At 68.8% G+C, this 115,343-nt stretch carries 97 protein-coding genes, 2 tRNA genes and 1 other annotated feature (1 of these 100 running past the window's edge); of the genes, 51 read left to right on the top strand and 48 right to left on the bottom strand.

Features of this window, described 5'->3' with window-relative positions:
- Nucleotides 1–462 precede the first annotated feature (462 nt).
- Entirely contained in the window at nt 463–1,827 is a 1,365-nt protein-coding gene (locus BRX43_RS03650; protein WP_164523514.1) for a dihydrolipoyl dehydrogenase, read from the top strand.
- Between the two features lie 49 nt (nt 1,828–1,876).
- Here BRX43_RS03650 and BRX43_RS03655 read toward each other — a convergent pair whose 3' ends face one another.
- On the bottom strand, nt 1,877–2,140 hold the full coding sequence (locus BRX43_RS03655; RefSeq protein ID WP_125993491.1) for a hypothetical protein: 264 nt from the start codon (nt 2,138–2,140) through the stop codon (nt 1,877–1,879).
- A 97-nt stretch (nt 2,141–2,237) separates the two neighbouring features.
- On the opposite strand from BRX43_RS03655, the gene BRX43_RS03660 reads away from it, so the two are divergent.
- The 7 genes from BRX43_RS03660 (at nt 2,238) to BRX43_RS03690 (ending at nt 7,459) form a co-directional block, all read left to right on the top strand.
- Complete coding sequence (locus tag BRX43_RS03660; RefSeq protein ID WP_125993492.1) at nt 2,238–3,182, top strand: DnaJ C-terminal domain-containing protein; 945 nt, start codon at nt 2,238–2,240, stop codon at nt 3,180–3,182.
- Nucleotides 3,183–3,198: 16 nt separating this feature from the next.
- A complete protein-coding gene (locus BRX43_RS03665; protein WP_241214761.1) occupies nt 3,199–4,161 on the top strand; it encodes a YihY/virulence factor BrkB family protein in 963 nt (320 codons plus the stop codon).
- 10 nt (nt 4,162–4,171) lie between these two features.
- Nucleotides 4,172–4,975, top strand: coding sequence for an enoyl-ACP reductase FabI (fabI, locus tag BRX43_RS03670; protein ID WP_125993494.1), 804 nt, complete (start codon nt 4,172–4,174; stop codon nt 4,973–4,975).
- A gap of 3 nt (nt 4,976–4,978) precedes the next feature.
- Nucleotides 4,979–5,503, top strand: coding sequence for an N-acetyltransferase (locus tag BRX43_RS03675; RefSeq protein ID WP_125993495.1), 525 nt, complete (start codon nt 4,979–4,981; stop codon nt 5,501–5,503).
- Entirely contained in the window at nt 5,500–6,567 is a 1,068-nt protein-coding gene (gene aroC / locus BRX43_RS03680; RefSeq protein ID WP_125993496.1) for a chorismate synthase, read from the top strand. Before BRX43_RS03675 ends, aroC begins: the two co-directional genes overlap by 4 nt.
- Nucleotides 6,568–6,626: 59 nt before the next feature.
- On the top strand, nt 6,627–7,121 hold the full coding sequence (locus BRX43_RS20485; RefSeq protein WP_206433095.1) for a hypothetical protein: 495 nt from the start codon (nt 6,627–6,629) through the stop codon (nt 7,119–7,121).
- Nucleotides 7,122–7,186: 65 nt separating this feature from the next.
- The gene (locus BRX43_RS03690) at nt 7,187–7,459 is read left to right on the top strand and encodes a hypothetical protein (RefSeq protein WP_125993497.1); all 273 of its coding nucleotides are present in this window, start codon (nt 7,187–7,189) and stop codon (nt 7,457–7,459) included.
- A gap of 537 nt (nt 7,460–7,996) precedes the next feature.
- On the opposite strand, the gene BRX43_RS03695 is transcribed toward BRX43_RS03690, so the two are convergent.
- A tRNA-Ser gene (locus BRX43_RS03695) sits at nt 7,997–8,086 on the bottom strand.
- Nucleotides 8,087–8,239: 153 nt separating this feature from the next.
- Here BRX43_RS03695 and BRX43_RS03700 point away from each other — a divergent pair.
- Both BRX43_RS03700 and BRX43_RS03705 read left to right on the top strand, forming a co-directional pair.
- Nucleotides 8,240–8,992 carry a DUF1134 domain-containing protein gene (locus BRX43_RS03700; RefSeq protein ID WP_241214744.1) on the top strand — a complete coding sequence of 251 codons (753 nt, stop codon included), beginning with the start codon at nt 8,240–8,242 and terminating at the stop codon, nt 8,990–8,992.
- A gap of 138 nt (nt 8,993–9,130) precedes the next feature.
- Entirely contained in the window at nt 9,131–9,862 is a 732-nt protein-coding gene (locus BRX43_RS03705) for a ParA family protein (RefSeq protein ID WP_125993499.1), read from the top strand.
- 66 nt (nt 9,863–9,928) lie between these two features.
- Here BRX43_RS03705 and hslU read toward each other — a convergent pair whose 3' ends face one another.
- From hslU to BRX43_RS20170, 4 genes are all read right to left on the bottom strand, one after another.
- Nucleotides 9,929–11,230: an ATP-dependent protease ATPase subunit HslU gene (gene hslU, locus BRX43_RS03710; RefSeq protein ID WP_125993500.1), complete on the bottom strand. Its 1,302-nt coding sequence runs from the start codon at nt 11,228–11,230 to the stop codon at nt 9,929–9,931.
- Between the two features lie 53 nt (nt 11,231–11,283).
- A complete protein-coding gene (hslV, locus tag BRX43_RS03715) occupies nt 11,284–11,862 on the bottom strand; it encodes an ATP-dependent protease subunit HslV (RefSeq protein ID WP_125993675.1) in 579 nt (192 codons plus the stop codon).
- Between the two features lie 65 nt (nt 11,863–11,927).
- Nucleotides 11,928–12,509: a polyhydroxyalkanoate synthesis repressor PhaR gene (gene phaR / locus BRX43_RS03720; protein WP_125993501.1), complete on the bottom strand. Its 582-nt coding sequence runs from the start codon at nt 12,507–12,509 to the stop codon at nt 11,928–11,930.
- 81 nt (nt 12,510–12,590) lie between these two features.
- A complete protein-coding gene (locus BRX43_RS20170) occupies nt 12,591–12,767 on the bottom strand; it encodes a hypothetical protein (RefSeq protein ID WP_164523515.1) in 177 nt (58 codons plus the stop codon).
- Between BRX43_RS20170 and BRX43_RS03725 the strand changes: the two genes are divergently transcribed.
- Nucleotides 12,742–13,926, top strand: coding sequence for an acetyl-CoA C-acetyltransferase (locus BRX43_RS03725; RefSeq protein WP_125993502.1), 1,185 nt, complete (start codon nt 12,742–12,744; stop codon nt 13,924–13,926). The two genes, BRX43_RS20170 and BRX43_RS03725, sit on opposite strands and share 26 nt — an antisense overlap.
- A gap of 159 nt (nt 13,927–14,085) precedes the next feature.
- Nucleotides 14,086–17,355, top strand: a complete 3,270-nt coding sequence (locus BRX43_RS03730; RefSeq protein ID WP_346962845.1) for a TonB-dependent receptor — start codon at nt 14,086–14,088, stop codon at nt 17,353–17,355.
- Between the two features lie 57 nt (nt 17,356–17,412).
- On the opposite strand, the gene BRX43_RS03735 is transcribed toward BRX43_RS03730, so the two are convergent.
- Nucleotides 17,413–18,432 (bottom strand): alanine racemase, encoded by a 1,020-nt coding sequence (locus tag BRX43_RS03735; RefSeq protein ID WP_241214762.1) that lies wholly within the window; start codon nt 18,430–18,432, stop codon nt 17,413–17,415.
- Nucleotides 18,433–18,487: 55 nt separating this feature from the next.
- Nucleotides 18,488–19,432 carry an L-threonylcarbamoyladenylate synthase gene (locus BRX43_RS03740; RefSeq protein ID WP_125993504.1) on the bottom strand — a complete coding sequence of 315 codons (945 nt, stop codon included), beginning with the start codon at nt 19,430–19,432 and terminating at the stop codon, nt 18,488–18,490.
- Between BRX43_RS03740 and BRX43_RS03745 the strand changes: the two genes are divergently transcribed.
- Nucleotides 19,431–21,185, top strand: a complete 1,755-nt coding sequence (locus tag BRX43_RS03745; protein WP_125993505.1) for an acyl-CoA dehydrogenase — start codon at nt 19,431–19,433, stop codon at nt 21,183–21,185. The two genes, BRX43_RS03740 and BRX43_RS03745, sit on opposite strands and share 2 nt — an antisense overlap.
- Nucleotides 21,186–21,189: 4 nt before the next feature.
- Here the strand turns inward: BRX43_RS03745 and BRX43_RS03750 are convergent, their stop codons facing one another.
- The 11 genes from BRX43_RS03750 to ruvB all read right to left on the bottom strand — a co-directional run bounded on the left by BRX43_RS03750 (nt 21,190) and on the right by ruvB (nt 35,154).
- The gene (locus BRX43_RS03750) at nt 21,190–22,296 is read right to left on the bottom strand and encodes a PepSY-associated TM helix domain-containing protein (RefSeq protein ID WP_125993506.1); all 1,107 of its coding nucleotides are present in this window, start codon (nt 22,294–22,296) and stop codon (nt 21,190–21,192) included.
- A gap of 31 nt (nt 22,297–22,327) precedes the next feature.
- Complete coding sequence (locus BRX43_RS03755) at nt 22,328–23,011, bottom strand: Fe2+-dependent dioxygenase (protein WP_125993507.1); 684 nt, start codon at nt 23,009–23,011, stop codon at nt 22,328–22,330.
- Nucleotides 23,012–23,059: 48 nt separating this feature from the next.
- The gene (locus tag BRX43_RS03760) at nt 23,060–25,576 is read right to left on the bottom strand and encodes a TonB-dependent receptor (protein WP_125993508.1); all 2,517 of its coding nucleotides are present in this window, start codon (nt 25,574–25,576) and stop codon (nt 23,060–23,062) included.
- A 52-nt stretch (nt 25,577–25,628) separates the two neighbouring features.
- On the bottom strand, nt 25,629–25,925 hold the full coding sequence (locus BRX43_RS03765) for a ribbon-helix-helix domain-containing protein (protein WP_241214745.1): 297 nt from the start codon (nt 25,923–25,925) through the stop codon (nt 25,629–25,631).
- 297 nt (nt 25,926–26,222) lie between these two features.
- Nucleotides 26,223–26,594, bottom strand: coding sequence for a hypothetical protein (locus BRX43_RS03770; RefSeq protein ID WP_241214746.1), 372 nt, complete (start codon nt 26,592–26,594; stop codon nt 26,223–26,225).
- A gap of 83 nt (nt 26,595–26,677) precedes the next feature.
- Nucleotides 26,678–28,636: an ATP-dependent zinc metalloprotease FtsH gene (gene ftsH / locus BRX43_RS03775; RefSeq protein ID WP_125993509.1), complete on the bottom strand. Its 1,959-nt coding sequence runs from the start codon at nt 28,634–28,636 to the stop codon at nt 26,678–26,680.
- 74 nt (nt 28,637–28,710) lie between these two features.
- Nucleotides 28,711–29,700: a tRNA lysidine(34) synthetase TilS gene (gene tilS / locus BRX43_RS03780; protein ID WP_241214747.1), complete on the bottom strand. Its 990-nt coding sequence runs from the start codon at nt 29,698–29,700 to the stop codon at nt 28,711–28,713.
- Nucleotides 29,691–30,647, bottom strand: coding sequence for a hypothetical protein (locus BRX43_RS03785; RefSeq protein ID WP_241214748.1), 957 nt, complete (start codon nt 30,645–30,647; stop codon nt 29,691–29,693). Before BRX43_RS03785 ends, tilS begins: the two co-directional genes overlap by 10 nt.
- A 37-nt stretch (nt 30,648–30,684) precedes the next feature.
- Entirely contained in the window at nt 30,685–31,626 is a 942-nt protein-coding gene (locus BRX43_RS03790; protein WP_125993510.1) for a helix-turn-helix domain-containing protein, read from the bottom strand.
- 152 nt (nt 31,627–31,778) lie between these two features.
- Entirely contained in the window at nt 31,779–34,052 is a 2,274-nt protein-coding gene (gene ptsP, locus BRX43_RS03795) for a phosphoenolpyruvate--protein phosphotransferase (protein ID WP_125993511.1), read from the bottom strand.
- A gap of 82 nt (nt 34,053–34,134) precedes the next feature.
- Nucleotides 34,135–35,154 (bottom strand): Holliday junction branch migration DNA helicase RuvB, encoded by a 1,020-nt coding sequence (ruvB, locus tag BRX43_RS03800; RefSeq protein WP_125993512.1) that lies wholly within the window; start codon nt 35,152–35,154, stop codon nt 34,135–34,137.
- Nucleotides 35,155–35,228: 74 nt separating this feature from the next.
- On the opposite strand from ruvB, the gene BRX43_RS03805 reads away from it, so the two are divergent.
- The gene (locus BRX43_RS03805; RefSeq protein ID WP_125993513.1) at nt 35,229–35,822 is read left to right on the top strand and encodes an exopolysaccharide biosynthesis protein; all 594 of its coding nucleotides are present in this window, start codon (nt 35,229–35,231) and stop codon (nt 35,820–35,822) included.
- A 5-nt stretch (nt 35,823–35,827) separates the two neighbouring features.
- Here the strand turns inward: BRX43_RS03805 and ruvA are convergent, their stop codons facing one another.
- Nucleotides 35,828–36,424, bottom strand: coding sequence for a Holliday junction branch migration protein RuvA (ruvA, locus tag BRX43_RS03810; RefSeq protein ID WP_125993514.1), 597 nt, complete (start codon nt 36,422–36,424; stop codon nt 35,828–35,830).
- 129 nt (nt 36,425–36,553) lie between these two features.
- Here ruvA and epsC point away from each other — a divergent pair, with 129 nt between their 5' ends.
- Together epsC and BRX43_RS03820 are read left to right on the top strand one after the other, a co-directional pair.
- Entirely contained in the window at nt 36,554–37,501 is a 948-nt protein-coding gene (gene epsC / locus BRX43_RS03815; protein ID WP_125993515.1) for a serine O-acetyltransferase EpsC, read from the top strand.
- Nucleotides 37,502–37,531: 30 nt separating this feature from the next.
- A complete protein-coding gene (locus tag BRX43_RS03820; protein ID WP_125993516.1) occupies nt 37,532–37,768 on the top strand; it encodes a hypothetical protein in 237 nt (78 codons plus the stop codon).
- Between the two features lie 103 nt (nt 37,769–37,871).
- On the opposite strand, the gene BRX43_RS03825 is transcribed toward BRX43_RS03820, so the two are convergent.
- Nucleotides 37,872–39,329, bottom strand: coding sequence for a sulfotransferase (locus BRX43_RS03825; RefSeq protein ID WP_125993517.1), 1,458 nt, complete (start codon nt 39,327–39,329; stop codon nt 37,872–37,874).
- Nucleotides 39,330–39,683: 354 nt separating this feature from the next.
- On the opposite strand from BRX43_RS03825, the gene BRX43_RS20490 reads away from it, so the two are divergent.
- Nucleotides 39,684–40,880 carry an NF038122 family metalloprotease gene (locus BRX43_RS20490; protein ID WP_206433097.1) on the top strand — a complete coding sequence of 399 codons (1,197 nt, stop codon included), beginning with the start codon at nt 39,684–39,686 and terminating at the stop codon, nt 40,878–40,880.
- A gap of 235 nt (nt 40,881–41,115) precedes the next feature.
- Here the strand turns inward: BRX43_RS20490 and ruvC are convergent, their stop codons facing one another.
- Nucleotides 41,116–41,622 carry a crossover junction endodeoxyribonuclease RuvC gene (gene ruvC / locus BRX43_RS03835; protein ID WP_125993518.1) on the bottom strand — a complete coding sequence of 169 codons (507 nt, stop codon included), beginning with the start codon at nt 41,620–41,622 and terminating at the stop codon, nt 41,116–41,118.
- 10 nt (nt 41,623–41,632) lie between these two features.
- Nucleotides 41,633–42,376, bottom strand: coding sequence for a YebC/PmpR family DNA-binding transcriptional regulator (locus BRX43_RS03840; RefSeq protein WP_125993519.1), 744 nt, complete (start codon nt 42,374–42,376; stop codon nt 41,633–41,635).
- Between the two features lie 84 nt (nt 42,377–42,460).
- On the opposite strand from BRX43_RS03840, the gene BRX43_RS03845 reads away from it, so the two are divergent.
- A complete protein-coding gene (locus BRX43_RS03845) occupies nt 42,461–43,912 on the top strand; it encodes an ATP-binding protein (protein WP_125993520.1) in 1,452 nt (483 codons plus the stop codon).
- A 216-nt stretch (nt 43,913–44,128) separates the two neighbouring features.
- Here the strand turns inward: BRX43_RS03845 and BRX43_RS03850 are convergent, their stop codons facing one another.
- Both BRX43_RS03850 and BRX43_RS03855 read right to left on the bottom strand, forming a co-directional pair.
- Nucleotides 44,129–44,395, bottom strand: a complete 267-nt coding sequence (locus tag BRX43_RS03850; RefSeq protein WP_125993521.1) for a DUF2312 domain-containing protein — start codon at nt 44,393–44,395, stop codon at nt 44,129–44,131.
- A gap of 147 nt (nt 44,396–44,542) precedes the next feature.
- Nucleotides 44,543–44,836: a DUF1244 domain-containing protein gene (locus BRX43_RS03855; protein WP_125993522.1), complete on the bottom strand. Its 294-nt coding sequence runs from the start codon at nt 44,834–44,836 to the stop codon at nt 44,543–44,545.
- Between the two features lie 71 nt (nt 44,837–44,907).
- Between BRX43_RS03855 and pyk the strand changes: the two genes are divergently transcribed.
- Nucleotides 44,908–46,371, top strand: a complete 1,464-nt coding sequence (pyk, locus tag BRX43_RS03860; RefSeq protein ID WP_125993523.1) for a pyruvate kinase — start codon at nt 44,908–44,910, stop codon at nt 46,369–46,371.
- A gap of 96 nt (nt 46,372–46,467) precedes the next feature.
- Here the strand turns inward: pyk and purD are convergent, their stop codons facing one another.
- The gene (gene purD / locus BRX43_RS03865; RefSeq protein ID WP_125993524.1) at nt 46,468–47,730 is read right to left on the bottom strand and encodes a phosphoribosylamine--glycine ligase; all 1,263 of its coding nucleotides are present in this window, start codon (nt 47,728–47,730) and stop codon (nt 46,468–46,470) included.
- On the opposite strand from purD, the gene xseA reads away from it, so the two are divergent.
- The 4 genes from xseA to BRX43_RS03885 are packed head-to-tail and all read left to right on the top strand — an operon-like array spanning nt 47,729 to nt 50,523.
- Entirely contained in the window at nt 47,729–49,153 is a 1,425-nt protein-coding gene (gene xseA / locus BRX43_RS03870) for an exodeoxyribonuclease VII large subunit (protein WP_125993525.1), read from the top strand. The genes purD and xseA overlap by 2 nt on opposite strands.
- 18 nt (nt 49,154–49,171) lie before the next feature.
- Nucleotides 49,172–49,372 carry a DUF2093 domain-containing protein gene (locus BRX43_RS03875; protein ID WP_125993526.1) on the top strand — a complete coding sequence of 67 codons (201 nt, stop codon included), beginning with the start codon at nt 49,172–49,174 and terminating at the stop codon, nt 49,370–49,372.
- Entirely contained in the window at nt 49,369–50,238 is an 870-nt protein-coding gene (locus tag BRX43_RS03880; RefSeq protein ID WP_125993527.1) for a M23 family metallopeptidase, read from the top strand. Before BRX43_RS03875 ends, BRX43_RS03880 begins: the two co-directional genes overlap by 4 nt.
- A 39-nt stretch (nt 50,239–50,277) precedes the next feature.
- A complete protein-coding gene (locus BRX43_RS03885; protein WP_125993528.1) occupies nt 50,278–50,523 on the top strand; it encodes a hypothetical protein in 246 nt (81 codons plus the stop codon).
- A gap of 46 nt (nt 50,524–50,569) precedes the next feature.
- Here the strand turns inward: BRX43_RS03885 and BRX43_RS03890 are convergent, their stop codons facing one another.
- The 4 genes from BRX43_RS03890 to BRX43_RS03905 form a co-directional block, all read right to left on the bottom strand.
- On the bottom strand, nt 50,570–52,915 hold the full coding sequence (locus BRX43_RS03890) for a TonB-dependent receptor (protein WP_125993529.1): 2,346 nt from the start codon (nt 52,913–52,915) through the stop codon (nt 50,570–50,572).
- Between the two features lie 180 nt (nt 52,916–53,095).
- Nucleotides 53,096–53,863, bottom strand: coding sequence for a Crp/Fnr family transcriptional regulator (locus BRX43_RS03895; RefSeq protein ID WP_125993530.1), 768 nt, complete (start codon nt 53,861–53,863; stop codon nt 53,096–53,098).
- 66 nt (nt 53,864–53,929) lie between these two features.
- Nucleotides 53,930–55,138, bottom strand: a complete 1,209-nt coding sequence (locus BRX43_RS03900; protein ID WP_125993531.1) for an MFS transporter — start codon at nt 55,136–55,138, stop codon at nt 53,930–53,932.
- 187 nt (nt 55,139–55,325) lie between these two features.
- Nucleotides 55,326–56,657, bottom strand: coding sequence for a dihydroorotase (locus tag BRX43_RS03905; protein ID WP_125993532.1), 1,332 nt, complete (start codon nt 56,655–56,657; stop codon nt 55,326–55,328).
- Nucleotides 56,658–56,732: 75 nt separating this feature from the next.
- Here BRX43_RS03905 and BRX43_RS03910 point away from each other — a divergent pair, with 75 nt between their 5' ends.
- Complete coding sequence (locus tag BRX43_RS03910; RefSeq protein ID WP_125993533.1) at nt 56,733–57,467, top strand: folate-binding protein YgfZ; 735 nt, start codon at nt 56,733–56,735, stop codon at nt 57,465–57,467.
- Here BRX43_RS03910 and BRX43_RS03915 read toward each other — a convergent pair.
- Nucleotides 57,464–58,357 carry a peptidylprolyl isomerase gene (locus BRX43_RS03915; protein WP_206433098.1) on the bottom strand — a complete coding sequence of 298 codons (894 nt, stop codon included), beginning with the start codon at nt 58,355–58,357 and terminating at the stop codon, nt 57,464–57,466. The genes BRX43_RS03910 and BRX43_RS03915 overlap by 4 nt on opposite strands.
- An 88-nt stretch (nt 58,358–58,445) precedes the next feature.
- On the opposite strand from BRX43_RS03915, the gene BRX43_RS03920 reads away from it, so the two are divergent.
- The 4 genes from BRX43_RS03920 to BRX43_RS03935 all read left to right on the top strand — a co-directional run bounded on the left by BRX43_RS03920 (nt 58,446) and on the right by BRX43_RS03935 (nt 64,560).
- Nucleotides 58,446–58,536 (top strand) — tRNA-Ser (locus tag BRX43_RS03920).
- 200 nt (nt 58,537–58,736) lie between these two features.
- Nucleotides 58,737–60,851 carry a metallophosphoesterase gene (locus BRX43_RS03925; RefSeq protein WP_125993534.1) on the top strand — a complete coding sequence of 705 codons (2,115 nt, stop codon included), beginning with the start codon at nt 58,737–58,739 and terminating at the stop codon, nt 60,849–60,851.
- Between the two features lie 80 nt (nt 60,852–60,931).
- A complete protein-coding gene (locus BRX43_RS20725) occupies nt 60,932–61,735 on the top strand; it encodes a PEPxxWA-CTERM sorting domain-containing protein (RefSeq protein WP_241214749.1) in 804 nt (267 codons plus the stop codon).
- 80 nt (nt 61,736–61,815) lie between these two features.
- Complete coding sequence (locus BRX43_RS03935; protein ID WP_125993535.1) at nt 61,816–64,560, top strand: TonB-dependent receptor; 2,745 nt, start codon at nt 61,816–61,818, stop codon at nt 64,558–64,560.
- Nucleotides 64,561–64,611: 51 nt separating this feature from the next.
- Here BRX43_RS03935 and BRX43_RS03940 read toward each other — a convergent pair whose 3' ends face one another.
- From BRX43_RS03940 to BRX43_RS03950, 3 genes are read right to left on the bottom strand one after another with little or no spacing between them, the layout of a single operon-like run.
- Nucleotides 64,612–65,253, bottom strand: coding sequence for a heme exporter protein CcmB (locus tag BRX43_RS03940; protein WP_164523517.1), 642 nt, complete (start codon nt 65,251–65,253; stop codon nt 64,612–64,614).
- Nucleotides 65,247–65,837 carry a heme ABC exporter ATP-binding protein CcmA gene (gene ccmA / locus BRX43_RS03945; RefSeq protein ID WP_125993536.1) on the bottom strand — a complete coding sequence of 197 codons (591 nt, stop codon included), beginning with the start codon at nt 65,835–65,837 and terminating at the stop codon, nt 65,247–65,249. Before ccmA ends, BRX43_RS03940 begins: the two co-directional genes overlap by 7 nt.
- A complete protein-coding gene (locus BRX43_RS03950; protein WP_125993537.1) occupies nt 65,834–66,268 on the bottom strand; it encodes a metallopeptidase family protein in 435 nt (144 codons plus the stop codon). The genes ccmA and BRX43_RS03950 overlap by 4 nt, the downstream gene beginning before the upstream one ends.
- Nucleotides 66,269–66,305: 37 nt before the next feature.
- Between BRX43_RS03950 and BRX43_RS03955 the strand changes: the two genes are divergently transcribed.
- Nucleotides 66,306–66,602, top strand: a complete 297-nt coding sequence (locus tag BRX43_RS03955; RefSeq protein WP_206433099.1) for a 4a-hydroxytetrahydrobiopterin dehydratase — start codon at nt 66,306–66,308, stop codon at nt 66,600–66,602.
- A 192-nt stretch (nt 66,603–66,794) separates the two neighbouring features.
- On the opposite strand, the gene serA is transcribed toward BRX43_RS03955, so the two are convergent.
- Complete coding sequence (gene serA, locus BRX43_RS03960; RefSeq protein ID WP_125993538.1) at nt 66,795–68,372, bottom strand: phosphoglycerate dehydrogenase; 1,578 nt, start codon at nt 68,370–68,372, stop codon at nt 66,795–66,797.
- Nucleotides 68,373–68,489: 117 nt separating this feature from the next.
- Nucleotides 68,490–69,644 carry a phosphoserine transaminase gene (locus BRX43_RS03965; protein ID WP_125993539.1) on the bottom strand — a complete coding sequence of 385 codons (1,155 nt, stop codon included), beginning with the start codon at nt 69,642–69,644 and terminating at the stop codon, nt 68,490–68,492.
- Nucleotides 69,645–69,953: 309 nt separating this feature from the next.
- On the opposite strand from BRX43_RS03965, the gene BRX43_RS03970 reads away from it, so the two are divergent.
- The 4 genes from BRX43_RS03970 (at nt 69,954) to BRX43_RS03985 (ending at nt 72,864) form a co-directional block, all read left to right on the top strand.
- Nucleotides 69,954–70,616 (top strand): extensin family protein, encoded by a 663-nt coding sequence (locus tag BRX43_RS03970; protein WP_206433100.1) that lies wholly within the window; start codon nt 69,954–69,956, stop codon nt 70,614–70,616.
- Between the two features lie 42 nt (nt 70,617–70,658).
- A complete protein-coding gene (locus BRX43_RS03975; RefSeq protein ID WP_125993540.1) occupies nt 70,659–71,537 on the top strand; it encodes a TIGR00730 family Rossman fold protein in 879 nt (292 codons plus the stop codon).
- 104 nt (nt 71,538–71,641) lie between these two features.
- Nucleotides 71,642–72,103: a hypothetical protein gene (locus BRX43_RS03980; RefSeq protein WP_241214750.1), complete on the top strand. Its 462-nt coding sequence runs from the start codon at nt 71,642–71,644 to the stop codon at nt 72,101–72,103.
- The gene (locus tag BRX43_RS03985) at nt 72,100–72,864 is read left to right on the top strand and encodes a TorF family putative porin (RefSeq protein WP_125993541.1); all 765 of its coding nucleotides are present in this window, start codon (nt 72,100–72,102) and stop codon (nt 72,862–72,864) included. Before BRX43_RS03980 ends, BRX43_RS03985 begins: the two co-directional genes overlap by 4 nt.
- Nucleotides 72,865–73,274: 410 nt before the next feature.
- Here BRX43_RS03985 and BRX43_RS03990 read toward each other — a convergent pair whose 3' ends face one another.
- Nucleotides 73,275–73,979, bottom strand: coding sequence for a cytochrome c family protein (locus BRX43_RS03990; RefSeq protein WP_125993542.1), 705 nt, complete (start codon nt 73,977–73,979; stop codon nt 73,275–73,277).
- Between the two features lie 100 nt (nt 73,980–74,079).
- On the opposite strand from BRX43_RS03990, the gene BRX43_RS03995 reads away from it, so the two are divergent.
- Nucleotides 74,080–74,970 (top strand): prephenate dehydratase, encoded by an 891-nt coding sequence (locus BRX43_RS03995; RefSeq protein ID WP_125993543.1) that lies wholly within the window; start codon nt 74,080–74,082, stop codon nt 74,968–74,970.
- A gap of 9 nt (nt 74,971–74,979) precedes the next feature.
- Here the strand turns inward: BRX43_RS03995 and BRX43_RS04000 are convergent, their stop codons facing one another.
- From BRX43_RS04000 to BRX43_RS04010, 3 genes are read right to left on the bottom strand one after another with little or no spacing between them, the layout of a single operon-like run.
- Nucleotides 74,980–76,203, bottom strand: coding sequence for a carbohydrate porin (locus BRX43_RS04000; protein ID WP_125993544.1), 1,224 nt, complete (start codon nt 76,201–76,203; stop codon nt 74,980–74,982).
- A gap of 14 nt (nt 76,204–76,217) precedes the next feature.
- Nucleotides 76,218–76,694, bottom strand: a complete 477-nt coding sequence (locus BRX43_RS04005) for a chemotaxis protein CheW (RefSeq protein ID WP_125993545.1) — start codon at nt 76,692–76,694, stop codon at nt 76,218–76,220.
- Complete coding sequence (locus BRX43_RS04010; protein ID WP_125993546.1) at nt 76,691–78,475, bottom strand: methyl-accepting chemotaxis protein; 1,785 nt, start codon at nt 78,473–78,475, stop codon at nt 76,691–76,693. Before BRX43_RS04010 ends, BRX43_RS04005 begins: the two co-directional genes overlap by 4 nt.
- Before the next feature lie 516 nt (nt 78,476–78,991).
- On the opposite strand from BRX43_RS04010, the gene BRX43_RS04015 reads away from it, so the two are divergent.
- From BRX43_RS04015 to treA, 8 genes are all read left to right on the top strand, one after another.
- Nucleotides 78,992–80,314, top strand: coding sequence for an Nramp family divalent metal transporter (locus BRX43_RS04015; RefSeq protein ID WP_241214751.1), 1,323 nt, complete (start codon nt 78,992–78,994; stop codon nt 80,312–80,314).
- Between the two features lie 133 nt (nt 80,315–80,447).
- Entirely contained in the window at nt 80,448–82,832 is a 2,385-nt protein-coding gene (locus BRX43_RS04020; protein ID WP_241214764.1) for a glycogen/starch/alpha-glucan phosphorylase, read from the top strand.
- Entirely contained in the window at nt 82,829–84,997 is a 2,169-nt protein-coding gene (gene glgB / locus BRX43_RS04025; RefSeq protein WP_125993549.1) for a 1,4-alpha-glucan branching protein GlgB, read from the top strand. The genes BRX43_RS04020 and glgB overlap by 4 nt, the downstream gene beginning before the upstream one ends.
- A gap of 190 nt (nt 84,998–85,187) precedes the next feature.
- Complete coding sequence (glgC, locus tag BRX43_RS04030; protein WP_125993550.1) at nt 85,188–86,450, top strand: glucose-1-phosphate adenylyltransferase; 1,263 nt, start codon at nt 85,188–85,190, stop codon at nt 86,448–86,450.
- 337 nt (nt 86,451–86,787) lie between these two features.
- Nucleotides 86,788–88,236 (top strand): glycogen synthase GlgA, encoded by a 1,449-nt coding sequence (gene glgA, locus BRX43_RS04035; RefSeq protein ID WP_125993688.1) that lies wholly within the window; start codon nt 86,788–86,790, stop codon nt 88,234–88,236.
- Nucleotides 88,233–89,846 carry an alpha-D-glucose phosphate-specific phosphoglucomutase gene (locus BRX43_RS04040; protein ID WP_125993551.1) on the top strand — a complete coding sequence of 538 codons (1,614 nt, stop codon included), beginning with the start codon at nt 88,233–88,235 and terminating at the stop codon, nt 89,844–89,846. The genes glgA and BRX43_RS04040 overlap by 4 nt, the downstream gene beginning before the upstream one ends.
- A gap of 14 nt (nt 89,847–89,860) precedes the next feature.
- On the top strand, nt 89,861–91,711 hold the full coding sequence (gene glgX / locus BRX43_RS04045; protein ID WP_125993689.1) for a glycogen debranching protein GlgX: 1,851 nt from the start codon (nt 89,861–89,863) through the stop codon (nt 91,709–91,711).
- A complete protein-coding gene (gene treA, locus BRX43_RS04050) occupies nt 91,708–93,258 on the top strand; it encodes an alpha,alpha-trehalase TreA (protein WP_241214752.1) in 1,551 nt (516 codons plus the stop codon). The genes glgX and treA overlap by 4 nt, the downstream gene beginning before the upstream one ends.
- An 18-nt stretch (nt 93,259–93,276) precedes the next feature.
- Here the strand turns inward: treA and BRX43_RS04055 are convergent, their stop codons facing one another.
- Nucleotides 93,277–93,780, bottom strand: a complete 504-nt coding sequence (locus BRX43_RS04055; protein WP_125993552.1) for a hypothetical protein — start codon at nt 93,778–93,780, stop codon at nt 93,277–93,279.
- A gap of 271 nt (nt 93,781–94,051) precedes the next feature.
- On the opposite strand from BRX43_RS04055, the gene BRX43_RS04060 reads away from it, so the two are divergent.
- Both BRX43_RS04060 and BRX43_RS04065 read left to right on the top strand, forming a co-directional pair.
- On the top strand, nt 94,052–97,039 hold the full coding sequence (locus BRX43_RS04060; protein ID WP_125993553.1) for a TonB-dependent receptor: 2,988 nt from the start codon (nt 94,052–94,054) through the stop codon (nt 97,037–97,039).
- Between the two features lie 103 nt (nt 97,040–97,142).
- Nucleotides 97,143–98,420 (top strand): aspartyl/asparaginyl beta-hydroxylase domain-containing protein, encoded by a 1,278-nt coding sequence (locus BRX43_RS04065; RefSeq protein WP_125993554.1) that lies wholly within the window; start codon nt 97,143–97,145, stop codon nt 98,418–98,420.
- A 7-nt stretch (nt 98,421–98,427) separates the two neighbouring features.
- On the opposite strand, the gene BRX43_RS04070 is transcribed toward BRX43_RS04065, so the two are convergent.
- From BRX43_RS04070 to cyoA, 5 genes are read right to left on the bottom strand one after another with little or no spacing between them, the layout of a single operon-like run.
- Nucleotides 98,428–99,885, bottom strand: coding sequence for a sulfotransferase (locus BRX43_RS04070; RefSeq protein WP_125993555.1), 1,458 nt, complete (start codon nt 99,883–99,885; stop codon nt 98,428–98,430).
- Between the two features lie 56 nt (nt 99,886–99,941).
- Nucleotides 99,942–100,364 (bottom strand): cytochrome o ubiquinol oxidase subunit IV, encoded by a 423-nt coding sequence (gene cyoD, locus BRX43_RS04075; RefSeq protein WP_125993556.1) that lies wholly within the window; start codon nt 100,362–100,364, stop codon nt 99,942–99,944.
- A complete protein-coding gene (locus BRX43_RS04080; protein WP_125993557.1) occupies nt 100,361–101,035 on the bottom strand; it encodes a cytochrome (ubi)quinol oxidase subunit III in 675 nt (224 codons plus the stop codon). The genes cyoD and BRX43_RS04080 overlap by 4 nt, the downstream gene beginning before the upstream one ends.
- Nucleotides 101,032–103,071, bottom strand: coding sequence for a cytochrome o ubiquinol oxidase subunit I (gene cyoB, locus BRX43_RS04085; protein ID WP_125993691.1), 2,040 nt, complete (start codon nt 103,069–103,071; stop codon nt 101,032–101,034). Before cyoB ends, BRX43_RS04080 begins: the two co-directional genes overlap by 4 nt.
- 5 nt (nt 103,072–103,076) lie before the next feature.
- Nucleotides 103,077–103,919 (bottom strand): ubiquinol oxidase subunit II, encoded by an 843-nt coding sequence (gene cyoA / locus BRX43_RS04090; RefSeq protein ID WP_241214753.1) that lies wholly within the window; start codon nt 103,917–103,919, stop codon nt 103,077–103,079.
- Nucleotides 103,920–103,989: 70 nt separating this feature from the next.
- On the opposite strand from cyoA, the gene BRX43_RS04095 reads away from it, so the two are divergent.
- The 5 genes from BRX43_RS04095 (at nt 103,990) to BRX43_RS04115 (ending at nt 109,418) form a co-directional block, all read left to right on the top strand.
- Complete coding sequence (locus BRX43_RS04095; RefSeq protein WP_125993559.1) at nt 103,990–104,853, top strand: CoA ester lyase; 864 nt, start codon at nt 103,990–103,992, stop codon at nt 104,851–104,853.
- 135 nt (nt 104,854–104,988) lie between these two features.
- A complete protein-coding gene (locus BRX43_RS04100) occupies nt 104,989–105,180 on the top strand; it encodes a hypothetical protein (protein ID WP_125993560.1) in 192 nt (63 codons plus the stop codon).
- An 11-nt stretch (nt 105,181–105,191) separates the two neighbouring features.
- On the top strand, nt 105,192–107,600 hold the full coding sequence (locus tag BRX43_RS04105) for a ligase-associated DNA damage response DEXH box helicase (RefSeq protein ID WP_125993692.1): 2,409 nt from the start codon (nt 105,192–105,194) through the stop codon (nt 107,598–107,600).
- A 175-nt stretch (nt 107,601–107,775) separates the two neighbouring features.
- Nucleotides 107,776–108,261 (top strand): RidA family protein, encoded by a 486-nt coding sequence (locus BRX43_RS04110; RefSeq protein WP_125993561.1) that lies wholly within the window; start codon nt 107,776–107,778, stop codon nt 108,259–108,261.
- A gap of 26 nt (nt 108,262–108,287) precedes the next feature.
- On the top strand, nt 108,288–109,418 hold the full coding sequence (locus BRX43_RS04115) for a GNAT family N-acetyltransferase (protein WP_125993562.1): 1,131 nt from the start codon (nt 108,288–108,290) through the stop codon (nt 109,416–109,418).
- A gap of 26 nt (nt 109,419–109,444) precedes the next feature.
- Here BRX43_RS04115 and BRX43_RS04120 read toward each other — a convergent pair whose 3' ends face one another.
- Together BRX43_RS04120 and BRX43_RS04125 are read right to left on the bottom strand one after the other, a co-directional pair.
- Nucleotides 109,445–111,046, bottom strand: a complete 1,602-nt coding sequence (locus BRX43_RS04120) for a hypothetical protein (protein ID WP_241214765.1) — start codon at nt 111,044–111,046, stop codon at nt 109,445–109,447.
- A gap of 187 nt (nt 111,047–111,233) precedes the next feature.
- Nucleotides 111,234–113,042, bottom strand: coding sequence for a DUF885 family protein (locus BRX43_RS04125; RefSeq protein WP_125993563.1), 1,809 nt, complete (start codon nt 113,040–113,042; stop codon nt 111,234–111,236).
- 267 nt (nt 113,043–113,309) lie between these two features.
- Nucleotides 113,310–113,365 (top strand) — a sequence feature (sul1 is cis-regulatory element that is thought to sense ions involved in sulfur or methionine metabolism; They are found in Alphaproteobacteria).
- Nucleotides 113,366–113,434: 69 nt separating this feature from the next.
- Here BRX43_RS04125 and BRX43_RS04130 point away from each other — a divergent pair.
- Both BRX43_RS04130 and BRX43_RS04135 read left to right on the top strand, forming a co-directional pair.
- On the top strand, nt 113,435–114,928 hold the full coding sequence (locus tag BRX43_RS04130) for a SulP family inorganic anion transporter (RefSeq protein ID WP_125993564.1): 1,494 nt from the start codon (nt 113,435–113,437) through the stop codon (nt 114,926–114,928).
- Nucleotides 114,929–115,027: 99 nt separating this feature from the next.
- Nucleotides 115,028–115,343, top strand: partial view of an esterase gene (locus BRX43_RS04135; protein WP_125993565.1) — the 5' end (the start) only. 2,213 nt of this gene lie beyond the right edge of the window; the window shows 316 of its 2,529 coding nt (coding positions 1–316); its start codon is at nt 115,028–115,030; the stop codon falls past the right edge of the window.

Here is a 115,343-nt window from a genome sequence, read left to right on the forward strand (position 1 = left end):
TATGGATACGGTTCAGGACATATGAGAACGGCTTATTAGCTTAACGTGCACGTACCACCTTGCATGGCACACACACGAGCCGCCGCCCACATGTCCCTTCATCTTCAAACTACAATGTCAAAGAACCCCGAACATCAAACAAACAACCATCCACTCCCCTTCCAGGAAGCCAGGTCGTCCGATCTGTCCGGCGTCGCAGCCAACCAAACCATCCGGTCCGTCGCTGCGGTGACGCGCCCTCTAACCATCACCCCTCAAACCGTCAAACGGTTTTCGTCACGGATGCGACTTTTTTCCGTCGTACGCCTGTCATGCCGGTGGGTCGGCCGGGGTGGTCGCCGGACTGCGCGGGTAATCTGCAGCAACAATCCGCGTCGTGGCGAGGAACCGCCGCCATGGTCCGGCTCTTCCGCTAGAGCGGGTCCTTCCTCCCGCAATGGATCGTCCCGATGGAGATGCGATTTGGCCGAACGGCAGTGCGACGTGATCGTGATCGGGGCCGGCACCGCCGGCCTCCATGCCTATAAGACCGCGACGGCGCGAGGCGCGGAGACCGTCATCGTCGAGCGGGGCGCCGGTGGGTCGACCTGTACGCGGATCGGCTGCATGCCGTCCAAATTGCTGATCGCCGCGGCGCGTACGGCCCGGACCTGCGAAGGGGCCGGGCGCTTCGGAGTCGAGACCGGTCCGGTGTCGATCGATGCGGCCGCCATGTGGGCGCGCGTCCGGCGCGAGCGGGACCGCTTCGTCGACGCGATCCTGGAGGAATATCACGCCATTCCCGATGCCGACCGTATCCACGGCACAGCCCGCTTCACCGGCAAGGACAGCGTCCAGGTGGATGGGGAGCGAATCCTCGCGCGACAGGGCATCGTCATCGCCACCGGGGCCCGGCCGATCGTGCCCGACAGCCTGGACGCGGTCCGCGATCTGGTCCACACGCATGAGACGATCTTCGACCTGGATCACCTTCCCCGGGCGATAGCCGTGCTGGGCGCGGGGCCGGTCGGGCTGGAACTGGCGCAGGCCTTTGCCCGGCTGGGCGTGGCGGTCGCCCTGTTCGATCCCGGCGACACGATCGGCGGCCTGGCCGATCCGGACACCAACGCCGCCGCGATCGAGGCGTTGGGGCAGGAGGTGACGCTGCACCTGGGCGTCGAGACGAAGGCCGAGCCGACGGACGATGGGCGCGCCCGCCTGTCCTGGGACGGCGGCTCGACCCTGGTCGACCTGATCCTGGCCGCCACCGGGCGTCCGCCGGAGCTCAAGGACCTGGATCTGGACCAGACCGGCCTGGAACTGGACGATCACGGCACGCCGCTCTTCGATCCGCAGAGCCGGCGCTGCGGCGACAGCGCCATCTTCGTCGCCGGCGATGCCAATGCCTGGCGGTCGGTGCTGCACGAGGCGGCGCGCGGTGGGCGGATCGCCGCGACGGTCGCCACCGGCGGCGAGCCGCCCCGCACCCTGCCCGCCTTCGCCATCACCTTCACCGAGCCGAACCTGACCGAGATCGGCATGGCGTTCGACGATCTGCCGGACGATGTCCGGATCGGTTGCGCCAAGGTGGCCGACAATGGCCGCACCACCGTCGATGGCGCGACGCAGGGGCTGATCCGGCTCTATGCCGATCGGGACGGGAAATTGCTCGGCGCCTCGATCGCCGCGCCCGAGGGCGAGCATCTGGGCCATCTGGTCGCGCTGGCGATCGATCAGGGGATGGACGTGGCGCGCTTCGCCGACCAGCCCTGGTACCATCCGACCGTCGAGGAATTGTTGCAGATGGCGGCGCGCGATATCACCGGGTCCGAAGACCTGCTGGTCTGACCTGCGACGCTCGGCCGGCCGGTCCCGTCCGGGAACGGCCGGCCGGACATCATTCCCCGGTCGTGGCGGCGTTGCCATTTTCGCCCGAGGGATCGGCCTTGCCGCCGCTGCCCGAATAATCGATCTCGGTCTGGCCGCCATGGCCCAGGAAGCCGCTATTCTCGCCGGCATCTTCCTTATCCGTTTGCGGGTTGGGATAGGCGCCGCCGCCGCTCTCCCCGCCCTGGTGCTTGGCGGGCGTGTCCTGCACGCCGTCGCTCCGGCCCTTGGCGCCGTCGCCGCCGGCGGCCTGCATGGGTTGCTTGTCGGTCATGGTTTTTCTCCTCCGCCATCCAACGCGCGAGGCCGCGAGCGCGTTGCGCTGCCGGAACGTCTGCCCCACATAGGTGGGTAAGATACAGGGACCAACGATGGCAGATCCGTACCAGATCCTCGGCGTGGCACGCACCGCGACCGAGGCCGATATCAAAAAGGCCTATCGCAAGCTCGCCAAGGAGCTGCACCCCGACCGCAACACGGACAATCCCAAGGCGGCCGAGCGGTTCAGCCAGGCGACCAACGCCTATGACCTGCTGTCCGACAAGGACAAGCGCGCCCGCTTCGACCGGGGCGAGATCGATGGCGACGGCAATCCCGCCGCCCCGTTCGGCTATGGCGGCGGCGGTCCGCGTCCCGGTGGCGGCGGCGGCTTCCGCAGCCAGGGCTATGAATTCGGCGGCGGCGAAGCCGATGTGGGGGATATTTTCGAAGGACTGTTCGGTGGCGGCCGGTCGCGGGGCGGCGGCGGCTTTTCCGGCGGGTTCGGTGGCTTCGGCCGACAGGCGCCGTCCAAGGGCAGCGACATCCAGTATCGGTTGCAGGTCCCCTTCACCGATGCCGCGACGCTGACGCCGCAGCGGGTAATGCTGGGCGACGGCAAGGCGATCGAGGTGAAGCTGCCCGCCGGCGTCGCGACCGGTACGCAGATGCGCCTCGCCGGCAAGGGCGAACCCGGCGCGGGTGGCGCGGGCGATGCGATCGTGACGATCGAGGTGCAGCCGCATCGTTTCTTCACCCGCGACGGCGACGATGTCCGCGTCGACCTGCCGATTGCGCTGTCCGAGGCGGTGCTGGGCGCGAAGGTGAAGGCGCCGACGGTCGAGAATCCGGTGATGCTGACTGTGCCGGCGGGCACCAGCTCGGGCAAGACACTGCGCCTCAAGGGCAAGGGATTCCACAAGAAAGGCGGCGGGCGCGGCGACCAGCTGATCACGCTGATGGTCGATGTGCCGGCCGAGGATGCCGGGCTTCGCGACTTTGTCGAGGGCTGGGCCGCAACGCAGGTCGGGAACCCGCGCGCCTTCATGGGCGTCTGACGTCCCTGTGGACGATATCGGTGAACTGACCCCGGAGGCGCGGGCCCATCATCATGGCAGGACCCGCGCCAGGCTCGATCGGCAACTCGCCAAGGTGCGGCCGGGCAGCTATGCCTTCGAGATATTGAAACGGTCGGCGCTGGGCGTGTTCAACGACGGTTTCACCCATGCCGGCAACCTCGCCTATCTGGCGCTCATGACGCTGTTCCCCTTCTTCATCGTGGCGGCCGCCGTGCTGTCGCTGCTGGGGCAGAGCGACGAGACGGTGCGGACGGTGGAGGGATTCCTCCATGTCCTGCCGCACGACGTGGCCGACATATTGGAGAAGCCCATCTCCGACGTGCTGAAGGCACGGACCGGGTCGCTGCTGTGGCTAGGCGGGCTGATCGGCCTGTGGACGGTCGGCGGGTTCGTCGAGACGATCCGCGACATCTTCCACCGTGCATATGGCGTGAAGGCGACCGCGCCCTTCTGGCGGTCGCGCCTGTCGTCGTCGGGCGTCATCATCCTGTCGGTGGTGGTCGCGCTGTTCGCCTTCCTGGCGCAGGGGGTGCTGACCGCCGCCGAGCAGTTCGTCTATCGCCTGCTGCCCTTCGCGCGCGACTGGGTCGGGCTGATCGGCCTGTCGCGGCTGGTGCCGGGCGTGGTGATGTTCGGCGCGCTCTACATGCTCTTCTATTCGGTTACCCCGTCCAAATATCGCTATAGCGATTGCCGTAAATGGCCAGGCGCGCTGTTCACGACGGTCTGGTGGGTGTCGATGACCGCGCTCCTGCCGGTGGTGCTGTCGCAACTGGGCGGCTACGACCTGACCTATGGCAGCCTGGCCGGCGTCGTCGTCATGCTGTTGTTCTTCTACATCATCGGCTTGGGACTGGTATTCGGCGCGCATTTGAACGCGGCACTGGCGGAACCGGCCGAGGAGGCGCTACAGGAACCCGACACGACATCGGCGCCGGCGGGAGCGGCGCCAGTTTAAGGGTTTCGGCGTGAACGGATTGATGACAGGCAAGCGCGGGCTGATCATGGGCTTGGCGAACGATAAATCGCTGGCCTGGGGCATCGCCAAGCAATTGTCGGCGGCAGGCGCGGAGCTCGCCTTCTCCTATCAGGGCGAGGCGATGGCGAAGCGGGTGCGGCCGCTGGCCGAACAGCTCGGCACCGCAAGGCTGTTCGACTGCGACGTGTCCGACATGGCGGCGCTCGACGCCACCTTCGCGGCGCTGGCGGCGGAATGGCCGACGATCGACTTCGTCGTCCACGCCATCGGCTTTTCCGACAAGTCGCAGCTGCGCGGGCGCTACTACGACACCACGCTCGACAATTTCCTGATGACGATGAACATCTCGGCCTATTCGCTGGTCGCGGTGGCGCAGCGGGCGCGGGCGATGATGCCCAACGGCGGCGCGATCCTGACGCTGACCTATTATGGCGCGGAGAAGGTCATCCCCCATTACAACGTCATGGGCGTGGCCAAGGCGGCGCTGGAGACGAGCGTCAAATATCTGGCGGTCGACCTGGGCCCGGACAATATCCGCATCAATGCCATTTCCGCCGGCCCGATCCAGACGCTGGCGGCGCGCGGTATCGGCGACTTCAACTATATCCTCAAGTGGAACGAGCTGAACGCGCCGCTGCGCCGCACCGTGACGATCGAGGATGTCGGCGGCGCGGGGCTGTACATGCTCAGCGACCTGTCCTCGGGCGTGACCGGCGAGATCCATCATGTCGATGCCGGCTACAACGTCATCGGCATGAAGGCCGAGGACGCGCCCGACATCGCGCTGGCCTGAGCCATGATCGCGATCCGGCCCGCGCGCGGCGAGGATGTCGCCGCCATCGACACGCTGCTGCGCGCCTGCTTCCCCGCGCCGCATGAGGCGAATCTGGTCCGCGACCTGTGCGCGGAGGGCGACATGGTGCTCGTCCTCACCGCCTGGGACGAGGAGGAGAGCCGCGTCGCCGGCATGGTCGCGTTCAGCCGCATGAACGTCGAGGTCGGCGGCAAGCCGGTGAGCGCGGTGGCGCTGGCCCCGGTGGCGGTCGCCGCCGCCTATCGCCGGCACGGCGTGGCCGAGGCGCTGATCACCGCCGGGCTGGAGCGGCTGGAGATGGAGGGCGTCGTGCTCTGCTTCGTGCTGGGCGAGCCCGAATTCTACAACCGCTTCGGCTTCCAAGCCGATGTCGCCCAGGGGTTCGAGACACCCTATGCCGGCGAATTCCTGCTGGCGCTGCCGCTCCAGGGCGGATTGATCCCCTGCGGCGTGCGTGGGCCCGCCACCCATGCGCCCGCCTTCACGCGATTGGGCAAGGACGCATGAGCTGGAACAGCTTCGGACGGGTGTTCCGCTTCACCACCTGGGGTGAGAGCCACGGACCGGCGATCGGTGCGATCGTCGATGGCTGCCCGCCGGGCCTGCCGCTCACCGAAGCCGATATCCAGCCCTGGCTCGACCGGCGGCGGCCCGGCACCTCGCGATTCACCACGCAGCGGCGCGAGCCCGATGAAGTCCGCATCCTGTCCGGCGTGTTCGAGGGGCGGACCACCGGCACGCCGATCAGCCTGATGATCGAGAATGTTGACCAGCGGTCGAAGGACTATGGCGAGGTCGCCAAGGCCTATCGCCCCGGCCATGCCGACTATACTTATGACGCCAAGTACGGTTTTCGCGACTATCGCGGCGGCGGCCGCTCCTCGGCGCGCGAGACGGCGAGCCGGGTCGCGGCGGGGGCGGTCGCCCGCGCGGTGATCCCGGGCGTCCGCATCCGTGCCTGGGTCGAGGCGATCGGCGGCGACGCGATCGATCCCGCCCGGTTCGACGATGCGGCGATCGACGCCAATCCCTTCTTCTGCCCCGACCCGGTCGCGGCCGAGCGCTGGGAGGGCGTGGTCGATGCGGCGCGCAAGGCCGGGTCGTCGCTCGGCGCGGTGGTGGCCTGCGAGGCGACGGGCGTGCCCGCCGGCTGGGGGGCGCCGCTCTATGCCAAGCTCGATTCGGAACTGGCGGCGGCGTGCATGAGCATCAACGCGGTCAAGGGCATCGAGATCGGCGACGGCTTCGCGGCGGCGGCCCTGTCGGGCGAGGCGAATGCCGACCCGATGCGCCCGGGCGCGGACGGCCCCGCCTTCCTCGCCAACCATGCCGGCGGCATCGCGGGCGGCATCGCCACCGGCCAGCCGATCCGCCTGCGCGTCGCCTTCAAGCCGACCAGCTCGATCCTGACCCCCGTTCCGACCATCACTCGCGACGGCGGGGCGACCGAGATCGCCACGCGCGGCCGTCATGATCCATGTGTCGGTATTCGCGGTGTTCCGGTGGTCGAGGCGATGGTCGCGCTGGTATTGGCCGATCAGGCGTTGCTCCACCGCGCCCAGTGCGGATGAGTACAGGAACTATTCTCTAGTCTGCGCCGTTACTTGCTCCGTATAATCGGAGAGAAAACATGCGTATCATCCTTCCCTTGGCGGCAGCGATGCTCGCTTTGCCTGCCATCGCCACCGCCCAGACTTCGACCATGGGCGGAACGACTGGCCAGACCGGCACCATGGGCACCGGTACAATGGGTACGGGCACGATGGGTACGGGCACCATGGGCACCGGCACGACGGGCGGCACCACCGCCGGTCAGAGCACCGGCACCCAGACCACTCCCGGCACCCGCAGCACGACGCGCGGCAAGCGCGGCAGCGGCAAGATGAGCGGCGGCGCGACGACCGGCGGCACCATGGGCGGCTCGACCGGCACCAGCACGACCGATCCCTATGGCGGCACGGCCGGTTCGACGTCGGGCAGCATGGGCGGCACCGGCACCATGGGCGGCACGACCACGGACGGCACCATGGGTGGCACGATGGGCGGCACCGGGACGACCGGCGGCACCATGGGTGGCACGACCGGGACGACGTCCGGCACCATGGGCGGCACGACCCCGCGCTGATCAATAACGGCAGGGGGCGTGGCCTGGACGGGCCACGTCCCCTTCGTCATGACAGGAGATCGCCGATGCGTATTTCCAAGCTTGCGATGATCGCGGTCATCGCCCTTCCCTTACCCGCCATGGCGCAAGTCGCTCGAGAACCCGTGGAACAGAAGGTACCGGCCCCCGGCGCCACCCCTACCCCCACCACACCCGACGATCATATGCCCGCTTCCCCCGAAGCCCGACAGAGTGAGCGCGCCGCCCCTGGCGAGGCCGTGCCGACCAACGAGGCTCCCGCATCGCGTCCGCCCGTTGAACAACCTGTCCCACCGGCCAACGATCCCACCAAACGCTGATTCAAAAAGATCGGCTGGTATTCCCAAACGCGCTAGCCAATTTGCGTTCCCTTAGCGGATAATAGCGTCGGATTGACCCAAGCCTTCATTGCGAGCGGAGCGAAGCAATCCATAGCTGCGTCCGTGACGCCCCGGATTGCTTCGCTCCGCTCGCAATGACGATTCCCATGTCGAAATCATGTCGTCAGGCTTTAATGGAGTGAGACAATCACCGTGTTGCCGTGACCGCCCGGTCCCTGCCGCATGGATTTGTGTCGGTATTGCCAGTCGCACCCTTTCGCGTTGCTCAGTCCAATGCCGGCATCCGGTCTTCTGCTACTTGAACAAGACGCAAGACCGCACCCTTAACAACTGGATCACAAGCATCCGTCTTAAGTCACTGATGAACGATTAAGACCCGAAATGTTTGGAATCTTTGCGCGACCAACTAACCTATGATTGGCCAGCCCATAGTCTAGATCATGACGAACCTAGCTGCCGGGACAGGATCAGCGGCAAACGCTGCAATCCTCAGGCGCCTGTGGCGCCGGCACAGCGTGGCGGAGACGGAGGGATTCGAACCCTCGGTACGGTTTCCCGTACGACGCTTTAGCAAAGCGTTGGTTTCAGCCACTCACCCACGTCTCCGGATGCGGCAGGCGGCGGCTATAGCCAGCGTTTCGCCCGGGATCAACCGCCTTTCCATGCGACGGATCGTGCAATCGTTCATTGCATGGCAAGGCTGGGGTTGGTTAACCGGGCGCGGTCCTCGACAGGGGCGGTTCGGGTTAAGGGGCGATGATGGTGAAGTGGCTGACAACATGGGCGGCGGTGACCGCCATGGGCGCAATGCCCGTCGCGGCGCAGGTGCGGACCATCGATCCCAATCGCGCCGTCGATGGCGATCTCGCCGGGCCGCCGCCCGCGTCGACGCGGCCCGCCGCCAGCCAGCGCCCCTATGCCCCGCCCGCCGAGCAACCGGCTTCCTTGCCCGAGACGACCGCACCCTTGCCCCAGGGCTCGAGCCCGCCCGCGCAGCAGGCGCGCGCCAATGCCACCACCCAGGCCGCCGACACCTTCGAGCGCGACGATTTGATGGCCGCTGGCGAGGGCGTGTTCGGCAAGGGCGCGGAAGGGCTGGCCGGGATCATCGAGAAGATCCTGAAGGACCAGGGCCGCCCCAATGCCTATATCGCCGGGCGCGAGGCGTCGGGCGCGTTCGTCGTCGGCCTGCGCTACGGCTCGGGCGTGATGACCCACAAGGTCGAGGGGCAGATGCCGGTCTATTGGACCGGACCGTCGGTCGGCTTCGATGTCGGCGGCGATGCCAACAAGGTGTTCGTGCTCGTCTACAATCTGTACGACACCGAGGAGCTGTTCCACCGCTTCCCCGGCGCGGAAGGGCGTCTCTATGCGATCGGCGGATTCGCGGCGACCTATCTGCGGCGCGGCAATGTCGTGCTGATCCCGATCCGGCTGGGCGTCGGCTGGCGCGCGGGCGTCAATGTCGGCTATATGAACTTCACCCACAAGACGCGGTGGCTGCCGTTCTGAGCGGGAAAAATCGGCGTCGGGAATAGCCGGACAAGCCCCTGTAAAGTCCCGGCAATATTCCACCTGTGGCCGCGCGGCCCCGGTCGGCGCGCTTTGCGGCACTGGTCGCGCGCCCGTCCCCGCGCTAGCCTCGCGGCGATGGCCACGATCGCAGTCTACAGCCTGAAGGGGGGCGTCGGCAAAACCACCATGGCGGTGAACCTGGCCTGGTGCGCGGCGACCCTGTCGGCGCGCCGCACCCTGCTCTGGGACCTCGATCCGCAAGGCGGCGCGACCTTCCTGCTCGGGGCGGAGCGAATCGGACTAGGCCAGGCCCGTGCCGTCTTCGCCCGCGACATTTCGCCCGACAAGCTGATCCGGCCGAGCGGCATCGACCGACTCGACCTGCTACCCGCCGACCAGTCGCTGCGCGGGATCGATCATTTCTTCCACGGGCTGGGCAAGAAGCGGCGGTTGCAGCGCCTGGTCGAGGCATTGGTCGGCCGCTACGACCGGATCATCCTGGATTGTCCACCCGGGCTGACCGAGACGACCGAGCAGGTGATTCGCGCCGCGACACTGATCCTGGCCCCGGTCATCCCCTCCCCCCTGTCGCAACGCGCCTTCGAGGAGGTTGCGCGGCACCTGTTATCGGCCGGCGGGCGTCACGCGACGATGCTGCCGGTGTTCAGCATTGTCGACCGCCGCCGCGCGCTGCACAACGCCGCGCTTGCCGCCGCGCCCGACTGGCCGGTGATCCCGATGGCGAGCGCGGTGGAGGCGATGGCGGTCCACCGCCAGCCGCTCGGCCGCTTCGCCCCCGCCAGCCCGGCGGCGGAGGCGATGACCCGGCTGTGGACGGGCGTGGAACGGCGTCTCGCGCAGGGTTGAACCGGCCGCTCCCCCGCACCCCATCCCGGCGATGGGTTGTGGGTAAGCGTCCAAGCCAGCCGCGCCTTACAGCACGAACCGGCTGAGATCGGTGTTCCGCGCGATGCCGGCGAGTTGCCCGTCGACATAGGCCGCGTCGATCGTCAGCGTTTCGCCCTTGCGATCCTCGGCGTTGAAGCTGACCTCCTCCAGCAGCTTCTCCATGACCGTCTGCAGGCGGCGCGCGCCGATATTCTCGACCTGCCCGTTCACCTCGGCGGCGATGCGCGCGACGGCGGCGATCCCATCATCGGTAAAGGCGATGTCGACCTGCTCGGTCGCGAGCAGCGCCTTGTACTGCGCGGGCAGCGATGCCTTGGTGTCCGACAGGATCGCGACGAAATCCGCCTCGGTCAGCCCCTTCAACTCGACGCGGATCGGCAGGCGGCCCTGAAGCTCGGGCAGCAGGTCCGACGGCTTGGCGACATGGAAGGCGCCCGAGGCGATGAAGAGAACATGATCGGTCTTCATCGGCCCATATTTGGTCGAGACGGTCGTTCCCTCGATCAGCGGCAGCAGGTCGCGCTGCACGCCCTCGCGGCTGACCGAGCCACCGCGCACGTCGCTGACCGCGATCTTGTCGATCTCGTCGAGGAAGACGATGCCATTCTCCTCGGCATTGGACAGCGCGACGCGGTTGACGTCGTCCTGGTCGAGCCGCTTGTCGGCCTCCTCCTCGACCAGCTTGTCCCAGGCGGCGCGGACGTTGATCTTGCGCTTCTTGAGCGGCGGGCCGCCAAACGCCTTGCCCATCATCTCCGACAGGTTGATCATGCCGACATTGCCGCCGCCGCCGGGCATCTCGAACGGCATTTGCGGGGCCTGCTCGATCTCGATCTCCACCTCGGTCTGGTCGAGATGGCCGTCGCGGAACCGCTGTTCGAAGGCGGCGCGCGTCGCCTGGCTCGAATCCTTGCCGACCAGCGCGTCGAGCAGACGGGCGAGCGCCGCCTCCTCCGCCTTGTCCCTCACCGCGACGCGGCGGCGGTCCTTCTCCAGCCGGATCGCTTCCTCGACCAAGTCGCGCGCGATCTGCTCCACGTCGCGGCCGACATAGCCGACCTCGGTGAACTTGGTCGCCTCCACCTTCACGAAGGGCGCGTCGGCCAGCTTGGCGAGGCGGCGGCTGATCTCGGTCTTGCCGCAGCCGGTCGGCCCGATCATCAGGATGTTCTTGGGCGTCACCTCGTCGCGCAATTCGGCGTCGAGATGCTGGCGGCGCCAGCGGTTGCGCAGCGCCACCGCCACCGCGCGCTTGGCATCGGCCTGGCCGATGATGTGCGAATCGAGCGCGGCGACGATCGTCTTGGGCGTCAGTTGGTCGTTCATGGAATCAGAAGCCTTGATCGGCGGACAGGGAAGGTCGGAAAGGCGGGGCCGCGTCAGCTCGCGCTGTCGAGCGACTCCAGCGTCAACCGGTCGTTGGTGTAGACGCAGATCTCGGCGGCGATCTTCATCGCCTTGCGCGCCAGCGTCTCGGCATCGGGTTCGTAATCGGCCAGCGCCCGCGCCGCCGACAAGGCATAGTTGCCGCCCGATCCGATCGCGGCGATCCCCGCCTCCGGCTCCAGCACGTCGCCGTTCCCGGTCAGGATCAGCGTCACGTCCTTGTCGGCGACGATCATCATCGCCTCCAGGTTGCGGAGATATTTGTCGGTGCGCCAGTCCTTGGCCAGCTCGACCGCCGCGCGCATCAGCTGCCCGCCATGCCGCTCCAGCTTGGCTTCCAGCCGCTCGAACAGCGTGAAGGCGTCGGCGGTCGCGCCTGCGAAGCCGCCGATCACCGCGCCGCCGTCCTTGTCGGTCGCCCCCAGCCGCCGGACCTTGCGGGCGTTGGGTTTCATCACCGTCTGGCCCATCGACACCTGGCCGTCGCCGACCACCACGACCTTGCCGCCGCGACGGACCGACAGGATGGTGGTGCCGTGCCAGACCGGCGCAGCGCCACCGCGTTCATTCATGTTCCCGCTCATGGTCCGCATGTAGGCGTGGCGCCCGCCGGTTCAACGTGGGCGCGTGCGCCGCATCACGAACCGAGCCGGTCGACCTTGGCCTTGAGGTCCGCCAGTTCGGACTTGAGCGCCGCGATCTGGTCGTCCTTGGCGGCGGCGCTGGCGGCGGAGCCCCCCGGGCTCGCGGCCGATGCGGGCGCGGCGGCGGGCTCGGCGCCGGGCTTGAACGCCTGGGTCGCCGCCTCGAACATCGCCATGTTGCGCTTGGCCATCTCCTCGAAGGGCGAGCCGGCGAACGCCCCCTCCAGCGCCGAGCGGAACTGCAACTGGTTGCGGCGGAAGCTGTCCATCGACGCTTCCAGATAGCTCGGCACCATCGACTGCATCGAATCGCCGTACATGGAGATGAGCTGGCGCAGGAAGCTGACCGGCAGCATCGTCTGGCCGCGGCTCTCCTCCTCCATGATGATCTGGGTGAGGACGTTGTGGGTGATGTCCTCTTCGGTCTTGGCGTCGACGACCTTGAACTCGCGGCCCTCGCGCGTCATCGCCGCCAGATGCTCCAGCGTGATGTAGGAGGAGGTCTCGGTGTTGTAGAGCCGGCGGTTGGCATATTTCTTGATGATGACCACACCGCCCGGATTCGGCTTCTTCATGGCAATGACCCCCTCTCGCTGTTTATAGGGGAGACTAGGACCATGGTTGACGCGCCGCAACACGGAGAGCGATGCCGCGCATCATTTTTCCATGCTGCGCAGCAACTTTGCCGGGATCGCGAAGGAAATCCGGAAATTCGCGGCAAGTGCCGCCGAATGCGTGGTGCCCGGCTGGATCGGGACCGGTGGAGCGCCTAGATAGGCCGCGCCTATCACCAGGGGATTTTCCAACGTGACCGCACCCACCGACATCGTCATCACCGCCGCCAAGCGCACGCCCGTCGGCGCCTTTCTGGGCGCCTTCGCCGCGACGCCCGCGCATGAGCTGGGCCGGGTGGCGATCACCGCCGCGCTCGAACAGGCCGGCGTGTCCGGCGAGGAGGTGTCCGAGGTCATCATGGGCCAGGTGCTGACCGCCGCGCAGGGCCAGAACCCCGCCCGCCAGGCATCGATGGCGGCCGGCGTGCCCAAGGAAGTGCCCGCCTGGGGCGTCAACCAGGTCTGCGGCTCGGGCCTGCGCGCCGTGGCGCTGGCGGCGCAGGCGGTCGCGACCGGCGATGCGACGATCGTCGTCGCCGGCGGCCAGGAGTCCATGTCGCTGTCCCCCCATGCGCAGACGATGCGCGGCGGCACCAAGATGGGCAATGTCAGCCTGGTCGACACCATGGTGCATGACGGCCTGACCGACGTGTTCAACGGCTATCACATGGGCATCACCGCCGAGAATCTGGCCGAACAATATCAGGTGACCCGCGCCGAGCAGGATCAGTTCTCGGTCCGCTCGCAGAATCTGGCGGAGGCGGCGCGCGCCTCCGGCCGGTTCAAGGACGAGATCGCGCCGGTGACGATCAAGGGCCGCAAGGGCGACACCGTCGTCGAGCAGGACGAATATATCCGCGCCGGCGCGACGATCGAGAGCGTGTCGGGCGTACGCCCCGCCTTCAAGAAGGACGGCACGGTGACGGCGGCGAACGCCTCGGGCCTGAACGACGGCGCGGCGGCGATCGTGGTGATGACCCGCGCCGAGGCGGAGAAGCGCGGCAGCCCGATCCTGGCGACGATCCGCAGCTGGGCCTCGGCCGGCGTCGATCCGTCGGTGATGGGCATCGGCCCCGTCCCCGCCACCAAGCGCGCGCTGGAAAAGGCCGGCTGGACCGTCGCCGATCTCGACCTGATCGAGGCGAACGAGGCGTTCGCGGCGCAGGCGCTGTCGGTCGGCAAGGAGCTGGGCTTCGACGCGGACAAGGTGAACGTCAATGGCGGCGCGATCGCGCTGGGCCACCCGATCGGCGCCAGCGGCGCGCGCGTGCTGACCACGTTGATCTACGAGATGCAGAAGCGCGACGCCGCCAAGGGCCTCGCCACCCTGTGCATCGGCGGCGGCATGGGCATCGCCATGTGCCTCGAGCGCGTCTAACATAGGGCCGGATCGGATGTTGCAAGCCTGCAACATCCGTTCATCAAACTATCATAATTAATGTAGGTTTGTTGCCTAGCCCCCTGATTCGGGTTTCTTTGTGTCGTGCGGCGGCAAACGTCGGCTCATTCGGCACAATGCCCGTTAAGGGGGAATATCTTGTACCTCACCCGTTTTTTGGGCGCCACGGCGCTCGCCTCGACCCTGCTTGTCTCTTCGATGGCTTGGGCGCAAACCACACCTTCGGGCTCACCGGGTGACATCACCAACCCCGGGCAGACCGAAGCGGATGCGGCGCAGGCCCGTTCGACTGACGATCAGGCCGCCGAAATCACCGTCACCGGTTCGCGCCTCGCCCGGCCGAACGAGATTGCCGGCTCGCCGATCACCACGGTCACGGCGGCCGAACTGGGCGTCACGGCTCGCACGTCCATCGGAGACGTGCTGAACGATCTGCCCCAGTTGACCAGCACCTTCAGCCAGCAGAACTCGACCCGCTTCCTGGGCACGGCGGGCCTCAACCTGCTCAACCTGCGCGGCCTAGGCACGCAACGTACGCTGGTGCTCGTGAACGGCCGCCGCCATGTCGGTGCCGACATTCTCAACAACGCCGTGTCGCCCGACACGAACACCTTTCCCACCGATCTGGTCGAACGGGTCGACCTGCTGACGGGCGCCAGCTCGGCCGTCTACGGTTCGGATGCACTGGCAGGTGTCGTCAATTTCGTCCTCAAGCAGGATTTCGAAGGCGTACAGCTGCGCGGTCAAGGTGCAGTCAGCCAATATGGAGATGCCGGCGCCTATTATACCAGCGTCCTGGCGGGCAAGAATTTTGCCGATGGCCGCGGTAACATCGCGGTGGATCTGGAATATGCGCGCCAGAACAGCGTCTATGCATCCAGCCGGGATTATCTGCGGCAAAACAACACTTTCATCACAGTCGACACCGATACCGCCGGCATCGCGCCGGGCCAGACCCTGATCAACTATGACGGCATCCCTGACAACCAGTTCCTCCGTGACGTCCGCTCGGCCACGCTGTCCGCGGGCGGCCTGGTCACGATTGCCGGGGCGCCGCGCACCGCCAGCGGCTCGGCATTCTCGAATACGTTGTGCGGCGCCGGGGCGCGGGACGTGGTCGGCCGCGCATTCACCTGCAATTATCTGTTCCAGTCCAGCGGAGCCCTGGCGGCGCAGACGGGACAGCGCGTCGGACTGGCAGCAGGTACGGCGGCCAATCCCGTTGGAACGGCGGCCGGATCGTTCCTGGGCGGCAATGGTGATACGCGCCGCGAAGGTCAGCTGATCCAGCTCCAGCCGCAGCTCGACCGCTATTCGGCGAACCTGATCGGCCATTTCGAATTCTCGCCTGCCTTCGTCCCGTTCGTCGAGGCGAAATATGTCCGCACCGACACGTTCGGACAGGGCACATCGGGCCCGGCCTTCTTCACCGGTTCCACGCTCGACGCATTCTACGAGCGGCCGCGGCTCGACAATCCCTATCTCAGTGCCGATGCGCGCACCACGATCGCCAACGCGATCCTAGCCAGCGGCATCAACCCCAACTCGGCCTCCGGTGCCTTGCTGACCGATGCCGACCGCGCTGCGATCGCCAACGGCTCCTACCGCTTCATCCTGCGCAAGAACCTGACGGATCTGGGCATCCGCTCGGAGAAGGCACGGCGTGAAACCTATCGCGCCGTGGTCGGCGCGCGGGGCACGTTCAACGACGACTGGAACTATGAGCTGTCGGCCAATTATGGCGAGTTCAAGGAGCGCACCAAGGTCTTGGGCAACCTGAACCAGCAGCGCATGCTGCTAGCCCTGGACGCTGTGCGCAACCCCGCCACGGGCCAGATCGTCTGCGGCGCACAGCTTGACGCGACCCGCGCCAACCGGATCGCCTCTACGCTCGGCATCGACAATCCGTCGATCCTGGCCGCCGACATCGCCGCCTGCCAACCGGTCAACCCGTTCGGCGTAGGCAACATCTCGGACGCCGCGCGCAACTATGTGCTGACGGACACGGTCTCGCAGGGCAAGATCACGCAGCTCGACATCTCCGGCTTCGTTGCCGGTGACACCAGCGGCTTCTTCAACCTGCCTGGCGGCCCGCTGCAATTCTCGATCGGTGGCGAGTATCGCCGTGAAACCGCGTTCTACGAGCAGGATCCGCTCGTGTCGGCCGGCTACACCTTCTACAATGCCATCGCCCTCTTCGACCCCACGTCGTTCGAGGTGAAGGAAGCATTTGGTGAGCTCAAGCTGCCGCTGCTGAAGGATGTCACGCTCATCAAGGAGCTGACGGTGAGCGGCGCCGGACGCGTCTCGGACTATAAGGGTTCGGCCGGCACGGTCGAAGCCTACAACGCCGATGTCGTCTACTCGCCGTTCGAGGGCGTTCGCTTCCGCGCCGCCTATGGCCGGTCGGTGCGCGCACCGAATCTGTCGGACCTCTACTCGCCGCAGTCGCAGAACTTCGCGTCGGTGGTCGACCCCTGCTCAGCAATCAACATCGCCAGCGGAACCCAGTTCCGTGCGACGAACTGCGCGGCAGCGGGCATTCCGACGAACTATGACTATCGCTACACGCAGACGCTGGAGATTGTCAGCGGCGGCAATCCTAACCTGTCCGTCGAAAAGTCCGACTCCTACACCTATGGCGTCGTGATCCAGCCGGTTCAGACGCCGGGCCTGTCGCTGTCGGTCGACTACTTCAATATCAAGGTCAACAACGTTATCACGGCGCCGAGCGCGCAGCAGATCATCAACAGCTGCTACGACACGCCGCAGCCCAGCCAGCAGTTCTGCGGTCTGTTCCAGCGTGTTGGCGCCGGTCAGACCGGTCCGAACGGCGAGCAGGAATATCGCATCGTCGAGGGTACGCTGCAGCAGACGCTGCTCAACTACGCCAAGCTGCAGGTTCGTGGGATCGACGCCAATCTGGCTTACACCCGCCGGGTCGGCAATGTGCGGCTGTCGTCGCAGATCATCTACACCCACCAGTTCCAGAACGATCAATTCCTGGATCCGACCCAGCCGGGCTTCGCCGACACCATTCGCGGCGAGATCGGCCAGCCAATCGATGCGGTGAACTGGAATATCGGTGCTGACTTCGGCCAGTTCTATACCAACGTACAGATGCGGTATCTGTCCAAGATGTCGGTCGGCGCGATCGAAAACCTAACCACTTTCCAGGGCCGCCCGCCGCAGAACGCTGACATCTACGACATCAACTACTATCCTGAAGTGTTCTACCTCGACTTGAAGCTGGGCGTAAACATCAACGAGCGCTCGAACTTCTACTTCGGCATCGACAATGTCACGAACCGCACACCGCCGCTCTTCTCGACCGGCACGGGCGCGGGCACGGGCATCTACGACGCCATCGGCCGGCGCTTCTACGCAGGCGTCACCGCCCGCTTCTAAAAAAGCGCATCAGGATCAATCGGGCCGGTGGTTTTCCACCGGCCCTTTTTTTGCCGATCACCGCCCGAAGCGGCGGCCGAGCAGCGTCAGCAGCTCATATTGCGACAGGCCGCTCGCCGCCGACTGGCGTGCGAGGTCATAGTCGATCGCGATCCAGTCCCCCTCCGCCAGATCGGGCGCGGCGCTGACGTCGAGCGCGACCAGGTCCATCGACACCCGGCCGATCACCGGCAGCACCGCCTCGCCCACCTGCGCGGAGCCGCTGTTGGAAAAGGCACGGACATAGCCATCGGCATAGCCGAGGTTGATGATCGCCACCTCGCAATCGCGCGGCGCGGTCCAGGTGGCGTTATAGCCGACCGGGTCGCCCGCCGCGACGTGACGGCGTTGCAGCACCTGCGCCTCGGGCGTGACCACCTGCCGCACCCGCCCGGCATAGTCGCCGCGCGGCACCCCGCCATAGAGCGCCAGTCCCGGCCGGGTCAGGTCGAAATGATAGTCCGCCCCCAATGCGATCCCCGCCGAATTGGCGAGGCTCATCCGCCGCGCCCCGGTTCGGCCGGCGAGCGCGGCGAAGCGGCTGCGCTGCTCGCCGTTCATCGCGCTATCCTCGTCGGCGCAGGCCAGATGGCTCATCAGCGTCTCGACCCGAAGCCCGTCGAGCGCGCCATCGGCAATGTCGGCGGGGGCGATGCCCAGCCGGTTGATGCCGGTATCGACCATCACGTCGCACGCGCCGCCGCCGCCCGCGCGCCAGCGCGCGATCTGGGGCAGGCTGTTCAGCACCGGCCGGGCGAACCCCGCACGCGCCGCCGCCATGTCCTCGGCCCGCAGGCCGTGCAGCACCGAGAGGGTCAGGCCCAGCGACGCCAGCGCCTGCGCCTCCGCCCAAGTGGCGACGAAGAAATCGCGACAGCCGGCCCCGGCGAGACGCTCGGCGACGCCGTACGCACCCAGGCCGTATCCGTCCGCCTTGACGGCCGCGCCACAGGCGGCCGTGCCGCTCATCCGGTCGAGCAGGCGCCAATTGGCAATCAGCGCGTCGCCGTCCAGGCGCAGGCGCAACGGAGCAGGGATATCGATCACCCGCGCGGGCATAGGCCGGTGCGCGGCGTCCGTCGACCCGCCCCCGCTACCGGGTCGCGGCGCGGCGCAGCCGGTCGTGGATCGCCTCGCCGATGCCGGTCGCGGGCAGCGGCGCGATGGCGATGCGGACGCGGTCGCTGGCATCGGCGCGGTGCAGCGCGTCGAACAGCCGCGCCGCCGCCTCGGTCAGGTCGCCGGTCGCGGACAGCGTGTCGTCGCCCTCCACCCCGTCGAAGCCGATCAGCCATTCGTCCGCCTCGGCCCAGCGCGCGTCCAGCCGCAGCGGCTTGGCGGGCGCATAATGGGTGGCGAGCTGGCCCGGCGCGGTGATCGTGTCGCCCGCCGGCTTTTCGCCGCCCGACACCAGCCGCCCGAGCACGCGGCCGATCGCCTCGGCGGTGACCGGCCCCGGCCGCAGCAAGGTCGCACCCGCCACGATCGTCGATTCCAGGCCGGCGGCACAGGGGCCGTCATCGATCACCAGCTCCGCCGCCGGGCCCAGGCTGGCGACGACATGCGCGGCGCGAGTCGGGCTGATGCCGTTGCTGCGGTTCGCCGAGGGCGCGGCGAGCGGCCGGTCCGCCGCCACGAGCAGCGCGCGCATCGCCCGGTGGGCGGGCACGCGGATCGCCACCGTGTCCAGCCCCGCCGTGACCAGCGCGGCGATCGGCGCGCCCTTGCGCAGCGGCAGCACCAGCGTCAGCGGTCCCGGCCAGAAGGCGTCGGCCAGCGCGGCGGCGGTCGCATCGAACACCGCCAGCCGCTCCGCCTCCGCCCGGTCGCGGACATGGACGATCAGCGGGTTGAAGCTCGGCCGCCCCTTGGCCGCATAGATGCGCGCGACCGCCGCCGAATCACCGGCGTCGGCGGCCAGGCCATAGACCGTCTCGGTCGGGATCGCGACGAGTCGGCCGGCGCGGATCGCCATGGCCGCCTCGGCAATGGCGGCGGTGCCGTAGCGTCGGACGAGCGGGTTTGGTTCGGCCATCATGTTGCGCCTATATCAGCGCAAAACCCCGGAGAGAAACGTGCCCTTCACGCCCCCCGTCGCCGAACAGCGCCTTGTCCTCGACACCATCGTCGGCCTCGCCGATCTCGCCGCCAGCGATCGGTTCGCCGCCGCCGATGGCGACACGGTCGAAGCGGTGCTGGAGGGGGTGGGCCAGTTCGCCGCCGGCGAATGGGCCCCGCTCGCCCGGATCGGCGACACGGTCGGCGCGCAATGGACGGCGGACGGCGTGGTGATGCCGGCGGGCTACGCCGCCGCCTACCACGCCTATGTCGAGGGAGGCTGGGGCACGATCGGTGCCCCAGCCGACTGGGGCGGACAGGGCCTGCCCTTCGCGCTCCAGACGGCGGTGCTGGAGACGCTGGGCACCGCCAATATGGGCTTCGCGCTCTGCCCGACGCTGACGGTCGGTGCGATCGAGGCGTTGCAGCATCACGGCTCGCCCGCGCAGCAGGCCGCCTATCTGCCGCATCTGTCGACCGGTGAGTGGACCGGCACGATGAACCTGACCGAGCCGCAGGCGGGCAGCGATGTCGGCGCGCTGCGCGCCACCGCCACTCCGCGCGGCGACGGGACGTGGAGCATCAAGGGGACGAAGATCTTCATCTCCTTTGGCGACCATGACATGGCCCCGAACATCGTCCACCTCGTGCTGGCGCGCACGCCCGACGCCCCCGCCGGCACGCGCGGTATCAGCCTGTTCCTGGTGCCCAAATACCGGCTCGACGCGAACGGCGCGCCCGGCGACTTCAACGACGTCCGCGTCGTGTCGATCGAGCACAAGATGGGCCTGCACGCCTCGCCCACCTGCGTGCTGTCGTTCGGCGACCATGACTCGTGCGTCGGCGAACTGATCGGTCCCGAACATGGCGGGATGCGCGCGATGTTCACGATGATGAACAACGCGCGCCTGAACGTCGGCCTGCAAGGCGTGCAGGTGGCGGAGGGCGCGACCCAGGCGGCGATCGCCTATGCACTCGATCGGGTGCAGTCGGCGCGGGCGGGCGGCGCGGACCGTGCGCCGGTGCGGATCGTCGAGCATCCCGATGTCCGCCGCATGTTGCTGCGCATGAAGGCGCAGACCCAGGCGGCGCGCGCCCTGGTCTATTACGCCGCCGGTCAGGTCGATCGCGCGACGCTGGGTGATGCGGCGGCCAAGGCCCGGCTGGAGATGGTGACGCCGCTGGCCAAGGCCCATGCCACCGACCTGGGCAACGAGGTCGCCTCGCTAGGCATCCAGGTCCATGGCGGCATGGGCTATGTCGAGGAGACGGGCGCGGCGCAGTTCTTCCGCGATGCCCGCATCACCCCGATCTATGAGGGGACGAACGGCATCCAGGCCGCCGATCTGGTCGGGCGCAAGCTGGGTCTGGACAATGGCGGGGCCTTCGCCGCGCTGATCGACGACCTGCGCCGCGAAGCGCAAGCGGAGGATCTGGTCGCACTGGTCGCGGCGTGCGACGCGATCGGCCGCCGCCTCGCCACCGCCGATGCGGACGATCGGCTGGCGGCGAGCTATCCGTTCCTGACCATGATGTCGGTGGCGCTGTGCGGCGTGCTGCTGGAGCGCGAGGGCCGGGCGCTGGCCGGCGAGGGCGATTTCGAGACGATGAAGCGCGCCAGCATCCATTTCTATCTGGAGCAGATCGTGCCGGAGGCCCTGGGCCTGCGCGCGGCGGCGAGCGCCCCCGCCACCTCGCTCTACGCGCTGCCGGCGGCCGCCTTCGCGGCCTGATCGCTCAACGGTCGATCACCGCTACGGCCTGGTCCTTGGGGCGACGACGGGTTCGTCGCCACAGGATCAGGCCGGTGATCGTCATCGTCGCGCTGGACAGGCCGGTGACGATGAGGACACCCCGCCACACCGCGCCCAGGCCCCGGCCGCCATGCAGGTCGAGCACGCCGGTGGCCGGCATGTCGAGCGGATGGGCGGAGACGGCGGTGGCGCTGCCCGTATCGTCCGCCACCTTGACCGGCGCGATCCGTGCGTCGGCGAAGCCGACCGTCCAGTCCGGGTCGCGCTCGGTCGGCCACAGGATCGTCCGCACGACAGCGTTCGGATGGAGGTCGGCGGCGCGGCCCAGCACGACCGCCAAAGGTTGCGCGGGACGCGCCATCGGCCGGGCCAGGGCGGACGGTTCCGACCGGAGCCGGGGCGGCGCGCCCGCCAGTCGCGCAAACGGCGCGGGCATGGCCAGCCAGGTCCCGGTCAGCGCGAGCAGGAACAGGGGGCCGACCGACACCAGTCCCAGCAGATGATGGCCGGCGGCCAGCCTGCCCCGCCGATGCCGGTGGCGCAGCACCTGCCGCCATCCGCCGCCATGCGGCCACCCGACATAAAGGCCGGTCAGGCAGCTCAGCATCAGCGCCAGGCCGAGTGCGCCGACGATCACCCGCCCCGCGCTTCCCAGTCCCAGGCCGAGATGCAGACGCTCCAGCACAGCGACCGGGCCGGCATCATGTCCCGCCACCGCCAGCCGATATCCGGTCGACGGATCGAGATAATAGTCCGTACCCCGCGCGCCCGTCACCGGCGCGGTCGTCGCGACCACGACCGCCTCGCCGGGCCCGGCAAGCGTCAGCGCGGCCACACGGGCCCCTGGCGTCAGCACCGGCCGCACCCGATCGACGAACAGGTCGGGCGACAGCATCCGCGAGCCGCTGGCCGCATGGCGATCGGGATGCAGCAGCCGGTCGAGCGTCGCGCCGCCGACCAGCGCCGCGCCCGACAGGGCGATCGGCAGGATCGGCACCGCCAGGATCAATCCGATCCACCCGAGCGGCGCGGTGCGCCCGCCCGTCTTGATAGCCCCTGCCTGTTTCATGATGGCGGGGTGCTGCCCCATGACCCCTGCCCCGTCAATCGCGGCGTGGCGGTCAGGCCTCCGCCCAGCGGCGCAGCAGATTGTGGTAGACGCCGGTCAGCGTCACCGCTGCGGGCTCGCCCTGGCCCTGCGCGGCGGCGACCATCTGCACGCCGCGATCCAGCTCGAACAGGATGCGCCGCGCGCCGTCGTCGCGTACCATCGACTGCAACCAGAAGAAGCTGGCCACCCGCACGCCGCGCGTCACCGGCGTCACCCGGTGCAGGCTGGACGCCGGGTAGAGCACCATATGGCCGGCGGGCAACTTCACCACCTGCGGCCCGAACTGGTCCTCGATCACCAGCTCGCCGCCGTCATAGGCGTGCGGGTCCTCCAGGAACACTGTCGCCGACAGGTCGCTGCGGATGCGGAAGTCGCTGCCCCGCTTCATCCGGATGGCATTGTCGACATGCAGGCCGAAATCCTGCCCGCCGGCATAGCGGTTGAACAGCGGCGGAAACACCTTGAGCGGCAGCGCCGCCGCCACGAACAGCGGCGACCGGCCCAGCGCGTCGAGGATCAGCCCGCCCGCCTCGCGCGCCGCCGGCTGGTCCTCGACCAGTTGCTCGTTGCGCTTGGCGAGCGCCGCCTGCGGACCGGAAGTGACGTTGCCGTCCACCCATTCCCCGGCATCGATCAATGCCCGCACCCGCGCGACGCCCGCCGGGTCCAGCACATCGGGAATCGCGATCAACATGGCCCACTCCGTCGCCACCCCGACCCGGGGCCGGGGCGGCGTAGCATATCAGAAGCTGTAGAACAGGCTCAGCACCGCCTGCCGCCGGTCGCCGGGCATCGCCCAGCCGCCGGTTACCGCCCCCGTGGTCGCGTTCACGTTGCTGCGCACGGTCGTGAAATATTTGGCATCGGTGACGTTCTGCACATTGAGCTGCGCGGTCAGCCCGCCGCCGAAGCTATAGGCCAGATAGGCGCGGTGGATCAGGTAATCGTCCACCCGGAACTGCGTGCCATTGGCCAGCACCGGCGAATAGGTGGCGAACTTGCCCTGATAGGTCAGGCCATAGCCCAGCTCCAGACCGAAGGGCAGCGTGTAGGTGGTGAACAGGCTACCCGAATGGTGCGGCGTCTGGGGCAGAGCGGTGCCGCGCTGCGGGTCCGGGTTCGCCGCCGAATTGCCGCAGCCGCCCAGGCCCGGCGTCGCCAGGCACCGGCCGGACACGGATTGCTGCACCTCGCTGTCCAGATAGGTGTAGTTGGCGAAGATCGTCCAACGCCGCGTCAGGCTGCCGGTCGCGCCCAGCGCGATGCCGTCGACCCGGCTGCGCCCGTCGAGCACCTGCACCTGCGGCGCGGTGGGGTCGTTGCTGGCGACGCGGTAATTGGTCCGCTCGTTGCGGAACACGGCCGCGGTCAGCTCCAGCCGGCGGTCGAACAGCCCGGCCTTCACCCCCGCCTCGTAATTGCGCGCGGTTTCGGGCGCGACGTCGCAGGGCTGGAACAGCGTGTTGCCGGTGACGGTCGGCACGCCGCAGCCCAGCCGCACCGTTGCCGAGGACGGCGTCTTCGCATTGCCATAGCCGGCATAGAGGCTGACATTGGCGACCGGGTGGAACACGCCGCCGATGCGATAGGAGAAGAGCCGCTCATGGCTCTGTTGCGGCGCCTGTTGCAGCGCGGTCAGCGGGGCCGTGCCCGGCGGCGTCACCGCCAGCGGCAATTGCCGGAAGGATGCATCCTGCACCTCCCACCGGACGCCGCCGTTCAATTCGAAATAGCGGCCCAGCTCCAGCGTGTCGAAGGCATAGACCGCCAGGTTGCGCGTCGTCGACTTGGACTGGGCGGTCAGCGTATAATGGGTCGACCCGGCATAGTCGGTATTCGGGTTGGCCAGGCTGATCTGCGGCAGCAGGATCGGCGCGCCCGCTGCGTTGCGCAGCAGGCTGGCGGTGTCGATGCGATAATCCTCGATCGTGCCCGACAGGCCGATATTGGCGACGTTGCGCACGCCGCCCTTCTCGCCCCGTTCCCAGCGCAGGTCCGTCTGGTTGTAGAGGAGCTGGTTCTCCTGGTCGCGCACCAGCCCGCGCGGACCGCTCGGCTGGTAGAAGCCCGGTGCAACCGTGACGGCGACGGTGGACAAAGCCGTGCCCGTTCCGTCCGGACCGCCGGCCGCGACATTGCTGACCGTGCCGGTGCAGGGCAGCCCGACCGTCGCCGATCCATTCGCGCCCACCGGCTGGCGACCGGTCGAGGCGAGGCAGAACAGGCCCTGGGGCGCGCTGGTCACGCTGCGCTGGCCGACCCGCTGCCACCGCGTCAGGTTGCGGAGCGACACCCCGTCGCCGGCATCATGGCGGAAGGTCGCGGTGAAACGGTCGACCGTCACCTTCTGCCGATCGAGATTGGCGATGCCGAAATATTCGGCGCGGCTGACGCCCGGCAGCGGACCGTCATTCACGGCGCTGCGGAAATAGGGCACGCCATAGATCGGCGTATTGTCGTCCTGCTGATGGACATAGGCGAGGGTCAGGCTGGTCGGGCCGTCGATGCCGATCGTGACCGAGGGGGCGATACCCCAGCGCTTGTACCGCTCGACCTTGCGACCGGGCACGTCGTTGCGGTGCACGACCGCATTCAGCCGCACCGCGCTGTCCGCGCCGATCCGACGATTGGCATCGACCGACCCGCGCCAGTAATCGTCGGTGCCGACCGACGCCTGGACGATCGTCAGATCCTCCGCGCGCGGCTCCTTGGTGACGAGGTTGATCGTGCCGCCGACCGAACCCGATCCGTTGAACACCGAATTGGCCCCATTATAGACTTCGATCTGCTGGAGGTTGAACGGGTCGGTGCGGCTATATTGCGCGGAGTCGCGAACGCCGTCGACGGTGATGTCGTTGTTCGCCGAAAAGCCGCGCAGATTGATGCTGTCGCCATAGCCGCCACCGCCCTCGCCCGCGCCGAAGGTGATGCCGGGAATCGTCTGGAGCGCGTCGCGCAACGTCAGTAGATTCTGCTTGCGCAGCGTCTGGTCGGAGATGACCGTGATCGTCTGCGGCGTGTCGAGCAGCGCGGAGGTCGCCTTGGGACTCTCCACCATGGCGGGTGCGGCGCCTGGGCGACCGTTGACGACGATCTCATCCCGTGCCGTCTCGCGCCGCGCATCCTGACCGCGCACCTGAGCGTCCCGGATACGCTCGGCCGGCACGGGCGCGGCCGCATGATCGGCCGCCATCGCCGGTGCCGATGCGATGAACCCAACGCAGGAAAGCGCCAGAAACGGCGCGGCGGCTGTCGACATGATTGCTATCCCCTTTATGCCGGGCAGCATTTATTGCGAATGCATCGCACTGTCAACGCAATTGCGAACCATTTTCATCTATTTGCAAGCGCTCACTCAGGAGCCAGCTTCGCAAGGCGCTGGCGAGATTGGGCGGCTCCTCCGCCATGATCCTCAAGGCATCGATCTCGGCGACCAGCGCGGACAGCGGCAGCGCGCGGTCCAGCGCGCATTGTTCCAACAGGGCCCAGAACAGTGGTTCCAGGCTGATCGAGGTCTGGTGGCCGGCGATGGTGATCGATCGCTTGATCGGGCCGACAAAGCCGCCCGGCGGGGCATTCAGGGACGGGGCGGGCATGGCGCGCATCATCCCGGATCGCGGCGGGGGTGGCAATCATTGACATTGTCTTTCCCGCATGGAGGCGTCGCCGATGCGTGGCCGCACCGAATGTCGGTCAAGCCCTGTGACAATGCCGCGCCATGGGCCTCGCCGTCGATCGCGTCAGCGGACAGGATGGGTCGGGGCCACCAAATGTTCGGCAGGCGATCCTGACGACCTGCCGATTACAGGCCTACGCACCATGCCATCTGGTTGCACGGAAAGACGACGTTGGCTCCCCAAATGCACGGCGGCAGCCGCACTATCTTAGGGCGGCAGGATCAGGCGTCAGCAGGGAAAACGCCGCGACAGCACGCGGGCATAGCCATCCTTCAACGGTTTGCGCTGGTCGGCGGCGGGCAGGCGCGCCAGTTCGTCGAGCATGTCCTCGATGCCGATCGTCTCGCCATCGGGTACGCAGGCGATCGGCCGCTTGCCAGCCTTCACGCGCGCTTCACTCTCCGCCTTCAACTCCTGCCGGGCTAGGCGCGCCTCTTCTTTCAGGACCTGAAAGTCGGGCGACAGCAGGGCCGCGAAGCCCTGCGTCCGAAGCGTGTTGGCGCGGGCGACGAAGGTGCCGGTGGTCATCGCCGCGCCGGCCGGCACAGCACTGAGCATCACGGCAAAAAGCGCTGCAAAAACATGGGTCTTACGCAACATGGGCCGACCTTCCTGTGGGAAGGCCGGCCCATGAACGATCGGTCCTTGCACCGTCATGAACGGACGATGCCGATCCGGAGACATCAGGCACCCAGCGGCGTCGGATTGCCGAACGGTCCGGGGGTGCGGCGGGTCTTCGGGATCGACGTTCCCGCCGCCTTCATCGCCGGGGCCTTGGGACCCTGATCGACCCGGCCGATCTCCTCACCCGCGATCAGCTTCTTGATCTCGTCGCCCGACAGCGTCTCATATTCGAGCAGCGCGCCGGCGAGCAGGTGAAGCTGGTCGAGATGTTCGGTCAGCACATGCTTGGCACGATGCAGGCCGCCCTCGACGATCGACTTGATCTCGTCATCGATCAGTTGCGCGGTCTGGTTCGACATGCGCACCGGCTGCGACGAGGAGTAGCCGAGGAAGCTTTCGCCTTCGGGCTGGGCATATTCGACCGGCCCGACCTTGTCCGACATGCCCCATTTGGTGACCATGTCGCGGGCCAGTCCCGTGGCGTACTGGATGTCGCCCGACGCGCCCGACGACACCTTGTCATAGCCAAAGATGACCTCTTCGGCGACGCGGCCGCCCATCGACACCGCCAGATTGGCGTACATCTTGTCGCGGTGATAGCTGTAGCTGTCCCGCTCCGGCAGGCGCATCACCATGCCCAGCGCACGACCGCGCGGGATGATCGTCGCCTTGTGGATCGGATCGGAGGCCGGCTCGTGCATCGCGACGATGGCATGGCCCGCCTCGTGATAGGCGGTCATCCGCTTCTCGTCGTCGGTCATCACCATCGAGCGCCGCTCGGCACCCATCATCACCTTGTCCTTGGCCTCTTCGAACTCGGCCATCGCGACCAGGCGCTTGCCCTTGCGCGCCGCCATCAGCGCCGCCTCGTTGACCAGGTTCGCGAGATCCGCGCCCGAGAAGCCCGGCGTGCCGCGCGCGATGGTGCGCGAGTCGACATCGGGGGCCAGCGGCACCTTCTTCATATGGACTTCGAGGATCTTCACGCGACCCTCGATATCCGGACGGGGCACCACGACCTGGCGGTCGAAGCGGCCCGGACGCAGCAGCGCGGGGTCCAGCACGTCGGGGCGATTGGTCGCCGCGACGATGATGATGCCCTCATTCGCCTCGAAGCCGTCCATCTCGACCAGCAGCTGGTTCAGCGTCTGCTCGCGCTCGTCATTGCCGTTGCCCAGGCCCGCGCCACGATGGCGACCGACCGCGTCGATCTCGTCGATGAAGACGATGCACGGCGCCGACTTCTTGGCCTGTTCGAACATGTCGCGGACGCGGCTGGCACCGACGCCGACGAACATCTCGACGAAATCCGAGCCCGAGATGGTGAAGAAGGGCACGCCCGCCTCACCCGCGATCGCACGCGCCAGCAGCGTCTTGCCGGTGCCGGGCGAGCCGACCAGCAACGCGCCCTTGGGGATCTTGCCGCCCAGACGCGCGAACTTGGTCGGGTCCTTCAGGAAGTCGACGATCTCGGTCAGCTCGGCGCGCGCCTCGTCGATGCCGGCGACATCGTCGAAGGTGACCTTGCCTTCCTTCTGCGTCAGCATCCGGGCGCGGCTCTTGCCGAAGCCCATCGCGCCGTTGGCGCCGCCGCCCTTCTGCATCTGGCGCAACACGAAGAAGGCGATGCCAAGGAACAGCAGGAAGGGGAGCGACTGGTAGAGCAGCACCATCCACACCGACGGACCGTCGTCGGTCTTGGCGGTGAAGCTGACGCCCTTCTCGCGCAGGCGCGGGATCAGGGTCGAGTCCTGCACCGGCGAGGTGCGATAGGCCTCACCCGACGAAAGCTGACCGGTGATCGCGTCGCGCGAGATGACCGCGTTCTTCACCGTGCCTTCGTCGACCTTGTCGAGGAACGCCGAATAATCGATCGCGGTGCCGCGCGGCGTCGCGCTGCGGCCGTCGACCATCGTCACGAACAGCGCGAGGCCCAGCAGAATCGCCACCCAGATGAGGAGGCTCTTCATCCAGGGATTGCCACCGCTGCCGCCAGGCTGCTTGTCGTTGTCGTTCATGGGCTACCTTTCAGCAGACAAGATAAGCGCACCGGGGTTAATGACAATGGAACAAAGCGGCGCATTCGCGTCGATCAGCCAGTCTTGCGCGGTGGAGCCGGCATAAAAATCCAGATATCCGTGATCGGTTTCACGATCAGGCCGGCCTGCGTCGCCGTTCGTCCCAAATCCAGGGCATCCAGCAGCGACTCGATATTGCTCGCCATATCGAAGCCCGGCGCGGCGATGCCGGCCGATTCGCGCGTCGTCAGGATCGCGCGCCGGGCCAGGTCGCGGCGCATTCCACGGGGCAGCCCAACCACGCACAGGCGCAACCGGTCGGGCGCGTCCTGCTCCACCCGGCCGGCCCAAAATAGGTCGGCGAGCAGCCGCCAATCCGCGTCCATTTCCGCCAGCCAGCCCGCCGATCGCGCCAGTTGCGCCGGATCGATCCCGTCCTGCCGCCGCAACAGGTCGCGCATCCGTGCGCGGTCGTAGCGGGGATCGCCATTGGAGGGATCGTCGACAAAGGGCAGCCCCGCCCCTTCCGCGACCGCCCGCAACTCCACCCGCCGCCAGCCGAGCAGCGGCCGCAGCACCATGACCTGCCGGCCGTCCGCCAGCGTCTCGGTCCGGCGCGGCCGTACGCCCGCAAGGCCGGCAAGGCCGCTGCCGCGATTGGCGCGCATCAGGAAGGTTTCGGCCTGATCGTCGGCGTGATGCGCGGTCGCCAGCACCGATGCCCCCGCCGCCGCCGCCCAGTCGAGTAGCGCGGCATAGCGCGCCCGCCGCGCCGTCGCCTGGACATTGGTGCGTGGCAGGGGTTCGGCGGGGTAGAGGGTGCGATGCGGCACGGCGTTCGCCTGGCACCAGTCCGCCACCATCGCCGCCTCGCCGGCGGACGCGGTCCGCAGGCCATGGTCGAAGGTCGCGGCGATCACCCGGCCGGGAAAGGCGCCCACCGCCAGCGCCAGCATCGCCATGCTGTCCGCCCCGCCCGACACCGCCAGCGCCATCCGCTCGCACGAGCCCACCGGTCGGCCGAGCGACGCCGCCCAGTCGGCGGCGAAGCGCGCTACTTGCACTTGGCGGCGGCGCGCCCCTTGGCGATGTCCGCCTTCATGCCGGCGATCTTGCCCGCATAGACATCGGACAGTTCGTCATAGACCTTGCAGGCATCCGCCGGCTTGTCGAGCCGGGTCAGCGCCTCGCCCAGATAGAGCAGGCTGTCCGGCGCACGGTCGCCGTCCGGCATCTTCTTGTAGTTTTCGTAGAAGGCGATGGAGGCGAGGCTGGGCTTGCCGTCGTCCAGATAGGCGCGGCCGAGCAGGTTCTGCGCATAGCTGGCGCGCTTGCTCTTCGGATAGTCGTTGACCGTCTTCTTGAGCTGCGCCTGCGCCTCGGGATAGAATTTCGCCTCCCACAGGCGATAGCCATAGAGATAGGCGTCCTCGGCCGGGTCGGCGCTCTTGGGGCGCGGCACCGCCGCCACGCGCGCGGCCCGGCCGGGATCGGCAGCCTTGGCGGTGGACACCTCGGGCGCGCCCTTGGGCGGCGGGCCGGAGGATTTGGCGGGCGCGATCGGCGCGGGCTCGCCGCCGCCCATGCCGCCGGCGTTGGTCGCAGGCGTCGTCGCCGGGGGCGGCCCCATCGCCGTCAGCTTCGCATCGGTCGCGCGCTGATAGGCCTCGAACTGTTCACGCAACTGGCGGAGCTGATAGCCATTCTGCTCCGCCTGGCCGGTCAGCGACGCGATCTGCTCCTCCAGCGCGGTGACGCGCGCGGTCAGGTCGACCAGCGCCCCCGCCGCCGGGGTGCCCGGCGCCTCGACCGGCCGGGTCGGCGCGACCACCTCGGGCTGGAGCAACTGTCCGCCGCCATTGGGGAAGACCTTTCGCTGCACCGCGCGCATCTCGCTTTCGAGGCGGTTGACCCGCCCGTCCAGGTTGGTCGACTGCGCCGCCACGGGCGCAGGCGCGAGGCCGGGCAGCGTCAGCATCGCGACGCCGAGCAGAAGGACGGGGATACGCATCGACAAGGGCCCTTGTGTCCGGATCGGAAGAAGCAGGTTATTCGGTGACGTTGCCGGTTCCGGCGGCGGTCGGAGCGATCGACTCCGCCCCCGTCGTCGCGACGGGCGCAGCCGGCGCGGGGCGTGCCGCAACCGGGCGGGGCGCGACGCTCTGTGTCGCATTCGACGCAGGCGTCGCGGCCGCGCCGTTCAGCCGCGCCGCCAGCGAGGCGGCATCGACCGGCACATCCTTGATCGGTCGCTTGCCATCGCCCAGGCGCGGGATGGCGGTGCCGTTGACGGTGATCTGCAACTCGTCCGGCCGGCCGACATTGATTTTCGGCCCCCGCGCATCGCGCGGCACGTCGAAACTCGCCCCCGGCGCCAGCGTGCCGAGATACAGCGTCTTGTTGTCGGCGTCATAGACACGCAACCACACCTCGTTCGCCCCGGCGGCCAGGCGCACCTGCCCCTCGGCCAGCGACGGCGTCGGGCTGGGGGCCGGCGCGACCGCGCGCGGCGGCACCGCGACGCTCGACGACGGGCCGGGCGACACCGCGCTCTCGCTGCCGCCACCGCCGCGGAACAGATCGGTGCCGAACCAGAGGCCCGCCAGGATCACGATCGCCAACGCGCAACCCAACGTCACGATCGCCAGCCCGCGTGCGGGCACGCGCGCCGGATCGGCGGTCTCATAGGGACGATATTCGGGCGGACGGTCGACCTTGGCCAGTTCGGCGCGCACGGCCTGGGCCACCTGCACCTCGTCCGCGCCGACCGCACGGGCATAGGCGCGGCTGAACCCCACCGCATAGGTCGGCGAGGGCAAGGCGGCGAAATCGGTCGCCTCGATCGCCTCCAGATGGCGGAGCGGCACGCGCGTGCGCTGCCCCACCTCGGCCAGCGACAGCCCCTGCGCCTCGCGAAGGGCGCGCAAACGGTCACCGACCCGGTCGGGCCCGATGGCCGTCGCGGTCTCGCCGTGCTCGGGCTCGTTCATCCATTCACTCCGCTGCGGGGCACCAACCCTTGCCGCCGACCCATCTTCCAGACCGTCCGGCCAGTGTCAACGCGGGGTAGGCGCGCTTTACCGGCCTTGCGACCGGCCCGACTCGACCGGCCGCAGCTTCCCCACGGCCCGTCCGTATACGTTCAGTTCAGCTCGACCCCATGCGCGATGGCCCATTCGGTCAGCACCGCGCGCATGTCGCGCCGCGGCTTGGCCAACAGGCCCGTGACGCAGGCGGTGAGTTCCGCATGGTCGAGCGAGCGGATCATCGCCTTGACCGGTCCGACCGCCGCCGGGGTGATCGACAGACGGTCGATGCCCAGCCCGATCAGCGCCATCGCCTCCAGCGGCCGGCCGCCCATCTCGCCGCACACCGCCACCGGCACGCCCGCCGGCCGCGCCGCCTGCACCACCCGGTGAAGGAAGCGCAGGATCGAGGCGGACAGCCAGTCATAGCGTTCCGCCAGCTTCGGATTGGCGCGATCGGCGGCGAACAGGAATTGCGTCAGGTCGTTGGTGCCGATCGACAGGAATTCCACCTCGGGCAGCAGCAGGTCGAGCTGTTCGGCCAGCGCCGGCACCTCCAGCATCGCGCCATAGCGGATTTCGCTCGGCAACCGCTTGCCGCGTCCCGCCAGGAACACGCGCTGCGCCTCGAACAGCGCCTTGGCCTCGTCGAACTCCCAGGGTTCGGACACCATCGGGAACATGACGTTCAGCGTCCGCCCCGCCGCCGCTTCCAGCAGCGCGCGTGCCTGCGCCTTCATCAGCCCGTCGCGCTCCAGAGCGAGGCGCAGCGCGCGCCAGCCCATCGCCGGATTCTCCTCGGTCCCCGCCTCGACGTTCAGATAGGGCAGCGCCTTGTCGCCGCCGATGTCGATCGTCCGGAACACCACCGGCCGGTCGCCCGCCTGCTCCAGCACCTCGCGATAGAGCCGCTGCTGCCGCTCGCGCTGCGGCAGCGTCGCCGATACCAGGAACTGGAACTCGGTGCGGAACAGGCCGATCCCGTCCGCGCCGGTCAGGTCGAGCGCCGCAACGTCATCACGCAGCCCGGCATTGACCATCAGCGTGACGCGGTGCCCGTCCTTCGTCTCGGGCGGCAGGTCGCGCAGCGCCGCGAAGGCCGCGCGCCGCTTCTGCCGCACCGCCAGCTTCGCCTCGAACGCCTCTTCCATCGCCGCGGAGGGGCGGACAAAGACATTGCCCTCGGTCACGTCGAGCAGCAGCACGTCGCCCTCGGCGATCAAGCGGCGCACGTCGCGCACCCGGCCCAGCACCGGCACCCCCATCGCCCGCGCGACGATGGTGACGTGCGCGGTCAGCGAGCCTTCCTCCAGCACCACGCCCTTCAACCGGCGGCGGTCATATTCCAGCAGCTCGGCCGGCCCCAGATTGCGCGCGATCAGGATCGTGTCCTGGCGCAATCCAAGCTGCGCGGCGGTGCCCATCTGCCCGGACACGATGCGGAGCAGCCGGTTGGAGAGGTCCTCCAGGTCGTGCATCCGGTCGGCGAGCAGCGGATCGTCGATCTGGCGCATCCGCTGGCGCGTCCGCTGCTGCACCCGCTCGATCGCCGCCTCGGCGGTCAGGCCGCTGTCGATCGCCTCGTTGATCCGGCGGCTCCACCCCTCGTCATAGGCGAACATCTTGTAGGTCTCGAGCACCTCCATATGCTCGCCGCCCACGCCGAATTCCGCCTCGCGCGTCATCCGCTCGATCTGCTCGCGCATCTTGTCGAACGCGGCGTAGACGCGGTGCCGCTCCGCATCGGTATCCTCGGCGACGGTATGCTCGACGACGATGCGGGGCTGGTGGAACACCGCGCAGCCCTGGCCCATGCCGTCGACCAGCTTCAGGCCGGGGATGCGGACCGAGGCGGTCGATTGCGGCCGGTGCGCGCCGGTGGTCGCGACGTCGATCAGCCCGGCATTGGCGATCAGTTCGGACAGCACCATCGCCACCGTCTGCAACGCCTCGATCTCGATGTCCTGGTAGCGGCGCTGGTCGACATGCTGCACCGCCAGCACGCCCACCACCCGCTCGCGCCGGATGATCGGCACGCCGGCGAAGCTGTGGAACCGCTCCTCGCCCGTTTCCGGCATGTAGCGGAAATCCGGATGGCTCGCCGCCTCGTCCAGGTTCAGGATCTCGGCGCGTTCGGCCAATGTCCCGACCAGCCCCTCGCCCAGCGCCAGCTTGGTGACATGGACCGCCTCCTGCGCCAGTCCGCGCGTGGCGAACAGTTCCAGCACGCCCTCGCGCAGCAGGTAGATCGAACAGACCTCGCTGTCCGTCTCCTCGCCGATGATGTTGACGACCTGGTTGAGTTTGGCCTGCGCCGGCATCCGCGACGCCATCACGTCATGGAGACGGACCAGGATCTCTCGGGCGGAGGCGGCGGCGGTGGCGAGCATGGCCGCATGAGCTACCAGAACTGTGGCACGGATGCCACGGTGCAAATGGTCGGGGATGGCGCGACCGACCCCGGCCGTAGCGTCAGTCGAACAGCCCATCCTGCGACCCCGCCGGCGGGTTCAGCCCCAGATGCTTCCAGCCCCCGGCATTCAGCACGCGGCCCCGCGCGGTGCGCGCGACCAGCCCGAGCTGGATCAGATAGGGCTCGATCACTTCCTCGATCGTGTCGCGCGGCTCGGACAGGCCGGCGGCCAGCGTCTCCACCCCGACCGGCCCGCCGCGATAGATGTCGGCGATCATGTGCAGATAGCGCCGGTCCATCGCGTCCAGCCCCAGCGAGTCGACCTCCAGCCGGGTGAGCGCGGCGTCGGCGATCCGCGCATCGACCACCGGCGCCCCCGCCACATCGGCGAAGTCGCGCACCCGGCGCAGCAGCCGCCCGGCGATGCGCGGCGTGCCGCGCGCGCGCCGCGCGATCTCGGTCGCGCCGTCCGGGGCGATGCCCAGGTCGAGCAGCCCGGCGGCGCGGGTCACCACGCGCATCAGTTCCTCGACCGTATAGAATTGCAGCCGCACCGGAATGCCGAACCGGTCGCGAAGCGGCGTGGTCAGCAATCCCTGGCGCGTCGTCGCCCCGACCAGCGTGAAGCGCGGCAGGTCGATCCGCACGCTGCGCGCCGACGGTCCCTCGCCGATCATCAGGTCGAGCGCGCGGTCCTCCATCGCCGGATAGAGCACCTCCTCCACCGCCGGCTGGAGCCGGTGGATCTCGTCGATGAACAGCACGTCGCCATCCTCGAGATTGGTGAGCAGCGCCGCGAGATCGCCCGACTTGGCGATCACCGGGCCGGAGGTGGCGCGGAAGCCGACGCCCATCTCGCGCGCGATGATCTGCGCCAGCGTCGTCTTGCCCAGGCCGGGCGGCCCGAAGAACAGCACATGGTCCAGCGCGTCGCCCCGCCCGCGCGCCGCCTGGATGAAGATGCGCAGATTCTCGCGCGCCGCCTTCTGTCCGACGAAATCGTCCAGGCTCTTGGGGCGCAGCGCGGCATCCACATCCTCGGGGCGGCGGCTGGCGGAGAGGATGCGGTCGTCGGTCACGCTTCGTTCCGTAGCCGCACCCGCCGCCCAGGTCGAGAGAGGAACCGGCGCGCCCGACCCCACGTTGCGGGTCCATGGCAGAGGACCCCCGCAGCGTCGGCGACATCCTGGACACGCTCGAGACGCTGGCGGACCGCCAGTCGCGCGTGTCGCTGGAGGATGCCGTCGCGGCGTTCGGCAACCGGTCCTATGGCCCCTTCCTGCTGGTGCCCGCGCTGATCGAAATCTCGCCGATCGGCGGCATTCCCGGCCTGCCCACGGTGCTGGCGGCGATCATCATCCTCTTCGCCGCGCAGATGCTGATCGGTCGCAAGCATCTCTGGCTGCCGCGCATCATCGGCAAGCGGGCCGCCTCCGCCGGGACGGTGCACCGCGCCACCGCCAAGCTGCGCGGCGTGGCGGACGTGGCGGACCGCTGGTTCCACGGCCGCCTGCCGGCACTGACCCGGGGACCGTTCGTCCGCATCGCCGCGCTCGCCACGATCGGGCTGGCGCTTACGGTGCCGCCGCTCGAACTCCTGCCCTTCGCCAGCACCGCGCCGATGGCGGCGATCGCGGCGTTCGGCCTGGCGCTGCTGGTCCGTGACGGTGCGCTGATGATCGCGGCGATCCTCCTTGCCGGCGTCGCGACGGCGGTGGGGATCGGCCTGATCGGCAGCAGCCGCTAGCGTCGTTACTTCGCCGCCTTGCGCAGCGCCAGGCGGACCAGCGCGTCGAGGCTGGCGGTGCCGCCCAGTTCCTCTTCCGCCGCCGCCACCGCCGTCGTCGCGTCGGCCGGGCGGAAGCCCAGATTGAGGAGCGCCGACACCGCATCGGCGGACGCACCGACGGGCGCCGCCTGGCCGATCGCGGCGGGGCCGAGCGGGATCGCGCCGACCTTGTCCTTCAGCTCGCGGACGATCCGCTCCGCCAGTTTGGGGCCGACGCCGTTGGCCCGCGCGACCATCGCCTTGTCCTGTGCGCCCACCGCCCGCGCCAGCTCGCCCGGCTCCAGCGCCGACAGGATCGCCAGCGCCACGCGCGACCCCACGCCCTGCACGCCGGTCAGCAGCCGGAACCAGTCGCGCTCGCCCGCCGAGGCGAAGCCGACCAGCCGGATCGAGTCCTCCGACACCAGCATTTCGGTGAACAGCGTCGCCGCCTCGCCCACCGGTCCGATCGCCGCCAGCGTGCGCGACGAGGCCCCGATCAGATACCCGACGCCGCCGACATCGATCACCGCATGGTCGATACCGGTCGAATCGAGACGGCCCTTGAGATGTGCGATCATGCGCGACTGGTAGAAGAGCGGAGCCGCGCCGTCACCACCGCGCCAAGCCGCTTTTGCCGGGCACCAAGCTTTTCTTGTTATCCCTACTAGATTGATGGGATATGCTCCGGTTCGAAAGGAGCCGCTCCGATGACCATCCCCCTCCATGCCGATACACCCGCCAGCGGCTCCGCGATCGACGAGGCGATGCAGGGCCTCGCCTCGGCGCGCCGCGCCTGGCGCGACCGGCATCCGGTGGCGATCAGTCGCTTCCCCGACCGGGGCGCGATCGAGCGGGCGGTCGAGCTGCTCTCCGCCGCGCTCTACCCGCAGCGGATCGGCGGCTATCGCGGCCGCCCCGAGGATGAGGACCGGTTCGTCGCCGCCAAGCTGATGGCCGCGCTGGTCGAGCTGGAACGGGAGATCGGCCATGAACTCGCCTATTGGCAGGACGAGTCGCAGGCGCGCTTCGACCCCGACCAGGTCAGCCTGATCGTCCGCCTGTTCGCCGCGACGCTGGGCGAGGTGCGCCGCCTGACCGACAGCGATGTCGAGGCGGCGTTCCTGGGCGACCCCGCCGCGCGCAGCGTCGACGAGATCCTGATCTGCTATCCCGGCGCGATCGCCAGCCTGCACCACCGCATCGCCCATCCACTCTATGGACTGGGCGCGCCGATCGTGGCGCGGATCGTGTCGGAACTGGCCAATGGCCGCACCGGCATCGACATCCATCCGGGCGCCACGATCGGCGGTCATTTCTTCATCGACCATGGCACCGGCGTCGTCATCGGCGAAACCGCGATCATCGGCGAGCGGGTGCGCCTCTACCAGCATGTCACGCTCGGCGCGCGGACGCCGGCCGGCACCACCGATCTCGCCCCGCGCGATCGTTATGCCCGGCATCCGATCGTGGAGGATGATGTCGTCATCTATGCCGGCGCGACGATCCTGGGCCGGGTGTCGATCGGCCGGGGCACGACGATCGGCGGCAATGTCTGGCTGCTGTCCGACGTGCCGCCCGACAGCATCGTCACCCAGCCCGAGGCGATTCAGCTGAGCCGTGCCGAGGCCGAGCGGCTGCGCGAGGCGCTGACCTGACCGCTTCATTATTTCAACAGGAGGAATTGGATGAAGACCCGGACCATCTTGCCGCTGCTCGCAGCCGCCACGCTCGGCCTGTCGGCCTGCGGGCCCAAGGCGGAGACGAGCGACGGCAATGCCGCGCTGAATGCCGCCGATGCCGACCTGGCCGACAACCTCACCGCGACCGACGAACCGCTGGCCGCCGACAATGCCGCGCTCGGCAACGACGTCCTGGTCAACGACTCGCTCGGTAACGAGACCGCCCCCGGCAACGGCCTCTGACCCTTTCGGCGGGCGACCGCCGCACCCTATCGCCTGGAATGCTCCCTAGGCGTAGCCTCCTGGCCCGGCGCTGTCCCAGCGTCGGGCCGCTTCGTGTCCGGGGTCATGCCGCATAGGCGCGGACGAACGGCTCCAGATGACGGCGATAGGGCTCCGCCACGCCCAGCCCGTCGCGATTGATCGGCCGGCGGACCTGGAGGCTGCTCGCCGTCGCCACCACCCGGTCGGTCTGGTGGAAATCATAGGCGGCGCGTTCGTCGGCCAGCCCGCAATGACGAAGCAACCGGCCGATCCACGGCTCCGGATCGGTCACGAAATCGGTGAACGGCACCACCAGCAGCCGGTCGCCCAGCCGCGCCTGCCAATAGGCGAGCATCTGGTCCTCCAGCCGGAAATGATGCGCGATATCGCCCAGGTCGTGGCTCCAGCCGACGCCATGGATGAAGAAGGTGCGGAAGCAGGACCAGGCGCTGTCGAGCGGATCGCGGCGCATCCAGATCAGCGGCGCATCGGGCAGCATCGTCGCGATCAGCCCCAGGAAGCGGCTGTTGTCGATCGTCTTGTCGACGATCCGCCCCGCCGGCCCGAATCGCTCGGACAGGAGGTGGAGGTAGAGGCCCGCCATCGCCTCCAGCGACCCGCCCGCCGCCAGATGCCGCTCGATCGCCTCGGCCGACACGCCGCCGGTGGCGACCGCGACCTGGTGCGCGACGCTGATCTCCGCGCCGTCCGCCACCGCGCTATGGCTGGTCAGGATCTGCTCGACCAGCGTCGTGCCCGATCGCGGCAGGCCGGTGACGATGATCGGACGGTCGGTGGCGATCGACTGACGCGCGCGCATCCGCTCGAACCAGTCGCCCTCGAACCCGCTCCGCGCGGCCCGCGCATTGGCCTCGTTGCCGGCACGGCTATAGGGCCGCTCCGCCTTAAGCAGCGCCGCGCCGCGCGCATAGGCGGCGAAGGCGGCATCGGTCTCGCCGCGATCGGCGTGGAGCTTGCCCAGCGCATAGCAGAAGCGCGCATAATCGCCGGGCGCCTGTCCCTCCGCCGCCTTCGCCTCGGCCAGCATCCGCTCGCCCAGGGGATGGTCGCGCAGATGGACGGTCGCGGCCAGCGACAGCCAGGCCGGGCCCCAGCCCGGCCGTGCGCCGAGCACCCGTTCGAGCTGCTCGCGCCCCTCCTCGACCAGCCCCAAAGTCACCGCCGTGTTGCCCCGCACATAGGCATGGCCGGCCCGATCCGGCACGTCGACCGGCAGTCGCGCGATCAGCGCATGCGCCTCGCGCAGCCGGTTGGTCTGGGTCAGCAGCACCACCTTGGCGAACTGCGCCTGGGGCGATCCGCCCGCCGCCGCGACGAAGGCGTCCATCGCCCGATGCGCCAGCCCGAACTCGCCACTGACCCGCATCAGTTCGGCGAGCGCCCGCCACTGCGCGCCCAGCGGTGCGCGCCCCTGGAGCAGCGCCGCCACCGCCGCATTGGTGGCGGCCCGGTCCTTTGCCGCCGTGGCGGCTTTCAGGGCGGCGATCATCGGCAGGAGGGATGCGCTTTGGTTCGTCATTCCAGAAGGATAACCGAAGCCTTCGCGCCTGCATCAGGAAATCCGCATCCCAGGGGCGCGCTGCACCGCCACACCGGCCGTTCCCGCGCAATCACGCTGGGTACTAGCTCCGCTCCGGCTCTATTTACAGCCAGAACGGTTATAGGCGCGCTACAACGATTTGTCCGCGTGTCGGTTCCGCCGGACGACAAAGCTGTTACCCTCTCTCAGGAGATCATGACAAGATACGGTAGGATATGGCTTTATCGATGACATTTTCGTTCAAAATGCATTGACAGCCTCGCTGACCCAATGGTTAATATCGCATTAACGAAGCCTGCCAGGGATGGGGGTTCGTCAACCAAAGGGGTTATCATGAAGCTGAAGCATCTGTTCTGCTGCGGCGTCGCCTTGTGCGTCGCGTCCACCGGCGCCCAGGCGGCGACCTTCAACCTCATCGACGTTGGCGGCGTGAAGGGTTCGGCGGCCGAGGCCGGTTTCAACATCGCCGCCGCCTATTGGGGCTCGGTGCTGACCAACGACGTGACGATCAACCTGAACGTCAAGTTCGCCCCGCTCGCCCCCAACGTCATCGGCTCGACCGGCAGCGCCCGCACCGACGTCTCGGTCGCGCGCTGGGAGCGCGGCATCGCCGCCACCAAGAGCGATTCGCTGCTCGACCGCGCCGTCGTGCTGCCCAGCCTGAACAGCCAGGGCGGCGTGAAGCTGGTGTCGAACGGCACCGACGCGGCGGGCAATGACGACCTGTCCTATACCCAGTTCATCGATGGCTCGACGACCAGCAGCAAGACGCTGTACATGAACACCGCGCTGGCCAAGGCGACCGGTATCGTCGGCGCCAACAATCCGGTGATCGACGGCAACATCACGTTCAGCAGCACCTTTGGCTTCGACTTCGATCCGACCGACGGCATCTCGGCGAACACCTTCGACTTCATCGGCGTCGCCATCCACGAGATCGGCCATGCGCTGGGCTTCGTGTCGGGCGTCGACTTCCTCGATGTATACGGCGGCAACGGTCCGGGCGCCGGCACGCTCGGCTACAGCCTGAACGACACCTCGATCTACAGCGCGCTCGACATGTTCCGCTACAGCGCCGACTCGACGCGCGCGGTGCGCGGCAAGCCCGACGTGCTCGACCTCAGCGTCGGCAGCGAGGCCTATTTCTCGATCGACGGCGGCAAGACCGCGCTGTTCGGCAACAAGCTGGCGACCGGCCGCTACAATGGCGACGGCGACCAGGCCTCGCACTGGAAGGACGCGGTCGGCTGCACCGGGCAGATCGGCATCCTCGACCCGACCTTCTGTTTCGGCCAGGAAGGCGAAGTGACCGCGCTCGACCTCGCCGCCTATGACGCGATGGGCTGGAACACCAGTGTCGACGTGCTGCGCAACCCCAACTACGTCGCCACCACCGCCAGCATCTATCGCCAGTTCGCCTCGCTCGTCCCCGAGCCCGGCAGCTGGGCGCTGATGCTGACCGGCTTCGCGATGATGGGCGCGACGCTGCGCGGCCGCCGCACCCGCACGCGGGTCACCTTCGCCGCCTGACCCCTTCGACTGTGTGAAGCGAACGCCGTCGGTCCCAGCGGACCGGCGGCGTCTTGCTGTCGGGTGCAGTACGGGACGGTATGACGCCCCCGCCCGCGCCCGTTTCCTTCCCCCGCCAAGGCGGGGTCCCGGTCGGGGAACGAGCGTGCCGAGGCGCGATGCTCAATTACATCAGCCTTCCCGACAGGACCCCGTGTCTTCGCCGGAGAACGGCAGAGATTGCCGCTCGACCTGCTCACGCCATCACCCGCGCGCGCCGGGCCATGCCGGCGGCGCTGGCGACGTGGTGGGCATGGGTGATCGCCACCGCCAGCGCGTCCGCCGCGTCGGGTCCGGCGAGCTTCGCGCCGGGCAGCAGATGCGCCATCATCGCCTGGATCTGGCGCTTGTCCGCGCCGCCCGTGCCGACCACCGCCTTCTTGACGACGCTGGGGTGATACTCGCCGATCGCCAGCCCCGAGCCCGCCGCCGCCAGCAGCACGACGCCGCGCGCCTGGCCCAGCTTCAGCGTCGACTGGGCATTGGTGTTGCCCAGCACCTCCTCCACCGCCGCGCCCTCCGGCCGTTCGGCGCGGATCACGTCGATCAGCGCGGCGTAGAGGTTGGTCAGCCGGCGCGGCAGCGGCATCGACGGCTCGGTTTTGATCTGGCCGTTGGCGATGTGCGACAGGCGATTGCCCTCGGCCCGGATCACGCCCCAGCCGGTCGTGCCCAATCCCGGGTCCAGGCCGAGGATGATCATCCGCCGCCGCTCAGCCCAGCTTCGCCATCACGTCGTCGGAGACCTCGTAATTGCCCCAGACGGTCTGGACGTCGTCGTCATCGTCCAGCGTATCGATCAGCTTGAACAGGGTCGCCGCCTCGTCCTCGTTGACCGCGACCATGGTCTGCGGCCGCCAGGCCAGCTTCGCGCCCTCCGGCTCGCCCAGCACCGGCTCCAGCGCCTTGGCGACCTCGTGCAGGTCGCCGGTCGCGGTCCAGATCTCATGCCCGTCCTCGGACGAGCCGACATCCTCCGCGCCCGCCTCCAGCGCCGCCTCGAACACCTTCTCGGCGTCGCCGACCGTGGCGGGGTAGGAGATCAGGCCCATCCGGTCGAAGCCGTGGCTGACCGACCCCGACGCGCCGAGGTTGCCGCCATTCTTCGCCACGGCGGTGCGGACGTTGGTGGCGGTGCGGTTGCGATTGTCGGTCAGCGCCTCGATGATCAGCGACACGCCGCCGGGGCCGAACCCCTCGTAGCGGATTTCTTCATAGCTTTCCGTGTCGCCCTTGGCCGCCTTGTCGATCGACCGCTGGATATTGTCCTTGGGCATGGACTGGGCCTTGGCGGCGTTGATCGCGGCGCGCAGGCGCGGGTTCATGTCCGGATCGGGCAGACCCATCTTCGCCGCGACGGTGATCTCGCGGGAGAGCTTGGAGAACATGCTCGACCGCTTCTTGTCCTGTGCACCCTTGCGATGCATGATATTCTTGAACTTGCTGTGACCTGCCATGATGCGCCTCTGCGATGATGGCTTGCCCTTAAACCGTGAAAGGGGCTTTCGCCAACCGGCCGCTTGGGCCAAATGGGCGCACTCATGACGGTACGCGTGGACATGGGGCTGGACGAGCGTGGCAGCGCCGTCGGGCTCGACCTGGAAGAATTGCTCGCCACCCGCTTGCTCGTGCAGGGCAATTCGGGATCGGGTAAGTCGCATCTGCTGCGCCGCCTGCTCGAACGCTCGGCGGGGCAGGTCCAGCAGGTGGTGATCGACCCGGAGGGCGATTTCGTCACGCTCGGCCCCGCCTATGGCCATGTCGTGATCGAGGCGTCGGATTATTCCATCCCCGAGGTGTCGCGGCTGGCGACCCGCCTGCGCGAGCATCGCGCCTCGGTGGTCCTCAGCCTCGAAGGGCTGGAGGCGGAGGGGCAGATGCGCTGCGCCGCCGCCTTCCTCCAGGCGCTGTTCGATGCGCCGCGCGAACATTGGTATCCGGCGCTGGTCGTGGTCGACGAGGCGCAGCTCTTCGCCCCCACCACCGGCGGCGAAGTGGCCGAGGAGGTGCGGCGCGCCTCCCTGTCGGCGATGACCAACCTGATGTGCCGGGGGCGCAAGCGCGGCCTGGCCGGCGTGATCGCGACCCAGCGACTCGCCAAGCTGGCCAAGAACGTCGCGGCCGAGGCATCCAACTTCCTGATGGGCCGGACCTTTCTCGACATCGACATGGCGCGCGCCGCCGACCTGCTCGGCATGGAGCGGCGCCAGGCGGAGGCGATTCGCGACCTGGCGCGCGGCCAGTTCATGGCGCTGGGGCCTGCCGTGTCGCGCCGGCCGATCAACGTGCGGATCGGCGCGGTCGAGACCTCGGCCCGTTCGGGCAGCCCGAAACTGACGCCCCTGCCGGACGCCAAGTCGGTGGAGCTGGCCGACCTGCTCGCCGAACCCGCCGCCCCCGAATTGCCCATGAGCTTCGAGGCGCGACCCCGGCTGGTGCCGGTCGGCGAACTGATGGCCGATATCGCGCGGCCGCCCGCGCCGCCGCCGACGCCGCTGCCCGAAAAGGACGCGGGCGAGGTCGAGGCCATCTATGCCGAGGCGTTGCGCGCGATCGTCGCCGACCCCGACGCCTCGCTGCGGCCTGGACCGACCCTGTTCCAGGATTTCCAGGTGCGCTGCCGCATGGCCGGACTGGCGCGGCCACCGCTCGACCTGCCGGGCTTCACCCGCCGCCTCGCCTGCGCGCGCGCCGGCATCTACGATCCCGAGGACCCCGAATGGGTCGACGCGATCGCGCTGGGCGGCACCCTGCCCGACGACATGCTGGGGGCGTTCCTGCTGGTGGCCCGCGCGGCGAAGGAGGGGAAGCCCTGCCCGTCCGATTCGGCGCTGGCGGCGACCTATGGCACCAGCTCGCTCGGCCGGGTGCGCCGCCTGATCGGCTATATCGAAAGCCGCGACCTGTTCGTGATGCGCACCGACCTGTCGGGCAAGCGCTCGATCACCATCCCGCGTCTGGGGTGGACGACGGAGCCGGCGGAGGCGGGCTGACACGAAGGTCCACGCCGCGTCAGGGGAATGCGGGTCCTTGCCAGCGAAGCGTGCCATCCCGGCGAAGGCCGGGATCCAGTTGGGGGATGACGTTTGCACGCCATTCGACACGTCTCACAACTAGACCCCGGCCTTTGCCGGGGTGGAGGGTCGCAGGAATGAGGCGTCATCCCCTTTGGTGACCATCGCCTGCGCCCGCGCGGAATGGGAAACCGATCAGAGCATCCCGAGCGCCTGCATGTACACTTCGAGGATCGACTGCTCCTCCTGATATTCTTCGCGCTTCTTCTTGCGGATCGACATGATCTTGCGGATCGCCTTGGGATCGTAGCCGCGGCCCTTGGCCTCCGCCATGACATCCTTGATGTCGTCCGAGATGCCCTTCTTCTCTTCTTCCAGCCGCTCGGCGCGCTCGATCAGCAGGCGCAGCTCGTCCGCTGCCACCTGACCGCCGCCCATGCCTTCGCCCCGCTCGTCGCCCATGATCCGTCCTTATCGAAATGACTCCGCCTCGCCCTCGCGACTGCACGAGGGGGCGGGCCGGTTAACCCTGTAGGGTGCGGCGGCGCGTCTACGGGATCGCGCCGCTTCGCTCAAGGCTTTGGCGGCGAACCGCCGGACCAGGATGCATCAGGCCGCGTTGCGGCGGACGCTCTCCTCCATGCGCGCCAGTTGCTCGGGCGTCGCCTCCAGCTGATGATCGCGCTTCCATTCGGCATAGGACATGCCGTAAATGGCTTCGCGCGCCTGGTCCTTCGACAGGCCGCCGGCTTCCGCCGTCCAGTCGGACAGGCAGTTGCGACAGAATCCGGCCAGGCCCATCAGATCGACGTTCTGCGCGTCGCTGCGATGGCGCAAATGCCGGATGAGGCGGCGAAATGCCGCGGCTGCCGCCGAGTCGTCGAGTGCGTCAAGAGGGTCCATACGTATGCTCCGCGGTTGATCCGTCCTATTTAGGCATTAGGACGCGGCGTGCACCCCAGGAAGGTAATTGAATGACCATCGCCATCGCTCCCCGCTCGCGCAAGGTGCGCGTGCTCGCGACCTTGGGCCCCGCCAGCAATAGCCGCGAGATGATCGCCAAGCTGTTCGAGGCCGGTGCCGACGCCTTCCGCGTGAACATGAGCCATGGCGACCAGGCGTCCAAAGTCGGCGTGATCCAGGCGATCCGCAGCCTGGAGGCGGATTACCGCCGCCCGACCACCATCCTCGCCGATCTCCAGGGCCCCAAGCTGCGCGTCGGCAAGTTCGAGGGCGGCCGGGTCGAGCTGGTCACCGGCTCCACCTTCGTGCTCGACCGCGACCCGACGCCGGGCGACGCGACCCGCGCCGAGCTGCCGCATCGCGAGATCTTCGCGGCGATCGAGGCGGGCGCGCGCCTGCTGCTCGACGACGGCAAGCTGGTGCTGCGCGTCACCGAGCATGACGTGGACCGGATCACCACCACGGTCGAGGTCGGCGGCCCGCTGTCGAACAACAAGGGGCTGAACGTGCCCGACGTGGTGCTGCCGATGGCGGCGCTGACCGACAAGGATCGCAGCGACCTGGCCTTCGCGGTCGAGCAGGGCGTCGACTGGATCGCGCTCAGCTTCGTGCAGCGGCCCGAGGACCTGATGGAGGCGCGCGGCCTGATCAAGGGCAAGGCGGCGCTGCTCGCCAAGATCGAGAAGCCGGCGGCGATCGAGCGGCTGGAGGAGATCGTCGAGCAGTGCGACGGCGTCATGGTGGCGCGCGGCGACCTGGGCGTCGAGCTGCCGCCCGAGCAGGTGCCGCCGCTCCAGAAGCGGATCGTCGAGGTGTCGCGTCGCCTGGGCCGGCCGGTGGTGGTCGCCACCCAGATGCTCGAATCGATGATCCAGTCGCCCTCGCCGACCCGCGCCGAGGTGTCGGACGTCGCCACCGCCATCTATGACGGCGCGGACGCGATCATGCTGTCGGCCGAATCGGCGGCGGGGGCCTGGCCGGTCGAATCGGTCGCGATGATGAACGCAATCGGCAATGCCGTGGAGCGCGATCCCGGCCATGGCGACCGCGTCCACTTCACCGTGACCAAGCCCGATCCGACCACCGCCGACGCGATGGCCGAGGCGGCGAAGGGGATCGCGCGCACCACATCGGCGGTGGCGATCATCTGCTTCACCACCAGCGGCTCGACCGCCCGCCGCGTCGCGCGCGAGCGGCCATCGGTGCCGATCCTGGTGCTGACCCCGCAGGCGGAGACGGCGCGGCGGCTGGGCCTGCTCTGGGGCACGCATGCGGTGCACACCCGCGACGTCGAGAGCTTCGAGGAAATGGTCGCCAAGGCCAAGCGCATGGCCCTGCGCCACGGCATCGCCAAGGCCGGCGAGCAGGTGGTGGTGATGGCCGGCGTGCCGTTCCGCACGCCCGGCTCCACCAACGTGATCCATGTCGTCCGCATCACCGGCGACGAGTTGAAGGATTACGGCGCGGCGGGGTAAGCCGGCTACGCCTCCTCGGCCGGGAAGGCATCGCGCCGGTCATGGCCGATGCCGACCGGAGGAGAGGGGCGGGATCGCCGGGACCCCGCCCCGCCCTTACCCCCGCGCCACTTCGCGCCAGCCGATGTCGCGGCGGCAGAAGCCATCGGCATAGTCGATCGCATCGACCGCATGATAGGCCAAGGCCTGCGCCCCCGCGATCGAGGGCGAGCGGGCGGTGACCGCCAGCACGCGACCGCCGCTCGCCACGAGCGTGTCGCCGTCCATCCGCGTTCCCGCCTGGAACACGATCGCGCCCGCCGCCGCCGCCGCATCGAGCGCGCGGATCGCGCCGCCCGCCGCCGGGGTGCCGGGATAGCCGCGCGCCGCCACCACCACGGTCAGCGCCACATCGTCGGAGAAGACGGGCACCGGGGCCGCGCCCAGCCGTCCCTCCGCCACCGCCAGCATCAGCGCGACCAGATCGCCCTGGAAGCGCGGCATCAGCACCTGCGTCTCCGGGTCGCCGAAGCGGGCATTATATTCGATCAGCTTCGGCCCCGTCGCGGTCAGCATCAGCCCGGCATAGAGCACGCCGATAAAGGGCGTGCCCTCCGCGGCCAGGGCCGCGACGGTCGGGCGGATGATCTCGTCGATCGCACGTGCCTCCAGCGCCGGGGTCAGCACGCGCGCGGGGCTGTAGGCGCCCATGCCGCCGGTATTGGGACCGGTGTCGCCATCGCCGACGCGCTTGTGATCCTGCGCGGTGCCGAACGCCATGATGTCGGTGCCGTCGGTCAGCACGAACAGGCTGGCCTCCTCGCCGTCGAGGAATTCCTCGATCACCGCCTCCGCGCCGGGGGCCTGGAACAGGTCGCGCACCGCCGCCAGCGCCTCGTCGCGGGTCATGGCGACGGTCACGCCCTTGCCCGCCGCCAGTCCGTCCGCCTTCACCACCACCGGCAGGCCGAACGTGTCGGTCAGCGCCGCCTCGGCGGTGGCCAGGTCGGTGACGCGCAGATAGCCGGCGGTGGGGATGCCGGCCCGCGCGCACAGATCCTTGGTGAAGCCCTTCGACCCCTCCAGCTGCGCCGCCGCGCGGCCCGGGCCGAACACCGGCACGCCGGCGTCGCGCAGGCTGTCGGCCAGGCCGTCGACCAGCGGCGCCTCCGGCCCGATCACCACCAGGCCGATCGCCCGATCGCGCGCGAAGGACACGACGGCGGCGTGATCGGTCGCGTCGAGCGGCACGATCGTCGCGACCTGCGCGATGCCGGGGTTGCCGGGCGCGGCGAAGAGCGTATCGAGAAGCGGCGATTGCGCCAGCTTCCATGCCAGCGCGTGTTCGCGGCCCCCGGAGCCGAGTAGCAGGACGTTCATGCCCGATCCCTTTTTATCTGAGCCGCGGCTGGTAGCCGAGCCGACGCCCGGCGACAACGCACTCGCTTTGTCGGTCGGCGAGCTGTCGTCCAAGCTGAAGCGCATGGTGGAGGGCGAGTTCGGCCATGTCCGCCTGCGCGGCGAGATTTCCGGTTTCAAGCGCGCCGCCTCCGGCCATGTCTATCTGGCGCTGAAGGACGAATCGGCGGTGATCGACGGAGTGATGTGGAAGGGGGTGGCCAATGCCCTGGCCTTCAGCCCGCAGGACGGGGTGGAGGTGATCGCCACCGGCAAGCTGACCATCTATCCCGGCCGCTCCAAATACCAGATCGTGATCGAGCGGATGGAGCTGGCCGGGGCCGGGGCGCTGATGGCGCTGCTGGAGAAACTGCGCGCGCAACTCGCCGGCGAGGGGCTTTTCGACCGCGACCGCAAGCGGGCGCTGCCGTTCCTGCCGCGCGTGATCGGCGTCGTCACCTCGCCGACCGGCGCGGTGATCCGCGACATCCTCCACCGGCTGGAGGATCGCTGCCCCACCCGGGTGATCGTCTGGCCGGTCAAGGTGCAGGGCGAGGGCGCGGCGGCGGAGGTGGCGGCGGCGGTGCGCGGCTTCGACGCCCTACCGGTTCATGGGCCGGCGGACGGTCCGGTGCCCCGTCCCGACCTGGTGATCGTCGCGCGCGGCGGCGGCTCGATCGAGGATCTGTGGGCGTTCAACGAGGAGGTGGTGGTCCGCGCCGTCGCCGCCTGTTCGATCCCGATCATCTCCGCGGTCGGGCACGAGACGGACACGACATTGTGCGACCATGCCGCCGACCTGCGCGCGCCGACACCGACCGCCGCCGCCGAGATCGCCGTGCCGGTGCTCGCCGAGCTGCGGCTGACCATCGATTCGCATCGCCAGCGCACCGAACGCTGCGCGCGCCGCTATGTCGAGCGCGGCCGCGAGCGGCTGACCGCGCTCGCCCGGCTGTTGCCGAAGCGGGATGCGCTGCTCGGCCCCCAGCGCCAGCGTGCCGACGACGCGGGGGCGCGGCTCGATCGCGGGCTGGAGCGGCGGGTGACGGTGGCGCGCGGACAGCTCGACCGGGCGACCGGCGCGCTGCGCCCGGCGGTGCTGCAACGGCAGGTGGATTCGGCCCGGCATCGACTGGAATCGACCTGGCGGCTGGTGCAGACGCTCAACCCCGACAACGTGCTGGAGCGCGGCTATGCCCGCGTCACCGCGCGCGACGGCGCGACCCTGATGTCCAGCGCGGCGGTGACGGCGGCGGGCGCGGTGACGCTGCGCTTCCGCGACGGCAGCGTCGATGTGGCGGTCGATCCGGGCGACGGGAAGACGCCCGACAAGCCCCGCCGGGTTGAGCGGTCCGCGCCCAAGGCCTATGCCGCCCCCATTCCCGAGCAGCCGACGCTGCTCTAGCCGCGAAGAAAGCCGCCCATGCTGATGTCCAACGCCGATCGTCCCGCCCGCCTGCACTATATGGCGAACGGCTTTCGCGTGCTGGTGCCGGGCGATCATGTCGTCTGCGCGATCACGGGCGCCCGCATCGCGCTGGAGGATCTGCGCTACTGGAGCGTGCGCGACCAGCAGCCCTATGCCACCGCCCAGGTGTCGAGCGAGGCGCTGGCCCCGCGATGACGCCGGGCTGGGCGCTGGTGCTGCTGCTGTCCGCCGCGCCGGTCGGGGCGGCGACCCGCGACGGCATCGTGCAGGACGCGCTGCCGCCCGCCAGCTCCGCCGTCACGCCGTTCCGATGGTCGGGCGACGCGATCCAGGGCGGGCTGATCCGGGGCCAGGCGCCGGACGGCGCGGTGCTGGCGACGCTCGACGGCAAGCCGCTGCCGATCGCGACGGACGGGTCGTTCATCATCGGCTTCGACCGCGATGCGGGGCCGACCGCGCAGGTCGAGGTGACGATGGCGGACGGACGCACGCTCAGCCAGACGCTGGCGGTGCGCCCCCGCGACTGGCGGATCGAGCGTATCGATGCGCCCTATCGCGCCGGCAAGACCGATGCCGAATTCGCCGCCGCCCGCCCCGCCGAACTGGCGCAGATCGTCGCGGCGCGCGAGGCCGCGACCGACGCGACCGGCTGGCAGCAGCGTTTCCGCTGGCCGGTGGCGGGGCGGCAGTCGGGCTGGTTCGGCTCGCAACGCGTCTATCAGGGCAAGCCCGGCGGCTATCACAGCGGCGCGGACGTGGCGGTGCCGACCGGCACGGCCATCGTCGCGCCGGCCGATGGCGTGGTGATCCTGGCGGCGCAGACCCCCTTCACGCTGGAGGGGCATCTGCTGATGCTCGACCATGGCATGGGGCTGAACAGCGCCTTCCTGCATCTGTCGCAGATCGACGTCGCGCCAGGCGACCATGTCCGCCAGGGCCAGGTGATCGGCCGGTCGGGAGCCACCGGCCGCGCGACGGGGCCGCATCTGCACTGGAGCCTGCAATGGCGCGGCGCGAAGCTCGACCCCCTGCTGGTCGCGGGTCCGGTTCCGGCGCGGTAGGGCGTTGACGCCGGGCCCGCCCACGCCCACCTCGCGGCGATGGTGATCGAACCCGTTCCGTCCGACCTGCGCGCCTTCGTCGTCAGGGACTTCACGCCGGCCCAATTGGCGGAGGGCTATAGCGGCGCGCTCTATGCGCTGTGCGCGACGCGGCCCTATATGCTGGCGCGCGAGGCCGATCTCGCCTTCTCGATCGACCGGGCCCGCTGGGAGCGCGAGCGGATCATCCAGCTGCGCTTCGACACGATCGCCGATGCGGTGCGCTTCTTCGGCTGGATCGACTGAGGACAAAAAAAGCCCCCGCCGCACAGGGCGACGGGGGCCGGACGGCTCAGCGGAACTTGCCGCCGAGCGAGATGCCGATGATGCGCGGGTCGTTGAACACCGCCGCATTATAGTTTTCGATCACGCCCTTCAGGTTCTTCTCGTTGGTGACGTTGCGCGCGAACACCGCCAGTTCGAGATTGTCGTCCGGGGTGCGGTAGCCGACCTTCACGCCGCCTTCGAAATTGCCCTTCGCGTAGAATTCCCGCGTCCGGTACAGCACGAAGTTGGTGTAGCCCTGGATGTTCCAGTCGGTCGCCGCGAACAGCGTGCCGCCATTCGCCAGCGGCTGGTCCCAGCGCACCGTCGCATCGAGATTGTACTTGGGCGCATTGGGCAGCGGGTTGCCGTCGATCTTCGCCAGATAGACCGGACCGAAGGCGGTGGCGACGCGCCGCACCGGGTTGAGCACGGTGCAGGTCATCTGCCCGTTGAGCGCGCAGACCTGCGCCTCGGCATTGCGGTCCTTGATCTCCGAATGCAGCGCGCTGGCCCCCAGCGACAGGGTCAGCTCGCGACGCGGCTGCCAGGCGAGTTCCGCCTCCATGCCATAGGCGCGGGCCTTGTTCGCGTTGAACAACACGCCGTTGCCGTCGGTGTCGTTGCCGTTCAACTGGATGTCGTCGACCGTATAGGTGAACAGCGCCGTGTTGAAGCGCAGCGTATTGCCGAGCAGGTTCGACTTGGTGCCGACCTCGTAGGAGACGATCGTCTCCGAATCGGCGGTCGAGAAGTCGGAGTTGAACACCGCCGAACGGCCCTGGATGGTCGGGCCGCGGAAACCGCGCGCGACGCGGGCATAGACGCTGTTCGCCGGGTTCACCTGCCACAGCGCACTGACGTCCCAGCTCGGCTGCGTGTCCGACAGGCGGACATCGGTGCGGCCCCGATAGGTGACGGCGTCGGTGGCGCTGTTCGCGGTCTTGAGCAGGCGGGTGCGCTTGGTATCCTCGGTCACGCGGCCACCGGCGGTGATCGTCAGGTTGTCGAGCAGCTTGAAGCTGGCCTGGCCGAAGCCCGCCCAGGAGGTGTTGGTGTTGCGCAGCCGCACCCAGTTGTTAGGGTTGGTGCCGATCAGGAAGGCGCGCTGGTAGAAGTCGGTCAGGTCGGCCGAATGGAAGTAGAAGCCGCCGATCTGCCAGGTGAAGCGCCCCCCCGCCGGCGAGGCGAGACGCAGTTCCTGGGTGTATTGGTCGAGGTCGCGCACCTGACCCTGGCTGAGGCCGAAGCCATTGGCCACGCCGTTCACCGGATAGAGCGCCGCCGCGCCGCCGTCCGTGTCGCCCCGGCTATAGCCCTTGGTCGTCTCATAGCCGCTGATCGCGGTCAGGGTCGCCGGGCCGAAGTCATAGGAGGCGTTCACCGACCAGCCGCGCGTCTCGTAGGACTGCGGATTGTCCTGTCCCTCGTCATAGGCGACGACGCCGCGCGGCTCGGCCGACGCGTCGTTGCTGCCGCGCTTCAGCGCAGCCCGATGGAACAGCGTCGAGGTGCCGTCATACCAGCGCGCATGGCCGGAGACGAGGACCGAGGCGCGGTCGGTCGGGGTGAGCAGCAGTTGCAGGCGCACGTCACGCTCGTCGAAGCCGCCCATCGCATCCTTGCGCGGCGTGTTGGTGCGGTCGGCGCTGACCCCGGCGAAGCGGTTGTCGACCCAGTTGTCGCGGTGCTGGATCAGCGCCGACAGGCGGAACGCCACCAGGTCCTGCGCGATCGGGCCGCCGACGCCCATGTCGAAGCTGTTGCTGCCATAGCTGCCGACCGAGGCCTGGCCGCGACCCTGGAAGGTCTGGCTGGGGCGGATCGTGTCGAACTTGATGATGCCGGCGGTGGTGTTGCGGCCGAACAGCGAGCCCTGCGGCCCGCGCAGCACCTCGATCTGGTTGACGTCGAACACCGGGTTCGACTTCAGCACGACATGCTCCAGCACGATATCGTCCTGAATGATCGACACGGGCTGCGACGCGCCCAGGTAGAAATCGACATTGCCGAGGCCGCGAATGTAGAAACGCGGGAAGATGCGGCCGGTGGTCGTTTCGGCATAGAGACCGGGGATCCGGCCCGACAGTGCCAGGATATCCTCGCCGCCCGCCATATAGTCGCGCATCGACTGGCCGCTGACCACCGCGACCGAGATCGGCACGCGCTGGAGGTTCTCGCTGCGACGCTCGGCGGTGACGGTGATTTCCTGCAACCCGTCCTCGGTGCCGGCGGGCGCGGCCGACTGGGTGGCGGCGGGATCGGGCGCGCCGGCGGGGCCGGTCTGTGCGGCGGCGGCCCCGCAGACGGACAGCGCGGCGATCCCCGCGCCCAGACGCAGGGCAGGCTTCAAGCAAGTACGAAACACGGATATTTCCCTTTTTTGGTCAAATCGGGGACAGTCCGATGTTTCTCGCCGTCATGCACCGCCGGACTCTTCGGCCCGGGCGGGGATGACGGACGCCTCCCGCAAACGCTCGGCCCGGTCCCAGGCCCGCGGCCGTAAAGCCCATATATGTCGGCATGATGGCACCGGTCGCGCCGGTGGCAGCGGTCAGCGTGGACCGGCGTCCTCGGGCAGCCAGTCGGTGGCGATGCTGGCATAGCGATCGACGAAGCCGGTAAAGGCGATCAGCGCCGCATCGTCGAGCAGCGTCACCCGCTTGCCCGCACGCGCGATCATGCCGCGCTCCTCCATCTCGCGGAAGGTGCGGTTGACGTGCACCTTGGTCAGGCCCAGCGCGTCGCCGATATCGGTCTGGGTCAGCGGCAGCTCGATCGTGTCGACCACGCCCCCCGCCGTGCTGCGCAGCCGCGCGCGGATGTCGAGCAGCAGCGTCGCCAGCCGGTGGAGCGCGTCGGTGCGGCCCACCGAGGTCAGCCGGTCGCCCATCGCCACCGACTCCGCCGCCGCCATGGCATAGAGGAAGCCGCCGATCCGGCCGTGCCGCGCGAACAGCCGGCCCAGATCGGCCTTGCGCACCGGCGTGACGATGCAGTCGCTCACCGCCGTCAGCGTCGCGCCGGCATGATGCCAGGGGATGGACGAGGTGCCGATCAGGTCACCGGGATAATGGAAGCGCAGGATCTGCCGCGTCCCGTCGGGCAGCCGGTTGGACAGGTGCAGCCAGCCCTGCTGGACGACGAACAGCGACACGACCGGATCGCCCGCCGTCAGCAACGGCTCGCCCGGCGTCAGCTTCTGCGGCGCCCCCTCCAGCATGTCGAGCGCCGCTTCCTCGTCCGCGTCGAGCGACAGGTGGCGGGCGACGCGGATCGCCAATGCGCTCTTGCGGGGGGAAATGGGGCCGGCGCGGTTCATGTCCCCGACATGCCATGCCGACTTTGCCCCCGCAACGGGGTCAATCGTTTATCATATTTCCAGACATCAATCGCGCGCTCCGGACCGCCGGGTCGGCCGCGCCAGCGTGGCCGAGACGGCCCAGATCGCCAGGCCGCCCAGCGCCAGCCCCGCCCCGACCCAGCCGGTCGCGGTCCAGCCCAGGCCGGCGGCGATCGCCAGCCCGCCCGCCCAGGGGCCGATCGCGTTGGCGGTATTGAACGCGCTGTGGTTGAGCGCCGCCGCCAGCGCCTGCGCATCGCCGGCCACGTCCATCAACCGGGTCTGGAGCACCGTGCCCAGCGCCCCGCCCAGGCCGATCGCGAGCACATCGACCAGCAGCCAGGGCAGATGCGGCGCGGCGAAGGGGAACAGCGCCAGCGCCGCCGCCGAGAAGACCAGCAGCGCCCCCGCCGTCGGCATCAACGCCCGGTCGGCGAAGCGCGGCACGATCAGATTGCCCAGGGTCATGCCGATGCCGAACACCGCGAAGACCAGAGGCATCCAGGCGGCGGACACGCGCGTCACCTCCTGCAACGTCGTCGCCAGATAGGTGTAGACGCAGAACAGCCCGCCAAAGCCGATCGCCCCGGTGCCGAGCGTCAGCCACACCTGCGGCCGGCGCAGCGCGCCCAGTTCGCGAAACGGGCTGGCATCGTGGTCGGGCACGTCGCGGGCGACGAACAGCGCGACCAGCGCCGCCGTGGTCAGCGCCAGCACCGCGACGGTGGCGAAGGCCCAGCGCCAGCTGGCGATCTGGCCCAGCGCATTGGCCAGCGGCACGCCGACCACCGTCGCCGCCGTCAGCCCCAGCATCACCCGGCCCACCGCCCGCGTGCGCTGCCCGGCCGGGACCAGCGATGCGGCGACCAGGGCGGCGATCCCGAAATAGGCGCCATGCGGCAGGCCGGACAGGAAGCGCACGCCCAGCATCGTGCCATAATCGGGCGCGAGCGCGGACAGGGCGTTGCCCACTCCGAACATCAGCATCAGCGCGATCAGCAGCGTCCGCCGCGACCAGCGCGCCGCCGCCACCGCGATGGTCGGCGCGCCGACCACCACGCCCAGCGCATAGGCGCTGATGACATGGCCGGCGGTCGGCTCGTCGATCCCCAGGTCGCGCGCCATCATCGGCAACAGGCTCATCGTCGCGAATTCGGTCGTGCCGATCGCGAAGCCGCCCACCGCCAGGGCGAGATGGACGATGGCGGGACGCGCGGGCGCGCGCCCGTCCGGGGACAGGGCAATGCTGGTCATCCCGTCGAGGTCGGTGCGCGACCGGACAAGGTCAACCGCACGGAATGCGATCGGCGTTGCAGCGAACGCATGTGGACATGGCCGGAAGGCTCCCCTCCGGGGAACCGGGGGAGGCCAGCCCGTCGATCCTGGCATCACCCCGCGCCGGGATGGTCACGGCGCAGGAACCACCCCTGCCCCGCCCCGGTCAGCCGAAATCGACCGCCTCGAACCGGATCGGCTCGCCCTGCGCGCGTTCGCCGAGCTGATCCTCCCACATCGCGACATGGCCGCGCACGATCGTGCCGATCGGCTTGCCGGTCAGCGCCATGCCGGTGAAGGGCGACCAGCCGGCGCGGCTCGCCAGCCAGGCCTCGTCCACCGTCCACCGCTTGCGCCGGTCGACGATCGTGAAGTCGGCATCATAGCCGCGCACGATCCGCCCCTTGCCGACGATCCCGAACACGCGCTGCGCGCCCGCGCTGGTCAGTTCGATCAGCCGCTGCATCGTCAGCCGCCCCTCGGCGACATGGTTGAGCAGCAGCGGCAGCAGCGTCTGCACGCCGGGCATCCCGCTCGGGCTGTCGGGATAGGGCTTGGCCTTCTCCTCCAGCGTGTGCGGCGCATGGTCGGAACCGATCACGTCGGGCACGCCTTGGTTCAGCCAATGCCACAGGCCGTCGCGATGCGCGCCGCTGCGGATCGGCGGGTTCATCTGCGCCAGCGTGCCCAGCCGCGGATAGGCCTCCTCGCCCGCCAGCGTCAGATGCTGGGGCGTCACCTCGCAGGTGGCGATATCCTTGTTCTGCCCCAGTAGTTCCAGCTCGGCCGGGGTGGTGACGTGCAGGACGTGGATGCGCCGCTTCGCCGCGCGGGCCAGCGCCAGGATACGCTTGGTCGCCAGCAGCGCGCTCTCGTCGTCGCGCCAGACCGGATGCGACGACGGGTCGCCCGCGATCCGCTCGCCCGTCCGCGCCTGCATCCGCGCCTCGTCCTCGGCATGGATGGCGACGCGGCGATGGCCCGACGCCAGCACGTCCGCCAGCGACGAATCCTCCGACACCAGCAAGTCGCCGGTCGATGCGCCCATGAAGATCTTCACCCCCGCCGTGCCCGGCCGCCGCTCCAGCGCGGCGAGTTCGGCGGCGTTGGCGTTGGTCGCGCCGACATAGAAGGCATGGTCGCACCACATGCGATGATGCGCACGCGCCAGCTTGTCGTCGATCGCCGCCGCGCTGTCCGTATTGGGCTTGGTGTTCGGCATCTCGAACACGGCGGTCACGCCGCCCATCACCGCCGCGCGGCTGCCGGTCTCCAGATCCTCCTTGTGGGTCAGGCCCGGCTCGCGGAAATGGACCTGGGTGTCGATCACGCCGGGCAGGATGTCGAGCCCGGTGCAGTCGATCCGCCGGCCTGCATCGGCCGGGCTGCCGGGGGCGACCAGCGCGACGATGCGGCCGTCGGTCACGCCCACCGAAGCCTCGACGGGGCCGCCGGGCGTGTGGACCGTACCGCCGGAGAGGAGCAGGTCGAACGTCATGGGGCCATCCTTTCGTTGCATTCACGGAGCGCGCCGAGGCTTTCGCCGGGCGCGGCGCCCTCCTACCTTGGCGACATGAACGAGACTAGTCCGGGAATGCTCGCCGATCGCGCCGTGTTGCGCGTCGCGGGCGATGATGTGCGCGGCTTCCTCCAGGGGCTGGTGACCAACGACTGCGCGGCGCTCGCGCCCGACGCGCCGCGCTGGGCGGCGCTGCTCAGTCCGCAGGGCAAGGCGCTGTTCGACTTCCTCCTCTGGGCGGATGGCGACGATGTGCTGGTCGATGCGGAGGCCGCGCAGGCCGAGGCGCTGGCGAAGCGGCTGACCCTCTATCGCCTGCGCCGCGCGATCACGATCACGCCGACCGATCTCAAGGTGCACTGGTCGCCCGACGGCGGCCAGGGCGTGCCCGACCCCCGGCTGGCGGCGCTGGGCACGCGCTGGCTCGCCCCCGCCGGGCCGGACGCCGCCGTGGCGCAGGGCTGGACCGCGCATCGCCTGGGGCTGGGCGTGACCGAGGGGGTGGGCGAACTGGGCTCGGCCGAGACGCTGTGGCTGGAATGCAATGCGCGCGAGCTGAACGGCGTCAGCTTCACCAAGGGCTGCTATGTCGGGCAGGAGAATACCGCGCGGATGCACCATCGCAGCAAGGTGAACCGCCGGCTGGTCGTCGCGCCGCTGGCCGAGCCGGGCGACCGGACGCGCGCCACCTATCCCCCGCTCGGCCTGATGGTGGAGCATCGCCGCGTCGAATCGCTCGGCGATGCGTTCAGGCCCGACTGGCTGGCGACGGCGCTGGCCGAGACCTAGGGCAGGCGCCGCACCGGCGGCAGCGCGGCGCAGATGTCCGCCCCGCCCGCCGGCACGGTGAAGAAGGGGCCGGCACGATTCTCGCGGCTCGCGATCCAGGCGCGGAAGCGCGCATTGTCGGTGCGGCGATAGGCGAAGTGCGGGCGCTCGGCCGCCGGCAGGTCGCTGGCGAACCGCGCCGAGACGATCGGCAGCCGCTCGCCTTCCGTCTTGTAGAAGCCCAGCTCGCCGGTGCCGCGCGGCAGGACGGACAGCCGCTCGATCCCATCGATCACCCGGCCGACGATCGCGATATTGCGGTCGAGGGCGCGCGGCGAATGGCCGATCACCGTATAGAGCTCGGCCCCGCTGCCGGTATCGGGGGCCAGGTCGCGCGCCACCCCGACCATGGCATAGCAATGCGGCACCCATTGCCGCGCGCCGCTGCCCGCCAGCGGCCAGCCGTCGCGGCTATAACCCGCCCATTCGGCATAGGGATCGCGCCGCGACAGCCGCGCCGCCACGGTCGTGGCATTGGCGGGCTGGTCATATTCGGCGGGCGGCGGCGTGACGAGGCCAGCGGGCAACGGCTTCTTCTCGGTCGCGTCGCCCCATTGCGCGACATAATTGTCCTGCACCCGGTAGACGCTGGCCCCCGCATCCCACCAGCGCGCCGCCGCCAGCCGGCGGATATTGGCGACATGCACCGGCGCATAGGGCGCGGCCAGCCGCACCGTCACCGTGCCGCCGCCGCGCAGCGTGAAGATGAGCAGCTCGTCATCGGGGATCGCCACCCAATCCGCCGGCAGCGCATCGCCAGGCGCCGGCGCCACCTTGGGCGAAGCCGGCGCGGGGACGGGCGTGGCGGGCGTCGCGGCCTGGAGCAGGCCGGCGAGAAGCAGGATCGACATGGCCGCGAACCTGCCCGAGCCGCTTTCGTTGCGCAATCGACTTGCGCGACGCGCGATCGGGCTCTAGGGCACCGCTTCCGGGTAATGCGGAGCGGTGGCCGAGTGGTCGAAGGCGCTCGCCTGGAAAGTGAGTATACGTCAAAAGCGTATCGAGGGTTCGAATCCCTCCCGCTCCGCCACCATCTCCTACATGTGCTGACATGATCCCTTGGCGGTCCCGCGCCGGTCACTCCTGCCATAAGCATGGAGCACCCCCCCTCCGAACATGACATTAACGGCATATTTGTCATGCCACAGAAATATGTCCGAAACGGGCACGTAACAGGACCAATCTAGGGCCATTCCCGAATCGGCGCATAGGCCGGCAAGGGGAAATCACATGTCATCCGAGAAGGAAGGGCGCGGCCTGGGGCGCGTGGCCGATCGTCGAGCGTTGCTGCGCAGCGTCGCCGGCTTCACCACGTTGCCGATCGGCGCGGCGCTGTTGTCGGGCTGTGGCGAGGGGAGTAGCGCCGCCGCCGCCGCCGCGACCGCCAGCGCCGGCACCGATGCGGTCGCGATGGGCGCCGGCCGCACGCCCGCCGCGACCACCAGCTTCGCGCTCGCGGTGCTGCCCGACACGCAATTCTATTCGCGCTACGCGACGACCGACGAGAGCCAGCAGTTCCAGCGCAAGTACGGCAGCACGCCGTTCGACGCGCAGACCCGCTGGATCGCGGACAATGCCGCCGCCTACAACATCCCCTTCGTCGTGCATCTGGGCGACGTGGTCGATCAGGTCGGCAAGCCCAACCAATGGACGATCGCCGACGCGGCGATGAAAAATCTGGAGGCCGCCAAGGTCCCCTATTCGATCCTGGCCGGCAATCACGACGTGCTGGTCGACTACGACTATCGCGGCAGCTGGGACCAGAACAGCGGCACCGACGCGCAGCGCAACCTATCGGCCGAACCCTATCTCAAGACCTTCCCGGCGAGCCGGGCCGCGCAGCAGGCGACCTTCCGGGAGCGTGATCCGTCGGGCTTCCACGAATATCATGTGTTCGAGGCGTTCGGTGTCCGGTTCATGATGCTGTCGCTGTCGTGGCGCATCTCCGACGCCGGCATCGCCTGGGCCCGCGACGCGATCCGCCGCAACCCGACGCTGCCGGTCATCCTGTCCAACCACCAGCTGCTCAACATCGACAGCGACGGCATCAGCCCGCTCGAGACCGAATATGGCAAGATGCTGTGGGACAAGCTGATCCGCGACAACGACCAGATCTTCATGACGCTGAACGGCCATCATCATGGCGGCGCGCGGCTGAGCAAGACCAACGATTTCGGCAATGTCGTCGAGGAGATGGTGGTCGATTACCAGATGGCCTATCAGGGCGGCAACGGCCTGATGCGGCTCTATGAGTTCGACTTCGGCGCCAACACGATCGACGTGATGTCCTTCTCGCCCTGGGTGGTGCAGAAGCCCAAGGCGTCGCTCAACCAGTTCGACCGCGCGATCCTGCCCGAGGCGAACCACCGCTTCACCATCGCGATGAACTTCAAGAAGCGGTTCGCCGGCTTCCTGCGGTTCAGGCCCATGCTGTCGACCACCGGCACGCCGATCCTGGCGCGCGTCCAGTCGAAGCTGCTGGAGAATTATGTCGAGCCGGTGGTGCCGGTGCCCGCCGCGCCCAGGGACGCCAACGACTATCCGGTGGTGCCCGATACCTATGCCCATTGGCGGCCGATGCCGGGCCGCGACGGCCAGATCGTGCAGGTCGGCGACACGCTGGCCGATGTCGCGAGCGGCTTCACCATGGCGCGCGTGCCGCTGGTCGCGCCGGCGCTGGTCGACGATGTGGTCTGGTCCGACGACCATCACGCGCTGTCCTCGGCCGGGGCGAGCATCCTGTTCCGCAACACCGACAAGCGGGTGGCGCGCAACAGCTCCTTCGCCACCGCGATGGATGCGGGCGTGAACGGCCGCAGCTTCTGGAACGGCTATACGGTCGAGAGCTTCGTCAAGATTCCGACCGATTGGGACCCGGCGCTGCACCGCTGGGGCAATATGCTCGGTCGCTGCGGCAATCGCGGGCTGCTGCCCGGCTTTCGCGGCGGCGATGCGCAGGCCTCGTCGGTGCTGTTCGCCATCTCGTCGCTGCGCGAGGTGCAGTGGGAGGTCGTGCCGGCCAGCAACTCCAGCTACCCGCAGACCAACTGGTCGGGCGAGATCATCCGCAACAGCTGGTATCACATCGCCATCGTCTGCACGCCGATCGCCGGCACCACCAACGCCGAGACGATCATGTATGTCGAGGGCGCGCCGGTGATGCGCAACGTGATCGGCGCCACCGGCATGCGCTCCGCCACCAATCCGGGGCCGCAGCCCTGGATCCTGGGCGCGGGCTGGTGGGACGGCGCGCGCAAGGACGGCTTCTATGGCTGGCTGGGCGAGACCCGGTTGGTCGGCCGCCCGCTGACCCCCGACCAGTGGCTGACCGCGCGCCGCGCCTGACCCTTTCCCTTCCATTTCCTGCCGATGCCGGGTGCGGTCTGCGCGACCGCCGGCACGGCCACGACCTTCGGAGATTTTCGATGACCCTCCTCAAGGCGGCCTTGCTCGCCGCGCTCGCCCTGCCCGCCGCCGCCCAGGCCGCGCAGTTCCAGGCCGGTGCCGACATCTTCACCGGCACCGGCTTCGCCGGCCGCTATGTCGGTCCCGGCGGCCAGGTGCAGCCGAGCGGCCAGTGGCTGGGCGGCGTGCAGGGCGGCGGCGCCGGTACGTTCGACAATTTCGGCTTCTACAATCGCGGCGTCGGCGCGCTGACCCAGAACCGGCAGGTCGAGTTGCTGAGCGGCAACCTGTTCCGGTTCCTCGACACCTTCACCAACACCACCGCCGCGCGAATCCACACCACGGTCCAGTTCTTCGGCAATCTGGGGTCGGACGGCGACGAGCTGGTCAGCACCAAGGCCGGCGGCCTGATGGTGTCCTGCCAAGACGATGGCGACGGCAACTGCACCGAGGATGCGGTGATCGCGCTGGTCGCCGGCGATAACGGGCTGGCGCAACAGGGCATCGCGCCCGATCGGTATACGGTCGGCTTCGACCTGGACGTGGCGGCGGGGCAGAGCGTCAGCCTGCTCAACTTCGCCTTCCTGGCGCGCGACAGGGACGGCCCGACCGCCGACGACGTGACGTTGGCGACCGAAACCGGCCGCGCGCTGCTCACCGCCGCGCGGGTCGAGGGGCTGACCGACGCGCAGCGCGTCAGCATCGTCAACTTCTCCGCCAGCGCGCTGCCCGAGCCGGCGAGCTGGGTGATGATGATCCTGGGCTTCGGCCTGGCGGGCGGGATGCTGCGCCGCCGCCGCGCCCTCGTCGCGCTCACCGCCTGATCCACGACCACGCCTGATCCGGGACGTCGCCGATCCGGCGGCGTCCCGACCCTTTTTCCTATTTTGCGAAGAGTATTCCCATGTTGCTGAAGACCAAGCTGCTGCTGTCCGGCGCCGCGGCCTCCACCCTGTTCATCGCCAGCCTGGCCGCCGCGCAGGACGCCCCGTCCGCCGCCGAGCAGGGCGCGACCGACCAGACCGCCACCGAATCGCTGGTCAGCGACATCGTCGTCAACGGCCGCCGCCAGCAGAGCGCGATCGCCGAGGAGAAGGCGGCGGTCGGCGTCGTCGATATCGTCACCGTCGGCGACGTCGCCATCCACTCGCAGACCAGCATCGCCGACCTGGCCAAGCAGCTGCCCGGCGTGTCGGTCAGCCGCGACCAGGGCCGCAACCAGAGCGCGACCGGCGAGGCGCAGTTCGTCACGATCCGCGGCTTCGACGCCAGCTACAATGCCTATACGCTGGACGGGCTGCGCCTGCCGCAGACGGCGGGCAGCTCGCGCGCCATCTCGCTCAACCTCTTCTCGCCCTTCGCGATCGGCAACATCGTCGTCGACAAGACGCCGGGCGCGAACAAGGATTCGGACTCGATCGCGGGCATCATCGACCTGCGCACCCCGACCGCCTTCGACTTCGCCCAGCATTTCCTGCGCGCCCGCGTGCTGGCGCAGGGAGCCGAGCAGGCGATCGCCCAGAAGCAGGAGGGGTTCGGCGGCGCGATCGGCCTGGACATGGCGCAGCGTTTCGGCGCGTCGAACCAGTTCGGCCTTTATCTGGCCGGCTATTACGAGGAACGAGGCAACACCGCCGAATCGACCGCCGTGCAGAACGACTATCGCACCACCATGGCCAATGTCGGCACCGCGCGCGCCAATCCGACCGCGCTGTCGGCGGACGGGGTGCAGTGGAATTTCTACAACAACACAATCAAGCGCTACGGCGCGACCGGCGCGTTCGACTATCGGAGCGCGCCCGTGGATCTGTTCGCGCGGGTCAATTACGCGACCTATTTCAACACCAACACGATGAACCAGACGGGCCTGCGCAACGAGCTGACCAGCGGCCAGACCAATCCCAATCCGAATGGCGGCCGCTACAATGCGGCGGGCGTCTTCACCCCCTATGGCATCAACCCGGCCAGCTATTTCCGCACCGAGGATGTCGAGCAGGAACTGCTGTCGGCGCAGATCGGCGCGCACGCCCATGCCGGCGCCTTCACCGCCTCGCTGGAGGGCGGCTATGCCGATGGCCGGTTCGACCAGCCGCGACGGATCGAGGCGGCGTTCCGCGGCATCGCCTATAACGGCGCGGCCGGGAACACCGGCGTCGCGACCGCGGGACTGACCGTCGACCTCGGCGACCCGCGCTCACCGCGCCCGGTGCTCTCCTCGGGCGCGCAGGCCTATGTCGGCTCGCTCGACCGGCCGAGCCAGCTCTATATCCAGCAGGGCTATGATTACCTGACCGAGCGCAAGAAGACGCTGAAGGGCAGCATCGGCTGGACCGGCGAAGGCGTGCTGGCGTCGTTCGAGGTCGGCGGCCTGTACGAGGATTCGCATCGCGAGGGCCGCAGCCTCGCGCCCGACGAGACGCGCTACCGCTTCAGGACGCCGCTCCAGAACGGCACCGTCGTCGGCCCCACGATCAACCAGTATCTGGGCCAGGTGCTGACCCGCTTCCTGGACTATTACCCGGCGCGGCCGATCAAGGTGATGTCGCGGTCGCAGCTCGACGCGCAGCAGAGCGAGTATGTGCCCGCGCGCATCGCCGCCGTGTCGCAGACCACGATCAACAGCGGGCTGCGCGACGGCAATGAGAAGCGCAAGACCGCCTATGCCATGGCCAATCTGAAGGCGGGCACGCTGGAGGTGACGCCAGGCGTCCGCTACGAGGCGAACGACTTTTCCGGTCGCTTCTATTTCCGCAACGCGGACGGCAGCTACACCTTCGCCACGGCGGGGCGGAAATACGACCATGTCGACCCCAGCGTGCTGGCGGCGTGGCGGCCGGACGACCGGATCGTGGTGCGCGGCGCGGTGCGGTCCAGCTATGCGCGGCCCGGCTTCGACCTGATCGCCGGCCCGACCTCGATCTCGACCAGCAACGGCCAGACCGTTATCACCCAGCCCAATCCGAACCTGAAGCCGGTCGACGGCTGGAGCTATGATGCCGGGATCGAATATTATGGCGGCGTCGGCCGCTATGTGCAGATCGCCGCCTACTACAAGGACCTGAACAACTTCATCGTCTCAACCGCGTCGCGCTCCGCCGCCAGCCAGCCGGGCGCGGACAATGTCGTCTATATCCGCCCGATCAACGGCGGCAGCGGCACGGCGAAGGGCATCGAGGCCTCGGGGCGCTTCACGCTGGGCGACATGGTGGGATCGTCGATGCTCGGCAATGTCGGCGTCGGCGGCAACATCACCTATCAGCGGACGCGCGCCACCTATATGGTCTCGGCCACCGACAGCCGCACGACCAGCCTGCCCCAGGCGCCCGACCTGATCTTCAACGCGGAGATCTTCTATGCCAGCGACGTGGTGCGGACGAACCTGTGGTACAACCGCACCGGCCGCTTCCTGGCGACCGTGCAGGATTCGCAGCCGGACATCTATGTCCAGGCGGCGGGCGAGCTGAACTTCGGCCTGGCGTTCAAGGTGACGCCGAACCTGGAGATCGGCGGATCGGTGCGCAACCTGCTCAACGAGCACACCTATTGGGCGACCACGGGGGCGGCGAAGACCTATATCTCGCCCGACCGCAATGGCGGCTATATGAAGACGGGGCGCGTCTTCCAGTTCAGCCTGACCATGTCGCGCTGAAGCGTGCGGGGGCCGGGCATCGCCCCGGCCCCCGTCACCCGGCGGAGGATGTCAATCCATCCCCGCCCGGATCGCCGCGCCGGCCACGAACGGGCTGCCGGCGACGAGCAACAGGCTGGTCGCGGCGAGCAGCTTGAACGCGCCCGCCCCGCCCTCCGCCAGCGCGCCCGCGCCGAAGATCAGCAGCGGCACCGCCAGCGGCAGCATCAACAGCCCGGCAAGCGCGCCCGCGCCGCGAAAGCCGGCGGTCAGCGCCGCCACCGCCACCGCCAGGGCGGCGAGCGCCGGCGTGCCGATCAGCAGGCCCAGCTCCACCCGCCACAGCAGGACACCGGGCAGGCCGAGCAGCCCCGCCGCCGCGACCGCCGCCGCCATCAGCGGTGGCGCGAAGGTCAGCCAGTGCGCCACCATCCGCGCGGCGGCGACCAGCGCCAGCGACAGGCCACGCACCGCCAGCTGGTCGAACACGCCCTGCTCCAGGTCCGGCGCGACCAGCCGCTCGACCGGCAGCAGCGCCGCGAGCAGCGCCGCCGCCCAGATCACCCCGCCGCCGATCCGCGCCAGCAACGCCGCATCCGGTCCGATCGCGAAGGGAAAGAGCGTCGCCACCAGCAGGAAGAAGATCACGACCAGGGTCGCGCCGCCGCCCGCATAGCCGCGCCGCACGTCGCGGGCGATCAGCGCGATCAGCATGGCGCATCCGGCATCGCGGTCAGCTCGACCGCCTGCGCCCCCGGCAGCGTCAGTGGCACATGCGTCGCGACCAGCACCGCGCCGCCGCCGGCCCGGTGCGCGGCGACCAGTGCCTCCAGCCGCGCGACCGCCGCGACATCCAGTCCGTTCGCCGGCTCGTCGAGCAACCACAGCGCCGCGCCGCTCGCCACCACCCGCGCCAGCGCGGCGCGGCGGCGTTGCCCGGTGGACAACATCTTCACCGGCACGTCGCGCAGCGCGGCCATCTCGACCCCTTCCAGCGCCGCCGCCACCCGGTCGCGGCCGCCGTCCAGCCGCGCCCAGAAATCGAGCGCCCGCCCCAGGGACAGTTCCGGATCGAGCGCCGCCGCCTCGCCCAGCAAGGTGCGCGACGGCGCGACCACGCGTCCCGCCGCCGGCGCCAGCATCCCGGCGCACAGCCGCAACAGGCTCGACTTGCCGACGCCGTTCGGCCCGGTGACCACCGCCGCCGCGCCCGCCGCCAGTCGCAGGTCGAGCCCGGCGAACAGCATCCGCCCGCCCCGGACGCAGGCGACGCCCTCCAACGTCAGCGGCGCGCTCAATCCTCCACCGAATCTTCCAGCGCGTGCATGTCGTCATCCGACAGGCCGAAATGATGGCCGATCTCATGCACCGTGACATGCGCGACCAGATCGTCCAGCCGCACGCCCGTCTCGATCCATTCCTCCAGGATCGCCCGGCGATAGAGATGGATGCGATCGGGCATCGCACCCGACTCCATCGCCGATTTCTCACCGATCGGGCGACCGTCGTAGAGTCCGGTCAGCTCGAACGGGTCGTCCAGGCCCAGCGCCGCCAGCACCTCGTCATCGGCGAATTCCTCGACCAGCAGCACCACGTCGCCCAGATGCGCGGCAAAGGCGGGAGGCAGGCGCTCGATCGTCGCGCGGGCGACCGATTCGATCCAGGCGGCGTCGGGCGCTTCTGCGAAATCGGGGCGGGCGGGGTCTTGCCGATCCATGCCGACCGCCATAGGCCCGCGCGGGCCGTAGGGGCAATAAGGGGAGCGGATGATGGTCGAGGCACTCAGCGAAGCGGAACGGGCGGAAGCGCTCGACGGCCTGCCCGAATGGGACCATGACGAGGCGCGCGACGCGATCACGCGCACCATCGTCTTCGCCGATTTCATCGAGGCGTTCGGCTTCATGACGCAGGTGGCGCTGATCGCCGAGCGGATGAACCATCATCCCGAATGGTCGAACGTCTACAACCGCGTCGAAATCCTGCTCACCACCCATGACGCGGGCGGCCTGTCGCCACGCGACATCGACATGGCCCAGGCGATCGACGCGATCGTCGAGGAATAAAATCCTTCCCCGCCGGGGAGCATCGCAAGCCCCCTTCCTGCCATCCCGGCGAAGGCCGGGATCCAGTGGGGGGGACGCTGGCAGGCTTCCACCTCCGCTCCCAAACCGGACCCCGGCCTCCGCCGGGGTGGAGCGTGAGGGAGATGACAGCCAGCCCTTTGCGACGCCCCCCGGCGGGGAAGCGTCAAGCGATCAGAACGACAGGCCCATGGCGGTCTTCACGCCCGGCAGCGCCTTGACCTGCGCCAGCAGCGCGGCGGTCACCGGCTCGTCGACCGACAGCAGCAGCACCGCCTCGCCGCCCGCCGAGCGGCGGCCGAGGTGGAAGGTGCCGATATTGACGCCCGCCTCGCCCAGCGTGGTGCCGAGCCGGCCGATGAAGCCCGGCGCGTCCTCGTTGACGACATAGAGCATCGAGCCGACCAAGTCGGCCTCGACCTTGATGCCGAACAGCTCGACCAGACGCGGCGCCTGATCGCCGAACAGCGTGCCGGCGACCGAACGCTCGCCATCGGCGGTGCGCACCGCGACGCGGACCAGCGTGTGATAGTCGCCCTCGCGCTCCGAACGGATCTCGCGCACCTCGATGCCGCGATCGCGGGCAAGGAGCGGCGCGTTGACCATGTTGACGGTCGCGGTCTGCGTCCCCAGGAAGCCGGCCAGCACCGCGCTGGTGATCGGCTTCTGGTTCAGCTCGGCCGCCGCGCCCTCGACATGCACCGAGATGCGGTCGATCGCACCGGTCGACAACTGGCCGACCAGTGCGCCCAGCTTTTCCGCCAGTGCCATATAGGGCTTCAGCTTCGGCGCTTCCTCGGCCGACAGGCTGGGCATGTTGAGCGCGTTGGTGACGCCGCCCGACACCAGGAAATCGGCCATCTGCTCGGCGACCTGGATCGCGACATTGACCTGCGCCTCGGTGGTCGACGCGCCCAGATGCGGGGTGGAGATGAAGTTGGGCGTGTTGAACAGCGGCGATTCCTTCGCCGGCTCGGTCACGAACACGTCGAGCGCCGCGCCCGCGACATGGCCCGAATCGAGCCCCGCCTTCAGCGCCGCCTCGTCGATCAGGCCGCCGCGCGCGCAGTTGATGATGCGCACGCCCTTCTTGGTCTTGGCGAGATTCTCCGCCGACAGGATGTTGCGCGTCTGGTCGGTCAGCGGCGTGTGCAGCGTGATGAAGTCGGCGCGGGCCAGCAGCTCGTCCAGCGTCACCTTCTCCACGCCCATCTCCAGCGCGCGCTCCGGCGTCAGGAAGGGATCGAAGGCGACGACCTTCATCTTCAGGCCGCGGGCGCGGTCGGCGACGATCGAGCCGATATTGCCGGCGCCGATCAGGCCCAGCGTCTTGCTGGTCAGCTCGACGCCCATGAAGCGGTTCTTCTCCCACTTGCCGGCCTGGGTCGAGGCATCGGCCTCGGGCAGCTGGCGGGCCAGCGCGAACATCAGCGCGATGGCGTGTTCGGCGGTGGTGATCGAGTTGCCGAACGGGGTGTTCATCACCACCACGCCCTTGGCGCTGGCGGCGGGGATGTCGACATTGTCGACGCCGATGCCGGCGCGGCCGACGACCTTCAGCTTGGTCGCATGCTCCAGGATCTCCTTGGTGACCTTGGTGGAGCTGCGGATCGCCAGGCCGTCATAGTCGCCGATGATCGCCATCAGCTCGGCCGGCGTCTTGCCGGTGATCTCGTCCACCTCGACGCCACGCTCGCGGAAGATCTGCGCGGCCTTGGGGTCCATCTTGTCGGAAATGAGAACTTTGACCATGGGAATTTCCCTTTCATGCGCGAACCCGCGCTCCTGCACACGCAGGAGCCCAGGGCCACGGGCAACATCGATTGAAATACCGGGCTCCCGCCTGCGCGGGAGCAGGGGAGCGCGGGTTCAGCCCGCCTTGGCCGTGGCGTAGGCCCAGTCGAGCCACGGCCCCAGCGCCTCGATATCGGCGGTGTCGACCGTCGCGCCGCACCAGATGCGCAGACCGGCTGGCGCATCGCGATAACCGGCGACGTCGAACGCCGCGCCTTCCTTCTCCAGCAGCGCCGCCATCTTCTTGATGAACGCCTCGTCCGCGCCCTCGACGGTCAGACAGACGCTGGTCTTGGACCGCGTCGCCGGATCGGCCGCCAGATGGCCCAGCCAGTCGCGCGCCTCGACGATCGCATCGAGCGCGGCGGCATTGGCGTCGGATCGGGCGATCAGCCCGTTCTCGCCCAGCCCCTTGGCCCATTCCAGCGCGAAGATCGCATCTTCCACCGCCAGCATCGACGGGGTGTTGATCGTCTCGCCCTTGAACACGCCCTCGGCCAGCTTGCCCTTGGACACCAGGCGGAACACCTTGGGCAGCGGCCAGGCGGGGGTGTAGGTCTCCAGCCGCTCGACCGCGCGCGGGCCCAGGATCAGCACGCCATGCGCGCCCTCGCCGCCCAGCACCTTCTGCCAGGAGAAGGTGGCGACATCGATCCTCGCCCAGTCGATGTCATAGGCGAACACGCCCGAGGTCGCATCGGCGAAGGACAGGCCCTCGCGGGTCTCAGGGATGAAGTCGGCGTTCGGCACGCGCACGCCGCTGGTCGTGCCGTTCCAGGTGAACAGCACGTCGGTGGACCAGTCGATCGCGCCCAGGTCGGGCAGCTGGCCGTAATCGGCGCGGATCACGGTCGGATCGATCTTGAGCTGCTTGACCGCATCGGTCACCCAGCCCTCGCCGAAGCTTTCCCAGGCGAGCGCGGTGACGCCGCGGGCGCCCAGCATCGTCCACATCGCCATTTCGAACGCGCCCGTGTCCGAGCCGGGGACGATGCCGATGCGATGCGTGTCGGGGAGCTTCAGCACCTCGCGCATCAGGTCGATGCAATATTGCAGCCGCTGCTTGCCGAGCTTCGAGCGGTGCGAACGGCCGAGGCTGTCGGTCGCGAGCTTGGCGGCATCCCAGCCTGGCGGCTTGGCGCAGGGACCGGAGCTGAAAAAGGGACGGGCCGGCGTGGTGCCGGGCTTCGCGGGCGCAAGAGTGGCGTCGGCGGCAGTCGTATCAGTCATTTAAGACTCTCCTCACAGAGAGCACGCGCGGCGTTGGGACCGCGTGGCCCGTCGACGGCCCTAGGCGAAAGCCGACCGCTTGCCAACCTGGATTTGGTCCGGCTGGACGATTAGGGGAGGCCGGCACGGGCCGAAGGTGGCAGGCAAATCCGACGCCCCGTCACAAGGTCCTGCAAAGGCAGCGCTTTGCGCCTGGCACGGGATGGTTGCCGAGGTCGACGTTCCACGCCTCCTGCTCCATCCCGGACGGGGGCCGGAATGGGAAATCGCGGTCGCGGGAGCCCCTGGCCTGGCGAATCGAACGGGAGAATGGGTTTGCGGTCACGGACGATCACCACCGGCGTCATGCTCGCCCTGACGCTCGCCGGCTGCGGCCGGGTCGATCGGCCGACCCGCCAGGCGTCCCGTCCCGAACCCTATCGCCCCTCCGCCCGCGAGACCGCACAGTGCGAGGCCGATCTGCGCCGCGAAGGCGTCGACTATCGCCGCCTGCCCGACAAGGAACTGGGGCCGGGCTGCGGCCTGTACGGCGCGGTGCAGCTGACCGATATCGGCGTGCCCGTCACCGGCGTCACCGCGATGCGCTGCGGCAATGCGCGGGCCTTTGCCGGCTGGGTCCGCAACGCCGTCGCCCCCGCCGCGTGGCAGATCCTGGGCTCGGAACTGGTCAGGGTGGAGGGGATGGGGACCTATGCCTGCCGCAACATCGTCGGCAGCAAGCGGATCGGCGACCGGCGCTCCGGCCATGCGCTGGCCAATGCGGTCGATGTCGGCGGCTTCGTGTTGAAGGACGGGCGGCGGGTCACCTTGCTGAACGACTGGACCTCGTCCGACCCGCGCGTGCGGCAATTCTGGACGACGATCCGCGCCTCCGCCTGCAAGCGATTCGGCACCGTGCTGTCGCCTGACTATAACGCCGCCCACCGTAACCACCTGCATCTGGAGGACGATGCCGCGCATTTCTGCCGCTGATCGGGCTTTGCGCGGGGCCGCGATTATGGCTACGACCCGGCGATGACTGATACCCGCGTACCCAGCCGCGTCTTTCCGCGCGCCAGCCAGGATGCCGAAAGCGCCAAGACCGTCGTCTCGACGCCGCAGACCGAAAATCCGGCCTATCGCCTCGCCTTCCAGGACATGGATTTCCTGCTGCGCGAGGACCTTCGCCCCGTCCGCTTCCAGCTCGAACTGCTGAAGGCGCAGTTGACGCTGGACGAGGCCCGGATCGCCTCCACCTTCGTCTTCTACGGTTCGGCGCGTATCCCGGAGCCGGCCAAGGCCCATGCGCTGCTGGAGATGGCCAGCGACGACAAGAGCCGCCGGATCGCCGAGCGGCTGGTCGAGAAGAGCCGCTATTATGACGTCGCGCGCGAACTGGCGCAGATCACCAGCCGCCTGCCGCGCGACGAGGCCGGGCGGCGGCACTTCGTCGTCTGCTCGGGCGGCGGCCCCTCGATCATGGAGGCGGCGAATCGCGGCGCGGCGGATGTCGGCGCGGAGTCGATCGGGCTCAACATCGTGCTGCCGCATGAGCAGGCCCCCAACCCCTATGTCACCCCGTCGCTGTCGCTCCAGTTCCACTATTTCGCGCTGCGCAAGATGCACTTCCTGCTCCATGCCCGCGCGCTGGCGGCCTTCCCCGGCGGCTTCGGCACGTTCGACGAGCTGTTCGAGCTGCTGACGCTGATCCAGACCGGCAAGATCGAGCCGATCCCGGTGCTGCTGGTCGGCCGCGCCTTCTGGGAGCGGGTCATCAATTTCGAGGCGCTGGTCGAAGAGGGCGTGGTGTCCGAACGCGATCTCGGCATCTTCACCTATGTCGAGACCGCCGAGGAGGCGTGGGACGTGGTGCGCCGCTTCTACGACGAGCGGGCGGCGCGCGCCGAGGCGTGAAAATTTCCGGCGGGGGAAGGAAACTCTCCCGCCGCACAGCCATTCATGACAAATAGTTCATGTTACCGGCCGAGACAGGCCGGGACTGTGCAGGAGATGATGTCATGACCCGCTTTACCCTTCCCGCAATGCTGCTCGCCGGCCTGGCAGCCGGTGCCGCCTTCGCCGCGCCCGCCCAGCCGGGCGTCGAGCATCGCACCCGGATCACGCATAGCAGCGGCCCGGTGGAGGCCGCCTATCGCGGCCGGGTCGACATCACCCATCGCCAGCTCGGCGCGGCGACGCCGGGTGGCCGCCCCTCGACGCTGCGCTGCCTGTGGAGCGCGAACGTCACCGTCGATCGCGCTGCGACCAGCGCGTCGGGCCTGACGCTGGCGCGCTCGGTCGATGGCGGCCCCGCGATCGCAGGGCATCGCGCCGGCTGGTGCGACACCCATCGCGAGTCGATCGCGCAGGAGGTGGCGCGCCGCACCGACCAGCTTCGCTCCCATGTCGAGGTGCTGGCGGCGGAGGATCACGCCGTGCTTCGTGCCGAGCTCGACCGGGCGGCGACGCGCACCGGATGACGCACTGGACGATGATGGCCGGGGTGGTGCTGCTGGCGCTGCCCCGCATGGCGGCGGCGCAGGACAGCATCACCGATCCGCCCAGCGCGGGGCCACGAATCCAGGCCGGCCTGTCGGTCGCCACCGACGAACGCCGACGCGGCCTGAGCTGGAGCGGCGGACGCGCCGTGGTGGCGGGCGAAGCCTCGGCGACGATCGGCGCGGTGACGGGTGCGGCGCGGGTCACGTCGCTGCGGGGCAGTGCGCGGGCGGACGGGGCGGATGCGGTCGCCGATCTGTCGCTGACCGGCGGCATCGATGCGGGCGGCGTCCGGATCGAGGCGGGCGGCGTGGCGCATCTGTTCGGCGGCGCGGGCAGGCGAATGGATTATGGCGAACTGTCCCTGGCGGCACGCTATGCCTTCGGCCCCGCGCAGTTCGACGCCGGCATCGACTATGCGCCCGATCAGGCGGCGATCGGTGGCGATAATGCCTATCTCCATGCGGGCACCAGCGCCGGGATACCGGGCACGCCCTGGACCGTGCTGGGGTCGGTCGGCCGGTCGATCGGCGGCGGCTCCCCCGATCCGCGCGTGGATCGCCTGCGACCGGGCGGCGCCTATAGCGACTGGCGGGTCGGCGTGGAGCATATCCGGGGGCCGCTGGTGCTGGGGCTGACCTATGCGGGCACGGACCTGTCGGACGATCGCCTCCCCTCGCGCTTCGCCGACCGCGCGAACAGCGGCGACCGACTGACGGCCTCGGCGCGGGTAAGCTTCTGACGGCGGTTCGCAGCCGGCCGTAAGGCGGAGGTCGGCGCGAACACCCAAGGCGTTTCGGTTGGGCCCGTTGCGGTGCGCCTGGCCGTCATTCCGGTAAAGACGAAACCGCCGCCGAGGCCCTTATGGCATCCCGGCCGAACCGGAACCTTTGCGAAAGTCCGAAAGGCTCGTGCTCCTGCGAACGCAGGAGCCTAGAGCCAAGCAGAACGACGATGGGTGGTGCGTGTGACCCTGGGCTCCTGCATTCGCAGGAGCACGGCAGGGACTGTAGCACGGGGACCGCCATGGGCGAGGCGGCCGGATTTCTACGCCTTTCGCAGAGGCACGGCTCCTGTGGGGACGGTATGGCCCCAGCACCACGACGCCCGACACCTTTCCACGTCGCCGCGACTGCGCGTGAACTTTCAGCCTTATTCCGACCGCGCGCCCTTGCGGGCCGCCTCCGGATCGACCGACGGCGCGCCGGATGCGGGCGTGCCGGTATTGGCGATGTCGCCCGTCTCGCCGCGCCGGTCGGTCTCGACCTTCTCGGTCGCGGCCGCCGTGTTGCCGCCGGTGTCGGCCGCCGCCTTCTCCGCACCTGGGGCCGGCGCGGCGGGGAGCGGCAGGTTGGACCCTTGCGCGTTCAGATAGGCGATGACGTTGGCGCGGTCCTGGGGGTTGGACAGGCCGGCGAAGGTCATCTTGGTGCCGGGCGCGAACTTGCGCGGGCTGGTCAGCCACGCGTTCATATTGTCGAAATTCCACTTGCCGCCGACCGACTTCAGCGCGTCGGAAAAGGCGAAGCCGCCCTTGCCCTGCGCGATCGCCTCGCCCAGCGTGGCGTAGAGGTTCGGACCCACGCCATTCGCCCCGCCCTGGTTGACGGTGTGGCAGGCGGCGCATTTCTTGAAGACTTCCGCACCCTTGGCGACGTCGGCGGTGGGCAGCAGCGAGGCGATCGCGACCTCGGGGGCACCGCCGCCGGCGCCCGCTTCCTCGACCCCCTCGATCGGATAGCCCATCTTCTCCGGGCGATGGCCCTCGAAGATCATGCCGCCGACGATCGCGGTTCCGAGCGCGATGCCCGCCGCGCCGAGCGCCCAACCTGCGATCGTGTTGGTCTTCAGGTCCATATCCGCCCCAGTTTTTATTTGGCCTGACTGTAGGAAAGCATCGCCGCCACCGCAAGCGGCGCTTGATCCCCGCAGCGCCGGCGGTCAAACGCGGGCGGTCATGCAGAATTTCGCCGCTCCCGCCCAGGCGCTCGTCGCCGCGATGTACGAAGCCGCCGCCGCCGCCCCCGAACGCGCCGTCGCCTTCCAGGGCGCGCCCGGCGCCAACAGCCATGCCGCCGCGCGCGCCGCCTTTCCGGACGGCCTGCCGCTGCCCTGTTTCGACTTCGCCGATGCGCTGGACGCGGTGAAGGAGGGGCGCGCCGACTGCGCCGTGATCCCGATCGAGAATTCGCTGCACGGCCGCGTCGCCGACATGCATTTCCTGCTGCCCGAATCGGGGCTGGTCATCACCGGCGAGCATTTCCTGCCGATCCGCCACACGCTGATGGGCCTGGGGCCGATGGCGGGGGTGCGCCAGGCGATGAGCCATCCGCAGGCGCTGGGCCAGTGCCGCCACTGGCTGCGCGCGCATGGCATCGCGCCGGTCGCCTATCCGGACACGGCCGGCGCGGCGGCGATGGTGCGCGAGCTTAGCGATCCGGCGGTCGCCGCACTCGCCCCGCCCGGCGCCGCCGAACTCTACGGGCTGGAGGTGCTGGCCAGCGACATCGCGGATGCCGACCACAACACCACCCGCTTCGTCACGCTGGCGCGCGGCGGCCGGCCGCCGCTGGGCGACGGCCCCTGGATGACGACGCTGATCTTCGAGGTGAAGAACGTACCCGCCGCGCTCTACAAGGCGATGGGCGGCTTCGCGACCAATGGCGTCAACATGACCAAGCTGGAAAGCTACCAGCGCGGCGGCAATTTCGTCGCCACCGAATTCTATGCCGATATCGAGGGGAAGCCGGGCGATGCCGGCGTCGACCGTGCCATCGAGGAACTGGGCTTCCACTCCAAATGGGTGCGGCTGCTCGGCACCTATCGCCAGGCGCGGGCGCGCGGCTGACCGGACGCCTCAGAACAGGGTCCAGTCGATCGCCGCGCGCAGCACCACGACCAGCGCGTCCGGCCGGTCGCGGACGCCGCCGGGCCGGCGGACATATTGCACGTCGGGCTGGAGCCGCAGGAACGACGTGACCCGGTCGGCATAGGTCAGTTCGATGGTCGATTCCGCCCTGGCGAGCGGCGACGCCTGGGGGGGATTGCCGCGACGATAATGGCTGCTCAGCGCGCCGCTGGAGGCGCCGAGCGACACCAGGCTGTCCGGCCGGCCGGCCACCACGCCCTGCCCGGTCACGCCCGCTTGCCAGCCGCCGGCAAAGGGGGTGGTCCGCCCGTCCGACAGGCCCATGCGCCCGAACGCCCGCCAATGGCCCGGCGCATCCGCCGTCCCCGCCAGATCCCGTTCCACCAGCAGATAGACTCCGTGCGACGTCGCGCGGCCGTCGGCGACGGTGACGCCGGGCGGGGCGATCCGGGGCTGCGACCGCGTATAGCTCCAGCCGCCGAGCGCCACCGAGGTGCGGCCCTGCCAACCCGCCTCCGCGACCAGCAGCGCGGTCCGCGGACCGTCATCGGCGATGCCGCGCGGCGCCCGCACGACCGCCGCCTGGGCATAGGCCCGGCCACCGTCCGCCCGCGCCGGACCCGTGGCGCGCAGCCGGACCGCCAGCGCGGTCTGCGGAAAGATCGACGGACCATTGGGCCCGGTCGACGCCAGTTCCGACCCGATGCCGAAGGCCGGCGCGATCAGCGGCGCGGCCGCGTCATTATGGTAGAATTCGCTGTTCAGGTCATAGCGCCCGACCAGCAGCGACAGCCGGTCGCCGGCGAAGCTCTGCTGCACCCAGGCCTGGAACAGCCGCGTCTGGTTGTCGGACACCTCCGAATTGTCGACGCCCTGCAAGGTGTTGGCGATGTTGTTGGCCCGGCCGCCCTTGGCATTGAGCACATCGACCATGGCGGTCATGCCACGCCAGCCGGCGACCCGCTCCAGATCCGCCGCGACGACCAGATCGACGATGTCCATGTAGCGGACGCCGCGCTGGGACCGGTTCCGCCCCGCCGCCACCGCGACCACATCGCCCTTATAGCCGATGGCGGCGGTCACGGGCGGCGGCGCGGCGGCGGCCGGTTCGGCGTCCACGACGGGGTCCGGCCCCGGCATCGCCCATGCGGCTGGGGAGAGACCCGCCAGGAGACAGCAGGCGGACCAGCCGATCCAAGGGATCACGCGCATCGCGTCTCCTCCCCTCAGGCCGCGCGGAGCGACGGCATGGCCCCCGCCCCCTGCGCGGCGAGCACGGCAGGCAGGTCGAGCAGGCCGACCAGCCCGTCCTCCTGGCGCAGCATCGCCTGGAGCCCCGCCGCGCCGGTGATCCCGCCGACGCCGGGTGGCGGCTCGACCGCATCCGCCGCCACGACGGCGATCTCGCACACCGTATCCACGACCAGCCCGATCTCGAACGGCGCGGCGGCGGTGCCGGGCAGTTCGACGACCAGCAACCGGGTCAGCGCGGTCGGCGGCACGGCGGCAAGGCCTAGGCAGCGGCGGAGATCGGCCATCGGCAGCGATCGTCCCCGCACATCGGTCAGCCCGATCAGCCAGTCTGGTGCGCCCGGCAGGCGGAAGCCGGGCCGATGCTCGAGGATCTCGCGGACCATGGCGACCGGCAGCGCGTACCGATCCTCGCCCATCGCGAAGACGATGACGGTCAGGTCGCCGCTCATGCCGCGCGTCCGAAGCTGGCATCCTCTCGGTCGCCGCCGCCCTGGGTCAGGTCGAGCGCATAGCCGCGCGCCCGCGCCTGTTGCTGGGCGGGGGTGGCCCCGGCCGGCTTGACCAGCGGCACGGCGGCGACGGTCGGCGCGGGACGCGGCGCGGCGGGCGCGGACAGTCCGTGCGTATCGACCCGGAAATAGGCGATGGTCCGCTGCAACTCGCCGGCCTGCCCCGCCAGCGCCTCGGAGGTGGCGCTGATCTGCTCGGAGGCGGAGGCGTTCTGCTGCGTCACCTGGTCGAGCTGCTGGATCGCCTCGTTGATCTGGCTGGCGCCGACATCCTGCTCGCGGCAGGCGGCGCTGATCTCGGCGACCAGTTCGGCGGTGCGGCGGATATCGGGCACCAATCGGGTCAGCATCTCGCCCGCCTGGGTCGCCGCGGCCACCGTGTCGCTGGACACCGCGCCGATCTCGGCGGCGGCGACCTGGCTGCGCTCGGCCAGCTTGCGGACCTCGGCGGCCACCACCGCGAAGCCGCGGCCATGTTCACCGGCCCGCGCCGCCTCGACCGCCGCGTTCAGCGCCAGCAGGTCGGTCTGGCGAGCGATTTCCTGGACGATGCCGATCTTGTCGGCGATGGTCCGCATCGCGATCACCGCCTTGTTGACGGCGACGCCGCTTTCCTCGGCATCGAGCGAGGACTGGCGCGCGATCTTCTCGGTCTGGGCGGCGTTGTCGGCATTCTGTTTGATGTTGGCGGCCATCTGCTCCATCGAGGCGGAGGCCTCTTCGGCGGCGGCGGCCTGTTCGGTCGCGCCCTGCGACACCTGCTCGGACGAGGAGGAGAGCTGCTGGCTGCCCGATGCGACGCTGCCCGCCGCCTCGGTCGCGCCGCCGACGACACCGCGCAGCCGCTCGACCATCATCTTCAGCGCCTGGCCCAGCTTGTCGCGATCCGACAGCGGCTGGTAGTCGACGGTCAGGTCGCCCTTCGCGATCGTCTCCGCCAGCGCGGCCGAGCCGCGCAGCGTATCGGTCATCCGGTTGACGGTATCGACCAGGTCGCGAATCTCATCGTTCGAAGTGACCTCCAGCCGCTGGTCGAGATCGCCGACCGCCACCGCCCGCAGCGCCACCGACACGCGTTCCAGACCCCGCGAGACCAGCCGGCCGATCCAGGTCGCGCCGGCGATCGCCGCGATCAGCGCCATGGCGGCGACGATCAACAGGGTCGTACGGGCATTGGCATAGAGCGCGTCGCCGGCGGCGTCCGCCGCCTTCATCTCGCCGCGCTGCTTCTGGACGATATTGTCGACGATCTCGCCAGTGCGATCCGCCGCCGCCTTGGCGGACCCCATGGAGATGGCGCTGGCCGCCGCCGTCTGGCCATTGGCGGCCAGCCCCAGCGCCTTGTCCGCCTCGGACTTATAGACTTCCCAATGGCGCTTGGCATCGATGTAGAGCGGCCGGTCGCTGTCGTCCGCCTTGGCGATCGCCGTCTCGATCACCTCGTCGGCTCGCAGCCGCTGGCGCTTGAGTTCGGCCCCTTCGCGTTCGAGCGCGGCGGCATCCCGGGCCAGGGACTGGTTCTTCTCCGCGACCACCGCTGACGTGGTGGCGTCGTTGAACTGCTGCACGCGGTCGAGATCGGTGGCTGGGCCGTCGACCATATCGCTCATCGCCCCGTTCAGGGTCGACAGGCGCGATAGCCCGAAGCCGACGATCGCCGCCAACATCAGCAGCACGACCGCAAAGGTCACCGCCAATTTCATCGTGATGGTTGCTCGCATGGTTATAGTCGCTCCGTCGCACTGGATTGATTCACATCGAAGGGCCGGCAAAGGGCGCGATCGATCATCGGTGCGACGAACCGTCAGATCGGCGCACCGCAAATCACATCACGTCAATAGATTTCATCGATCCGTCACACGATGCTGCGTTCAGCCTCCTCGTGATTCAGATAGGGAGTTACTTTATGCAATCATTTGAAATTGCCACATTTTGCCATGATCTTGCAAGTTATGCCGATTTGGCCATTCACCTCTTAGGATCATGTCGACCGTCTTTTATCCCACCTCATGTTAATGTATGTTTTATTTAATGGACACGGTCTGATAACCATGTCCTCTAGCCGAAATCAGGAATAATCTACTCGATCATGCCAACGGCCCGGCAATCCAGACCCGGAATCGCGGCATGATCTGCCGACCGGTCAGGCAGATTATGCCGCCAGCCGTTGATCCATCGGAAAAGGTCGCGCCCCGCCACCTTGCCGGGCGTCGTGCGTTGCGGCAGGGTTCATGCCCATGCCCCCATCCACCGCGCCGATCCCGCGCGCCACACCCGCCCGCTCGCTGGGCGACAGCCACCGAACGATCCGCGTGCCGCAAGGCGCCGGATTCTGGCGGCGTTTCCTGGCCTTTGCCGGCCCCGGCTACCTGGTCGCGGTCGGCTATATGGACCCTGGCAACTGGGCGACCGACATCGCCGGTGGCTCCGCCTTCGGCTATGCCCTGCTATCGGTCGTGCTGCTGTCGAACCTGATGGCGATCGTCCTGCAAGCGCTGTCGGCGCGACTCGGCATCGGCGCGGGGCTCGACCTGGCGCAGGCGTGCCGCGCGCACTATTCGCGGCCGGTCACGATCGCATTGTGGCTGCTCTGCGAGATCGCGATCATCGCCTGCGACCTGGCGGAGGTGCTGGGCACGGCCATCGCGCTCAAGCTGCTGTTCGGCCTGCCGCTGGTCTGGGGCGTGCTGGTGACGGCGGCGGACGTCTTCCTGGTACTGGCGCTGCAACGCTTCGGCTTCCGCAAGCTGGAGGCGTTCATCATCGCGCTGCTCGGCATCATCGCCGGCTGCTTCGTCTACGAACTGATGCTCGCCAAGCCGGACATGGGCGGCATCCTGACCGGGCTGGTGCCGACCAGCCAGATCGTCACCAACCCAGCGATGCTGTACCTGGCGATCGGCATCCTGGGCGCGACGGTGATGCCGCACAATCTCTACCTCCATTCCTCGATCGTGCAGACCCGCGCGCATGGCGAGGATGCGGCCGGACGGCGCGAAGCGGCGACCATGGCGACGATCGACAGCACGGTCGCGCTGGGCCTCGCCTTCTTCATCAACGCCGCGATCCTGATCCTGGCGGCGGCGACCTTCCACAGCAGCGGCCGCACCGACGTGGCGGAGATCGACCAGGCCTATCGCCTGCTCGCGCCGTCGCTGGGCGTGGGGGCGGCCAGCGTGGTGTTCGCGGTGGCGCTGCTCGCCTCGGGCCAGAACAGCACGATCACCGGCACGCTCGCCGGGCAGATCGTGATGGAGGGCTTCCTGAACCTGCGCCTGCCCGTCTGGCTGCGGCGGCTGGTCACGCGCGCGCTGGCGATCGTGCCGGCGGTGATCGTGGTCGGCGCCGCCGGCGATGCGGGCGCGACCAAGCTCCTGGTGCTGAGCCAGGTGATCCTCAGCCTGCAACTCCCCTTCGCGGTGGTGCCGCTGGTCCGCTTCACCGGCAGCCGGACGATCATGGGCGAACTCGCCAGCCCCGCCTGGCTGCGCGTGCTGGCCTGGGGGATCACGGGGGTCATCATCGCGCTCAACGTCACGCTGCTTTACGGAATGTTGTGATCCCGCCGCATACGTAACAAGGGATGCGTATGGTCCCGATCCGGGATAGATACGGACACGAAACCACGATTGGGGTATCGCTTTGGCCACTTCGCTCGACGCTTCGACCACGCCCGTTGCCTCCACCAACCCGCTGGCCGCGGCGATCGTCGCCACCCTGGTCCAGCGCATCGGCAAGGACGAGAAGGCCGCCCGCCCGCATGACTGGCTGGCCGCGACCATCCTGACCGTCCGCAACGACATCATCCAGCGCTGGATGGAATCGACCCGCGACGCCCATGCCAAGGGGGCCAAGCGCGTCTATTATCTCAGCCTGGAATTCCTGATCGGCCGGCTGCTGCGCGACGCGCTGGCCAATCTGGGCCAGACCGGCGAGATCGCCGAGGCGTTGAAGACGCTGGGCGTCGACCTGGCCGAGATCGAGGAGATCGAGCCCGACGCCGCGCTCGGCAATGGCGGCCTGGGCCGGCTGGCGGCGTGCTTCATGGAGAGCCTCGCCAGCCTCGACCTGCCGGCCTATGGCTATGGCATCCGCTATGTGAACGGCATGTTCCGCCAGCGGATCGATGACGGTTATCAGGTCGAACTGCCCGAGAACTGGTTGCAGCACGGCAACCCCTGGGAGTTCGAGCGGCGCGAGAGCGCCTATTTCGTCGGCTTCGGCGGCGAGGTGGTCGGCACCGAGACGGGCCATGTCCATTGGAAGGCCGGCGAGGCGGTGGAGGCGGTCGCGGTCGACACGCCGATGGTCGGCTGGCGCGGCAAGCGGGTCAACACCCTCCGCCTCTGGACCGCCCGCGCGATCGACCCCCTGCGGCTCGACCGGTTCAACGACGGCGATTTCGAGGGCGCGCTGGCCGGGCAGCTCCGCGCCGAGACGCTGACCCGCGTCCTCTATCCCAACGATTCGACGGCGGCGGGTCAGGAATTGCGGCTGCGGCAGGAATATTTCTTCTCCTCCGCCTCGATCCAGGACATCGTGCGCCGCCACGTCCAATATACCGGCGACATCCGCCTGCTGCCCGACAAGGCGGCGATCCAGCTCAACGACACCCACCCGGCGGTGGCGGTGGCGGAACTGATGCGGTTGCTGATCGACTTCCACGACCTCGGCTTCGACGAGGCATGGGACGTCACCCGCCGCACCTTCGGCTATACCAACCACACGCTGCTGCCCGAGGCGCTGGAAAGCTGGCCGCTGCCGCTGTTCGAGCGGCTGCTGCCGCGCCACATGCAGCTGGTCTATGCGATCAACGCCAAGCTGCTGCGCGAGGCGCGGGCGCTGGGCTCCGACGACAATGCGATCAAGGCGATCAGCCTGATCGACGAGGGCGGCGAGCGGCGCGTGCGCATGGCGAACCTGGCCTTCGCCGGCAGCCATTCGGTCAACGGCGTCGCCGCGCTCCATACCGAGCTGATGAAGCAGACGGTGTTCGCCGACCTGCACCGCCTCTATCCCGACCGGATCAACAACAAGACCAACGGCATCACCCCGCGCCGCTGGCTGTTCGAGGCCAATCCGGGCCTGACCGGGCTGATCCGCGACGCGATCGGGCCGGATTTCTGCAACGATGTGGACCGTCTGTCGGGGCTGGAAACGCTGGCCGACGACAGCGCCTTCCAGTCCAAGTTCCAGGCGGTGAAACGCTCGAACAAGGTCGTGCTGGCGCAATGGCTGAAGGCGCAGATGGGCCTGCGCATCGATCCCGACGCGCTGTTCGACGTGCAGATCAAGCGCATCCACGAATATAAGCGCCAGCTGCTCAACATCATCGAGACGGTGGCGCTGTACGACCAGATCCGCAGCCATCCCGAACGCGACTGGACCCCGCGCGTGAAGCTGTTCGGCGGCAAGGCGGCGTCGAGCTATCACAATGCCAAGATGATCATCAAACTGGCCAATGACGTGGCGCGGCGGATCAACGCCGACCCGGCGATCGGCGGCCTGCTCAAGGTGGCGTTCGTCCCCAACTACAACGTCTCCGTCGCCGAACGGATGATCCCGGCGGCCGACCTGTCGGAGCAGATCTCCACCGCCGGCCTGGAGGCGTCGGGCACCGGCAACATGAAGTTCGCGCTGAACGGCGCGCTGACCATCGGCACGCTGGACGGCGCGAACGTCGAAATCCGCGACCATGTCGGCGCGGAGAATATCGTGATCTTCGGCCTGACCGCCGATCAGGTCGCCGAGAAGCGCGCCCAAGGCTATGATCCGCGCGAATATATCGAACGCTCGCCCGAACTGAGCCAGGCGCTGTCGGCGATCGCCTCGGGCGTCTTCTCGCCCGACGATCCCGACCGGTACAAGGGGCTGATCGGCGGTCTCTACGACGGCGACTGGTTCATGCTCTGCGCCGATTTCGACGCTTATGCGACCGCGCAGCGCGAGGTCGACCGGCGCTGGAACGACCGCAAGGCCTGGAACCAATCCACCATCCGGAACGTTGCCCGGGTCGGCTGGTTCTCCTCTGATCGTACCATCCGGGAATATGCCAAGGATATCTGGGGAGTCCTGTGAACCCACCAAGTGACGCCATCATCGCCCTGGTCGAGGGGCGTCACGACGATCCCTTTTCGCTTCTGGGTGTGTTTCCCGGTCCGGACGGCGCATTCGCCCGGACCTGGATAGCCGGAGCCGAAAAGGTCGAGGCGATCGGCCCGGACGGCCGGTCGCTGGGAACGCTGGAGCCGGTGCACGACGCCGGCATCTTCGAAGGCCCGATCGCCGGCGAACCCGGCCCCACCACCTATCGCGCGACGCGCGGCGAGGCGGAATGGCAGGTCGTCGATCCCTACAGCTTCGGTCCCGTGCTCGGCCCGCTCGACGAATACCTCTTCGCCGAGGGGACGCACCACCGCCTATGGGATCGGATGGGCGCCCATCGGATCGAGCATCAGGGCGTCGAGGGGATGCACTTCGCGGTCTGGGCGCCCAATGCCAGCCGCGTGTCGCTGGTCGGCGGCTTCAACCATTGGGACGGCCGCCACCATGTCATGCGGCGGCGCGGCAGCGTCGGGGTATGGGAGATCTTCATCCCCGGTCTGGGCGCGGGCGAGCCGTACAAGTTCGAGATCCTGTCGCAGGGCGGCGCGCTGTTGCCGCAAAAGGCCGATCCCTTCGCCTTCGCCGCCGAATTGCGGCCGCGCACCGCCTCGCTGACCACCGGGCCGTTCCAGCACCAGTGGCAGGACGGGGGGCATCGCGAACATTGGGCCTCGGTCGATCCGCGCCGCGTGCCGATCAGCATCTACGAGGTCCATGCCGGCTCCTGGGACAAGGACGAGAATGGCTGGTTCCTGAGCTGGGACCAGTTGGTCGAGCGGCTGATCCCCTATGTGGTCGATCTGGGCTTCACCCATATCGAGTTCATGCCGATCACCGAACACCCCTATGACCCGTCCTGGGGCTATCAGACGACGGGCCTCTATGCGCCGTCCGCCCGGTTCGGCGATCATGAGGGGTTCGCCCGCTTCGTCGATGCCGCGCACCAGGCCGGGATCGGCGTGCTGCTCGACTGGGTGCCCGCGCATTTTCCGCTCGACGCGCATGGCCTGGCCCGTTTCGACGGAACCGCGCTCTACGAGCATGACGATCCGCGGCTCGGCTATCATCCCGACTGGAACACCGCGATCTATAATTTCGGCCGGCGCGAGGTGTCGAGCTACCTCGTCAACAACGCGCTGTTCTGGGCCGAGCGCTATCATATCGACGGCCTGCGCGTCGATGCGGTCGCCTCGATGCTCTACCGGGATTATAGCCGCAAGGCGGGCGAGTGGATTCCGAACGACCAGGGCGGGCGCGAGAATTGGGAGGCGGTGGAGTTCCTGCGCGCCACCAACCGCGCCGTCTATGGCGAGCATCCCGGCATCTTCACCGTCGCCGAGGAATCGACCAGCTGGCCGGGCGTCTCGCAACCCGCGCCGCCGCCGGGCGAGCGGAATGGCGGGCTGGGCTTCGGCTTCAAGTGGAACATGGGCTGGATGCACGATACGCTCCAGTACATGGCGCGCGAGCCCATCTATCGCCAGCATCATCATGGCGAGATCACCTTCGGCCTGGTCTACAGCTTCAGCGAGAATTTCGTCCTGCCGCTCAGCCATGACGAAGTGGTCCACGGCAAGGGGTCGCTCCTGGCCAAGATGCCCGGCGACGACTGGCAGCAATTCGCCAATCTGCGGCTCTATTATGCCTTCATGTGGGGCTATCCCGGCAAGAAGCTGCTGTTCATGGGGCAGGAATTCGCGCAGCGCGCCGAATGGTCGGAGGAGCGCGCGCTCGATTGGGGCCTCCGGTACAGCCACGCGCATGAGGGCGTGCGCAACCTGGTCCGCGACCTCAACCGCGTCTATCGCGAAACGCCCGCGCTCCATGCGCGCGATTGCGAGGGCGAAGGGTTCGAATGGCTGGTCGCCGACGATTCCGCCAATTCGGTCTTCGCCTGGCTGCGCAAGGCACCGGGCGAGCCACCGGTCGCGGTCATCACCAACATGACGCCGATCGCGCGCGCCCCCTATCGCCTCCCGCTGCCCCATGACGGCCGGTGGACGGAGGTGCTGAACTCCGACGCGGGCGAATATTGGGGTTCGGGCCTGGGCAATCTGGGCGGGATCGAGGCGAAGGACGGGATCGGCTGGGTTACCCTGCCGCCGCTCGCCACGATCATGCTGCGCTTCGACGGTTGAACGGGACCGGGGTCGTATCGATCCCGGTCCGCCTCCCCATTCCTCTGTCCGATGTTCCCGCCATGACCTAGCCGCCCCCTCCCCCGGTTTCCGACCGGAACCGACGCAAAAACATCGAAGAACGGGGCGGCCGTCCCTCGACAGTGACCCTTCCGGGTGGAACAGTGCCGCCGAGACAGGAGGGACGAGGATGGATCATCGCAGGGGGCAGCCGCTGGCACGCGACGCCATGGCCTATGTACTGGCGGGAGGGCGCGGCAGCCGGTTGTACGAGATGACCGACACGCGCGCGAAGCCCGCCGTCTATTTCGGCGGCAAGTCGCGCATCATCGACTTCGCGCTGTCGAACGCGATCAACTCGGGCATCCGCCGCATCGGCGTGGCGACCCAGTACAAGGCGCATTCGCTGATCCGCCATTTGCAGCGCGGCTGGAACTTCCTGCGGCCGGAGCGCAACGAAAGCTTCGACATCCTCCCCGCCTCGCAGCGCGTCTCGGAATTCCAGTGGTATGAGGGCACCGCCGACGCGGTGTTCCAGAATATCGACATCATCGAAAGCTATGGTCCGGAGTTCATGGTCATCCTGGCGGGCGACCATATCTACAAGATGGACTATGAGATCATGCTCCAGCAGCATTGCGACAGTGGCGCCGACGTCACCGTCGCCTGCATGGAGGTGCCGCGCATGGAGGCGGTCGGCTTCGGCGTGATGCATGTCGACGAACGCGACCGGATCGTCGATTTCGTCGAGAAGCCCGCCGATCCCCCCGCCATTCCCGGCCAGCCCGATGTCGCGCTCGCCAGCCTGGGCATCTATGTCTTCGCGACCAAGTTCCTGATCGAGGAACTCCGCCGCGATGCCGCGACGCCCGGCTCCAGCCGCGATTTCGGCAAGGACATCATCCCCTATCTGGTCAAGCACGGCACCGCCCAGGCGCACCGGTTCGGCGCGTCCTGCGTGCGGTCGGAGTCGGAGATCAGCGCCTATTGGCGCGATGTCGGCACGATCGACGCCTATTGGGAGGCGAATATCGACCTGACCGATGTCGTCCCCGCGCTCGACCTGTACGAGAAGAGCTGGCCGCTCTGGACCTATTCGGAGATCACGCCGCCCGCCAAGTTCGTCCACGACATCGACGGCCGGCGCGGCAGCGCGGTGGCCAGCCTGGTGTCGGGCAATTGCATCGTGTCGGGCGCGTCGATCAACCGCTCGCTGCTGTCGACCGGCACGCGCGCGCACAGCTTCTCGATGCTCGACGAGGCGGTGGTGCTGCCCAATTGCCATATCGGGCGCGGCGCGCGGCTGCGCCGGGTGGTGATCGATGCCGGCGTGCAGATCCCCAACGGCCTGGTGGTCGGCGACGATCCCGAGCTGGACGCCGGCCGCTTCCGCCGCACCGACAAGGGCATCTGCCTCATCACCCAGCCGATGATCGACCGGCTGACCGCGTGAGGGGGATACTCAGGCGGACGGTTGCGTCTTTCCGAACGCATGATGCTGCGGGGAGCCGCCCCTTCTCCGACGCGACCACCCCGGCGACGGCGAGCCCCCTGTTCAAGTCGGGTGAGTATGGCGGCATGGGCTTGCGCTCCTGCGGACGCAGGAGCCTAGAGCCAAGCAAAACGACGCCTTATGGGATGCGCAACCCTGGACTCCTGCGTTCGCCGGAGCACGGTGGCCACTCTCGCAAAGGTCTAGCCTCCGCCGGGGTGGCCAAGTGTCTCGCGGCGGTTCCGCTTCCGCCAAGACGTCCGATGACGACCCCGCACACAGCCCCATGTCAGGCCCGATCATGACCCCCGTCCTCTCCGTCGCGTCCGAATGCTATCCGCTGGTCAAGACCGGCGGGCTGGCCGATGTGGTCGGCGCGCTGCCCGCAGCGCTGGCGCCGCACGGCTTCGCCACCTCGACGCTGATCCCCGGCTATCCGGCGCTGGCGAACCATATCCGGGCCGGTACGGTGGTGCATCACTGGCCGCACCTGCTCGGCGTCGAGGCGCGGCTGGTCGAATCGCGGCTGGGCGACCACCCGCTGCTGATCCTCGACGCGCCCGCCTTGTTCGCGCGCGACGGCGGCCTCTACACCGACCAGGGCGGCAAGGACTGGCCCGACAACTGGCGGCGCTTCGCCGCGTTGGCCCGCGCCGCTGCCGATCTGGGCAGCGGCGCGGTGCCGGGCGGCGAGTTCGCCATCGTCCATGCCCATGACTGGCAGGCGGCGATGGTCCCCGCCTATCTGCGCTTCGCCCCCGGCCCCGGCCCGGCGGCGCGCACCGTGGTGACGATCCACAATATGGCGTTCCAGGGCTGGTTCGACGCCTCCGTCTTCCATGATCTGGGCCTGCCGCACCACGCCTTCCAACTGGACGGGGTGGAATATTATGGCGGCGTCGGCTTCCTGAAGGCGGGTCTCGAATCCGCCGATGCGATCACCACCGTCTCGCCCACCTATGCGCGCGAGATCCGGCATGGCGATTTCGGCATGGGGCTGGAGGGGCTGATCGCCGCCCGCGCCGACAGCGTCAGCGGCATCGTCAACGGCATCGACCCGGCGGTGTGGAACCCGGCGACAGACCCGCTGCTCGCCGCGCGCTACGATGTCGACACGCTCGACCAGCGCGCCACCAACCGCGCCGCGATCGAACAGGCGTTCGGCCTGACGCCGGGAGAGGGTCCGATCTTCACCGTCGTCAGCCGCCTGACCTGGCAGAAGGGCATGGACGTGCTGGTCGAGGTGCTGGACGATCTGGTCGCGCTCGGCGGCCGGCTCGCCTTGCTCGGCTCGGGCGATGCCGGGCTGGAACAGGGGTTTCGTGACGCGGCCAGCCGCCATCCCGGCCGCATCGGCCTTTGCATCGGCTATGACGAGCCCCTGTCGCACCGCTTGCAGGGCGGCGCCGACGCGATCCTGATCCCGTCGCGGTTCGAGCCGTGCGGCCTGACCCAGCTCTACGGCCTCGCCTATGGCTGCGTCCCGGTCGTTGCCCGGACCGGCGGTCTGGCCGATACGGTGATCGACGCCAACGAGGCCGCGCGCGCCGCCGGGGTCGCGACCGGCATCGTCCATGACGGTGTCACGCGCGAGTCACTGATCCACGCCATCACCCGCGCCACCGAGCTGTTCGCCGACCGGGCGACGTGGGAGATGATGCAATCCAATGGGATGCGGGCCGACTTCTCCTGGACGGAGAGCGGCCGCCGCTATGCCCGACTCTATAATAGCCTGGGGGCCGCATGATCCGTACCGTAGAATCGACGCCATATACCGACCAGAAGCCGGGCACCTCGGGCCTGCGCAAGAAGGTGCGCGTCTTCCAGCAGCCCAATTATGCCGAGAATTTCATCCAGTCGGTCTTCGACGCGATCGACGACAAGGACGGGGCGACGCTGGTGATCGGCGGCGACGGCCGCTTCCTCAATCGCGAGGTGATCCAGGTCGCGATCCGCATCGCCGCCGCCAATGGCTTCGGCCGGGTGCTGGTCGGCCGGGGCGGCCTGCTCTCGACCCCGGCGGCGAGCCACCTGATCCGTAAGCGCCGGGCGCTGGGCGGGCTGGTCCTGTCGGCCAGCCACAATCCCGGCGGGCCGGACGAGGATTTCGGCATCAAGTACAATGTCGCCAATGGCGGTCCCGCGCCGGAGAAGGTGACCGACGCGATCCATGCGCGTACCCTGACCATCGACCGCTGGCTGACCGTCGAGGGCGCGGATATCGACCTCGACACGCTCGGCACGGTGTCGGTCGGCGACATGACGGTCGAGATCGTCGACCCGGTCACCGACTATGCCGCCCTGATGGAGACGCTGTTCGACTTCGACGCGATCCGCGCCGCGAACCTCACCATGGCGTTCGACGCGATGAGCGCGATCACCGGCCCCTATGCGACCGAGATTCTGGAGAAACGACTGGGCTTCGCCGCCGGCACGGTGCGCAACGGCACGCCGCTGCCCGATTTCGGCGGTCATCATCCCGACCCCAACCTGGTCCATGCGCGCGCCCTCTACGACACGATGATGGGGCCAGACGCGCCCGATTTCGGCGCGGCCTCGGACGGGGACGGCGACCGCAACCTGATCATCGGGCGCGGCCGCTTCGTCACGCCCTCGGACAGCCTGGCGATGCTGGCCGCCAATGCGCATCTCGCCCCCGGCTACCGCGACGGGCTGAAGGGCATCGCCCGCTCGATGCCGACCAGCGCCGCCGCCGACCGGGTCGCCGACAGGCTCGGCATCCCCGCCTATGAGACGCCGACCGGCTGGAAGTTCTTCGGCAACCTGCTCGATGCCGGCATGGCGACGATCTGCGGCGAGGAAAGCGCCGGCACCGGATCGGATCACGTCCGCGAGAAGGACGGGCTGTGGGCGGTGCTGCTGTGGCTCAACATCCTGGCGGCCACCGGCCGGTCGGTCGACGCGATCGCGCGCGACCATTGGGCGACCTATGGCCGCAACTATTATGCCCGCCACGATTATGAGGGCGTCGAAAGCGCGCGTGCCGATGCGCTGATGGCCGAACTGCGCGGCAAGCTGGGCGACCTGCCCGGCACCGCGATCGGCGACCTGATGATCGAGACGGCGGACGATTTCGCCTATCACGACCCGACCGACGGTTCGGTCAGCCGCAACCAGGGCGTGCGCATCCTGTTCGCCGGCGGCAGCCGCGTCGTGTTCCGCCTGTCGGGCACCGGCACCAGCGGCGCGACGCTGCGCGTCTATCTGGAACGCTATGAGGCGGAGCGCATCGACGAGGACACCACCGCGATGCTCGCCGATATCGTCGCGGCGGCGGATGCGGTGGCCGGCATCGTCCGCCACACCGGTCGCACCGAACCCGATGTGGTGACGTGAGCGACGGCCAGGGGATGCTCGGCCGGCTGGGACGGCGGGTCGGTGCGTTCCTCTGGCCGCCCGCCCCCGAGGCGGGCACGCTCGGCGCGCATCCGGTGGAGAGCCGCACCCGCTTCGCGGTGCGCGCGCCGGATGCGTCGATGGTGATGCTCTGCCTGTTCGGCGCCGGCGGCGAGCGTCGCGTGGCGATGATCCGCCATGACGACCAGTGGCGCGCCGATGTGCCGGGCGTCGGCCCGGGCGACCTGTACGGCTATCGCGCCGATGGCCCCGCCGCGATGGGTTTCGACCCGGCGAAGCTGCTGGTCGATCCCTATGCGCTCGAACTCGACCGCCCCTTCGCCTATGATCCCCAGCTCGGCCAGCGCGGCGTCGACACCGCCGATCTGGTGCCCCGCGCGATCGTGCCGGTTCCCTGGACCGACGATCCGCTGCCGCCGCGCCGCTTCTGCCCAGGCGGCTTCATCTATGAGCTGAACGTCCGCGGCTTCACCATGCGCCATCCCGAGGTGCCCGCCGAGCAGCGCGGCACGATCGCGGCCCTGGCGCATCCCGCCGTCATCGCCCATTTCCGCCGGATCGGAGTCGACGCGATCGAACTGATGCCGATCGTCGCCTGGATCGACGAGCGGCATCTGGGGCCGCTCGGCCTGACCAATGCCTGGGGCTATAATCCGGTGGCGATGATGGCGCTCGATCCGCGCCTCGCCCCCGGCGGCATGGATGAGCTGCGCGCCACGATCGCGACCTTGCGCGAGGCCGGGATCGGCGTGATCCTGGACATGGTGTTCAACCATAGCGGCGAAAGCGATCTCGCCGGCCCGACGCTGTCGCTGCGCGGCCTCGATCCCCTATCCTATGCCCATGCCCCGGACGGCAGCCTGATCAACGATGCCGGCACCGGCAACACGCTGGATTTCGGACGGCCGCATGTCCGCACGCTGGCCCTGGACAGCTTGCGCCACTTCGCGCGCATGGGGGTGGAGGGATTCCGCTTCGACCTCGCCCCCGTTCTCGCCCGCTCGCCCGGCTTCGACCCGCAGGCGCCGATCTTCGCCGCCATCGCGGCGGACCCGGTGCTGTCGACCCGGATCATGATCGCCGAACCCTGGGACATCGGCCCCGGCGGCTATCGGCTGGGCGCGTTCCCCGACACCTGGCTGGAATGGAACGACCGGTATCGCGACGATGTCCGCCGCTTCTGGCGCGGCGATCTGGGCGTGGGCGCGCTCGCCACGCGGGTCGCGGGGTCGTCTGACCTGTTCGGCCGCTCCGCCCACACCCGCAGCGTCAACTTCATCAGCGCGCATGACGGCTTCGCGCTCGCCGATGTGGTCAGCTATTCCGGCCGCCACAACCAGGCCAATGGCGAGGAAAATCGCGACGGCCATGCCGAGGAGGTCTGCTGGAACAACGGCGTCGAGGGGCCGAGCGACGATCCCGACATCCGCCGCCGCCGCGACGCCGATATCCGTGCGCTGCTCGCCACGCTGTTCGCCTCGCGCGGCACGGTGATGCTGACCGCCGGCGACGAGTTCGGCCGCAGCCAGGGTGGCAACAACAACGCCTATGCGCAGGACGAACTGTCCTGGCTCGACTGGACCGGGCGCGACACCGCGCTGGAGGCATTCGTCGCGCGGCTGGCTGCGCTGCGCCGCGCCGGGCCGTTCGCCGACCAGCATTGGCTGGCACAGGCCGACTGGCGCGACCTGAGCGTGCGGCCGATGACGTCCGAACGCTGGCAGGCGGCGAACGGCTTCGTCCTGCGCCTGCCGATGGGAGCGGAGATGCTGACCGTGCGGATCGACCGCGACGAACGCCGCGTCACCTTGGCCCGCAGCACCCTGTTGGAGAGCCGCCCGTGAGACGTGGCCTGACCCTCGCCGCCACCGCCGGCCTGATGGCCGCCTCCCCCGCTACCGCCCAGACCAGTCCGACCGCCATGCCCCCCTCGCCCGCGCAGATCTTCGGTCCGCTCTACCAGGCGGTGGAGATGCGTCGGATCTTCCCCGATTCGAAGACCTTCGCCGATGCGGTGCCGAAGCGACCGGCCGCCGCGATCATGGCCGCCTATCGCGCCTGCGCCTGTGACGACGATGCGGGCCTGCGCCGGTTCGTCGCGGCGCATTTCGCGCTCGCTCCCGACGCCGCGCCGCGCCCGCAGGAGAAGCTGCCCCTGATCGCGCATATCGACCGACTATGGCCGCAACTGACCCGCACCACGCCGACCGTGCCGCCCGGCGCCTCCGCCCTGCCGCTGCCCCGCCCCTATGTCGTGCCCGGCGGGCGCTTCCGCGAGATGTATTACTGGGACAGCTGGTTCACCATGCTGGGTCTGCAAGCCTCGGGGCAGCAGCGGCTGGTCGAGGACATGATCGTCGATTTCGGCAGCCTGATCGATCGCTACGGCCATATCCCCAACGGCACGCGCAGCTATTATCTCAGCCGGTCGCAGCCGCCCTTCTTCTACCTGATCGCGGCCATGTCCCGCGACCCCGCGACGCTCGCCACCCGCACCCGCCAGCTCCGCGCCGAACATGACTGGTGGATGCGCGGGGCCCAGGGGCTGCCCCCCGGCGGCGAAACGGCGCGCGTCGTGCGGCTGGCCGACGGCACGCTGCTCAATCGCTATTGGGACGATCGCGACGATCCGCGCGACGAAAGCTATCGCGAGGATGCCGAACTGGCGGCGGCGACACCGGATCGCGATCCGCGCCAGCTGTATCGCGACCTGCGCGCGGCGGCGGAAAGCGGCTGGGACTTTTCCTCGCGCTGGCTGGGCGACCGGCGCACGCTGGCGACGATCCGCACGACGCGGCTGCTGCCGGTCGACCTCAACAGCCTGATGGTCGGGATGGAACGCGCGCTGGCCGACCAGTACCGGGCGCTGGGCGATCGCAAGGCGGCCGAGGCCTTCGCCCGACAGGCCGAGGCGCGCGCCACCGCGATCCGTCGCTGGATGTGGAATGGCCGCTTCTTCGCCGACTACGACCTGGACGCCAGGACGGTATCGGACCAGCCGACCGCCGCCATGACCTTTCCGCTGTTCACCGCCATCGCCACGCCCGACCAGGCGCGCGGCGTGGCGGCGGCGCTGGCCCCGCTGATCGGCGAGGGCGGCGTCCGCACCACGCCGGTCGCCTCGGGCCAGCAATGGGACGATCCCAATGGCTGGGCGCCGCTGCAATGGGTCGCGATCGCCGGCCTGCGCCGCTATGGCCTGGCCGCCCCCGCCGACCGGATCAAGGCGGGCTGGCTGGCCACGGTGAAGCGCGAATATACCGCTTCGGGCAAGCTGCTGGAGAAATACGACGTCACCGAGCGCAAGCCCGGCGGCGGCGGCGAATATCCGACCCAGGACGGGTTCGGCTGGACCAACGGCGTGACGCGGGCGCTACTGGCGGAGCGGTAGGCGCATCCGTCCCCGGCGTTAGCGCAACCGGCGCACGCGTACCGCGCGTCGTCCCGGCGCGCTCGCGACATAGCTGCCCAACGTCCCGGCCTTGATCGTCACCTCGTCGCCCTTGCGGAGCGGCACCATCACGGCTTCGGTCGAATCCCATGATCCGCCCCCCTCGACCCGGAACCGGAACATCCCGCCGGGCAAGCTGCTGACATCCTCGACGCGGCCGACGAGCTGACGCAGCGGCTCGTCATCCTCGCCTTGCCCGAACAGGCGGATCGACGGCAGCGAGAAGCCGAACAGCGACCGTTTCGCCTGGCGGACCTCGGCCCGGTCCAGCACCACCACATCCTTGCGGCGACGCGCATCGTCTAGCGACGCCGCCGCCCGATCGAAACAGGCCAGCCGTTCCGCATCGGCAGCGATCCGCCGGCACGCCGTCAGTTGATCGAACGCGCCATCAGCGGACGACGACGGCGCCCCTCCTTGCACGACCAGAGCGGCCGCCATGACCATGTTCAGCATGCACATCCAATTATCATCGCGAAAAAGGCGAATGCGGCAGAATTACCTACCAATAGCATCATCATGCTGACATTCCTTGGTTACCATGGCAAATACAATTAGGTAAGCCTCGATGCCTTAGTTGCTCAAAGGCAACACAAATTTGCTTTTTTGCTGATAAATTTCAATGAGAATTCGACAAGATCGGCGCGTCGCGTATGTTTCCCGCATCCTAGCGTCGAAAGCTCGCAGGTGATCGTCAATTCCAGATCGACGGTAAAAAGGGATCCAAATTTTGATGCGCAATCCATTCCGTTCGCGCCTGCTGCACACGACGCTGCTCGTCGGGTCCGCGGCATTCGCTTCGCCTGTCGTGGCGCAGACCGCGCCCGCGACCCAGGAAACGCAGCAGCAGGCCACCGATGCCAACACGCCGGCCCCGGCCGACCAGGGCGGCGACATCGTCGTCACCGGTACGCTGATCACCAACCCGAACCTCGTTTCGTCGAGCCCGGTCAACACGGTCTCCGAAAACGAACTGACCCTGCGCAACATCACCAATGTCGAGCAGATCGTGCGTGAACTGCCGGGCGCGGTGCCGGGCATCGGCGCGGCCGTGAACAACGGCAATGGCGGCTTCTCGACCGTCAACCTGCGCAACCTCGGCGCCAACCGCAACCTCGTCCTGCTCGACGGCAACCGCCTGGTGCCCGCGGCGGCCGGCGGCACGGTCGACCTCAACAACATTCCGGCGGCGCTGGTGCAGCGCGTCGACATCCTGACCGGCGGCGCTTCCACCTCCTACGGCGCCGATGCCGTCTCTGGCGTCGTCAACTTCATCACCAAGCGCGATTTCGCCGGTGTGCAGGCTTCGGCCAGCCAGCAGATCACCGAGCGCGGTGACGGCAACATCTTCAACTCGGACCTGACGATCGGCGCGAACTTCGACGACGGCCGGGGCAATGCGGTGGTCAGCCTCGGCTATCAGGAAGCCGACGCGCTTTATCAGGGCGATCGCGACGTTTCGGTCTACACGATCGGCTCGACCAACGGCGTCGCATCCGGCGCGTCGCCCACCTCGGTCCCGACCGGCGTGGATTTCGGCGCGGGTCAGCTCCAGGTCAATCCGGGCAACACCGCGCTGGTTGCGGCCTATGCGCCGTTCAACTTCAGCCCGTACAATATCTTCCAGACGCCGTTCAAGCGTTACAACATGTACGCCGCGGCACATTACGAGATTTCGGACAATCTCGAAGTCTATAGCCGTGGCCTCTTCTCTAAGAACACGATCGACACGATCATCGCGCCGTCCGGCATCTTCGGTGAGTCGCTGACCATTCCGGGCAACAATCCCTATTTGTCGGCCGGCCTGCGCGACCAGATCTGCGGCCTGAACGGCATCGCCCTGGGCGCGACCTGCAACAACAACACCGCATTGTCGCTGCCGGCCGTGTACCGCCGCACGGTCGAGATCGGCCCGCGCATCTCGCGCTACACCACGCAGGTATTCGACTATAAGGCCGGCCTGCGCCTGAAGTTCTCCGAGCACGCCAAGCTGGACGTGTCGGGCGCCTATGGCGAGAACGACCTGAACCAGACGCAGTCGGGCTATGTGCTCCGGTCGCGCGTGCAGCAGGCGCTGAACGCCACCAACACCACGACCTGCACCGTCACCACCAACAACTGCGTGCCGCTCAACCTGTTCGGCCAGGCCGGCTCGATCACCCCGGACCAGGCAGCGTTCCTGAACGGGCAGAGCACGATCCAGATCCAGACCGCCCTGTCGCAGGCGCGCGCGGTGCTGAACGGCGATTTCGGCACCACCCTGCCCTGGGCGAGCGAGCCGATCGCATTCGCGGCCGGTGGCGAGTATCGCAAGTATACCTATCGTCGCATTCCCGACGCCTATGCGCTGTCGCCGGGCGAGCTGGGCGGTGCGGGTGGCGCCATCCTGCCCTTCTCGGGCGGCTATGACGTGCGCGAAGCCTATGGCGAAGTCATCGCCCCGCTGGTCGCCGACAAGCCCTTCTTCCGCGCCCTGACGCTGGAAGCCGGCGTCCGCTATTCGGACTATAAGGTCCAGGCCGCCAACAATCCGAGCTTCAACGCCACCACCTGGAAGGCCGGCGCGAGCTGGGAGCCGTTCCCGGAGCTGAAGTTCCGTGGCAACTATCAGCGTGCGGTTCGCGCACCCAACATCGGCGAGCTGTTCACGCCCAGCGTCACCAGCCTCGACAATCTGCTGGTCGATCCGTGCGCGGGCGCGGCGCCGGTCGGCAATGCCAACCTGACGCTCGCCTGCCGCAACCAGGGCGCACCCGCCGCGGCGATCGGTCTGATCCAGAACCCGGCCAGCGGCCAGGTGAACGTGACCGGCGGCGGCAATCCGAACATCCGTCCGGAAACCGCCGACACCTACACGCTGGGCGTCATCATCCAGCCGCGCGGCCTGGTGCCGGGCCTGAGCGTCGCGGTCGATTACTTCAACATCAAGGTCAACGACGCGATCACCTTCGCCACGCCGAACGACATTCTGGGTGCCTGCTTCGGCAACAACCCGGCGACGATCACCGCCGCGCAGGCCGCATCGAGCGCCTGCACCGCGATCCGCCGCAGCACGGTCAACGGCCGTCTCAGCGGTTCGTCGGCGACGGTGCCGGGCCTGCCCCAGCCGCTGACCAACAACGGCCGCCTGGCGACCGACGGCATCGACCTGAACGCCAACTATGCGCGTAACTTCGGCGAAGTGGGGCTCAACCTGAGCTTCCAGGGCACCTGGACGAACAAGAACACCTTCCAGGCTTCCAGCACGTCCTACTCCCGCGACTGCGTCGGCTATTACAGCGTCAACTGCCAGTCGATCCAGCCGGAATGGGCCTGGAACCAGCGCACGAGCCTGACCTTCGGGCCGGGTACGCTGTCGCTGCTGTGGCGTCACATCGGCGCGGTCCAGTATGAGGGCCAGGCATCGGACTTCGCGGCCCGTGGCTTCACCACCGCGAACCGCAGCCTGTTCAACGGCACGATCACCGGCCCCAGCCCGCTGGCCGGTCAGAGCTACAACTTCAACCGCATCGGCGCGTACGACTATTTCGACCTGTCGGTGCAGTTCGATGTCACGGACAACTTCACCTTCACGGTGACGGGCCGCAACATCGGCGACCGCAAGCCGCCGGTGGTCGGGTCCTCGGCCGGTGCCACCGCATTCAACAGCGGCAACACCTATCCGTCGACCTACGACGTGCTGGGTCGTTCGTTCGCCGTGGCCGGCAAGCTGCGCTTCTAAGCACGGCACCAACGATGGTATCGAGGAAGGGCGGCCCGCTGGGTCGCCCTTTTTCGTAGGGCCGTTGCTGCCTCCCTTTCCCCATCCAGGACGGAGCGTCCGAATGCCTCCCCTTCCCGCATCGGTTCAACAGCGTATCGCCGCCGCCGGGCAGGCCCGCCAGCGCGGCGCGCATGACGAGGATCGCCGCCTGCTCGACGAGGCGCTCGCCCTGGCCCCCGATCACCCGCAGCTACTGAACGCACGCGGGATGCGCGCGCTGGCCGATGAGGATGCGGCCATGGCGGCGCGCTGCTTCGCCACCGCCGCCGCGCAAGACGCGAACCAGCCGATCCTGCGGATCAACCTGGCCACCGCCCATCGGCTGGCCGGCGACGATGCCGCGGAACGCAAGGCCCTGGAAGAGGCTCTCGCCCTCGACCGGCGCCACCTGACCGCCCAGTTGCGCCTGGCCGAACTGCACGAACGCCGCGCCGAAACGGTGGAGGCGATCCGCTGCTGGAGCGCGGTGGTGCAGATCGCCGCCCTGCTACCAGAGCGCAGCCCCGCCATCGTCGAGGCCGTCGCCCGTGGCGAACGCTTCCTGGCGGAACAGACCCGCGCTCTGGGCGACCGCATCGCGCGGAGCGTGCCCGGACTGGACGATGCCGCCAACGGGACGGCAGGCGCGCGCCGCTTCGCCGCCTGCGTCGATACGCTGCTCGGACGGCGGCGCATCTATACCAATCAATGCGCCGGCCTGCATTACCCCTTCCTGCCAGCCGTCGAATTCTTCGATCGCCCGCTCTTCCCCTGGTTCGGGGCGCTGGAGGCGCGCACCGCCGCGATCCGCGCCGAGGCGGAGGCGCTGTTGCGCGAGGGCGTGCCCCATATCCGTCCCTATGTCCGGCAGGAGGCGGGCACCCCCGTCAATCCCTGGTCGAAGCTGGACCACGACCTTGCCTGGAGCGCCTGTTTCCTATGGGAATATGGCGTTCGCAACGACGCCGTGTGCGAACGCTGCCCGGCAACCGCGGCAGCACTGGCGGCGATCCCGCAGAACGACAGCCCCGGCAAGGCACCGACCGCCTTCTTCTCGATCCTACGGCCGGGCGCGCATATCCCGCCGCATACCGGCGTCACCAACACCCGATCGATCGTGCACCTGCCGCTGGTCGTACCCGAGCGATGCCGTTTCCGGGTCGGCGGCGAGACGCGCGCCTGGCGCGAGGGCGAGGCCTTCGCTTTCGACGACACGATCGAGCATGAGGCCTGGAACGACAGCGACGACCTGCGGATCGTGCTGATCTTCGACATCTGGAACCCCTATCTGGAGGCCGAGGAGCGTTCGATGCTGAAGGCGCTGTTCCACGCCACCGGCCAGGGGACGATCGCGCCCTGAACCCGGCTCATGCCATGCCGTCGAGCAGGTCGCCCAGGTGTTCGCGGAACGCCGCCAGCGGCCCGGCATAATGCCGCCAGCGGTCGACCGATCGCTGGTGCAGCGGCTGGCGGACCTGCCAGACGCTCGCCGTACGCACGATCGCATCGCCCCGCTCCGGCGCCAGCACCGCCGGGTCCCAGGGCAGGCCGGCAAAGTCGGTCAGCGCGCGTATCGCCGGCTCGGGGTCGGCGACCAGGGCCTCGTACCGGATCTGGTGGATGTCCCCAGGATAACTGCGTTGCCAATGATCCATCAGGCGGCGGCATTGCCGATAGTAATGCGCGGCATCGCCCAGGTCGTGGCCGTAGCGGATATGATCGTCGAAATAGAGGAACCAGACCGACAGGATATTGTCCAGCGGCTGCCGTACGGTGTGGACGATCCGCGCATCGGGGAACATCTGCTTGATGAGCCCGACATGCAGGATGTTGTCGGGTCGCTTGTCCGTGATCCGCAGCGTTCCGACGAGCGGCCGCACCTCCGCCCGGTAGCGATCGCGCAGGGCGGTGAGTCGGTCTTCGTCCAGCGACGGTAGCGTGCGGGGGTAGCCCGGGATCGCATGGGCCAGCGCCGGGATGATCTCCAGCTCGCCGGCCGCATGGACCATCGGGTGGCGGGCCAGCATCTGTTCGGTCAGGGTGGAGCCCGAGCGGAACATGCCGCAGATGAAGATCGGCGCGGCCTCGGCCTCCGGACGGGCCTGCGCCCGCCCCGGCGTTGCCGCGATCAGTTCGTCGGTCAGCCGTTCCTGCGCGGCACGATCATAGCGGAGGCGCGGATCGCTTGCCCGCGCCGCCGTCCGGTTGGCAGCGGTGAAGGCGGCAAAGGCGGCGTCATAATCCTCCAGCGCATCCAGCGCCGCGCCCAGTGCGAAGCCCATCTCTGCCGCCGCCACCGGCGGCAGGCCGGGCCGCGCGAGCAGGTCGCGCAGCTGGTCGACGGCGATGGCCGCGCGACCCTGATGGATGTCGATCATCGCCAGCCGCGCCCGGGCGCGGCCATTGCCGGCATCGATCGCCAGCGCCTGCCGATAGGCCGCCTGCGCCTCGGTCGCCGCGCCGCGATCCTCGTAGAGATTGCCCAGGTTCAGCCAGGCGGGCAGCGAGTCCGGCGCGGAGGCCAGCGCCAGCCGCAATTCCGCCTCCGCCGCGTCCGGCCGGTCGCAATGTTCGGACAGGATGACGGCGCGGTTGAGCCGTACCTCTTCGGGCCGATCGATACCCGCCGCGATCGCGCGATCATAGGCATGGAGCGCCGCCTCGAACTCCCGCGCACATCGCAACAGATAGCCGAGATTATACCAGTCGTCCGGTCCACCGCGTACCTTTGCCAACAGCGCGCGATAGGCCTGGATGCCGTCATCGACGCGCCCTTCGCTCAAGGCCTGGATCGCACGGCGGCGAAGATCGGGTTCCACGGTCATAGCCCATGGTCATGCAAGCCGCCGGCGGGTGGATCAAGCCGGTGATGCACCCTCGCCTAACGCTGCATGTCCATCGCCACGCCCATCGGCATCAGGTTGTGGTCCAGATGGCGCATGATCCACAGGCTGCCGACCAGCACCAGCGCGACGATCAGCACGCCGAACGCCAGCGCCAGCACGTTGTTGGTATTGTCCGGCCCGGTGGTGATGTGGAGGAAGAAGACCAGATGGACGCCCATCTGCGCCACCGCCAGCGCGATCAGCGCGACCGGCACGGCGGGGCCGAAGATCGCATGGCTGCCTGCCGCCCAGAAGGACGCCCCCGTCAGGATCGCCGCCAATAGGAAGCCGATGGCATAGATGCCGACCGCCTTGCGCACATCGGTCTTGGCGTCCGCCTCCTGCTCGCCCGGCGCGGCATGGCCATGGCCCTGCCCGGCAGTGCGTGTATCGTCGACATGGCTGTGTTCGTCGCTCATGCGCCGCCTGCTCCCATCAGATAGACCACGGTGAACAGCGCCACCCAGATGATGTCGAGCGCGTGCCAGAACAGGCTGAAACAGGCGATCCGCCGCAGGATGTCGTCACGGAATCCCTTGGCCCATACCTGCGCCATCATCGTCGTCAGCCAGACCAGGCCCAGCGTGACATGGACGCCGTGGCAGCCGACCAGCGCGAAGAAGGCGGACAGGAAGGCGCTGCGTCCCGGCCCCGCCCCCTCGCCGATCAGATGGGTGAACTCATAGAGCTCGCACGCCAGGAACGCCGCGCCGAACAGCGCGGTCGCCGCCATCGCCACCTGGAACCAGCGGGTCGACCGCTGCACGGCCGCGATGCCCGCCAGCCCGCAGGCGAAGCTGGAAAGGAGCAGCAGCACCGTCTCCGTGGCGACCAGCGGCAGCTCGAACACGTCCGTGCCGGTCGGGCCACCGGCGGTCGCGCCGACCAGCACCGCATAGGCGGCGAAGAAGCCCGCGAACATGATGAAGTCGGACAGCAGGAAGATCCAGAAGCCATAGGCGACGACGATCCGCTTGGGCGCCGGCCCCTGCTCGCTGATCGGCACCGTGCCATGGCCCAGCCGGTTGGGATCGCCCTTCCCGCTTGCGGACCGGGGGGACGGGCTGGGGGCAGTGGTCGCGGCGCTCATGCCGGGCGCTCCATCGGGATGTCGAGCAGCCGGGCCTTGGCCTCGCGCCGGTCGCGGTCGATCGCCTCCGCCTCCTCGGCGGTGACCTGATATTCGGCCTCGTCGCGCCAGGCGAAGACGACGAAGGTCGCCCAGGCCCCCAGGAAGCCGAGGATCACCAACCACCAGATATGCCAGACCAGGGCGAAGCCCATCGCGGTCGCGAAGAAGGCGGTGACGATCCCGGTCGGGCTGTTGCGTGGCATTTCGAAATGATCGTAATCGGGCAGGTCGCTCAGCTGCCGGCGGTCGCGGGCGCTGGACTTGATGTCCCAATAGGCTTCCTCGCCCTCGACATGCGGCAGCGCTGCGAAGTTGAAGGCGGGTGGCGGCGAACTGGTGATCCATTCCAGCGTGCGGCCATCCCAGGGATCGCCGCTGGCATCGACCAGATGCTCGCGATTCCGGACCGATACCCAGATCATGCGGATCTGGCAGGCGATGCCGCACAGGATCAGCAGCGCGCCGCCCCCCGCCGCGATCAGCCAGGGCTGCCAGCCGGGCACGTCATAATGTTGCAGCCGCCGCGTCATCCCCATCAGGCCCAGCACGTAGAGCGGCATGAAGGCCAGGTAGAAGCCGGTGATCCAGAACCAGAAGGCGCGCTTGCCCCAGGTCTCGTCCAGCGTGAAGCCGAATGCCTTGGGCCACCAATAGGTCGTCCCCGCGAACGCGCCGAACAGCACGCCGCCGATGATGACGTTGTGGAAGTGCGCGACCAGGAACACCGAATTGTGCAGCACGAAATCGGCCGGCGGCACCGCCAGCAGCACGCCGGTCATCCCGCCGATCACGAAGGTGACCATGAAGCCGATCGACCAGAGCATCGGCGTGGTGAAGCGAATCCGCCCGCCATACATGGTGAACAGCCAGTTGAAGACCTTCACCCCGGTCGGCACCGCGATGATCATCGTCGTGATTCCGAAGAAGCCGTTGACGTCGGCGCCCGCCCCCATGGTGAAGAAATGGTGCAGCCAGACCATGAACGACAACAGGCAGATCACCATCGTCGCCAGGATCATCGAGCGATAGCCGAACAACGGCTTGCCCGAGAAGGTCGACACCACTTCGCTGAAGATGCCGAAGGCGGGCAGGATCAGGATATAGACTTCCGGATGACCCCAGGCCCAGATGAGGTTGACGAACATCATCTGGTTGCCGCCGGCCTCGTTGGTGAAGAAGTGGAAGCCGAGATAGCGGTCGAGCGTCAGCATCGCCAAGGTGGCGGTCAGGATCGGGAAGGCGGCGACGATCAGCAGGTTGGTGGCCAGCGATGTCCAGCAGAACATCGGCATCCGCGTATAGCCCATGCCGGGCGCGCGCATCTTCAGGATCGTCGTCACCAGATTGACGCCGGACAATAGCGTGCCGACCCCCGATATCTGGAGCGCCCAGAGATAATAGTCGACGCCGACGCCGGGGGAGAAGCGCAACTCGCTGAGCGGCGGATAGACCACCCAGCCGGTCTTGGCGAACTCGCCGACCACCAGGCTGACATTGACCAGCAGCGCGCCCGCGGCGGTCAGCCAGAAGCTGACCGAGTTGAGCGTCGGGAAGGCGACGTCGCGGATGCCGAGTTGCAGCGGCAGCACGAAGTTCATCAGCCCGATCATGAACGGCATCGCCACAAAGAAGATCATGATCGTGCCGTGCGCGGAGAAGATCTGGTCGTAATGGTCGGGCGGCAGGTAGCCGGGGTTGTTATAGGCGATCGCCTGTTGCGAGCGCATCAGCAGCGCGTCGGAAAAGCCGCGCAGCAGCATGACCGCCGCCATCGCGCAATACATGATGCCGATCTTCTTGTGGTCGACGGAGGTGATCCACTCCTTCCACAGATAGGGCATATAGCCCCGCTTCCACGCCCAGCCGAGCGTCGCCAGCACCACCGCGCCGACCAGCCCCGCCGCGACCAGGGGCAGCGGTTCGGTAAAGGGAATGGAGTCCCAGCGCAGCTTGCCGAAAACGGGCGAGATCTGCCCCGTCTCCACGGATTGCAGCCGGCTCAATGCTTCGACTCCCGGCCGCTCTTGGCGGTCTCGCGCACCGGCGCGCCGCCATTGGCGACGATCCGATCGTAGAGGCGCGGCATCACCGCGCGGAAGGTGACGGTCTGCGCGAGGCTGTCCGCCTCGGCCAGGCGCAGGAAGGTCGGGCCGTCGAGCACCGGCCCCTGCCCGCGTGCGGACGCGGCCCAGCGCTGGAAGGCGGCGGGCGGCACCGCATCGACGAAGAAGGTCATGTCGGCGAAATGCTCCCCGCTATAATGGGCGGACAGGCCGCGATATCGGCCCGGCCGGTCGGCCTGGAGGTGCAGCTTCGAATCCATTCCCGACATGGCGTAGATCTGGCTTCCGAGCTGCGGCACGAAGAAGCTGTTCATCACCGTGCCGCTGGTGATGCGGAAGTTGATCGGCGTTCCGGCGGGGACGACAAGCCGGTTGACGGTCGCGATCCCCTGTTCGGGATAGATGAACAGCCATTTCCAATCGAGCGCAATGACCTGCACGGACACCGGGCGGACGCGCGATTCGAGCGGCTTCTCCGGGGCGAGCGCATGGCTGCTGGTCCAGGTCAGGCCGGCGAGGAAGATGATGACCAGGGCGGGCACCGACCAGACGAGCAGTTCGATCTTGCCCGAATAGGTGAAGTCGGGGCGGAATTTGGCGCGGGCATTGCCGGCGCGGAACCACCAGGCGAAGGCCAGGGTCGCCAGGATCGTCGGCACGACGATGCCGAGCATGATGGCCAGGGAATTGACCAAGACGGTCTTGTTGCCCGCCGCGACGGGTCCGGCGGGATCGAGCACACCTTGCGAGCAGCCGGCCATCGTCAGGCCCGCCGTCACCGCCAATGCGCTCCGCCATCTGGGCGACACCATCGCTTCCGATCACCCCCTGAACCGTCTATCCTCGGGCATGACCATGACGAACCGCCGCTGTCGCGCCGCCCTGTTCCTGCCCGCCTCGAACGCGCGGGCGATCGAGAAGGTCCGTGGCCTGACCTGCGATACGGTGATCCTCGACCTGGAGGATGCGGTCGCCCCCGAAGCCAAGGCGGCGGCGCGCGACGCGGCGGTGACGGCGGCGCATCGGGGCTTCGGTGACCGGCGACTGGTGGTGCGCGCCAATGCCGTCGGCACGCCCTGGCACGACGACGACCTCGCCGCGCTGGCCGGCGCGCCGGTCGATGCGGTGCTGCTGCCCAAGCTGGACGATGCCGGGGCTTGCGACGCGGCGCGGCGGGCGCTTGGCGCGAACGGCCCGGCGCTCTGGGCGATGATCGAGACGGCGCGCGGGCTGATGGCGCTGCCCGCGCTCGCGGCGGGCGCGGCCACATGGCGGCTGGAGGCGCTGGTCGCCGGCACCAACGACCTGGCGCTCGACCTGCGCTGCCGCCCCGATGCGGCGCGCACGCCGCTGGTCCCGCATCTGGCGGCGATCGTGGCGGCGGCGCGCGCGGGCGGGATGATCGCGCTCGACGGCGTGCTCAACGCGATCACGGACGCGGCGCGGCTGGCGGCGGAATGCGCGCAGGGCGCGATGCTGGGCTTCGACGGCAAGACGCTGATCCACCCCAACCAGGTCGCCGCCGCCCAGGCCGCCTTCGGCCCGACCGACGCCGAACTGGCCTGGGCTGCCCGCGTGGTCGCCGCCTTCGCCGCCCCCGAGGCCGATGGACGCGGCGCGATCGCGCTCGACGGCGCGATGGTCGAGCGCCTCCATCTGGCGGAGGCCGAACGAATGCTGGCGGAGGCAGGCACCCCTTCCAGTGCAAGCTGAATCCAGTCCCGATCGCCAGAGACACAAAGGCTCGTCCAGCCGACCGCGCCCCTGGCGTCGTCGCGCAAATGCTTGTCCCCGGATCGAAACCCATTGCCGCCGGGTTCAGGCGGCACGACATTCGGAGAATGGACGATGGGACAGGTGGAGAGCAACTGGCTGACGGGCAGCCTGTGGATGATCGTGGTGTTCGTCGGCGCGTTCGTGCTGTTCGGCGTGATCCTGTGGGCCCGCGCGAAGAACAAGGCGATCCCGCCCGAACAGGAGCGCCGCAGCGAACAGGCGACGCGCGACCTGTACCACAAGGACGAGACACCCCGATCCTGAACGACACGCCCCTGACCGACCTTCCCGCGCCCCTCACCGCCTGGTTCGCCGCGCGCGGCTGGCAGCCCCGGCGGCACCAGCGCGACATGCTGGTCGAGGCGCGGGCGGGCCGCCACGCGCTGCTGGTCGCGACGACCGGCGCGGGCAAGACGCTCGCCGGCTTCCTGCCGACGCTCGCCGAGCTGATCGAGGCGCCGCGCGACGGGCTGCACACGCTCTACGTCTCGCCGCTCAAGGCGCTGGCGGTCGATATCCAGCGCAACCTGGTCAACCCGATCGACGAGATGGGCCTGGATATCCGGGTCGAGACGCGCACTGGCGACACCCCCTCCGACCGCAAGGCGCGCCAGCGGATCAAGCCGCCGCACATCCTGCTGACCACGCCGGAGAGCCTGTCGCTGCTGCTCAGCTATCCCGACAGCGCGACGATGTTCGCCGGCCTGCGCACGATGGTGGTCGACGAGGTCCATGCCTTCGCCACCGGCAAGCGCGGCGACCTGCTGGCGCTGGCGATGGCGCGCTTGCAGCGGATCGCGCCCGATCTGCGCCGCGTCGCGCTGTCGGCAACGGTGGCGGACCCGGACGGCTATCGCGCCTGGCTGGCCCCGGACGGCGATATCGACACGGTGTCGCTGGTGCGGGGCGAGCCGGGCGCCGCCCCCCGCATCGAGATCCTGCTGCCCCAGGACCGCGTGCCCTGGTCGGGCCATTCGGGCCGCTACGCCGCGGAGCAGGTGATGACCGAGATCGCCGCGCACAAGACCTCGATCGTCTTCTGCAACACGCGCAGCCTGGCGGAGCTGATCTTCCAGGATCTGTGGAAGGCCAATGCGCAGGGCCTGCCGATCGGCGTCCATCACGGCAGCCTGGCGCTGGAGGCGCGGCGCAAGGTGGAGGCGGCGATGGCGTCCGGCCGGCTCCGCGCGCTGGTCGCCACCTCCAGCCTGGACCTGGGCGTCGACTGGGGCGATGTCGACTGCGTGATCCAGATGGGCGCGCCCAAGGGATCGTCGCGGCTGCTGCAGCGCATCGGTCGCGCCAACCACCGGCTGGACGAGGCGAGCGAGGCGATCCTGGTCCCCGGCAACCGCTTCGAATATCTGGAGGCGCGCGCCGCACTGGATGCGGTGGCGGCGGGCGAGCTGGACCCCGACCTGTTCCGTCCCGGCGCACTCGACGTGCTGGCGCAGCATGTCATGGCCTGTGCCTGTGCCGGCCCGTTCCGGCAGGAGGACCTGCTGGACGAGGTCCGCTCCGCCCTGCCCTATTCGGCGCTGACCGACGAGACGTTCGACCGCGTGCTCGGCTTCATCCGCGACGGCGGCTATTCGCTGCGCGCCTATGACCGGTTCAAGCGGCTGGTGCAGGACCCGGACGGGACGTGGCGCGTCGCCCATCCGAAGTTCGTCGCGCAGCACCGGCTGAACGCCGGCATCATCGTCGAGGCGACGATGCTGACCGTCCGCTTCCGCAACGGCCGCAAGCTGGGCAAGGTCGAGGAGGGCTTCGCCGCGACGCTGAGCCATGGCGACACCTTCTTCTTCGCCGGGCTCAGCCTGGAGGTGGAGACGATCGACACCGAGGATCTGGTCGTCCGCGCCACCAGCCGCCCGGCGCGCATCCCCAGCTATGGCGGCAGCCGGATGCCGCTATCGACCAGCCTCGCCGACCGGGTGCGGCGGTTCCTGGCCGATTCGTCCGAATGGCACCGCTTCCCGGCCGATGTCCGCGACTGGCTGGCGATGCAGGCCCGCCGGTCCCGGATGCCGGAGCCGGGCCAGTTGCTGGTCGAGACCTTCCCGCGCGAGGGGCGGCATTACATGGTCGCCTACAGCTTCGAGGGGTGGAACGCGCACCAGTCGCTGGGAATGCTGGTCACCAAGCGGATGGAGGCGCGCGGACTGAAGCCGCTGGGCTTCGTCGCCAATGACTACGCGCTCGCCTGCTATGGGCTGGAGAAGATCGAGGACCCCGCCGCCTTGTTCTCCGCCGATATCCTGGAGGAGGAATTCGTCGACTGGGTACAGCAGTCGCATCTGCTGAAACGTGCGTTCCGCGAGGTGGCGGTGATCGGCGGACTGGTCGACCGCCAGCATCCCGGCAAGCGCAAGACCGGGCGGCAGGTCACCTTCTCGACCGACCTGATCTACGACGTGCTGCGCAAATACGAGCCGACCCACCTGCTGCTCCAGGCCGCCTGGGACGATGCGCGGGCGCGGATGACCGATGTCGGCCGGCTCGCCCATCTGCTCGACCGCGCGGCGGAGACGATGGTGCATGTCGACCTGGAACGAGTGTCGCCGCTCGCGGTGCCGGTGCTGGTCCTGATCGGCCGCGAACGGGTGTCGACCAATGCCGGCGACGACGCGCTGCTGATCGAGGCGGAGGCGCTGGCGGCCGAGGCGATGGCGGCGGCGTGAGAGGATTGTCGATCGTGCTCCTGCGAAAGCAGGAGCCCAGAGCCAAGCCAAACAACGCCTGATATCCCGTGCCGCCCTGGGCTCCTGCCTGCGCAGGAGCACGGGAAGCGCTTCGGCAAAGATCCCCGCGCCCAGGACTTGACCCTTGGCGCGGGCAAAGGCACCTCCTTCGGCCATGACCGACCATATCGCTCGCAAGCTCGAAGAGCTGGGCCTCACCCTGCCCGAGGCCGCTGCTCCCGTCGCCGCCTATGTCCCCGTCGTCGAGGCGGGCGGGCTGCTCCATGTCTCCGGCCAGTTGCCGTTCCGCGACGGCCAGCTCGTCACCGGCCGGCTGGGCGACGGCGTCTCGCTGGAGGATGGCCAGGCGGCGGCGCAGGCCTGCGGCCTGATGATCGTCGCGCAGCTCCAGAAATATCTGGGCGGCGACCTGTCGCGCGTGGCGCGGATCGTGAAGCTGGGCGTGTTCGTCAATTCCACCGGCGACTTCACCGACCAGCCCAAGGTCGCCAATGGCGCGTCCGAACTGATGGTCGCGCTGTTCGGCGACCATGGCCGCCATGCCCGCTCGGCGGTCGGCGTGCCGGTGCTGCCGCTGGGCGCGGCGGTCGAGGTGGATGCGATCGTGCAGGTCGGCGAGGCGCTGCCCCTTCCGGCCTGACCCTCCGATCCCTAGATCGGGCGGTAATGACCAGCATCACCGCCCGCCTGGCCGACGGCGTCCGCCAGATCGCCGCCGCCGATTGGGATGCCTGCGCCGGCAGCGCCAACCCGTTCATCGGCCATGCTTTCCTGACCGCGCTGGAGGAATCCGGCGCGGTCGGCGGGCGCAGCGGCTGGCAGCCCCTGCCGATCATCGTCGACGGCGATGACGGCCGCCCCGCCGCCATCGCCCCGGCCTATATCAAGGCGCACAGCCAGGGCGAATATGTCTTCGACCATGGCTGGGCCGATGCCTGGGAACGGGCCGGCGGCGACTATTATCCCAAGCTCCAGATCGCCTCCCCGTTCAGCCCGGTGCCCGGTCCCCGGCTGCTGCTGCGCGATCCCGCGCTCGCCCCGGCGCTGATCGGCGCGGTGCAGGCGGTGGTCGACCAGAACGACCTGTCCTCCGCCCATGCCACCTTCGTCGACAAAGCGCAGGTGCCGCTGTTCGAGGCGGCGGGATGGCTGATCCGTCAGGGCGTGCAGTTCCACTGGACCAATCGCGGCTACCGCGATTTCGACGGCTTCCTGGACGATCTCGCCAGCCGCAAGCGCAAGGCGATCCGCAAGGAGCGCGCGGCGGCGGTGGAGGGGCTGACGATCCGCCACCTGTCCGGCGACGCGATCCGGGCGGAGCATTGGGACGCCTTCTGGACCTTCTACCAGGATACGGGCAGCCGCAAATGGGGGACGCCCTATCTGACCCGCGCCACCTTCCCGCTGCTCGGCGAGACGATGGGGGATCGCGTGCTGCTGATCCTGGCGGAGCGGGACGGCGTGCCGATCGCCGGCGCGCTCAACCTGATCGGCGAGGATACGCTCTACGGCCGCTATTGGGGCTGCGCCGAGGACGTGCCCTTCCTCCATTTCGAGCTCTGCTATTACCAGGCGATCGAGGCGGCGATCCTGCGCGGCCTCGATCGCGTCGAGGCGGGCGCGCAGGGCGAGCACAAGCTGGCGCGCGGCTATGCGCCGGTGTCGACCTGGTCGGCGCATTACATCCCCCATCCCGACTTCCGCCGCGCGGTCGCCGCCTTCCTGGAGCGCGAACGCCAGGGCGTCGCGGCGGACGCCGAATATCTGGAGGCGCTGACCCCGTTCAAACGGGGGTAGCCGCACCCGCCGCGTCCTGGCGGCGTTTACCCGGCGACCGGCCTGGGTCGCCGCTTGACCAGGGGCGGCGGGGGCGGCGGCTGGGTCCGGTCGTCGACCCGGTAGAGATAGTTGGTGCCGTTCTGCCAGATCAGCGACAGCCCCTTGAGCTGCTTGTGGTCGAAGCGCGGCGGGCTGATCAGATAGACATAGTCGAAGGCATTGCGCGGGAACAGCTGGAGCGCATAGCCCAGCGGCCGCCACCATTCGCCCCGGCAATAGCGATCGGTGACGATCTGCGACGGATCATGCGCGAAGCCACGCGCCGCCGTGTAGCGCGCGGTCAGCTGCTGCGCGCCGGCCATCGACCATTGGTCGTTGGTATAGGCCAGCTTGCGCTCCAGCAGCAGGCCGGGGACATGCTCCAGCCGCGTATAGGCCCAGTCGTCATAGCAGCGCCGCCCGACGAAGCTGACCACGCGCGCGCGCTCCGGCAATACGTCCAGCACCGCCAGGGTGCGGTCATAGGCCTGGGCATAGAGCGCGAAGCTCCACGTCGTGCCGACCAGCCGCGCCGCGTAGAACAGGAGGCCCAGCATCGCCAGCATCGCCGCGTCGCGCGGCTGGCTGCCCCGCTTGGGCCGAAGCGCGATCAGCAGGATCGCCAGCACGAAGGGTGCGAGGCGCATGTCCGCATAGGCCGAGCCGAACACGATGCGCGGCAGCAGCAGATAGACCAGGAACAGGAACAGCGCCGACAGGCCCAGGTTGCGCGAATATTCGATCCGGTCGTCGCGCACGCCCTTGAGCAGGACGATCAGCAGCACCGCGGTGGAGGCGATGTCCCAGGCGAGCCAGCGGTCGCGCAGCACCATCATGATCCATTGGACCTTGGCGCGCCAGTTGAAATAGTCGGCCGTGACCCCGGTGACGTGATCGCCCGACCGCCACACCACCATCATCACCAGCGGCAGGGCGAGCGGCACGCAGCCCAGGCCGGCGCGGATCCAGCTTTCCAGCCAGTGGCCACCCCGACCGTCCTTGCGCAGGTCGTGCTGGCGGATCATCTCCGCCGAGAAGGCCAGTACGCCCAGCACGCCCCAGCCATAGGTATGGCACACCCAGAGCGCGCAGCTGAGCGGCACGAAGACGATCGCCCGGAACACCAGCCGCCCCTGTCGCGCCAGCCGCAGCCACCAGGCGAACAGGTTGAGCGCGATCGCCATCGACAGGGCGAAGTTCACGAAGCCGAACTGGATCGGATAGCAATAGGCCAGCGGCAGTGCGAACAGCGCGGTCGCGGGGATGCGGCCATGCACCTCGCGCGCGATCCACAACAGGCCGGTGACGATCAGGAAGGGGATCGCCATCACGATCAGCTTCACCGCCAGCTCCAGCCCCATCAGGGGGGTCAGCGGGATGATGAGCAGGTCGATGCCCAGATTGCCGATCAGCGACCAGCGAAAATCATACCATTGGTTCAGCCACGGATTCTCCGCCATGGCGAACTGGACGCGGTAGCGCCCCATATGCCCGGGCAGATCGACCAGTGGCGGGATGGTGGGCCACCAGAGCGGGATCGTCGCGGCGATCGCCATCGCCACCACGAACCACCGCGTCTGCCACCAGTTCAGCTTTTCCCCCGACATGAAGGTCAGCATTACGGGCGCAGGTCCCATCAGGCAACCGGGTGGGGCGGGCTGCCCGGACATGGCGTGCGTTACGGCTTCGCCTTCGCAAGCGCGGTGCAGCAACCCGGAACGTCCCCGCTCGGGACCGTGGATCGCTGCGCCATACGCGCCGGGACGACCGGGATCGGGGAAGCCCCGAAAGGCCTCACCCCCGCTGCGCCGCGATCCGCTCGTCGATGCGGCGCTCCAGGATGGTCAGCGGCATCGCGCCTTCCTTCAGAACCTCGTGGAACTGCTTCAGGTCGAACCGGTCGCCCAGCGCCGCCTCGGCCTTGGCGCGGGCGCGGGTCCAGGCCATGTGGCCGACCTTGTAGCTGCACGCCTGCCCCGCCTGGGTGCAATAGCGCTCCACCTCGCGCAAGGTGCGCGGGCGGGCGAAGCCGGTGGTCGCGACCATATAGTCCGTCGCCTGTTCGCGGCTCCACCGCTTGGCGTGGAGGCCGGTGTCCACCACCAGCCGCGCGGCGCGGAACAGGAAGGATTGCAGATAGCCCGCCCGCTCCAGCGGCGTCGCATAGGCGCCCAGCTCGTCGGCCAGTTGCTCGGCATAGAGCGCCCAGCCTTCCGAATAGGCGGAGAAGAAGCCGATCTTGCGGAGCGTCGGGATGTCGCGCGATTCCTGCGCCAGGCTGATCTGCAGATGATGGCCGGGCACGCCCTCATGATAGGTGAGCGAGGGCAGCGTGTATTTCGGCCAGTCGCCGACATCCTTCAGATTGACGAAGTAGATGGCCGGGCGCGACCCGTCGAGCGAGGCGCGGTTGTAATAGCCGTTGGCCGCGCCGTCCTGGATCTCCACCGGCACCGCGCGGATCTCCAGCGGCTGGGTCGGCACCGTCGCGAAGGCCTGGGGCAGCCTGGCGTACATCCCCTTCACGCCCTCGTTCAGCCCGGCGAGCAGCGCGGCGCGACCGGCCGCGTCATTGGCGTAGAGCTGGTCCGGCCGGACGTTGAGCTTGGCCAGCCGCTCGCCGACGCTGCCGTCGCGCAACCCCTGCGCCTTCAGGATCGTGTCGAGCTGACCGCTGATCTCCGCGACCTGCGCCAGGCCCAGCCTGTGCACCTCGTCCGGGGTCATGGTGGTGGTGGTCGCCTGCGCCAGCGCCATGGCATAGACCGCATCGCCCTGCGGGATGCGCCAGATGCCGTCCCCCGCCCGCGTCGTCGGCTTCAGCTTCTCGATCAGCGCGATCTGGCGGTCGAGCGCGGGATAGATCTTGTCGGCGACGATGCCGCTCGCCCGCGCCTGCCAGTCGCCGGCCAGCCCCTTGGCGGCGGCGCGACGGACGAGCGAGTCGACCATGGTGGCGGTGGCGGCGGGCTGGCGCCGCAGGGCGCGCATCTGGCCCAGCGTCAGGTCGAGCGACCAACCGGGCGCGAGCAGTCCGCGCTGCGCCTCCGCCGCCTGCATCGCGCTGTCCTGGTCGAGCGCGGTGGCGAACTGTTCCAGCCGCGACAGATAGGCCTCGGCATCGCTCGCCTGGTTGATCGTGTGCGCGGTGTTGAGGAAGTCGGGCACCGAGAAATAGGCGCCGCCCTGCTGGAAGATGCGATAGGGGCGGATCGCGCTGTCCATGCCGAACCGTTCGGCCGAGGCGATCTGCGTGTTCAGCGAATAGCGCACCACCTCCAGATTGAGCGTCGCGGCGGGCGACAGGCCCTTCGCATCGAATGCGGCGAGCCGCGCCAGCGCCCCCTTGGTCCGTGCGACATCCTCCGCCCGGCGCGCGGCGGTGCGGGGCGACAGCTCGCGCTTGAGCGGCGCGAGGGCACCCTTGTCGAGGCCGAGCGACGTGGCCATTTCCGGCGAATGGGCGACCGCATCCTGGAAGATGCGCTCGAACGCGGCGTTGAGCGCGGCATCGCCGCCCTGCGCCAGCGCGGTGCCCGGAACCAGACCGGTGCCGATCGCGGCGAGGCCGGTGGTGGCCAGGAACTGACGGCGGTCGAGCATGATATCCCCCTGTATGGCTTGTCGATTTCGGAAGGGTGTAGCGGTGGAGATGGACTCCGCGCTAGGGGGGTTAAGTCCCTTCCTGTTCCCCGGCGAAGGCCGGGGTCCAGTTGGGGGACGAAGGTGACGACGCGCAGCCTTCCGTTACATCAGCCTTCCCTACCGGGCCCCGGCCTTCGCCGGGGAACTGGTGATCGCTGCGTATAACTCTACCCAACACCCGGCTTGCCCCACCCCGCCCGCTTCCTGTACAGGCCGTTCCATTCGCATGGACCCGGTGCAATTCCGGGTGGCTCTTCCGGCCGCCGATCCGCCGGACAACCTCAATCGCGCCGTTCCAATGTCCGGTGACCCCGATGGGGCACGGCGGGCGCGTGTTGCGGATATCTTCCATGACCCATCTTCTTTCCACATACCGGACCCAATGGTTCGTCGATCTCGGCGGCGTGCGCCGCGATCTGCTCGCCGGCCTGGTCGTCGCGCTGGCGCTGATCCCGGAGGCGATCGGCTTCTCGATCATCTCCGGCGTCGATCCGCGCGTCGGCCTCTACGCCTCGGTGGCGATCGCGATGGTGATCGCGCTGGTCGGCGGGCGGCCCGGCATGATCTCCGCCGCCACCGCCGCCGTGGCGGTCGTCGTCACGCCGCTGGTGCGCGATCATGGCGTGTCCTACCTCTTCGCCGCGACCATCCTGATGGGGCTGATCCAGATGGCGGCCGGGCTGCTCCGGCTCGACCTGCTGATGCAGTTCGTGTCGCGGTCGGTCATCACCGGCTTCGTCAACGCGCTCGCCATCCTGATCTTCCTGGCGCAGGTGCCGCAACTGACCGGCGTGACCTGGCACAGCTATGCGCTGGTCGCGGCCGGTCTGGCGATCATCTACCTGTTGCCGCGCCTCACCACGCTCGTCCCCTCGCCGCTGGTCGCGATCCTGCTGCTGGCGGCGGTCAGCATCGCGCTCGACCTACCGGTCCGCACCGTCGGCGACATGGGCCGGCTGCCGGAGGGGCTGCCCAGCCTGGCACTGCCCGACGTGCCGCTGACCTGGGAAACGCTGCGCATCATCCTGCCCTATTCGCTCACCATGGCGGCGGTCGGCCTGCTCGAATCGCTGATGACCGCGCAGATCGTCGACGACATGACCGACACGGACAGCAACAAGCGGCAGGAATGCCTGGGCCAGGGCACCGCCAACATCGCCGCCGCGCTGGTCGGCGGCATGGGCGGCTGCGCGATGATCGGCCAGTCGGTGATCAACGTCACCTCGGGCGGGCGCTTCCGCCTGTCGACCTTCACCGCCGGCGCGGTGCTGCTGGTGCTGCTCACCGGGCTGGGACCGGTGGTCGGGCGAATCCCGATGCCGGCGCTGGTCGCGGTGATGATCATGGTGTCGATCGGCACGTTCAGCTGGAATTCCATCCCCAATCTGCGCCGCCATCCGCCGACCTCCTCGATCGTCATGCTGGTCACCGTCGCGGTGGTGGTGGCGACGCACGACCTGGCGCGCGGCGTGCTGGCCGGCGTGCTGCTGTCCGGCATCTTCTTCGCCGGCAAGGTCCGCCGCCTGTTCGCGGTCGAGCGTATCGCGGAGGGCGACACGACCATCTACCGGGTCACCGGGCAGATCTTCTTCGCCTCGGTCGACCGCTTCACCCGCGCCTTCCGCAGCGACGAGCCGGCGCGCGTGGTGGCGATCGACGTGTCCGCCGCGCATTTCTGGGACATCTCGGCGGTGGGCGCGCTCGACACGATCGTCGCCCGGTTGCGCCGCGACGGGCGGCAGGTGACGGTGACCGGCTATAACGCCGCCAGCGCCGATCTGGTCGACCGCTTCGCCCGTTATGACAAGACCGGCGTCGAGCTGGGCCTGGCCCCGCACGGATAGGAGCGTTTTGCATTTCCCGCCCGATCGCCGGTAGAGCAGAGAGCAGAGAGCAGAGAGCAGAGAGCAGAAGGCGACACGATGCGCCCATGGGAGAGTGATATGCAGGTTCCGCCCCTTGGCCTTGGATGGCGCGCACTCGGCCTGGTGTCGCTCGCGGCGCTCGCGACCGGCGCGGCGGCACCGCAGGAACAGGTGACGACGGTGCCGCCCTATCCGAACGGCGGTGGCCCGGCGGAGACGGTGGCGAGCGCCGCCACCGGCACGCCGGGCGCGCGCCGCTTCACCTGGTCGACCAGCCAGCCGCAGCGCGACGACGGCCCCCAGCGGCGCACCGTCACCGAGGGCACCGGCCCCTATGTCGCCAGCGGCAGCGACCGGTTCGACGCGCTGTTCGCGCTCGCCATCGACGATGCGC

Origin of the sequence: Sphingomonas sp. S-NIH.Pt15_0812 (assembly GCF_003951315.1) — a bacterium.
Lineage (GTDB): Bacteria > Pseudomonadota > Alphaproteobacteria > Sphingomonadales > Sphingomonadaceae > Sphingomonas.

What these genes read in the sequence shown, in the direction of transcription:
- BRX43_RS03760 (WP_125993508.1), bottom strand. Translation starts at nt 25,576, where the DNA reads ATGTCGACAGCCGCCGCGCCGTTTCTGGCGCTTTCCTGCGTTGGGTTC.
- BRX43_RS03790 (WP_125993510.1), bottom strand. Translation starts at nt 31,626, where the DNA reads ATGAACGAGCCCGAGCACGGCGAGACCGCGACGGCCATCGGGCCCGAC.
- BRX43_RS03965 (WP_125993539.1), bottom strand. Translation starts at nt 69,644, where the DNA reads ATGACTGATACGACTGCCGCCGACGCCACTCTTGCGCCCGCGAAGCCC.
- BRX43_RS03895 (WP_125993530.1), bottom strand. Translation starts at nt 53,863, where the DNA reads ATGAACCGCGCCGGCCCCATTTCCCCCCGCAAGAGCGCATTGGCGATC.
- ruvA (WP_125993514.1), bottom strand. Translation starts at nt 36,424, where the DNA reads ATGATCGCACATCTCAAGGGCCGTCTCGATTCGACCGGTATCGACCAT.
- ftsH (WP_125993509.1), bottom strand. Translation starts at nt 28,636, where the DNA reads ATGAACGACAACGACAAGCAGCCTGGCGGCAGCGGTGGCAATCCCTGG.
- hslU (WP_125993500.1), bottom strand. Translation starts at nt 11,230, where the DNA reads ATGAACGACCAACTGACGCCCAAGACGATCGTCGCCGCGCTCGATTCG.
- BRX43_RS03690 (WP_125993497.1), top strand. Translation starts at nt 7,187, where the DNA reads ATGCGTATTTCCAAGCTTGCGATGATCGCGGTCATCGCCCTTCCCTTA.
- BRX43_RS03970 (WP_206433100.1), top strand. Translation starts at nt 69,954, where the DNA reads ATGGGTTTGCGGTCACGGACGATCACCACCGGCGTCATGCTCGCCCTG.
- BRX43_RS03885 (WP_125993528.1), top strand. Translation starts at nt 50,278, where the DNA reads ATGGTGATCGAACCCGTTCCGTCCGACCTGCGCGCCTTCGTCGTCAGG.
- ruvC (WP_125993518.1), bottom strand. Translation starts at nt 41,622, where the DNA reads ATGATCATCCTCGGCCTGGACCCGGGATTGGGCACGACCGGCTGGGGC.
- BRX43_RS03675 (WP_125993495.1), top strand. Translation starts at nt 4,979, where the DNA reads ATGATCGCGATCCGGCCCGCGCGCGGCGAGGATGTCGCCGCCATCGAC.
- BRX43_RS03660 (WP_125993492.1), top strand. Translation starts at nt 2,238, where the DNA reads ATGGCAGATCCGTACCAGATCCTCGGCGTGGCACGCACCGCGACCGAG.
- BRX43_RS03910 (WP_125993533.1), top strand. Translation starts at nt 56,733, where the DNA reads ATGAACGAGACTAGTCCGGGAATGCTCGCCGATCGCGCCGTGTTGCGC.
- BRX43_RS20170 (WP_164523515.1), bottom strand. Translation starts at nt 12,767, where the DNA reads ATGACGATGTCGGTGGGTGCGGTCACGTTGGAAAATCCCCTGGTGATA.
- BRX43_RS03805 (WP_125993513.1), top strand. Translation starts at nt 35,229, where the DNA reads ATGGCAGAGGACCCCCGCAGCGTCGGCGACATCCTGGACACGCTCGAG.
- BRX43_RS03940 (WP_164523517.1), bottom strand. Translation starts at nt 65,253, where the DNA reads ATGCTGATCGCGCTGATCGCCCGCGACGTGCGGCGCGGCTATGCGGGC.
- BRX43_RS04060 (WP_125993553.1), top strand. Translation starts at nt 94,052, where the DNA reads ATGCGCAATCCATTCCGTTCGCGCCTGCTGCACACGACGCTGCTCGTC.
- BRX43_RS03750 (WP_125993506.1), bottom strand. Translation starts at nt 22,296, where the DNA reads ATGGGGCAGCACCCCGCCATCATGAAACAGGCAGGGGCTATCAAGACG.
- BRX43_RS03840 (WP_125993519.1), bottom strand. Translation starts at nt 42,376, where the DNA reads ATGGCAGGTCACAGCAAGTTCAAGAATATCATGCATCGCAAGGGTGCA.
- BRX43_RS04015 (WP_241214751.1), top strand. Translation starts at nt 78,992, where the DNA reads ATGCCCCCATCCACCGCGCCGATCCCGCGCGCCACACCCGCCCGCTCG.
- BRX43_RS03935 (WP_125993535.1), top strand. Translation starts at nt 61,816, where the DNA reads ATGTTGCTGAAGACCAAGCTGCTGCTGTCCGGCGCCGCGGCCTCCACC.
- BRX43_RS03855 (WP_125993522.1), bottom strand. Translation starts at nt 44,836, where the DNA reads ATGGACCCTCTTGACGCACTCGACGACTCGGCGGCAGCCGCGGCATTT.
- glgX (WP_125993689.1), top strand. Translation starts at nt 89,861, where the DNA reads ATGCTCGGCCGGCTGGGACGGCGGGTCGGTGCGTTCCTCTGGCCGCCC.
- BRX43_RS04110 (WP_125993561.1), top strand. Translation starts at nt 107,776, where the DNA reads ATGACCGACCATATCGCTCGCAAGCTCGAAGAGCTGGGCCTCACCCTG.
- BRX43_RS03915 (WP_206433098.1), bottom strand. Translation starts at nt 58,357, where the DNA reads ATGTCGATCCTGCTTCTCGCCGGCCTGCTCCAGGCCGCGACGCCCGCC.
- BRX43_RS03820 (WP_125993516.1), top strand. Translation starts at nt 37,532, where the DNA reads ATGAAGACCCGGACCATCTTGCCGCTGCTCGCAGCCGCCACGCTCGGC.
- BRX43_RS03985 (WP_125993541.1), top strand. Translation starts at nt 72,100, where the DNA reads ATGACGCACTGGACGATGATGGCCGGGGTGGTGCTGCTGGCGCTGCCC.
- BRX43_RS04120 (WP_241214765.1), bottom strand. Translation starts at nt 111,046, where the DNA reads ATGTCGGGGGAAAAGCTGAACTGGTGGCAGACGCGGTGGTTCGTGGTG.
- BRX43_RS04010 (WP_125993546.1), bottom strand. Translation starts at nt 78,475, where the DNA reads ATGCGAGCAACCATCACGATGAAATTGGCGGTGACCTTTGCGGTCGTG.
- BRX43_RS03705 (WP_125993499.1), top strand. Translation starts at nt 9,131, where the DNA reads ATGGCCACGATCGCAGTCTACAGCCTGAAGGGGGGCGTCGGCAAAACC.
- glgC (WP_125993550.1), top strand. Translation starts at nt 85,188, where the DNA reads ATGGATCATCGCAGGGGGCAGCCGCTGGCACGCGACGCCATGGCCTAT.
- BRX43_RS04125 (WP_125993563.1), bottom strand. Translation starts at nt 113,042, where the DNA reads ATGCTCGACCGCCGTCAGTTCCTGGCCACCACCGGCCTCGCCGCGATC.
- BRX43_RS03905 (WP_125993532.1), bottom strand. Translation starts at nt 56,657, where the DNA reads ATGACGTTCGACCTGCTCCTCTCCGGCGGTACGGTCCACACGCCCGGC.
- BRX43_RS03925 (WP_125993534.1), top strand. Translation starts at nt 58,737, where the DNA reads ATGTCATCCGAGAAGGAAGGGCGCGGCCTGGGGCGCGTGGCCGATCGT.
- BRX43_RS04100 (WP_125993560.1), top strand. Translation starts at nt 104,989, where the DNA reads ATGGGACAGGTGGAGAGCAACTGGCTGACGGGCAGCCTGTGGATGATC.
- BRX43_RS03975 (WP_125993540.1), top strand. Translation starts at nt 70,659, where the DNA reads ATGACTGATACCCGCGTACCCAGCCGCGTCTTTCCGCGCGCCAGCCAG.
- BRX43_RS20725 (WP_241214749.1), top strand. Translation starts at nt 60,932, where the DNA reads ATGACCCTCCTCAAGGCGGCCTTGCTCGCCGCGCTCGCCCTGCCCGCC.
- BRX43_RS04095 (WP_125993559.1), top strand. Translation starts at nt 103,990, where the DNA reads ATGACCATGACGAACCGCCGCTGTCGCGCCGCCCTGTTCCTGCCCGCC.
- BRX43_RS03770 (WP_241214746.1), bottom strand. Translation starts at nt 26,594, where the DNA reads ATGTTGCGTAAGACCCATGTTTTTGCAGCGCTTTTTGCCGTGATGCTC.
- serA (WP_125993538.1), bottom strand. Translation starts at nt 68,372, where the DNA reads ATGGTCAAAGTTCTCATTTCCGACAAGATGGACCCCAAGGCCGCGCAG.
- BRX43_RS03880 (WP_125993527.1), top strand. Translation starts at nt 49,369, where the DNA reads ATGACGCCGGGCTGGGCGCTGGTGCTGCTGCTGTCCGCCGCGCCGGTC.
- BRX43_RS20485 (WP_206433095.1), top strand. Translation starts at nt 6,627, where the DNA reads ATGCGTATCATCCTTCCCTTGGCGGCAGCGATGCTCGCTTTGCCTGCC.
- BRX43_RS03980 (WP_241214750.1), top strand. Translation starts at nt 71,642, where the DNA reads ATGACCCGCTTTACCCTTCCCGCAATGCTGCTCGCCGGCCTGGCAGCC.
- BRX43_RS04130 (WP_125993564.1), top strand. Translation starts at nt 113,435, where the DNA reads ATGACCCATCTTCTTTCCACATACCGGACCCAATGGTTCGTCGATCTC.
- phaR (WP_125993501.1), bottom strand. Translation starts at nt 12,509, where the DNA reads ATGAAGAAGCCGAATCCGGGCGGTGTGGTCATCATCAAGAAATATGCC.
- BRX43_RS04070 (WP_125993555.1), bottom strand. Translation starts at nt 99,885, where the DNA reads ATGACCGTGGAACCCGATCTTCGCCGCCGTGCGATCCAGGCCTTGAGC.
- BRX43_RS03990 (WP_125993542.1), bottom strand. Translation starts at nt 73,979, where the DNA reads ATGGACCTGAAGACCAACACGATCGCAGGTTGGGCGCTCGGCGCGGCG.
- BRX43_RS03740 (WP_125993504.1), bottom strand. Translation starts at nt 19,432, where the DNA reads ATGATGGCCGAACCAAACCCGCTCGTCCGACGCTACGGCACCGCCGCC.
- BRX43_RS04040 (WP_125993551.1), top strand. Translation starts at nt 88,233, where the DNA reads ATGATCCGTACCGTAGAATCGACGCCATATACCGACCAGAAGCCGGGC.
- ptsP (WP_125993511.1), bottom strand. Translation starts at nt 34,052, where the DNA reads ATGCTCGCCACCGCCGCCGCCTCCGCCCGAGAGATCCTGGTCCGTCTC.
- BRX43_RS03655 (WP_125993491.1), bottom strand. Translation starts at nt 2,140, where the DNA reads ATGACCGACAAGCAACCCATGCAGGCCGCCGGCGGCGACGGCGCCAAG.
- BRX43_RS03950 (WP_125993537.1), bottom strand. Translation starts at nt 66,268, where the DNA reads ATGGCGGTCGGCATGGATCGGCAAGACCCCGCCCGCCCCGATTTCGCA.
- BRX43_RS03845 (WP_125993520.1), top strand. Translation starts at nt 42,461, where the DNA reads ATGACGGTACGCGTGGACATGGGGCTGGACGAGCGTGGCAGCGCCGTC.
- BRX43_RS04115 (WP_125993562.1), top strand. Translation starts at nt 108,288, where the DNA reads ATGACCAGCATCACCGCCCGCCTGGCCGACGGCGTCCGCCAGATCGCC.
- BRX43_RS04000 (WP_125993544.1), bottom strand. Translation starts at nt 76,203, where the DNA reads ATGCGCGTGATCCCTTGGATCGGCTGGTCCGCCTGCTGTCTCCTGGCG.
- cyoD (WP_125993556.1), bottom strand. Translation starts at nt 100,364, where the DNA reads ATGAGCGACGAACACAGCCATGTCGACGATACACGCACTGCCGGGCAG.
- BRX43_RS03875 (WP_125993526.1), top strand. Translation starts at nt 49,172, where the DNA reads ATGCTGATGTCCAACGCCGATCGTCCCGCCCGCCTGCACTATATGGCG.
- BRX43_RS03755 (WP_125993507.1), bottom strand. Translation starts at nt 23,011, where the DNA reads ATGTTGATCGCGATTCCCGATGTGCTGGACCCGGCGGGCGTCGCGCGG.
- BRX43_RS03850 (WP_125993521.1), bottom strand. Translation starts at nt 44,395, where the DNA reads ATGGGCGACGAGCGGGGCGAAGGCATGGGCGGCGGTCAGGTGGCAGCG.
- BRX43_RS03995 (WP_125993543.1), top strand. Translation starts at nt 74,080, where the DNA reads ATGCAGAATTTCGCCGCTCCCGCCCAGGCGCTCGTCGCCGCGATGTAC.
- xseA (WP_125993525.1), top strand. Translation starts at nt 47,729, where the DNA reads ATGCCCGATCCCTTTTTATCTGAGCCGCGGCTGGTAGCCGAGCCGACG.
- pyk (WP_125993523.1), top strand. Translation starts at nt 44,908, where the DNA reads ATGACCATCGCCATCGCTCCCCGCTCGCGCAAGGTGCGCGTGCTCGCG.
- aroC (WP_125993496.1), top strand. Translation starts at nt 5,500, where the DNA reads ATGAGCTGGAACAGCTTCGGACGGGTGTTCCGCTTCACCACCTGGGGT.
- purD (WP_125993524.1), bottom strand. Translation starts at nt 47,730, where the DNA reads ATGAACGTCCTGCTACTCGGCTCCGGGGGCCGCGAACACGCGCTGGCA.
- hslV (WP_125993675.1), bottom strand. Translation starts at nt 11,862, where the DNA reads ATGAATGAACGCGGTGGCGCTGCGCCGGTCTGGCACGGCACCACCATC.
- BRX43_RS03825 (WP_125993517.1), bottom strand. Translation starts at nt 39,329, where the DNA reads ATGACGAACCAAAGCGCATCCCTCCTGCCGATGATCGCCGCCCTGAAA.
- BRX43_RS04065 (WP_125993554.1), top strand. Translation starts at nt 97,143, where the DNA reads ATGCCTCCCCTTCCCGCATCGGTTCAACAGCGTATCGCCGCCGCCGGG.
- BRX43_RS03900 (WP_125993531.1), bottom strand. Translation starts at nt 55,138, where the DNA reads ATGACCAGCATTGCCCTGTCCCCGGACGGGCGCGCGCCCGCGCGTCCC.
- BRX43_RS04080 (WP_125993557.1), bottom strand. Translation starts at nt 101,035, where the DNA reads ATGAGCGCCGCGACCACTGCCCCCAGCCCGTCCCCCCGGTCCGCAAGC.
- epsC (WP_125993515.1), top strand. Translation starts at nt 36,554, where the DNA reads ATGACCATCCCCCTCCATGCCGATACACCCGCCAGCGGCTCCGCGATC.
- BRX43_RS03785 (WP_241214748.1), bottom strand. Translation starts at nt 30,647, where the DNA reads ATGCGTATCCCCGTCCTTCTGCTCGGCGTCGCGATGCTGACGCTGCCC.
- BRX43_RS03765 (WP_241214745.1), bottom strand. Translation starts at nt 25,925, where the DNA reads ATGATGCGCGCCATGCCCGCCCCGTCCCTGAATGCCCCGCCGGGCGGC.
- BRX43_RS04055 (WP_125993552.1), bottom strand. Translation starts at nt 93,780, where the DNA reads ATGTGCATGCTGAACATGGTCATGGCGGCCGCTCTGGTCGTGCAAGGA.
- BRX43_RS03700 (WP_241214744.1), top strand. Translation starts at nt 8,240, where the DNA reads ATGGTGAAGTGGCTGACAACATGGGCGGCGGTGACCGCCATGGGCGCA.
- BRX43_RS20490 (WP_206433097.1), top strand. Translation starts at nt 39,684, where the DNA reads ATGAAGCTGAAGCATCTGTTCTGCTGCGGCGTCGCCTTGTGCGTCGCG.
- BRX43_RS03955 (WP_206433099.1), top strand. Translation starts at nt 66,306, where the DNA reads ATGATGGTCGAGGCACTCAGCGAAGCGGAACGGGCGGAAGCGCTCGAC.
- BRX43_RS04005 (WP_125993545.1), bottom strand. Translation starts at nt 76,694, where the DNA reads ATGAGCGGCGACCTGACCGTCATCGTCTTCGCGATGGGCGAGGATCGG.
- BRX43_RS03745 (WP_125993505.1), top strand. Translation starts at nt 19,431, where the DNA reads ATGTTGCGCCTATATCAGCGCAAAACCCCGGAGAGAAACGTGCCCTTC.